Below are 115,343 nucleotides of genomic sequence, written 5' to 3'. Positions count from 1 at the left end.
CCTTCACTTCAACCTCACACTAGCGGCTACGGCTCGGGGCCTGCGCGGCTCAACCTGTCTGCTACTTCACAGCCGCGCCCGCCCTCCACCAGTCCGCTATGTGAACAACCGCACACCCGCAGGCTAACTGTGCGTTAACCTGCTGCTGTGTTTCGCCGAATGCCCCACTGACGCGCGCCGCCGCTGCCGCCGCGCTCTTTAGCGTCGCCAGCCCCGCCGCTCGTCACTGTTTTCCGCAAAACCGCACCGGAAAATTGGGAGCAATTCATGCCGCACGCCGCGAACAATCCTGTCACCCCCAGCGCACAAAACTGGGGTTTTTCCACCCGACAGATTCATGCTGGGCAGACCCCCGGGCCGCACGGGGAGGCCGCCTTACCGATTTATCAGACGACATCATTCGTCTTCGATTCTGCCACGCAAGCCGCCGACCGTTTCGCCCTGCACGACTTCGGCCCGATCTACACCCGGCTTGGCAACCCCACCCACAGCGTCGTTGAGGAGCGGCTAGCAAATCTGGAAGGCGGCGTCGGGGCGCTGCTGACAGCCTCCGGGCAGGCGGCCGAAACTTTGACGTTGCTGAACCTGGCCCGGGCGGGCAAGAACATCGTCTCCTCCCCCTCGGTCTACGGTGGCACCCGCAACCTCCTGCAAAACGTACTACCGCAATACGGAATCACGACGCACTGGGTGACGGACCCGCAAAATCCGGCGGCCTGGCGGGCGGCAGCGGACGAACAGACCGTGGCCTTCTATGGCGAGTCCATCCCGAACCCGCGCGGCGACATTCTCGACGTGGAGGCAGTGGCCGCGGCCGCCCACGCCGTCGGGGTGCCCCTGGTGGTGGATAACACCGTGGCCACGCCCTACCTGCTGCGCCCCATCGAATACGGGGCGGATATCGTGGTACATTCGGCCACCAAATATTTGGCGGGGCACGGCACCACGATTGCCGGGGCAATCATCGACGCCGGCCGCTTCGATTACGCGCGTCAACCGGAAAGGTTTCCGGGTTTTACCGAACCGGATCCGAGTTACCACGGCCTGGTATACAGCCGCGATTTCGGAGTCGATAGCCCCACGGGAGTGAACCTGGCGTTCATTTTGCGGGCGCGCGCGCAATTACAGCGCGATCTCGGTTTTGCGTTGTCGCCGTTCAACGCGTTCCTCCTAGCGCAAGGAATCGAGACGTTGTCGCTGCGGATGGAGCGGCACGTTTCCAACACCTGGCAGGTGGCCACCTTCTTGGCTGCCCATCCGCAGGTCGAGTCGGTGGCGTGGGCGTCTTTACCAACCAGCCCGTACCACGACCTAGCCGCGCGCTACTTTCCCGGCGGGGCGGGAGCACTGTTCTCGTTCACCTTGCGCGGCGGGCTGGCCGCCGGCAGGGCCTTACTGGACAACGTCACCCTGTTCAAACACCTGGTCAACATCGGGGACGTGCGTTCGCTCATTTCGCACCCAGCCTCCACCACCCATTCCCAGTTGACACCCGCCCAGCTGGCGGCCGCCGGGATCACGTCGGGCACCGTCCGCTTGTCCATTGGCCTGGAAGACGCCGCGGACCTGATCGCTGACCTCACCCAGGCGTTGGCGGCCTGTGCTTCTGAGGCGGTGCGGTGATGACGGCGCACCGCCGGGCAACCTACCCGCTCGCGCAGCTGCGGGCCAGTGGCGGTTGGCTGCCGGGCGACCCAGTGGGCAACCGCCAGTTTGCCTCCCTGGGGCCCCTGGAGACGGAGAGTGGTGAATATTTGCCGGAAGTGTGTTTGGCGTTTGAGACCTTCGGGCATTTGAATGCGGCGGCCTCCAACGCGGTGCTCATCCTGCACGCCCTGACCGCCGATTCCCACGTGACCGGACGGGTTGATCCCGCCCATCCGGGCGGGCCGTGGTGGCCGCACGTGGTGGGGCCTGGCCAGGCGATCGACACGGACCGGTACTTCGTGGTGGCAGCCAACGTGCTAGGTGGCTGCCAAGGCTCGACGGGGCCGTCGTCGGCGGCTCCCGACGGGCGCCCGTGGGGTTCCCGCTTTCCGCACCTGACCCCCCGGGACCAGGTGGCGGCCGAAATGCGTTTGGCCACCCACCTGGGCATCCCCCGCTTCCACCTGGTGGTGGGGGCTTCCATGGGTGGCCACCGGGCTTTGGAGTGGGCGCTGCTGGCACCGCAGCGAGTGGCAAACCTGGCCGTGCTCGCCTCGGGTGCCCGCACCACCGCGGACCAGATCGCCTGGGCCCACCCGCAGCTGGCGGCCATCGAACTAGATCCGGCATTCGCGGGCGGCGACTATTACGACGCTCCCGCGGGGCAGGGGCCGCACACCGGCTTGGGGTTGGCGCGGGCGATTGCGCACACGACCTACCGGGCGGCCCCCGAGCTAAACGCCCGGTTCGGGCGGCTGCCACAAAACGCGGAGGAGCCGCTGCGAGGCGGTCGGTTCGCGGTCCAGTCTTATCTGGAACACCATGCCCGCAAGCTGGCCCACCGTTTCGATGCCGGGTCGTATCGGACGCTGACGCGGGCATTCCTGGCCCACGACGTCGGCCGCCTGCGGGGCGGTCCCGCGCACGCGCTGCGGCAAGTCCAGGCCCGCACCCTGGTGGTGGGCATTGATTCCGATCGCTTGTTCCCGGTGAGCGAGTCGGAGCTGATCGCCTCCCACGTGCCGGATAGTCGCCTGGCGGTGCTGTCCACCCCGCACGGGCACGACGGCTTCCTGGTAGAAAACGCCGCAATCAGCGCCCTGCTACGCGATTTTTTGGCGCCCGCTCCGCCCCGAGCGCAGGGGTGGAGGGGGACGTTTGACTCTCTCCCTCCTGCGGCCGAGCAGCTGCCCAGCTGCTAGTTCGGCGCACCCAGATGAGTTGCCTGTTGGAGCTAGTCACGCCCCGGGAGCCTTGCGCCTTTTAGGGGCATATTAGGGGCGGAAGGGTGGGGCGGCAGCCTTGGTGGTAGTGGTTAGGGTGATTGTTGGATCGTTCCTTTGTGCTTGGGGAGAGTGAGTGGTGTGACTGATCTGCTCATAGTTGCAGGCGACTACGAACAAGTAGAAGCATCATTGGGGAAGGCTATGGGGTCATTGGGAAAGATGAAGGCCGGTGGGTTGGCTGGCCAGGTGGTGGGGGCGCTGCCCTCCTCGGCGGGGGGCGAGGCCTTTGCCGGGGCAGAGAAGAAGATGAAGCAGGAGCGTGATGATCTAGCCACCGTCACGGAGCAAACACAAGACGGGGTAAACAACGCTGTTACGACGTTTGGGCAGGTAGAAGAGGAAATAGCCCAGATGATCCAAAATGGCCTGAATATGCTGACTGGAGCCATTACGGGGGTGGAGTGATGGTTTCGTGGGGGAAATTGCGCCTGTGGAATCGCGATGCACTGGAAGAGGTGGTCGACGAGTTAATTGAGTCCCGCCAGGCGGTGCTTGATGCCAGTGATCTGTTCGAGGGGGAGGGCAAACGCCTGCAATCGGAGGGGTTGACGGCGGATGCGCTGCGGGGGCGGCTGCGGACGCTGACTAGGCAGGGCTACGAGCTGGTGGAAAAAATCGGCGAGGTGATGCTGGCGACCTCGGAGATGTCCGACGCAGTGTGGGACCTGCAACAGGAAGTGCTTTACTGCGAGCAGTTCGCCCAGCTCAACGAACTGCATATCGATGATGCCGGAACGGTGACTATCACTGCCAATATCGCGGGGATGGCGCTTGATCGGACCGCAGCGCGCAGAGGTATTGAGTTACAGACCGCACAAAAGGCCTTGGTCGAGCAGATAGCAACAGTGTTGCAGCGGGCGGATGAGGCCGACCAGAACTACCAGAGGCGGTTGAATGCGGTAGCGCAAGGCACCTACCAGGTCACCGAGACCGGCAAGAGCAATTCGCAGGGCTTGCCCGACCTGCCGGGCGAAGACTGGGGACCGACACAGGTGGCGGCCTGGTGGTCGGCTTTGAGCCAGGCCGAGAAGGACAAACTGATAGCTGAGCACCCGGAGCTCATCGGGAACCTGGATGGTATCGATATGGCCTCGCGGTCAAAGGCCAACAAGCAACGCCTACCCGATGAATTGGCCGCGGAGAAGGCCAAGCTGGCAGAGATTGAGGCCAAGATTGAGGCAGCAAGGCACTCCCCTAGCACTTCCCGCCCCAATGTAGAGCTTCAGAGGCTGACAGCCGAGCGGGATATTGCTCGCCAACGGGTCAAGGATTTGCAGTACCTCAACGATCACGTGCTGGGCGATGCTGACCGTTCGCTCGTCACCCTGGATACCTCCAGCGACCGGGTCAAGGCCGCTGTTGCCCTGGGGGATGTGGACAACGCCTCCCACGTGGCGGTCTTCACCCCGGGCATCGGGTCGAAGGTCGCAGGCATGGAGGGCTATCTAGATGACATGGGCAACCTGCGCAATGAAGCTATGCAGGCTGGCGGGCTCCCTGAAGAAGAGGTGGCGACGGTGATGTGGATGGGGTATCAGGCCCCGGGCGGGTTCGAGGAGCCATCAGCGGTGTCGGAGTACACCAGCACTAAGCTGGCCGACCGGGGCGCCGAGGAGCTAAGTGGCTATCTGGAGGGGATTCAGGCCTCGCGGGAGGCCAGCGGCGCAGGTGATCCGCATCTGACGGCCCTGGGGCACTCCTACGGCTCGACCACCACTGGCATGGCCGCGGCCCGGGTGCGCCCCGGGGTGATCGACGATGTCATTCTCTTCGGTTCGCCCGGTTCTGGGGTGCAGAGCGTGGAGGAATACAACGTGCCCGAGGGCCATGCCTGGGTCAGCGGGGTGGATAGCGGGGATGCTGTGCAGGGCATCGGCACCGACTGGAATTTCGGGCGCAACCCCATGGGCATGGACGGCTTTACCCAGTTGTCCGATGACGCCCCCGACCCCCGCAGTGGCCTGGGCAGCTTGAACCCCTTCGGCAGACACTCCGTTTATTTCGACGAAGATTCTGGAACCCTGGAGGATTTCGGACGGGTAGTGGCTGGCGTGAAATAGTACGCAGCTCGCACGTGCTGCCAGGAAAGACGAAGGAATCCCATGCATCGGAAACTTGCTTTATTCATTCTTACCGCCACACTAGCCTTAGGAGGATGCGGCGTGAACACCCCGGGCAACAACGAGACACAATATGGAGATGGCGCACTGCCGGTGGAAGAACGCCAATCCTTGGCAGAGTTCATCTCCGAAGTCGAGCCCGGCATTGTTCAGTTCATGCAGGAACTAGATAGCGCGGGCACAAAGCTATGGCTGCCGAAGAGCAACGAATCCTCCCTAGAATCATGTGGATATCCCGTTTATGGCTACAAGCTGCGCGGCCCAACATTGTTCGGACAAGCCATCCCAGAGGCAGATATTGCACAGCTGCGCGAACATCACATCAAACCTCTTGGCTTTGTGCACACATACCGCAGAGAAGATGAATACGGCCTAATTTATAAGTGGTTTAACCCCCGCGATGGCGGCTTTGTGAACGTCAACTTGCTTCCTGACGGCAGACTGGTCACCAGCTACGTGTCCGGCTGCCGCCCCTACCGCGGCGCAGGCAAACCGGAGCACGTGCGCACCGCTTGGGAACAGGAGCTGATTGCCCGCCAGCCGACTACGCAACAACCCTCTGATTCCCCGAGCGCGACAGAGACAGCAGGCAGGTAGGCAACAAGATCGGCGGTTATCTAGCCGCGACACCGGGGGACCCACAGTACGGCTCCGCCCCACGACAAGGTTCCCGGAGCAGTCCAACGTAGCTCGCGGCATTGCGTTGCCTAGCTTGCTCGGGCCGGACGGCACCCCCGGGTGATCGCCCGGGGTGTGCTCCCCCGCTCATTGCTCACTTTCTGGTTAGGGTGACGGGAGAGGAGGCTGGATGCGGCAGAGCAAATCGATAGCAACCCGCGTGGCGGCGGCAGTTCCCCGCGATTGGGCGGTGGCAGCGGAGCTGGCCGCTGCTGGTCTGCGCACTGATTGCCCAGTCGGCAGCGAAGAGCTAACACCCACTCGCCTCATCCAAGACAGTTACTCACGGCTGGGCCCGCGCTTGATCTATCAGCAAGAGGTGCTCACCATCCCGTACCGGCACTACGACATAGCAGCGGGCGGCGCGCCCGGCCCGGCGCAGACGGTGCGGGCGGCGTGGCTGACCCGCTCCCTTGACGGCTTCGTGCGGCAACGTGCGCTACGCTTGATGCTGTGGGAGCCGCACGGTTGGCACGCCCCGTACGTCCTGCAGCTGTGCGGCGAATACGTCCCGCAAATCATCGACGACGTGTTGGTCTTCGCTACGGGCCAGTTGCGCAAGCTACCGGACTTGGCGGCCGCCTGGCACCAGTTCGCTGCGGACAACCCGGCCTTCGTTTCGTTGTGTTTTGCGCGGGCTGCCAGCTATTGGGCTGAGTACCGCGCGGCCCGCATCGACTGGCGCAACTGCCCGGCCCGCCGCGCCTTGATCCTGCTGACCGGCCGCCGCCCCTAGCCACCCCACTGGCTTTGCTGCTAACGCGGTGAGTTCCTATTGCCGACCCGACGCCTGCCAGCGGTGGCACCGGCAGCCCGCAAGACACTTCTACGCTCCCTGGCTATCACCCGCGGGCGCTGAGGAGTGCACTCAGCGAGCGCCCCCTGCAGCATGCCCTGGTGTTGCACTAGCCTCCGCACCGCCAGGATCTCGACCAGCCGCCGCCTGCCTTCCCAGCTGACCTGGTGACCGCACATCTTACCGACCAAGAACTTGGCGCCCCAGGCCGCGGCCACGAGAGCCAACGGCCCCCACACCCACGCCCAGCAACCAAAGTCTCTCTGCACCACCACTATCAAACTAAGCACCACCGATGCCGCCATCGCCCCGCCGACAACCGCCCACAGCACTCTCTCATTAACCGAGACCTTATCCTTTTTCGCAAAATCAGCCTGGGATATCAATAGCCAGTGCCCGACTACCGCCCCCACCCAGGCTGCCAGCAAAGTAAACATCTCCAGGCGAATCTCCGGAGCCATTTTCCAGCGCCCGTGCGGCCCAGTGGCGAAGACCGCGACCACAAGAAACAGGCCCCAGACTACTGCTACCCACCTCCTGCGCGTCCGCACGACCCGCGAATCTTCCTCCGCCTCCTCAACTTCCCGCCGCAGTGAAACGGAGAATTTGCCACTCCGCTTTTTTACTGTCCTGAGGCGTCTTTTCAGTTGCCGAACCCTCTCCTCCCTTGTCTCAAACAAGTTGCTCTCTGGTAGCCGCATTACCACAAAGAAAACCAATAGACCCAGCCCCAGCTCAAGCAACCACGAGGTAACTTTTGCCCCTGCCACTACACCAGGAAAGGAAGGGAGCCACAGCGCCACCAGCACGCACTGCCCGCATAGCAGCGCGGCGCTCCCCTGACTCTGCCCCCAGTTGCGCGAGCTCTCCCCCTCTCGCTGCCCCAGCCCGCTTTTAAAGAGCGAGAAAGCCGTAGTTATAACAAGGGAGAAAGTAGTATATGAAGATAAATCAAGCCGCAACACATTGGGTCTGCTCAACAATTCAACCGCCACGGCGGCACGAAACGCAGTCGCGGCCTGCATTTCCGCACTCATAATGTCACCAGACACGCCATGTTTGACCAGGTAGGTGATGGTAAAACCCAAGTGAAGCATGAGCCCCAACATGCCGAGTAGCAATAGCCCGAACCCGTAAACCTCATAGAGGCTATCGCTCATGGTCAAGAAGTGGCGGATCAACGGTCGGCCGCGCTTGCCCGCCTGCCTGGCCACGCCTTACCGCCGATTACGGCGGGCGGTGGCAGAACGGGCCTGAATCTCCCGGCCTGCCTCCCCCAAGGACGGACCGCGAGTGGAACCGATGCGCCAGGCATCCCACGGGTCCCGTCCGGCCCCCACCTCTGGGGCGGCCAGTCGCGGTGTGGGCAGGACGGTGCCGTCAATTACGCGAATGCCGGTTTCCACCAACCAGCCCTCTGGTTCACCGGGCAGGGGGGCATTGGGCACCACCCAGAACAGGGGCGTGCCTTCCCCAGCGGCCCGGGAGATGGCCGCCAGCAAAGAGGCCTCAGCCTGCTCTTCTCCTGATAGCTGTTGCGTGGGCACGGCCGATTCGACCACTACCCCGCCGCGCGCCCGGCGCCCGTGGGCCGCCTCCAAAATGGAGCGCCGCTGCGGGGCCGCTCCGGTGGCCACCCGCGGTATCGATCCGGTATCTATGGGAGCAGGCAGGTCTACCGGCGGGGTGGCGGGACGCGGCACCGGTGGCCAGGCAGGCGCCGCACCGACGGGCGGCACGAGGGCGGCGGGCCGCGAGTTCACGGTGACGGGGGGCGCCTCAGGCGCTGGCTGCCGCTCGCGCCGCCGCTCGACCGGCACCGTCGTCGGCGGCGCCAACCGCTCAGTCACCACCTCGACCGCGGCCTCCTCCACTCGGGGCACGGTCTCGTCCCCCGGGTAGGTGGCGTGCCCCTGTCTAGGTTCTGTGGCGTGGCGCACGGGCACGGCAGCTGCTACCGCGACCGCCCCAGGCTCGGCCTCCACTGCCACGGCATCGGCTGCCGCCTTTACCGGGGGCTGCGGCGCGGGCGCGAGGGCGACTGGTTCTCCCGTCGGGGCTGCAGGGGCGAGCAGCACTTCCGTAGGCGCATCGGTCGCCAGTTCCCCAGGCTCCGGGGTGGCGACAGGGGGCGCCGCGGCAGCGGCAGGGTTTTCTGCCGCCCTTGGCCGGGGTGAGACCAGCTCCTGGCGGCGGCGCCGGGTGGCGGAGCGCTGCCGCTGCGAGCCGGACGGCGTCGCGCCCTTTGTTGCGGCGGCGTCCGAGACCGCGGGGGTGGGCTCGTCCAGAATCGTCGGTGCTTGCTCGCGGAGTCGACGACGGCTCGGCAGGGGCGGGAGTTCCACCTCCCCGTGCTCCCGGCGGCGGGCTGCAACTACCTGCCGCAGGCGCGTGAAGGTATCTGATTGGCCCAGCTGGGGGGCGTCGTCGCTGGCGCGTTGCCGTCGGCGCCGTTCTATCTGCGGCTCAGCCCCAACCTCAGCGGCGGGCCCGTTTGCCGCGGTCGGCTCGTGCGTCTCCGCCTTCCCGGGCTGCTTCTGTCCCGTTGCCTGCGGCTGGTCTGCCCGCGCGGCGGTGTCTGACTGGCGTTTTTCGACGGCCGAGTGGCGGGCTGTCCGGCGGCCAGCGCGCCGCGACCGGGCCGCTGCCCGCACTGGCCCCAGCTGGAGCTCGGCGGTGGCGGGATCGCCAGCAGGTGGAACGTCGGCGTGCGCGGCCTGTGCCTCGGCGCTCGCCTGCGCGTTAGCGATTGCCGCCTCGACCTCGGGGATTCCCATGGCGGGGGTGCGCGTGTCGTCCGCGAGCGGAGCTTGCGGGGCGGGGCGGGGCCGACGCTGCCGACCCGAGCGGGCCGGAGTTGGCTCCTTGGTGCCAGCTTCCGGGCGGCGCGTGCCCTCTTCTGCTTCGCTGATACCGGCGGCCTGCTCAACGGCGGCAGCACCAGGCGAGTCCTCCTCGTCCGGGCCGGGCAGGGCGGCGGCCGGTTCATCTGACTCCTCAACCGGAGCGCCGAGCAGCGGCGGCTCGCCTGCCACCGGCTGCCCGCTTCCTGGCAGCTCGGGCGTGTGGGCGGCCAGCAAGGAGCGTCCGAGCCCAAAAAGTGGATCGAGGCTCACTATCTCCACGAACTGGCGGCCGGTGCTGAGCGCCCGCACCTCCAGGAGTCGCACCTCGACCCCGGAGGCGGTCAGGAAGTCCAATCCGGGGCGGACGGCTTCCTCCACCGCGCCAGCGATGATGGTCAACCGTGGCCCCTGGTCGATGGTGGGGGGCAGGGAGCTGCGGAAAGCGGCCCACTGCGTGCGGAAGGCGGTCGGTCCCTCTGCATAGACGGCGGCGAGGTCGTTCCACCCGAGGGTGGCCACCTCAGCGGCACGCGCCAGGGCGGCGGCCAAGGAGCGGGAGTTCAGGCAGGCCACCACCTCTAGGCTGACTGCCTGCCCCGCCCCGTCCAAGGCGATCACCCACGGCGTCTTGGCAGCGGCATCGGAGGCATCAATGTCGTGCAGCACCGGGAAGAGGGGGCGGGTGAGGATCTGGTCGAGGTTGTCGCGAACCGACAGCAAGAGCTCTTCCGGCAGTTCGCCGTCCACCGCTCGCCCGAACTGCGCAGGACTGAGCTGCCCACTGTCGAATTCGAACAAAGACATGACACTTCCTGCTTTTCGCGGGACCGCTGGCGTCTTGATTATGGCACGGGGCCGCGGGCGAACTGGGAACCGGTCCCAGAGTCATGTTGTGGCTGTCGCCTCGCCCGCCAAAAGTTGCGCGAGATGGAGCCCGGAACGGGCAGCCAGCTGCTCCGCCTGCGTACGGCACGAGAAGCCGTCAGCCAGGTAGATGGCGTCGGGAGCGGCCGCCAGGGCGGGCAGCAGCGAGTTATTTGCCACCGCCACCGACACGTCGTAGTGCCCTTGCTCCATGCCGTAGTTGCCAGCCAAGCCACAACAGCCCTGCAACTGGGTTACCTGCGCCCCCGCGCGAGCCAGCAAGGCGGCATCGGCCTGCCACCCCATCACCGAGTGATGGTGGCAGTGCGGTTGGGCCACCACCTGCACCCCCGTCAGGTCGGGCGGTTGCCACTGCGGACCGGGCCCGAGGGGGGCGGGGGCGGTGAGCAGTTCGGCCAGCGTGTAGGTGCCGTCAGCCACCAGCTGGGCCCGCGGGTCGGTCGGCAGGAGGTCCGGCAGGTCATCGCGCAATACGGCGGTGCAGCTGGGTTCCACCCCGACGATGGGGATGCCGTTCTTCGCGAAGGGCGCCAACACACTGAGCAGGTGGGTGAGCTTCTTCCGGGCACCGGTCAGCTGCCCGGTGGTGATCCAGGTCAGGCCGCAGCAGGCCTCCGTCTCGGGCAGCAACACGGTGTAGCCGGCGTCGCGCAGCACCCGATACAGGGCCCGGGCGGCAGCGGTGGAGAGGTAGTGGCTAAAGGAGTCGGCCCACAACACCACGTACCGTTTCTTCTCCCCCGTCCCAGCTGGGGTGTCGTCGTTTCCCGCGCTAGGTAGTCCGCGCGGCAACCGAGCCCGCTTGGCCCACCGCGCCAGCGACTCGCGGGCCACCGATGGCATCAGGCGCCGCCGGTCCACTCCCACCAGCCGGAAGCCCAGGCGCCGCACCGGCCCCAGGGCCATCGCGAAGTTGACTAGCTGGGCGGCCCCCGGCACGCGGGCGACCAGCGCCAACCAGCGCGGCAGCCACCCCAGCACGTAGTGGACACGCGGCCGCAGCTTGCCCTGATAACTGCGGTGCAGCACCTCGGAGCGCAGGCGCGCCACATCCATGCCGGTCGGACAGTCCGCCGAGCAAGCCTTGCAGGCCAGGCACAAGTCGAGGGATTCCCGCAGCTCGGGGGCCGCGAGCCCACCCACCAGCTGCCCGGTTGTCGCTTCCTGCAGCACCCGAGCCCGGCCGCGGGTCACATCCTTTTCGTCCCGGGTCGCCTGGTAGCTCGGACACATGAACCCGCCGACGGTGCGGGTGCTGGCCCGGCATTTGCCGACCCCGGTGCACCGATGCACGGCCTTGGTGATGTCGCCGTCGTCGTGCCGAAACGCGAAACCGGCACCCCTGCCCGCCAGCGCGACCACCGGGCGGGCGGCCTGCAGCCGCAGGGAAGCATCCACCGGGTCAGGATCCACCAGCACCCCCGGGTTGAGACAGCCAGCTGGATCGAAGAGGTGCTTAACCCCGCGGAAAAGCGCCAGTTCAGTGGGGCTATACATGAGGGGCAGCAGCTCGGAACGGGCCCGCCCATCGCCGTGCTCCCCGGACAGCGACCCGCCGTGCTGGGCCACCAGCTGGGCGGCCTCGGTCAGAAAGTCCCGCATGCGTTGCCGCCCATCGCTGCGCCCCAGCGGCAGATCGAGGCGCACGTGCAGGCAGCCGTCGCCAAAGTGCCCGTACAGCAACCCGTCGACGCCGCACCGCCGCAACAGGGCCGTGAAGTCACGCAGGTAGGCGCCGAGATGCGCGGGCGGCACCGCGGCGTCTTCCCACCCGGGCCAGGCCGGATCCCCGGCGGGGGTGCGCCCCCCGAGCCCGGCCCCGTCGGCGCGAATACGCCACAGGGCGGTGGCCTGGCTACCGGGCGGGTAGACCCGTGCCTCGATGGCACCCGCGTCGCGCACGAGCGCTTCCGCTCGGGCCATAGCGGCCGCCAGGGCCGCTTTCGGCTCCGCGTCGGCGGCATCAGCGGCCGCCACTTCCACCATCAGCCACCCTTGCCCGGCAGGTAGGGCCGGGACCGCCCCCGCCCCCTTGTGGCGCCGCACCACCTCCACCAGCCGCGCGTCCAGTCCTTCCACGGCCAGCGGCCGGTGCGCCAGCAGGGCCGGCACGGCGTCGGCGGCCGCAATCATGTCCTGGTAACCCAGCACGACCAGAACCGGCGCGGCCGCCTGCGGCACTAGGCGCAAACGCGCGGCCGTCCAGGTGGCAAGCGTGCCCTCCGAGCCGGTGAGGAAACGGGCCAAGTGGGAGCCGTTTTCGGGCAGCAAATGCTCCAGGCTGTAGCCCGACACTTGGCGCCCGAAAAGCCCAAAACCGGTACGAATGGGGGCGAGGTGGGCGTCGACGAGCTCGGTGAGCCCCGGCACCTGCGCCAGGTTTTCGCGCCCGGCGGCGGCGTGGAGGCGGCGACCGTCCCCAGTGATGGCCTCCAGGCTCAGCACGTTGTCGGCGGTGCGCCCGTACGCCACAGCGTGCGGGCCGCAGGCGTTGTTGCCGATCATGCCGCCGAGGGTGGCCCGGGTCCACGTCGAAGGATCCGGGCCGAAACGTAGCCCGTGGACGGCAGCGGCCTGCTGCAGGTCAGCCATCACACAGCCCGGCTCGACCACCGCCTCCCGCGCCTGCGCATCCACGCTCACCACCCGGTGCATATGCCGGGAGAAGTCGAGCACCAAGCCGGGGCCGATAGCGTTACCCGCGCACGACGTGCCCGCTCCCCGGTTCGTCACCGGCACCTCATGGTGGCGCGCTAAGGCAGTGGCGGCCTCCACGTCGTCGGCATCGCGCGGAAAGGCGACCAGCTGGGGCACCACCCGATAGTTGGACGCGTCGGTCGCATACTCCGCTCGGCGCCGGGCAGTGACGTCTACTTCGCCCCCCAGTTCTCGGCGCAGCGCCTCGGCTAGCGCCCGGGCGCGCTCGCTGCTGTCCGTCATGCCCCCAGCCTAGGCGTCCCGCGGCCACCGCACGCTCCTCGTCCGCCCCCTGGTTGGTATCCCGCGCTCCGCAGGCACAGCAGCAGGGTGGGGCGAGCACCCAAGGCTCACCCCACCCTGTACAGCGCACCGTCAGGCGGTGGCGTCCCCCACCGGGGTGACGGCGGCCCGTCCAGCCTCCAGCCGCGCCACCGGGACCCGGAACGGGGAGCAGGACACGTAGTTCAGACCGGCCCGGTGGAAGAAGTCCACCGATTCCGGATCCCCGCCGTGTTCACCACACACGCCCATCTTCATGTCGGGTTTGGTGCTCCGCCCTCGCTCGACTCCCAGGCGCACTAGTTGCCCCACCCCCAAGGCGTCGATGGTCTCGAACGGGCTCACGCCCAGCACCCCAGCTTCAACGTACTGCGGGAAGAAGGCCGACTCGACGTCGTCGCGGGAGAAGCCCCACGTCGTCTGGGTCAGATCGTTGGTGCCGAAGGAGAAGAAGTCTGCCTCTTCGGCAATCCGTTCAGCGGTCAGGGCCGCCCGCGGCAGTTCGATCATGCATCCGATCGGGATGTGGAGACTGACCCCGGCAGCGGCCGCCTCCTCGGCGATGATGGCCTCCGCTTCGGCCCGCACGAGTTGCAGCTCCCGCACCGAACCGATGAGCGGCACCATGATTTCCGGCTTCGGGTCCCCACCGGCCGCGAGCCGGGCAACGGTCGCTCGCACCAGGGCCCGGATCTGCAGCCCAAACAGGCCAGGCAAGGTCAGGCCGAGCCGCACCCCCCGCGTACCGAGCATCGGGTTGGCTTCGTGCATGCGGGTGACTGCGGCGAGCATCTTTTCGTCGGCGGGGTCGACCTTGCCACGTTCCCGGGCCACCGCAACTTTCACACTCAATTCGGTTAGGTCGGGCAGGAACTCGTGCAGCGGCGGGTCGATGAGCCGCACGGTCATCGGCAGGCCGTCCATGACTTCGAGCATTTCGGCGAAGTCTGCTTCCTGCAGCGGCAGTAGTGCCGCCAGTTTCTCTGGCCGCTCGTCTTCTTCCGCGAGGATGACAGCCTCCACCAGGGGTCGGCGCTCACCGAGGAACATGTGTTCGGTGCGGCACAGGCCGATACCGGCTGCGCCCCGTTGCCGAGCCCGCCGGGAATCTTCGGGGGTGTCGGCATTGGCGCGCACCTGCAGTTTGCGCACCTTGTCGGCGTGCGAGAGCAGGCGGTCGACGGAGATGACCAAGTCCCGGGTGTCGTGGTCGGGGGCGGCAGCCAGGCCCGCCTCCAGGCCGGAAGAGATGTAGGTCATTACCGGGGAGTCGACGACGGGCACCTCGCCGAGGAACACTTCTCCGGTGGTGCCGTCTATCGCGATTATGTCTCCGGCGGCGAGCTGCGTGTCGCCGAAGGTGACGGTGCCGGCGGCGGGGTCCACGTGCATTGCTTCTGCGCCCACCACACAGCACTTACCCATGCCGCGGGCGACGACAGCCGCGTGGGAGGTCTTGCCGCCGCGCGCCGTGAGCACCCCGGCGGCGGCCACCATGCCGGGCAGATCGTCCGGGTTGGTTTCGCGGCGCACGAGGATGCAGCTGTCGCCTGCGGCGGCGTAGGCTTCGGCGGCAGCATTGTCGAGCGCGATCTTGCCGACGGCGGCCCCCGGGGAGGCGGGCATGGCGCGGGTGAGTTGCTGGGCCTGGGCCTGTGGATCGAACTGGGGGAAGAGCAGGTTGGTGAGCTGTTCCCCGGAGACCCGGCCGAGGGCCTCGTCCATGGTGATCAGGTGTTCGTCAACCAGTTGGGTGGCCACCCGGAAGGCGGCCGCCGCGGTCCGTTTGCCAACCCGAGTCTGCAGCAGCCACAGTTTGCCGCGTTCGATAGTGAACTCGATGTCGCACAGGTCCCGGTAGTGGGTTTCCAGGCGCCGCATGATGTGGCGCAGTTCCTTGTATGAGGCTGGGTCGAGCTCCTCTAGGTCGGCCAGCGACAGGGTGTTACGGATGCCGGCGACGACGTCTTCCCCCTGGGCGTTGACGAGGTAGTCGCCGTACACCCCCGGAGTGCCGGTGGAGGGGTCGCGCGTGAAACAGACACCGGTGCCGGAGGTGTCCCCCATATTGCCGAACACCATGGTGCAGACGTTGACGGCCGTGCCCAGGTCGTGGGGAATGCGTTCCCGTCGCCGGTAGATGCGAGCCCGCTCAGTGTTCCACGACCGGAACACGGCCTCGATGGCGGCATCGAGCTGGGCGCGCGGGTTTTGCGGGAACTCTTCGCCTGTTTCCTCGGTGACGATGTTCTTGAACGTGGCCACGAGGTCCTGTAGGTCCTCAGCCGTCAGGTCGACATCCCCCTTGGCGCCGACTTCCGCCTTCTTGGCCTCCAGAGCGTCGGCGAACCGGTCTCCGTCGATGTCAAGCACGGTCTTGCCGAACATTTGAATGAGGCGTCGGTAGGAGTCCCACGCAAAACGCGGGTTGCCGGAGACCTGAGCCAGGCCCGCAACGGAGGCGTCGTTCAAACCAATGTTGAGCACCGTTTCCATCATGCCCGGCATCGAGAACTTGGCCCCGGACCGCACGGACACCAGCAGCGGATCGTCTGCCGCACCGAGTTGGCGCCCCAGCTGCTCTTCCACTTCCCGCAGGGCAGTAGTCACCTCGACCCGCACCTGGGGTGGCACCTCACCGGTGGCGAGGTAAGACCGGCAGGCATCGGTGGTGATGGTGAAGCCGGGCGGCACGGGGATGCCCAACCGGGCCATTTCGGCCAGGTTCGCCCCCTTCCCCCCGAGCAGATCCTTCAGATCCTTGTTGCCTTCATGGAAGCGGTATACGAATCCAGCCACTGCGAAACTCCCTTGTCTCAAGTCCCAGGCGCGTACGCGCCACCTGCCAGCATAGTGGGACGAAGGTCACAATGGGCGGATTGGGGGCGGCGTCTTTGCGGCGGCGGGGTGAACGATGTGTAACCGGCCTGCTCGGACACAGTGACGACGCCTCCGTCTCGCCTCTGCGGCCAATCGCTGGAGTCGATACACGTGCAGCTGTAACGGTTGTCGCCGTGCGCCTCGCCTCCCTCCGGCGGCGAGGCGCAACCGGGCCGGATTCACCTGACCGGCACGAGCCGGTGCCAACGCTCCTAACCGCACAAGGCCCTGCCTGAACCGGTGCATCGGTGGTAGATTGCGGCCAGCGCGAGACCAACAACGAGGTGGGAGGTACACACTGTGACCAGCGAGCTGCCCGGTATGGGGGCGTTAAAGCGCGCGGCGATTGACGCATACATGAGGGACGATGGATTCACAGTCTTCAACGACCAATACTGCGCGATAAAATATCAAGACAACTCACGCTTAACAATTTACGTATCACGCCCCGGGACGTCAGGCACCGGAGGCGGACATGCAACTGGAACTATTGAATACCCCGACCCATTAGGAATTTCTTACAAAAGGGAATATTTCGACCATGGCCACGCATACAGCCCTGGCTTCGCCTCAGTTCGCGACACCATAGAACAAGCATTTGAGCCCTGGCTATCCCTACCCAGCCCAACACAAATACTTACTGAGGAAAATAAATATTACCTATTTCTAGCATCTGTTTCCCTGGATCCAATTATCGGAAACGCCAAGCTGGTAACTGACGGCGATGGAAAACATCACTTGGAGAGCACCAGCTCCTACGCGGCTGGCCAAATTAGGAACGAGCTAGCCCAACTTAATCTAAGCATCACCGGCCTGCGAGGCCAGGGCATCACCTCTTTCAGCAACGGTTACCTTACCCGCCTCGAAGGATCACTATCCTCCATCGCAGCAGTGGCAAAAGCCCTGGGATCAACAATAGGCATAGAGAGAGGGTTAGCAGAAACGGCCCGCTACAATATAAATACGATTATAGCTGAGGCCACTAAATCATTCCAAGAGATCGCAGACGGCCGTAATAGCACCCCACAATTCATCCACGACCTAATAATGGCCGCCATACCCTTCGCGGGCACGTTTCTCCCCTCCGGCAAAGCTAAAGACAGAGTAGTACAAGTATCTAGCTTTGCCGCAAAAAAATTCACGAAGACCGGAGGGAAGCCAGCTAACTGCCATAGCTATTCCGATGTCATCTCCGAGCTTTCCAATGGCCTAGCCGACCTCAATGCCCAATATCGAGACCTGGAAAAACAACTATCGGAATACTATCAAAGCCTTTTACACAACATGGAAGTTCAGTATTCCAACTTCGACACTCAACCAGACCCTTCCCCGCTCACCTTACCCGAGAACAGTGACCTAGTGGTAAATCAGTACGCCATGACCGAACTAGATATTTCACTGCAAACAATACATCAAGAGATCCTGCAAGGCATCTCCCTTGCCGGTGACATTAGCGTTGGGACCTCTTGGATAAGAGATACCCGCATTGGCCTACGCGGGAACGGGCCAAGCCATGAGTTCAACCAAGTTCTAGACTACCTTGTCACCGCTTTACAGGACCTGGCAGAAGACACAGATATCAGCAGAAAGGGTCTGGCAACCTGGTACAAAGCACTGAAGGAATCAGACGACAAAATTAAGGCCGAAATAGAAGCTATAATTCGCGAAATGGAAGAACTGAACAGCCCTTTAGGTATAAAAAAAGCCAAGCCAGACCTACCCCCAAACATTAGACTTGACTAAGGAGCTCCACGTGAACCAACAACGCAAAATCATCCGAAGGCTCATAGTCATTTTTGCCATCTTACTGGTGTCAATCCTCGGCTTCAGAACGATTGACCCTCGAATAAATAACCTTGTTTGTCAGCCTGTGCTAGAACTCGGCAGTACTCCTCACATGCATGACCACTTTAGAGCTACAACACCGGAAGACAGGAACTCGAACACACAAAGATATCGCAACTATTCCCCAGGTGACGATGCCCACTACTGTCACGCCGCACGCCAGCGCCGCATGGCGACACTATTTCTGATAGCGGGTATATCTTGCACCGCGTTTATAGTACTAAGTATTCCACGCGCCCACAACAAAAAAGAAGGCATGGTGTCATAGTGTGTAAGCAACGCTTTGGTGGGAGGTGTTGTGTGCAGGATGTTGACGTTTGAGGATCGGGTTGAGATTGGGGCTGGTTTGCAGGCGGGTCTGGGTGTACGTGAGATCGCCAGGCGGATCGGCCGGGATCTGTCGGTGGTCTGCCGGGAGATTAAGCGTAATGGGATTGAGGCAGGCGGGTACCGGATCGTTGCTGCCAACACGCGGGCTAGGAAGCGGCGTTGTCGTCTCAAGGCGCGTAAAGTCGCAGCCAATCCAGTGCTGGAAGCACGAGCGCGCCAAGATCTGGCCCGTTCTTGCTCGCCGCGTCAGATCGCAGGCAGGTTGCGTGCGGAAGCAGGAGACCGCACGCTACAGGCCCTGCCTGGTTCTCGCGACGTGCAAGGGTTGACCGTGTCACACGATGCTATCTACCAGAACCTCTACGCCCTGCCCAAGGGCGAACTAACCAAGCACGGCATCATGCTCAGATCCAAACGTAGTAGCCGAAAACCCCGCCAAAACGGGCATAAAACCGGGGCGCGGATCGTGGGCATGGTCTCCATCGACGACCGTAGCCAGGGGGTTGATGACCGGCTCTATCACTTGGGACCAGGGCAGTGAGATGGCTGAACACGCCAAACTCACCGCAGCTACCAACATGCCTGTCTACTTCGCTCACCCCAGATCCCCCTGGGAACGAGGCCTAAACGAGAACACCAACGGACTGGTACGCGAATACCTCCCCAAGGGCACCACCATCACCACCCACCAGCCCTACCTAACCGCCATCGCCGACGAAATCAACAACCGCCCCCGCGCCGCCCTGGGCTACCGCACACCACGGGAAGCCTTCAACCGACTAATCGTTGAATCCACCACCTGACACCACCAGGGGCTACATGATGAGAGAAATACCCGGAATTGGCACCCTTCGAAGTGCCGCGATGGACGCCTTCATGGTGGAGAATGGATTCACAATTTGGCGAAATTCCTATTACACCACCCGCTATAAGAACGGGGCTCTTTGGACTATCTATGTCTCGCGCCCAGACGACGAAGGACTAGGCGGCGGATACACTACGGGCTACTATGAGGATGTTGACCCCCTGGGGATCCAGCGTCGCCTCACGCACTTCAATCACGGTTTCGCTTACCGCGCCACATTGACAACAGTGAGAGAAGAGATCGACCAACTGTTCGAACCGTGGACCACACTGCCAGACCCGGAGCAGATCGCCTCGGCAGAGCAGAGGTACTACCACTTCATCGGCGCTATTTCTCTGCATGGCTTCGGCGGTGGAATTACCATGCTTAAGGGTTACGACGGAACCCTTAAGTCAATCATGCGTAGTCCAACTGTCACCGGCGAGATTCGCAGCGAGCTCACTCAAATCACTAATAATCTATCCACACTGAACGGTCACGGAATATCATCTTTTAAAAACGGATTCCTTCGGCAATTCAAGCCAGTTTTATTGTCGCTATTAGAGGCGGCTTTGCAACTCGGGTCAACCATTGGCATAGAATGGGGTTTATCCGCCCTAACCTTTAACCACATCCTTGCCCTACTCGATGAAGCTCAGAAGACGTTCATAGCTGCTTCCCAAGGCAGCCAACGAGAGTTAGATATGGAGTTCGAGCTTTTGCACGATGCTGTGACCTTTGCGGGCCCGTTCCCCCTAGAGGCATTAGAACAGCTCCACCAGCCTACCCCTCTGGCTTTTTCGATTCCGAAACCCAGTTCACCAGATGCTGACCCCCCGCTGTATGGCAGTTATTCAGCAATATTGGCAGCCCTGCGAAGAAATCTGGAGGAACTAAACAAACAGTATCGAGATGCTGAGCAACAACTAGCGGAGAGGTACACCAGCGTGGCACGAGATTTGGCCACCGATGCCACTCGCTATGCCGTTAGCTTGCACGCCGTCACTCTTGCCCCCAGGGGTGAAGCCGAGGTGCAACTAGACGAGTACCGGATGAAGGAGGTAACAGACTCACTTCAGGTGATACGTGACGAGTTGTTCAGAGGCAGCGCGCTAGCGAACGAGACTGGCTTCGGCACGGCGTTGGTCCGCGATGCGCGCCTCGGGCTGGGTGGAAACGGACCCAGCTCACAGTTTCATCAGGCACTTTGGGTCCTGCTAGATAGGTTGAAGGCACTGGCTGACGACACAGAGATCAGTCGGCACAATCTTCAGTTGTGGCATGCCGCTCTGCAGGACGCTGACGCTGACGCTGTTGCCGATTTGGAAGCCTTGGCTCGCGAACTGGAAGCCCTCGTCGTCAGCCCACCCACAGGCACGTCAAGCACTCTTCCACCCTTACCGCCTCACCTCAGGATGGACTGAGATAAGGAACAGACTTGCCGAACAGTACGCAACGTAAGGTCTGATAACTGATCGCAACCACGATTGCGGTGCCTAGGTACCTGCCTCACAAGATGCAGACAGAAACCTTCTCCCGCGAGATTTTTGTTAAGGACTTTCTGGAACAACCAGAGCCTCTCCGCTCGGCTCGATAGGACGGGAGCATTGACAGATTTTCTGTCAGCAAGGGGGAACGTATCCTGGCTCAGCGTTTCTCTCTTTACAGATTCTTCCTCACGGAAGGCTAGTGCTTCTGGAGAGAGTCCGCTGCCTGCTTCATTAGGGCCTCCGCCTCTTCGCGGGTGGAGGCAGTGAAGCTGAACGCCCACACCGAGCCACCAATTTCGGTAAACACGGAAAGAGTGGTGCCGTCAAAATCCGGATCATTGGAATCACGAGACAATAAAAGCTTGAACTGCGTGGTAATCGCGGGCCCTCCAGCAAACTCGTTAAGATCATCGCGAATCTGCGGCTCGTTAGTCAATGAACCGAGCAACGCTTGCTCTATCTCCTCGCGCGACGGCACCCTCGGCTGATCCAGCCGCGGAGTAACATAAATAACTGCGTCTGCGTCACTAGAAGACCGAAGGACAACTGGACTTTCGGGAGTCACGGCCGTGGGATCGAGAGAGAACCCCTCGGGCACATCTATGGTGTACGTGCCGTCAGCACTAACCAGCCACACCTTGCCATCCTTATCCACTGCCGTCCCGGCAGGCCCTAGAGGTTCCATAGTGGGGCTGGGGGTAGGCGTAGGAGCGGCAGCAGACGAAGAGGCAACGGGGGCAGACGGAGGGCTGGCAACACTCGGGGTAGCAGACTCGCTGCCCGGTGGCACAGGGCTCGCGGATGGAACGGGCTGGCTGGCACACGCTCCAAGGCCAACGAGCAGCCCAATCAGCAGAACCAAGCTACTGGTTTCACGTGCCTGCATGAAATTTCCCCATTCTATAATTCCTCCACGCCCACCCTATTCCCGATATGCGACCACTTGGGGGCGTGTATTATTTCGCTTGAAACTTACTGCTTCTTAAGTGTTGCCGCAATTTGAACCATCTGACTTTCGGCTTCTTCGCGAGTATTGCCATTGAAGTCGAATACCCAACGCGTGTCTCCAATATCGGTGAAGACTGAAAGAAGTGTGCCATCGTAGTTAGGATCGGGTTCACCAGAGGGGTCCAGCTGCTTAAATTCTGTGACAACTGCCGGGCGATCCGCAAATTTCGTGAGATCATCGCGAATTCGCCACTCAAGTGTCAACTGACTCGCGAGCGCACTTTCAATCTTTTCGCGCGTGGGCATTTTTTGAAGATCCAGCCGCGGAGCAAACTGGACGTTCAAGCCAGCCACAACACTAGATTGCAAGATAGTTTCTGGTCTGTCTCTCTTTTCAAGAGTAATAGGGGAATACCCCTCGGGCACGTCAATGGTATAACTACCGTCTTTGCAAACTAACCAAACTTTGCCATCCTTGGCGATGGCGGTTCCCTCGGGGCCGAGGGCCTCCTGCGTCGGTGTGGGCGTTGGGGTGAGAGAGGCTGTGGCAGCGGCACTGGAGGTAGCCGACGGCGTGCTGCTCGGGGCAATGGGAACGACGGTCGAATGAGGCTGGCTAGCACATGCCCCAAGTGCAGTCAAGGCCGCTAGATAGAAAACCGGCCTGCCAATCATAGACAGCTGAATACCGGTTCGTCCCGCAGGCGACGCACCGAACTGTCTTGTCCCAGGTTTCCCAATCAACCGAAACTCCCGCAGCAATTCATATTTCATTTAACAACCCGCGAAAATCTAGTGCTTCTGGAGAGAGTCCGCTGTCTGCTTCATCAGAGCCTCCGCCTCTTCGCGGGTGGAGGCAGTGAAGCTGAACGCCCACACCGAGCCACCAATTTCGGTAAACACGGAAAGAATGGTGCCGTCAAAGTCGGGCTCACCACTATGAATAGACGACAAAAGCTTGAACTGCGTGACAATCGCGGGCCCTCCAGCAAACTCGTTAAGATCATCACGAATCTGCGGTTCGTTAGTCAATGAACCGAGCAACGCTTGCTCTATCTCCTCGCGCGACGGCACCCTCGGCTGATCCAACCGCGGGGTAACATAAATAACTGAGCTGCCGTCAATAGAGGACCGAAAGACAACCGGACTTTCTGTAGATGTAGCCACACTGTCAGAGTAGAACCCTTCAGGCATATCGATGGTGTAGGTACCGTCAGCACTTACCAGCCACGCCTTGCCGTCCTTGTCCACCGCCGTCCCCGCCGGACCGAGAGCCTCCTCCGTAGGTGTGGGAGTGGATGTAGGGGTCGGCGCAGACGAGGCAGAAATACTGACCGTAGGCCTGGCACTAGCAGCACCTGTGCTGGCAGATTCGGAACCCGTTGTCGCGGCACCGGGCTCGGCATCCGTACAAGCGCCAAGCCCCGTGAGTAGAGCCAAGAGCAGAACCGGGGCAACCAACCTGTGTGTGCGCATGATTCCTCCTGTGGGTAGCGATCGGCATGTCGCGCATGTGACGCATGTGACGCGCAACATGATGCCACAGGCCCCTCGTCCGCACCTACGATTCAGCCCCCTGCTAGGTCAGCCGTCACGGAACGTGCACTACCAGGGCAACTGGGGCTATCGCCCCCTCGTCGCCCCTGATGGCACCCAGCCCCCTGCCGCCCAACGGGGCTATGGCGTAACCTACGACACAGCCCCGATGGTTTGCTGACAGTGAGGACCCACACCATGAGTAATGAAGAGTTGTCTGTCGACTACGAGCTGGCCGAGCGCCAGCGCGCGCAACTAGCGAGCGACGGCAAGGCCAGCCTAGAGGCCTCCATCGCCGCCACTGAGTCCTGGCTGGACAAGCAGACCGTGGCCCAGTGGGGCGTGCAACCCGGCGCAGACTATTTCCGCCGCGCCTACCGCGATTTCCTGGAGACATTCATCGCCCACCTAAAGGGCAATATTGCCCAGCTTGACGAATTCACCACCCGCCTCCACCGCGCCCTACGCGAGTTCCAGAATAACGAAGAAGAGCTACAGGAAGTTGTTCATCAAATAGTTGCCGAAATAGACGAAAAATCGCAGAAGAATTTATTTGTTCCTGTCAATAAACCCATCAACCCCCAGGGGCACCCCTCGTCCCCTTACCTGCGGATGGAATAAAACAGCTATAACAATGTTGGAGGACCCCCATGCCTGATGACTCTAAATATAAAGAGCTGCAGCAAGTAGCTCAATTACCCTCGTCATTTACTGCCGATGAGACTGGGCCCCTATTCGACACCATTGCGGAATGCAAGGTGGCACTGGAGAAGTTCCGTGAGGCCACCGGTCTGGTGGGGCAGACTGCCAGTCAGTTGACTGAGTGGTCTGATCGGATGTTTCGGCTACTGGAGGTACAAGCCGAACATGTGGGGCATGCTAACGAGCAGTACACCCAGGCCATCGAGTCGTTGGATGTCGCCCGGCAGGAGTTTGCGCAGTTGTCGCCGGAGTTGATGACTCCGGCGGAGAAAGAACGTTTGGGGCAGGTGAAGATTGCGTATAAGAACGGGGAGATGATGTCCGGCCCCGAACTAGCCGAGGCGATTGCGGCCGACCGCAAGGCCCAACGCGACGCCCTGGCCGAGAAAACCCTGAATACCATGAACACGGCACTCAGGGAGGTCGGCGGAGCAATCAAGCAGCTCAAAACCGGCCTAGAAGCAGCCTCGTCCAGCAACGACGTCTTGTACGGCCCCCCTCCCGGGACGAAGAGTTTCCTCCGGGCAGCCGACTTTGGTAGCGGCGCCACCAGCGCTGGCGGTGGTGGTGGTTTTGGGGGCGCTGGCAGTGCTGGCGGTCTGCCTGGGGGCGGGTCGCCGGGAAGTGTTGGCCTGCCCGCGGGTTTGCGGGGGGCAGTTTTGCCGAATGGCGTGAGCCTGCCGGGTGGTCCGGGTTTGCCTGCGGGCCCGAGTGTTCCGGGTGGCCCGGGTATGCCGGGTGGTTCGGGTGGTCCGGTTGGGGTGGTGCCTGATGGGCCGAGTGGGGCGGTGGCCCCGATTGGGAAGGTGCATTTGCAGTTGCGGCCTGATGGGCCGGTGACGGGTTATACCCCGCCGGCTGTCAATCAGTTGGATTCTCCGGCTTGGCGTAGTGATTATCAGATTCCGGGCTTGCCTAAGCCGCCTAGTCATGGTTTGGCTGGTGGGGTGTTGGGTGGGGTTAGTGCGGGTGGGGCGGCCTTGGCCTCTCGCCTGGGCCCATCTTCCACCGCTGCGGCGGTGGGGCGGGTGGCGCCCATGGGTGGGGTGATGGGTATGCCCGGTCTGGGCGCCCCCACCGCTACTGGTGGGGCGCGCGTGGGTGGGGCGCGCCCGCCGGTGGGTGGCATGCTCGCCCCTAGCAGCGGCACCGCGGCGGGGGCTAAGGCCCCCACTGGTGGTACCCGGCCCGCGATGGCTCGGCCCGGCGCGGCCCGGGCGGGGATGGGGCCGGTGAGCGGGGTTGGGGCCACGGCCACCAGCCCGGCAGGCAAGCCAACCGGCACCACCGGCTCGGCCCGCCCCGCTGGTGCGGCCCGGCCCGCTGGTGGGGTGTGGGGTGCCAACAGTGCCGCCGGGGGCAAGGATAAGAAGGATCAACGCGCGGCCCGGCCGCACCTGCTGGGCTACCAGCCCACTCGCCTGACGGAAGAAGACGCCCCCCAGATCGATCCCAGCATCTATGGGGCAGGCAACGCCCAAAACCTCCGCCCCGCCCCCCGCGACGACAGCGACGAATGGTAACCAGCCACCACCAACCCCCAAACTAAAAATAAGGGGGCCGCCAAACACCTGCAGTGCTCCCCGGAAGAAGGCACCCGATTACCGGACCCAACTTCCGGGGAGCACTCCACACCCCCACCCGCCGACCCCGCGCGTTATCCCTGTCCCGGCGTCCACCCCAACTGCGCCACCTGCAAACCAGCATCCCGGGAGATGACCTGCACCCGCCCCGGCACAGAACGCACAGCCTTAACACGCCCAATCACCGCGCCATCATCCGGGTTACCGGACAACAACATCACCGTCGTCCCCAGCTCGTTCATAGACTGGGCAATCGGCTCGTACAGTGCACGCGACGCCCCACCCATGCGACGAGTAATAATCAGGTGCAAGCCAATGTCAGCGGCCTGGGCCAACAGTGGTTGCAACGGCAACAGTGGATTACCCGCACTCGTGACCACTAGGTCGTAGTCATCCACCAGCACCCAGGCCTCGGACCCCGTCCACCACGAACGATCCCGCAACATCTCCGGTGTCACATCGTTACCGGGCAGCCGGGTAGTCAAATACTTGGCCAGGCCCTCCATCTGCGCCTGAATATCATCACGCTTCGTGATGTAGGCCGCCGTGTAATCCTGTGGCAACAGCCCAAGCATGGCGCGCCGCAGGTCGATCGCGAAAATCTTGGCTTCCTTCGGGGAATGCGTCCGCATCACCTCACGCGCCAACAATCGCAAGAAGGAAGACTTGCCCGACTTCGGGTCCCCTAGCACCAACAGATGCGACTCGACCCGGGGCCGGAACAGCAACGGCCCCATGCGAGTCTCTTCGATCCCCAACACCAGCTTGGCGGCCGCCCCCCGGCCCTGCGGATCAGCGCCCGGCAAAGCCAACAACTCTGCCACCTCGATACGCTCCGGCAGCAACCGCAGCTTCGGGCCCGGGCCGTGCGGTGCCGCCTCGGCGATAGCCTGCAAAGCCTGCGTCACGCCCGCCCCCACCGTGCTCGGATCCGAATCCCCATCGATGCGCGGTAGGCCCAGCAGCATGTGATGCTTGCTCATCTCCAAACCCCGCCCCGGCTTCCCGTCGGGCACATTCATCGCTGCCTTCCGGTCAATAGTCGAATCGCTGGCCTCGCCCAGCCGCAGCTCTATGCGCGTGCCGATCACGTCGCGGATCTGCTGGCGTAGATCCATCCACCGCTGCGAGCCCACAACCAGGTGCACCCCAAACGTCAACGCCCGCGCCATCATCGTCTGGATCCGCATATCCAGACTGTCGAAGTCGGCCCGCAGGCTGTCCCAACCGTCCACGATCAGGAAAACGTCGCCGTAACCGTCGTCGTACTGACCGGCCGCCCGCCCTCGCCGATAAGTCGTAATCGAATCGATGCGGTGCGCCCGGAAATACTTCTCCCGGTCGGCCAGAATCGCGTCGATCTCCGCGAGCATACGGTTAATGACGTCCTGCCGGTCCCGGGTGGCCACCCCCGCCACGTGCGCCGCGCCCTCGAACGACGCGAACGTTCCCCCACCCAAATCAATGATGTAGAACTGCACCTCTTGCGGGGTGTGGGTCAAGCTCAACGCCAGCACGAGCGACCGCAGCGCCGTCGACTTACCCGACAGCGGCCCCCCAATAATCCCGACGTGCCCGTTGGCACCCGCCAGCTCCACCTCCAGCCCGGCCCGCCGCTGCTCCAGCGGCAAGTCGACGATGCCCAGCGGAATACGCAGCGGGCCCCGCTGCCGCCAACTCGGCGAATGCAGCCCCAACTCCGGGGTCACAGTCAGGTCGCCCAGCAGACTATCCATCGTCTCGGGCACCTCCAGCGGCGGCAGCCACACCTGGTGGGCGGGCGTGCCCTTACCGCGCATCTGCTCCACCGCAATGTCAATCTCCGACATCCCGACCCAGCGTTCGTCTCCCGGCAGCACCGTCGGTTCGTTGCTGGCCACCTGGGTGTCCTCCCGCTGCAACACCGGCGCCACCGTGAACGGCAGCAACTTGACTTCCCGGCCCGAGCCGTCAGACGTCGTCAAGCCCGCCGTCACCTGACGGGCAGGCGGTGGGGCTGCCACATAGGAGGCGCGGAACCGGATCATCTGGTCCGTGCCCGGCTTCAGGTACCCCACCCCGGGATAGTTCGGCAGCTCGTAGGCGTCCGCAACCCCGAGCACCTCTCGGGACTCGGAAGCCGAGAAGGTCCGCAAACCCATACGGTAAGACAAGTGCGAGTCCAAGCCCCGCAAGCGCCCAGCTTCCAACCGTTGGGAAGCCAACAGCAGGTGAATGGACATTGACCGCCCCAGGCGCCCCACGGCCACGAAGATCTCGATGAACTCCGGCTTCGCCGACAACAGCTCCGAGAACTCGTCCAGAATGATGAAGAGCGCGGGCAGTGGCGGGCAAGAGTGCTTGCCCGCCCGCCGATCGGCCTCATAATCGGTGACGTTGGCGTACGCTCCGGCCTCCCGCAGCAGTTCCTGGCGGCGCACCATCTCGCCACGGATCGCGTCCTGCATCCGGTCAACGAGCGACAACTCCGACTCCAGGTTGGAAATCATTGCAGACACGTGCGGCAGATCCGCCATGCCCGCGAAAGTCGCCCCACCCTTAAAGTCGACCAGCACGAAGTTCAACTGCTCCGGCGAATGGGTCAGGGCCATCGCCAGCACGATGGTGCGCAACACCTCCGACTTGCCGGAACCCGTGGCCCCAATGAGGAGCCCGTGCGGGCCCATGCCCTGTTGGGCGGCCTCCTTGATGTCGATCAGCACCGGCACCCCCTCCGGGGTGACCCCGAATGGGACCCGCAACCGGTCTCGCCCCTCCCGGCGTCGCCACTGCCGCTCCGGGTCAAAGTCGCGAATGTCGCCGATGCCCAGCAGCTCCATCAGGTCCACCGACCGCTTCGGGTCCGTCTGCCCGACAGCCGCCTCCACCGAGGGCCGCGACTGGGTCTGCCACCGCAGCATCCGCCGCGCCACCGCCTCCGCCTGCGCCAACCCCATTTGGTCAGGCACGGTCTCCAGCGGCGGATGGTCGAGCAGCAACACCTCCATCTGCCCGGGATCGGATTCGTCGGTCCCTGGCCGCAACACCATGCGCACCGTGGTCCGGCTGGTCAAGGCGCCCCACGACGCCATCAGGCGCACCACCGTGACCCCCTCCGCCCCGTTGATGAGCGGCAGAATCCCGGCCGGGGCCTGCTGACCATCCAGCACCAGCAGCAGGTGCGGCCAGTCGGTGTGATCGCCGCGCGGCGTGAACGGGGATCGTCCGGTCAGTTCCTCCCCCAACAGGCCTGCCAGCTCTGCCGCGTCCGTCGATACCAGGCGGGCGGCCCCGAGCGCGTCGGTGCTCTGCGTGGAGCGGGCGTGCGGTAGCCACTTCAGCCATTCCCATTGGCTTGCCGCCTCCGGAGTGGTCAGGACCGCGATGCGCAAAGCTTCGGGAGACAAAAAAGTCGCCAAGTGGGTGAGCAAAGCCCGGGCCTGGCTGCGGGTGTCCGCGACCTGACCACACAGCTCAAAATGGCTGAAGTCACCCAGCATCACCCCAAACGGCATCTGATCCACCGTGGAGTGGGCCGCCAGGAACCGGCTCAGCGCCGAGTGGCAGACGACGTCGGGGTTGGCCAGGGCCGGCAACTCCGGCTCCACCAGTTCCATCGCCAGATCCTGTTGCGAAGTGCCCAGGCGCACGCTCAGCGAACCCGGGTCGGACATATCCCGCTCCCACAGGCGCACCCCGTCCTCCGTCAGCAACACCAACGTGTCCGGGTTGGGCAAGTGCCAGCTGACGCAGGCCCGCTGCTGCTTGGCCACCGTCCGCACCGTCTCGCGCATCTCCCCGAGGTAGGCGAGGTATTCGCGCCGCAGCGTCGAGACCTTCTTCCGATGCCCGCCGATCTGGCGATACAGGTTGAACCCGACCATTGACAGCATCGCCACTACCATGCCTCCGGCCATGAGCAGCATGCGCGGATTGGAGTTCTGGGAAAACGCCATGAACGCCATGACACCCATCGACCCCATCATCGGCAGCACCATCGCCAAAATGTTGCCCACCCCGGCCGGTTCGGCTTGGTCGGGTGGAGCCTGCAGCATCAACTGCCCCTCAGGCATTTCCGGAGCGACGGCCGTGCGACTACCCGGAGCTAGGGTGGCCATGGGGTTCCTCCTTTGGGCGGCCATATCTGTGGCCGTAGACACAGCGGCATCCTACGCGGGATCATTGCCGGGTGTTGACCTCAGGGTCATTACCGGTGCATTCGCCCTCTACTTGCCCCATAGGCCACGTACTATCGTCGACACTCGGGGGCGTCCCGCTCGCCCGGCCCGCGGCCGCGATACTTAGGAGGACTGGATGGCTGGCTCCTTGACTTCCGCGACCATCGTCGACGTTTACGGCAGGCACGACGTCGCGGTCCCCACGGGCACGTCCCTGGGTGGCCTCCTGGACCACCTGGGCATAGACCACACCCCCGGCACTCTGGTTGTCGCCGACAACAACGGCAAAACCGTCGACCTCGACGACGTCTTCGGCTCGCACCTGCCCCCCGGCAGCCTGCTGACCATCACCCGCGGCACCGACACCCGGCAGGCGGAGGTCCGGGCCATCACCGAAGCCACGCGCAGCTGGTTCCACCCCGTGCTCGGCCTGGTCGCCGCCTTTGGGATCCTCATCGTGCTCGAAGCGACCTTGGTGGCAGAGGTGTGGCTGGCCCAAACGTGGGCACCCGCTTGGCTGCGTTGGGCGCTGGCGGCGCTCTGTCTCGCCCTGTCCCTAGCGTTACTGGCGCGGCGGCGCGTGTGGACCAGTCCGTGGCTCTGCCCGCCGACGACGGCCTGTGTCGGGCTGGCCGTGGCGGGCCTGCTGACACCCGACGCCCTGGCCGCCGCCAGCCTGCTGCCCACCCTCGCCGCGTGGGGGGCATTGATGGGGGCCCTCTTGGCTTGGACCTTGACCCGTGGCACCGTCTTGTTGACTGCCGCCTACGTCTGGGCGGGCCTCGCCATCACCGCCACCGTGCAGGCCACCCTCGGGGTGCCGTGGACACAGTTGGCGCCCTTCGTGCAGGTACTGGCCACCGTCGGTGTGACTGTCGCCCCCCAATACACCTTCCGGGTGCCGGACAGCCAGTTGCTCGACTTACCGCTGGTGACAACGTCGGCCCCAACGGTGCGGGCGCCCGCCGTCGTCGCTCCCGTTCCCATCACCCACCGCCGGGTCGAACGCTCCCTGCGGGAAGCCACCGCCCGTGGCCAGGTTCTGCTGCTGTTTTGCTGCACCCTGGTGGCGGTGACCGCCCTCCTGAACGTGCAGCTGATCGGACTGGCTACCTGGGCGGGGCGGGCGGCACTCGCGCTGCAGTTGGCGTGCCTGGGCGTGCTGCTGGTGACCCCGCGCCACCACCGCGAGCGCGGGGCGCGTGCCTTGCCCCGCCTGACGGCACTCGTCTTGGTGCTGGCCACCGCCCTCGGCTCGCCGCTCCTGCCCCAGGTGGGGGCGGCCACGATGGGGGCAATGCTGGTGGTGGCCGCCTGTGGGGTTTGTGTGGGCACGGTGCTGCACACGACCAAACCAACAACGCCGCTTTTCGGTCGTTTCTTGGATCTCGTGGAGGCGTTCAGCCTCCTAACGCTCCTGCCAGCCGCTAGTTTGGCGGCAGGCCTATTCACCCTAGTGCGACAGGTGATGTCATGACCCGCACCGCAACCTCCGATTCCCACTTCCCGGCCTTCGGGGCCCCGCCGCTGCCGCAGGTTGCCCCGGCGACGGGCGGCAAACTCCTGACTGCGCACCTGCTGGATGTCGCGTGTCTGGCGGGCTTGGGGGCCGTGGCCTGGCTAGTGCGTCCCTCACCCGGTTTCGTGGGGATGATCGTGGGGGAAGGACTCGTGGTGTTGGCGCTGACGCGCGCGATCCTGGGCCGTTCCCCCGGGGCTTACGTCACGGGCACCGCCTGGGTGCGGGTTGGCACCAATCAGGCCCCGGGCCTTGGGCGAGCATTCGCCCGCGTCGGGTTGTTGACGCTGCTGTTGTTGACAGTCGTGGGGCCCGCTGTCTCCGTCGCGCTGTCCCGCAATGGCCAGGACTGGGTGGATCGCCTGCTCGGCACCAGTGGGGTTGACGTGCGCCAACCGGTGCCCGCGTCAGCGGGTTACGCTCGCCGCCCCGCCAACGTCGGGGCGAGTAGAGCGGGCGCTGGTCGTTCTGCTCCGCTCCCGCCCCCACCGCCGCAACATGCCGCCCCGGCAGGTGGCCGCCGCGCGGATCGTGGCGGCTCGCGTCCCGACTCCCTCGGCGAGGCCCATTCGCAGCGGGCTCGGTCGCGGGTGGCCGTTCCCGCCGGCGCGGGGCTACCCAGCGCGGCCGTCGGGCAGGGCGCATCCGGCGGCAAGGACAGGGCGGGGACGCCCACCGGCCAACACCCGAGCGGACCGGGTGGACCGGGTGCAGCCATCCCGATGCCCCGCCCCGTCACCCCACCCGCACCACTCGGCGCGGCACGCCCCACAGCCCCCACCGGCACCGGCGCACGAAACCCCGGGGCTCCAACCGCCCCCACGCCCACCGGCCAGCACCCGAGCGGACCGGGTGGGCCGGGTGCATCCATCCCGATGCCCCGCCCCGTCACCCCACCCGCACCACTCGGCGCGGCACGCCCCACAGCACCCACCGGCGCCGGCGCACGGAACCCCGCGGTCCCCCACCCGGCACCGCCCGCAGCAGGGCCGCGCGCGGTGCCCACCCGTCCCCCGTCATCGCGCACCGCGCAGCCCTCGACCGCCGGTGGGGAGCACCAGGCTGGGCCCCGCGTGTCCCCCGTGCCACCCCCGCACTCGGCGGCGACCACTGGGCGCGCCAACGGCGTCAACCCGGCCCCCGCAGCTGCCCTACCCCCCAACATCACCCCGCGCCGCAGCGCTGAGGGAACCGGGGAGCCCTCTGGTCGCCACCGCGCCAACGGCCCGGGCCCGGCCACCCCTCGGCTGCACACAGTCGCGTCGTCCGTCCCCACCCACCGCGCGCCAAGCCCCTCCGCTGTGACGCCATCGGGCTCGACCCCGCGCGTGCCCGGCGGCTTCCTGCCGGGAGCCACTCCGTCAACCACACCACCGTCGGAAGGGCTGACGGGGCCTATCCCGAAGGTCGAAAGCCGCCCGGTGCCGACGACTGCCCAGTTGTCGCGCTCGGTGTTGCTCCGGCCGGGGCCCGCCCCGACAGAGGACGGTAGGCCGAAGCCCGCCCCGACGGGGGGCGGCAAGTCGACACCTCCCGCAGGCGCCAGCCCGGCCCAGCCGCAGGTGCATGTCATCGAACCCCGGAGCGGCAAAGCCTCCCAGTCACCCGAGTCGGCTGGGCCGCAAGTGCACGTCGTTGGTCCCCCGCGTACGCGCCGCGCCGCCCGCCGTGCGGAGCCGCCACGCTAGGCGGAAAGAACCCAGGCAGACTGCTGTCGCCGAGCGGCCCGCCGCGTCGAGCCGCCGCAGACGCCTGGCGGACCAGAGGCCGGAGCGAATGCCCGCGTTGTCCCCGCAGTCCCGTCGCAGGGCTACCCAGACACGCCCAGACATCCGGGCACAGCTAAAAGGGGGGTCCCGCCTGCATGAACAGGCGGGACCCCTCTTAGCGAGCGTTCTTACATGAACGCCTGCGCGTTGGTCGAGTCGACAGACGCGTAAGTCTCGCCCGAAGACTCCACCATCCGGCCAATGCGGGCGAGCACCTCGCGCATGTTTTCCATGCCGTCGGTCCACTTGCCCTTGGCGATCAGGTAGGCCTGCTGGGCATCACCTTCCCAGTTGCTCTTCAGCTGGGACAGTTCCGCGTCCATGTTGGCCAGGATCGACTCAATGTGGGCCGCACCCGCGGCCACGTCAGCGGCGGCGGTGGCCAAGACAGCGTAGTTAACCCTCAAGTCCATTATATGTCTCCTTTACTGTCCGTTTAGCCGAGCGACTTGGCGATCGAGGTGTAGACGTCCGCTTCGGCGGAGTCAGTGGCTTCGTACTTTTGCTGCGCCCCGCGTAGCTTGGCCTCGAAGTCCTCCAGTGCATCGGTCACCGTACGCGAAGACACGGTCCATGCCCCCATAAGCAGGTGGAAGGCCGCAGCAGCGGGGCCATCCCATCCCTTACCCATGGCGGCGATCTGCGACTCCAGAGTCTTCAACCGACCACGAAGCTCTTCGCGAGTGCTGGACACGGTGTCTGCACCACGAAGAATTGCACCTTCGGCTGCCGAAAGCTGTCCTTCCATACTGTCCTCCAAGTAATGGATCGATAGATAAGTATGCCCAGTCGCAAACTATCTGTGACAACGCACACAGTAGGTAATATTACTGCCGCCGTCTACCGGAACGGACCTGTATGGGGCAGAAACGGGGCGGACGCCAGTAGCCTGGGGCAGAGCCAGGAACCTAGCATCGGTTCGAGGCACGATGAGGCACCTTGGAGGAGAGAATGAACGACTTGGCACCTGCGTCAGCGCCGACCCTGCTGCCAATCTCCGTGTCCTACGACGGCCAGACCGCCGATCTCTCCGTTCCCGCCGAGGTGCCGCTGGCTGAATTGCTCCCGGGCCTGGCCCGGGCGTTAGGGCGCCTGGACACCCTGGCCGCCTCTGAGGGCTACGCGGTCTTTACCTCGGTCGGCAAGCGCCTCGGTCAAGAAAAATCCTTGCGGGCCCAGAAGGTTGCCGCGGGGTCGGTATTAACCCTGCAGCCGCTCGCGACTGCCGCCCGCGAGCAACGATACGACGACCTCGTCGAAGTCGTCAGCAAATCGGTGGAGAAAGACCAGGCCCCGTGGAAGCGCAGCCACTCGCTGCAATTGTCGGCGCACACCGCCGCCCTCCTCATTGCCGTCGCGGCCCTGCTCATCGCCTCTGATCGCACCCACTCGGCGGCAGCCGCCGCCGTGGGCATCGTGGGGGCACTGTTGGTGGTACTGACGGCCGCCGTCGTCGCCCGCGTACCATCCCGCGGTGGCGCCCTGTCGCTGGTCCACACCGCGCCCCTACTGCTCGGCAGCGCCGCCGCTGTGCTGGGCTCGGACAAGTGGGACAGCGCCGCGTTGCTGGCCGCCGGGGTGGGCACCACCCTCGGCGCCCTGGGGGTCTTCGCCCTGCCCAGTGACCTCCACGCCTCCCTATGGGGCCCAGTCACCGCCGGGGTATGCCTGAGCGTGTTCGCCGCCCTAACCAAGTTCGCTGGCGTCTCCAGCCCGGCGGCCGCGGCCGGCGTCTTCGCTTTCCTCGTCCTGCTGACCCTGGCCGCCCCCTGGGTGGCGTTGGCCCGCTTCCCAGTGCGGGTCACGGGGGAGATAGACAACGACCTAAACCCCGACGTCATAGCCGCCCAAGTGGCGGCCTCCCACATGTTCGTCGTCTCCGTCAAACTCGGCGCCTGCCTGACCCTGTTGTTCCTGGCCCCCTTCCTGGCGGGATCCCTCACGGCGATAGCGCTGCTGGCCTGCACCGGACTGTCGCTCATGCTCACCACCCGCTTTCTGCGTTCCCGCGTGGAGGTGCTTGTCGGCGTGATCACCGGCATGGTGTTGACCGTGGGGGCCACCCTCGCGCTGGCGCTCCTGCAGCCGAGTTGGGTGCCGGTGGTCGGCGGCGCGGTGCTGCTGGCGGCCATCCTGCTGTTGGTGACCAACGTGGTCAACGCCCAGTTGCGTCCGACCCTCACCCGCATCGCCGACGCCTGCGGCGTGTTGGCCCTGCTCGCCATCATGCCGCTGACCGCACTCTTGTGGGGAGTCATCTAAGTGCCGTCGAATAAGGACATCCTCGAAGCCCAACGCTTCAACCGCCGACGCCTGATCACGGCGTTCTCCTCTGGCGCCCCCGGGGGACGGGAGTTGGAACCTCGCTCTCCCCTGCGGCCCCTCTTCGTGGGGCTCCTGCTGGCGTTGGTGCTGCTGGCGGTGGCGGCGGTGGCTGGTCGCTTCGCCCCAACTTTGCCTGCCAACTGGCAAAACTCGACCGTAATCGTCGTCAAAGGTACCGGCGCCCGCTACTACTCCATTAACGGCATCCTGCATCCGGTCACCAACATCACCTCCGCCAAGCTCTTGTCCGAGCCCGGCAACTACCAAACCAGCGAAGTTTCGGCCTCGACCATTGCCGGCATCAACCGGGGACCCCAGGTTGGTATCACGGACGTGCCCGACGACGTCCCCGCCGCCGCCGCACTGCAATCGTCCCAATGGACCACCTGCGCCCTGCCCGACGGCCCGCACACGTGGGTGGCCACCACCCCGGCCGAACTAGAGGAGGCCTCCACCATGCTGGTGGAGGTCGAGGGGGACGTCTACCTGCTGCACGGCTCAACCGCCCACCCGATCCCCGCCGAGTCCCGCAACGGGGTGCTGCTGGCCCTCGGGCTGGAGACAGCCCCCCGCACGCAGGTTCCGGCGGCCTGGCTCAGCATCTTCACCACCGGCAGCCCACTGACTGCCCTGACGCTCACCAACGTCGGCCAACCGACAACCGGCATGCCACCGAAACTGGCCAACGCCAGCATCGGCACCATCGTCGAGGTCGCGGAGGAAAACACCTCCCGCTTCTACGTGGTTTCCGCCCCGCAAACTTTGGCGCCATTGTCGCCGGTGGCCAAAGCGATGTACGGCCTAAACAAGTCCGACGCCCTCACCCAGACTCCCCTCTCGGTGACGGTGGCCGACATCGCCCAGCTGCAGGTCGACGCCGACGGGGTCGCCCCCGCCGACTGGCCGACATCCATCAGCTTGCCCACCACCCCCGGCCTGCTGCCGTGCCTGCGGCTAACCACCCAGGAGGAGACCCTCAGCGCCCAGTTGGCTGCCCTGCCCGTCCCCAAGGAGGACTTGGGCGCCAACCCGGTCACCGTCGGCGGCGGCTCGGGGGCCTTGGTGCGGCTGACGACGGGGGGCGACCTGGGGGCCGTCTCTTTCATCTCCGACATCGGCAAGTCCCACAGCCTGGGCGCCGACCCGACCTCGACGCTGGCCCACCTCGGCTGGAGCCCGGAGGATATCGTCGACATTCCGGCTGCCTGGGGCAAGTTGGTGCCCGCCGGCGGCACCATGACATCCGAGACCGTGTGGCAGACGGTGGAGAAACAGTGAGCGGGCGGGCAGCGTGCCGCCGCACCGTCGGGGTGACACTCAGCGTCGGCCTGCTGCTGGCTGGCCTCGGGGCGCCCGCACACGCCGCTCCGGCCCCCAGCCCGTCGCCCGCCGCCCAACAGTGCGAGGTCGGGGTGGAGCGCCTCATCGCCGATCCCCCACCGATCATCGCGCAGCTGGGTATGCCCGCGGCGTGGGAGTTGTCGCGCGGCGAGGTCGTGGTGGCTGTCGTCGACTCAGGGGTAGCGTCCCAAAATGCACACCTGCAGGGCGACGTCGTGCTGCCTGGCCTGGACCTGCTGGACAACAAGAATGCCCACGTCGACGAGTACGGACACGGCACCGCCATCGCGGGGCAGATCGCCGCCCGGCAGGTGGAAGGCTCCGGATTGGTGGGGCTCGCCCCGGCCGCCCGCATACTGCCGGTGCGGGTCTACCAGGATCCCGACGAGCGCACCACACAGGCCGGGCGGGGATTGGACGTGGGCCGGACGGCCGCAGGCATCCGGTGGGCGGCCGACAACGGTGCCCAGATCATCGTCGTGGCCCTGTCCACCCCTGAGGATCACCCAGCGCTACGCGAGGCCGTGGAGTACGCCGACGCGCAGGGCGCCCTCGTGGTGGCCTCCACCGGCAACATGCGTGAAGGAGAGGACCCCAACGCGCCCCGTTTCCCGGCGGGCTACGACCAAGCCCTAGCGGTCACCGCCGTCGACCTGCGCGGCCTGCCATCCACCAGCGTTGTGCAAGGCGAGCACATCGACATTGCCGCCCCCGGCATGGCGGTGCCCTCCGCCTTCCTGGCCTCCGGCGACTGCATTTTTGCCGGTGACCAACCCTCGTCGTCGTACGCCACCGGCTACGCCGCCGGGATTGCCGCCCTGGTGGCCGGACGGTTCCCGCACGAGCGGCCCGCCCAGTGGAAGTACCGGCTGCTGGCCACTGCCTCCCGCGCCACTCCCACGGACCACAACCGGGCTACCGGCTGGGGGCTAATCTCCCCGGTAGCGGCCCTAACCTTTGTTAACGACGGTCGTCTGCCTGGCCCGGCAAACCCAGATTTCGCGCCGCTGCCCTCTGCCACCCCGGCCCTGCTGGCCCGGCCCGCCGCCACCGATCTCGCCCCCGCGCAAGCCCAGCGTCACGGCGCCCTGACGATTGCGGGTAGCGGAGCGGCCGTGACCCTGGGGGCCCTGCTGGTGGCCAGCCTGGTTCGGCGCCGCCGCGTGGCCGCTGACCGCCACTAGGGCGGGACCGCTACCACCAGCTCGCAGGTTGCGATCATGTATCGAAGGTGGGGGCGTTCGCCCCAGCCCCTGCCGCACAAATGTGATGCTCCCTACATTGGGGGCATGAAGAAAACTGCGTATTCCCGTTTTTTGGCGGCTTGCACGGGCCTGTTACTCCTGGTCGGCTGCGCGTCCGGTGGTGGCAGCCAAAGCACTGCCGACCACGGCGAAGCCCCGGCCGCCGAACACGCTGTACCCGCCGACACGAATCGCTCCGCTGCACTTGGCGAAGCGGCGACCGATGGGGGCCTAGAAAACACCGCCCCGCAAGCCCGGCAGGAGCAAAAGCTCATTCAGACAGGTTCGGCCCGGGTCCGGGTGGACGACCCCGAGGCGGGCCTGGCTGCGGTACGCACCAAGATTCAGGAACTGGGCGGACGCCTGGACAACATCGGCACCTCAACCACCGACGGACGTGTTTCGGCCACCATGACCCTGCGGGTACCCAGCGACAAGTTCGACGGCTTCCTGCAGTACCTCGACGACCTCGGCAAGGTGGAAAGCACCAACGTCTCCGTCTCCGACGTGACCCTGGAATACCGGGACACCGAGGCACGCATCAAAACCTTGGAGGCCTCTATTGCCGGGTTGCGTGAACTGTTGCAGAAGTCAGCTTCGGTGGAGGAACTGCTCGCAGTGGAGACCCAGTTGACCTCCCACCAAAGCGAGCTAGATGGCTTGAAGGCCCAGCTGCGCGTGCTGGAGGACCAGGTCTCGATGTCGACCCTGGACTTGGAGCTGCGCACCAGTTTCGCCTACGAGAGTCCCGATGATTCTTTCTCATCGGCATTCCGGGAAGGCTGGCAGAACCTCGTGAACTTCGCCAAGGGACTGGTGCGGATGCTGCCGCTCTTGCTGGTGTGGACCTTAGTCCTGGGCGCTGTGTACTGGCTGGCCCGCAGGCTTGTGCGCCGCTACCAGCACCGCCAGGCCGCTGCCGCCGGGACGCCGGACGCGGCCTCCGCCCCGCCCGCGCGGCAAAGCGACCCCGACGACGCCCTGCCCGCGGCCCCGCCAGCGGGCACCCCGCTGGCTCCCCTGGACCAGGTAACTGCCCGGCCGCCCGCCACCGACTAGGCGGCAGTCACCGCGCCACCGGGGCGGCACGCCCGACCGCCGAGCAGAAAAGGGAGGTGGGCCCGGACTTTCCGGGCCCACCTCCCTTGGGCTAACGCTGGTTAGGCGTCGTGCGGGGCGTCCGCAGCGTGGCGACCGCGCGGGGGCTCGGCAGCGCCCTGCCCCTCCGCCCCCACCAGCTCCGCGATGGGCTCCTCCGCGAACGTCCGGAAGACGAACTCACCCAGCGGGCCCTCCCCTTCCGCGTCAACGATTACCTTCTGCCCCGGCTTGATCTCACCGAACAGAATCTTCTCGCTGAGGGCATCCTCGATCTCGCGCTGGATCGCCCGCCGCAACGGCCGGGCGCCGAGCACTGGGTCGTAGCCCTTCTCCACCAGCAGCGCGCGCGCAGCTTCGGTCAGTTCCAGTTGCATGTCCTGGTCCCGCATGCGCTCATCCAACCGCGCCATCATCAGGTCAACGATCTGGGCGATCTCCGGCTTCTCCAACTGCGGGAAGATCAGGATCTCATCCACGCGGTTGAGGAACTCCGGCCGGAAGTGTTGCCGCAGCTCCTCCCGCACCTTGGTTTGCATGCGCTGGTAGTTGGTGGCGACGTCGCCGTCTGCCTGGAAGCCGGTGAGCACCCCCTTGCCGATCTCACGAGTACCCAGGTTTGTCGTCATGATGATGACGGTGTTCTTGAAGTCGACCACCCGGCCCTGCGAGTCCGTCAAGCGGCCTTCTTCCAGGATCTGTAGCAGCGAGTTGAAGATGTCGGCGTGCGCCTTTTCTACCTCGTCGAAGAGCACCACCGAGAAGGGCTTGCGCCGCACCTTCTCCGTCAGCTGCCCGCCCTCGTCGTAGCCGACGTAGCCAGGCGGGGAGCCGAACAGACGCGAAGCGGTGTGCTTCTCACCGTACTCCGACATGTCCAGGGTGATCAGGGCGTCCTCGTCGCCGAAGAGGAACTCGGCGAGCGCCTTGGCTAGCTCCGTCTTCCCCACGCCCGTGGGCCCGGCGAAAATGAACGACCCTCCGGGGCGCCGCGGGTCCTTCAACCCGGCGCGCGTGCGGCGGATGGCCTGCGACAGGGCCTTGATGGCGGCGTCCTGCCCAATGACGCGCTTGTGCAACGCGTCCTCCATCTTCAAGAGCTTGGCGGACTCTGCCTCGGTCAGCTTGACCACCGGGATACCGGTCGCCATCGCCAACACCTCGGCAATCAAGTCTTCGTCGACCTCCGCGATATCGTCGAGGTCTCCGTTGCGCCAAGCCTTGTCCTTTTCTTCACGCTGCGTCACCAGGCGCTTCTCCTGGTCACGTAACCCGGCGGCCTTTTCGAAGTCCTGGTCGTCGATCGCCGACTCCTTCAAGCGCCGCAATTCGGCGATCTTTTCGTCCATCTCCCGCAGCTCCGGCGGTGCCGTCATGCGGCGAATGCGCAGCCGGGCCCCCGCCTCGTCGACTAGGTCGATGGCCTTATCCGGCAGGAACCGATCGTTAACGTAGCGGTCGGACAGCGTCACAGCGGCCTGGATGGCTTCGTCGGTGATCATCACGCGGTGGTGCGCCTCGTACCGATCCCGCAGCCCCTTCAGGATGGCCACGGTTTGCTCCAGGTCCGGCTGTTCGACGCGCACCGGCTGGAAACGCCGCTCCAGTGCCGGGTCCTTCTCAATGTGCTTGCGGTACTCATCCAGGGTGGTGGCCCCGATGGTCTGCAGTTCACCGCGCGCCAGCATTGGCTTCAGGATCGAGGCGGCATCGACCGCCCCCTCAGCCGCCCCGGCCCCCACCAGCACGTGGATCTCGTCGATGAACAGAATGATGTCGCCGCGAGTGCGAATCTCCTTCAGCACCTTCTTCAGGCGTTCTTCGAAGTCACCGCGGTAGCGCGAGCCCGCCACCAGGGAACCCATGTCGAGGCTGTAGAGCTGCTTGTCCTTCAGCGTCTCTGGCACGTCACCGCGCACGATCGCCTGCGCCAGCCCTTCGACCACGGCGGTCTTACCGACCCCGGGTTCACCGATAAGAACCGGGTTGTTCTTGGTGCGGCGCGAGAGGATCTGCATGACCCGCTCCATTTCGGCCGCCCGCCCGATCACCGGGTCAAGCTTGCCTTCCCGGGCCGCCTGCGACAGGTTCCGGCCGTACTGGTCAAGCACCGCCGAGCCCGACGGCACGGCCTCCTTCGGTCCCCCCGCCGACACCGGGGTCTTGCCCTGGTGGTCGGAGACCATCTGCAGCACGGTGTCCCGAATCTGGCCGATGTTGGCCCCCAAGTTGGTAAGGACCTTGGTGGCGACCCCGTCGGACTCCTTCAACAACCCCAGCAGGAGGTGTTCGGTGCCGATGTAGTTGTGTCCCAGTTGCAGCGCTTCCCGCAGCGCCAGCTGGAATACCGTCTTCACGTGCGGAGTGAAAGGCAGATTGTTCTTCGGCGCGGGACCATCAGAGCCGATCTGTTCCACCACCTCGGCGCGCACCGCTTCCAGGGTGATATCCATCTGCTCCAGGGCCTTGGCCGCCACGCCTTCCCCTTCGGCGATTAGCCCCAGCAGGAGGTGTTCGGTGCCGATGTAGTTGTGCTCAAGTCGACGCGCCTCGTCCTGCGATAGCACGACGACGCGGCGGGCACGGTCCGTATAGCGCTCAAACATGCATCCTCCCTCAGCGCGGGCGCACTTCACCCGGCGTTCGCTCAACCCTAGCGACGCAGCCGCGGCCCGTTTCGCGGTTTTCGCCTCGGGCGTGAGAGTCAGGCCGAATGTTCACCGAGGGCGAGCAGCTCCCCCGCCAACGGCTAGGCGCGGGAATCCAGCAACACCGTGAAGGGGCCGTCGTTGACGCTGGCGACCTCCATCATGGCGCCAAACCGCCCGGTCTCCACGGGCAGGCCCCGCTCGCGTAGTAACTGGCAGACCCGTTCCACCAGCGGCTGTGCAACCGGGGCGGGAGCGGCCGCCCCCCAGGAGGGGCGCCGTCCCTTCCGTGTGGCACCGTGCAGCGTGAACTGGGAGACCACCAGCACGGGGGCACCGACCTCGACGGCGCTAGCTTCGTCGGCCAGGATCCGCAGGTCGGCGATCTTCCGCGCGAGGTATTCGGCGTCGGCGGCGGTGTCGTCCACGTGCACCCCGACTAGGGCCAGCAACCCTGGCCCGGGCAGGGCGGCGATCTGCTGCCCGTCCACCCGCACGGAGGCGGACTGCACGCGAGTCAGCACGGCCCGCATCAGTGGTGTCCCCGCAGTTCAGCGCCGGGCCGCTGCGCCGGAGACACCGAGGATTTGCCTTCCACGTTAACGATCTCCGTCTGGGTGGCCGGGACCTCTACCGGCGTGGGACGCCCAGGCACGTCAGCCAGACACGTCAGCTCCGCGGTTGGCTCGACGCCGCGTTTGAGCAATGCCAGCGCGATCGGCCCGAGTTCGGGGTGCAAGACACTAGAGGTCACGTGCCCCACCTCGCGGTCGCGCGGCCCGCCCCGCAGGGGTGAGCCGGGGCCGGGCAGCACGTCGAGCGATCCGTCCAGGTGGAGGAACGCCAGGCGCCGCGGCGGGCGGCCCAGGTTGACGATGCGGGCAACCGATTCCTGCCCGCGGTAGCAGCCCTTTTGCAGGTGCACGGCGGTGCGCAACCAATCCAGTTCGTGTGGCACGCTGCGCGCATCGACCTCGCGCCGCCAACTTGGGCGCCACCGTTCGATCCGCAGGGCCTCCCAGGCCAGTAGCCCGGCCAAGCTACCGTGCTGGCTCCAGGCGGCTGCCAGCTGCGGCAAGTTCGCCACTGGCACCAGGCTCAGGCCGACGACGTAGTCCGCCCCCGGGTGGGCCCCGGAGTAGTAGGTGGCGCCCCCCTCGCAGGTGCCCGGCCACGGGTCTATCCACGGCGTACCGACCGCCCCCGGGAAGGCCAAAGTGTGGGCCAATTGCCCGGCGGCCGCCTCCCGGTCACCGCCGACCTGCAAGGCCGCCCCGACAGCGGCCAGATCAGTGCGGCGTTGCACCTCCACCCGCAGCATGAAGCGCATCGATTCAAGGAAGGCGACGGTGGGCTCGGCGTTACCGGCGTCCAGAATAAGGAAGGTGGTGGCCCCGTCGTCAATCACCCCGGCGGCGGTCTCAATACGTCCGTTCGGGTCCAGGATCAGCAGCTCGCGACTCTGTCCCGGTTGCTGTTCCCGCACGACGTTGCTAGCCAGGGTGGTGAGCCACGACTGCCGATCTGGTCCCGAGACAGCGACGATCTCTAGATCGGAGCGAATAACCAGCCCCCGTCCCGCGACTAAGGCCGCGTACTCACTAGCCACCTGCCCGTAGTGGGCGGCCAGATAGGGGCCGGTGACGTCCGTCGGTGCCACCGCGTCCGGGTGCAGCGCGGGCAGCGTCATGACACGCGCGCCAATCGGCCGGAGAAGTAGGGACTTTCTTCATTGCCGAAAGCCGCCAGGTAGCTGACCACCATCAGCTCGGAGTTGACTAGCCCGAAGAAGCGCCGCATCGAGTCAACTTGGGCGGCCTGCGGGGTGGCGCACACACACTGGCTGGAAACTTCGATCCGCGGGCCCGCCACGGAACCGGTCCAGGTGCCCACGTGCCCGGCCGGGTCGGCACTCACCAACTCCAGGCTGGCGGGAATGGCGTCGGTGCCAGCTCCTTCCGGGGCCGGGGCTGCTCCCGGCAGGACCCGCCAATAGGTGGTCTCGGTGGACCAGATCTGGGTCGGGGTGAGCGCGCCGTACCCCTCGGCGCCCCCCACCTCGACGTTGACGGCGCCCGTGGCGTCGTTCCGGAGGGCCGCGTGCCCCGCGGGATCGGTGGACCAAATGGTCCACACCTGCCGCAGGTAGGGACCCCCGTCGTGGTCGAACGTGATGTCGTGCAGCACGAGGGTCGCGTCGATGCCGGGGTAAGCCAGTTCCCCGAATCCGCGCCACGTGCCGACGAGCCAAGCAAGCGGATATGTTTCGGGCGCGAGGCCCTCAGGCAGAGTCATTGTCATGGGCCCACCCTACGCCGAGCAGGCCCGCGAGGCAGTCAGCCGGTTACGGCTCGCGCCACCGCGTAAAAGGGCAAGCCCAACACCAGCACCGGTAACACGAGGGCAGCAGCGACATCGGTGGTCAACTTAAAGCCACCGTGCCGGTGGTAGAGGATCTTCCACACGTTGGTGCGCAACATCGCAATAACCGCCCCGGTCAGGGCCCCGGTGACGAATCCCGTCCACTCAGGGGCAAAGGGCAGCAGGGCTTCGACGTAGGGTCGCAGTTGCAGCAGCGGGCCAGAAACCGCGGCCCCCGCCGCCGCCCCCGCCCCCACGGTCACCAGGTTGCGGGCCACGCTCGGCAATGGGGCGGCGGCGGCTAACGCGGCGGCCGCCAACGACGCCAGCCCGATGTACAGCATCGGCTTGATACGGGAGTTGTCGGTCAGCGCTACCCATCCTGAGGCACAGAGGGCCACCGTGCAGCCAGTAACGATGCCCGCCACGCTCTCCACTAGCCCCTTGCGCCCAGGTTCCCGCATCATCTGGTGGATGAACGCCCCCATGACCCCAAACCCCATGGCGATAGCTGCCCAAGCCAGGTTGTGGGTGGCGGCAATCAAACACAGGGCTACCAGCCCAGTTAGGGCGATCACGATGGGGCCACCCCGACGGGAGGGCACGTAGATCAAGGGCGGCCAGCCGCGAGCAAACACCAAGATCAGCAGGCCAGCGAGCACGGCAGGCCCCCACTGGTGCAGATAGCCGGCCCCGGCCATGGCTCCTGCCAGCGCCACTTCGATGAATCCGACACGCCAGCTCGTGCGCGGCGCCTGGGCGTTAATCGGGCGGGCAGGCAGGGGGCGGTCAGCAACTTGCACGAGTAAATCGTGGCACATTTGTCCCCCATTCGACACTTGGGTTTGGGTGTGGGGTAGGCTGACGGTGACGTCGGGTCGTGAAAGCCCCGGGCTCCAACCAGAGCCGCTTCGAGCGGCCTTCGCGCCGACTGGCGCCTTCCGGCCCGACGTCCCCACAAAACCGCCCCGCCGGGCGGTTTTCTCGTTTCGCATGGTGGGAGCAAAAGGCCCACTCAGCGGATGGGCCGCGGGATTTGTCACTCGAATGAGCCGATCACCAAGCGCAGGGTGCATACTTTTCTTGCACCCTCGGGTAACCACTCGTCGGTGTGACCCTAACCCCGGACCAGGAGATGACGGTGCGACTGCGCCCCACCCCCACCAATGGCCACTTGTTCGACCTGTACGCCAAGGTCGCACAAAGCCTCGTTGCTGCTTCCCAATCATTGACCAGCCTCGTTGCCACGGTCGATCGGCAAGAGCGCAAAGAACATCTGAAAACGCTCCACGACGCCGAGCACGCCGCCGACGAAGCCATCCACGAAGTTTTCACGCGGATGAACTCCACGTTCGTCACCCCCCTTGACCGTGACGACCTAGCCGAGTTGGCTGCCACCTTGGATGACTGCGTAGACGAGATCGACGAAGCCGGTGACTTGATCTACCTGTACAAGCTCGGTGAGCTGCCTTCAGACCTGGTGGAAATGGTCGAGATCATTGCGCAATGCGCCGCCCTGACCAACGACGCCATCCCCCGCCTGCGCGACCTGCAGTCCCTCAAGGAATATTGGTTGGAAATCAACCGCCTAGAGAACGCCGGCGACAAGCTTTACCGCCACATGTTGGCGTCCCTGTTCGAGACCGAACCGGACCCGATACAGATCATCAAACTCAAGGACGTCACCAAGTCCTTGGAGTCCGCGATCGACCACTTTGAGGTGTTGGCCCACGTCATCGAAACGATCGCAGTCAAGGAGGCATGAGTGTCGCTCGCGCTCTTCCTCGTCGTCACCGTTATCGTCATCGCTTTGGTCTTTGACTACACCAACGGTTTCCACGACGCTGCTAACGCGATCGCGACCTCCGTGTCTACGCGGGCCTTGACCCCCCGCGCGGCCCTCATCATGGCCGCGATCATGAACGTGATCGGGGCCCTGCTGGGCACCGAGGTAGCCAAGACCATTGGGGAAGGCATCATTGATGTCCAAGGCTTCACCCAATCCTCTGACCCGAAGCAGGCCATCCACGGCCTCGTGATCATCCTGGCCGCCCTCGTGGGGGCCATCGTGTGGAACATGATCACCTGGTGGTTCGGTTTGCCGTCGTCGTCCTCCCACGCCCTCATCGGCGGGCTAGTGGGGGCGGGGTTGGCGTCGTCCACCACCGTCATGTGGGGCGGGATCTTCGAAAAGGTCGTCATCCCCATGTTTGCCTCGCCGGTCTTCGGCTTCATCGCCGCCTACCTGGTGATGGTGCTGGTGCTGTGGCTGGTGCGAAACCGCCCCTACCACCGAGCCAATCGGCGCTTCCGGATCCTGCAGACCATCTCGGCCGCCATGATGGCGCTCGGGCACGGCCTGCAAGACGCCCAAAAGACCATGGGGGTAATTGTTATGGCCCTCATCGCCGGCGGCTACGGTGCCACCCACAAAGTGTTTGACGCCGAGGGCGGCATCATCGTGCCGACCTGGGTAAAGCTGGCCGCCGCGATCGCGATTTCGGCAGGTACTTACGCGGGCGGGTGGCGCATTATGCGCACCCTCGGCCGCAAGGTTATCGAGCTTGATCCGGCCCGTGGTTTCGTCGCTGAAGGGGTTTCCGCCTCCGTGCTGTACGGTGCGGCCTACCTGTTCCACGCCCCCGTCTCGACAACACACACGATCACTGCCTCCATCATGGGGGTGGGGGCCACCCGCCGCCTGTCAGCAGTGCGGTGGGGAGTTGCTGGCAACATCGTCGTCGCGTGGTTCTTGACCATTCCCGCTTCGGCGCTGGTCGCGGCCGGCACCTACTGGCTGTTCCACCTGGTGGTGCCTTACTAGGCACTACCCGCTACCGGGGTGGGGGCCAAGCTAAAACGCTTGGCCCCCACCCCGTTGTCGTGCCACTAGTAAGGGCCGTGCGGTGGGTAGGGCCCCGGCGGTCCTGCCGACCACTGCTGCATCCGATAGAACTCGTAGTTGCGGCGGTGGCGCGAGTTGCGCACCAGCAAGACGATGCCAACCACTATCAGGATGATCCCCACAATGATCCCGCCCGCGAAGAAACCGATGAGCACAGCCACCGAACCGAAGGGCAAGAAGTCGATGTCGATCTTCGGCACCGCCGTGAAGACGACCCCCTCCTCGGGGTAACAGTTGAGGGTGTATCTCTCGTTTGCCCGCACCGGGAACTCAAAGCCCGGCTGGAATACTAATTCTTCCCGGTCGATGAAGAGCGTCAGTTCCTGTTTGGAGTTGGTGACCTCCGGCCCGAGCAAGTTACCCGCAGCATCTTTCACCAGGCAGCGGTTGGCGGGAATACCGGGACCGCTGGCCATGAACAGATACTTCCCGTCCTGTTTGGCCGTAAACGAGATCTCCTCGCTGTGCACCGGCGGATCGAGAAACTCCGGAAACCGATCGGCGATCCCCCACATTCCCAGCAGCAGGCCAGCGAACGGCCCACCGAAGAGCAGCAAAAGCCCCAAGATCAGGGAGATGATGCCCGGGGCGTTGCTGCGCGGTGGCAGCGGGGGCGGCAGCTGCCCGGCGTGGTAGTACGGGTTGACCATGCGCTCCTCCTATTCGAGCCGCCCCGCGCCTGCCAAGCCCGCAGCTGCCGCCAACTCGTCGGCCATCGCCGCCAGCCGCGGCGCATCGGCGTGAGCGCGCGACAGTTGTCGTACCAGCCCCGCCGTGGCATCCAGCAGCGCCGGGAAGGCCTGCGTGCCGCCGCCCGTGAACAATGTCTCCAACTGCCGGTGCAGCACCATGGCATCGACCCCAGCAACTTCGGCGGCAGACTCGAATTGGGCAGGGTCACTAGACCACCATTCGCGCACCAGAAATAGGCGCCACAGGGCGCCGGGGGCAGTGGTGGCGGGACTACGCGACCACAACTCGGCGATGGCGTCCAAGCCGCCCTCGCCCGCGTCGTCCAAAAGTGCGGAGGCGTCCTCCGCGTCCTCCCGGGTCAAGGGCAATCCGCTCAGCAGGGCGTGCGCGGTGGCACTCGCGGCTTCTGAGCGCAGCGCTGGGTCACTGTCACCCCGGATCTGTTCAGCGTCGGCAGGTTCCAGCATCGCCGGGCGCCGGGGGTGTACGGGGGAACTCATCTTCGACTCCTTTGCGGTCCGGTAGGGTGACCCCATTGTCGCGCGCTGGTGCGAAGCACGCGAGAGATCAGGCTAAGATGGTTGCTACGCCCCTATAGCTCAATTGGCAGAGCTCCGGACTTTTAATCCGTTGGTTGTAGGTTCGAGTCCTACTGGGGGCACCACGCACAAGTGCTGGGCGCGCAGCGTTCCGCAGCCCGGCCACCGCTGTTCCGGCACCCTTGCGGAGGGGCCAGGACGAAGAGCGGCCCAGCTAGGCGCGGCGCGAGCGCCCGCCGCCCTGCGGAGGGGCCAGGACAGTATTACCAGCAGTACTTTTGGGGTTAGCGGTAGAAATGCGCGTACAGGCTGCGCGTCATGGTGGATGTATGGCGTCCCGCCATCTCGCCGACGGCTCACCACCATGTCCTTGGCTCACCACCATGTCCTTGGCTCACCACCATGTCCTTATTTCGGTGTTTTAAGGACACGATGGTGACACAAGGACCTGATGGTGCCCGCCAGCGGGCGGTTATTCCCCGGGAGCCGTGCACAGCTAGACGCCGCCGCCAACAGGCCAGGCGCAGCGCAGCGCAGAAGATATCGGCTCAGGACACCTTGCCACGGCCCGGCATCGGCGTGGCCTGCAATGGCCATCCCCTCCATTAACCGTACTTTTGGGCTGCTGACGGTGCTGGCCGACGCCTCCTGGACCTCGACTGCTCAAACGCTTGATTTTGTTATCCACAGGCCCTCCGTGCCCGTGAGCGCCGCTGCTAGGCTGCTGCTAGCCGTCGAGGAGGAGGGTGGTTGGGGTGGAGACATTGGAGTTCTCCCGCGAGAGTGCCGGGGTGAGTGCCAAGTGTGATTGGCACGATAGCCGGTCGTTTGCGTTCGCCGGACGGGTTCTGGAAAGTTGGAACACGGACGGGTGCGCGTTGAATCTGCCGCGGGGCACTAACGACGGCGTGCGGGCGTGGAAACAGGCACTCAAGAGCATGCGCGAGCTGCTCAGCGATGTGACGTTCGAGTTCAGCGACGCGTGCGCGCTCTATGGCTCCGGTTTGGAATCGGCGATCGGCAACCACGATGCCACCGAGCAGCTGATTAATGACCAAGCGCGGATTATCGCTGAAGAGATGGGAGCGGTCTGTGTCGCTAGGTGATCCTGAGGTGTTGATGCCTTTGCCGGAGGATCCGCGGGGGGCGTTGGCGGAGTTGGTGGATGATGTTAATCGGTTGCGTTCTCGTTTGCAGGCCACGCAGGTGTGGGGGCATGTGGGTGGTGGGGTGCCGGGGTGGGTGGGGCAGGCAGCCGATGCGTATACGGGGCAGATCACCGCGTTGGGGGTCCGGGTGCGGGAGGTGGCGGCCCAGATCGGGCCTTTGGCGGGGGTTATTGATTCGGTGGCGGCGGCTTATGAGCAGGCGGTTGACACCGATATTCCGGACTTGTGGGAAGAGTATCGGGAGGTGGTCACGCATTACGCGGGCTTGATTGACCAGGTGAACACCGAGGTGGCCCAGCGGGTAGCGCTGAGCGCTAATCCCACGCAGGCCGTGATGGAGGCCGCGGTAGAGGCCGGGCGTCTAGAGGAGCAGCGTGATGGGCAGTTGCAGGCCATTGTTGGGCGGTATGAGCGGCTGCTTGAGGGCCTGGATGAGACTATCGGTCAGGCCGCGGGGCAGATAGGCGGGGCGTGTGAGGCCATTGCCCCGGCCAGTGTGACCGGGCGGGGGCGAGCGGCCCTGGCCCAGCACTTGTTCCCCGCCACTGATTTTCCCCTGGTGGCGGCCCAGGCCCGTTGGGAGCAGGCCGACGCGCAGGCCCCACTGATTGCTGACTTCCTGCGTAATCGGCACCACACCAACACGGATTTGAATGAGTTTTTTGATACCTATGGGGCGAGTTTGCGTGACCCGTTTGTGGTGACCGCCCTGACCCGGTACATCACGCCCCAGCAGTTAGCTGGCTTCGCGTTGGACCTGGCCGAAGAAGACCTCACCGTGGAGGGCCACACCGGCGGCTGGAGTCGCAGCAAAGAAGAAATGCTGGACTTGTTGGGCACCACCTTCGTGCTGGCCACCGGCGGACAAAACCTCACCGATGCCCAAACCCAGTCCCTCTTCGACCTGGCCTCCAGTGCTTTACATGACCGAGACGGCAACACCCCCGGCCAACTCACCGACCACTTCCTAGACAAGCTACGGCGTGATGGCGCCAAAGGGGTAGACCCAACCGCGCACTTCAACGACCAGCTCACCAATTTCGATGTCTTTACCCAACTAGTCGGCCACGCGGCGACCAACAATCCCGAACTCGCCCTCGGACCGGAGTTCTACAGCCCGGCCGATGGGCAACAATCGGCCGCCAGTGCCCTGGTCAACTGGAGCCACAGCCAACACCAAAGCACTCACTCCCTGCCCTACCAAAAACTACTCTTTCCCCTCGAACACGCCCCCCTGCTAGACCCATTACATGCCCTGTTCCTGGCCTCTGACGGGCCGCACAGCACGCTGCAGTCCGTCATCGACCAGGACGCCGATGCTGCTCTGGGCCAGGCCGACCCCAGCGTGCAGCGCGAATACGACCGCCGCGCGGCCCTGCGCGACTTCCTCCTGTCCGACTCACCCCTGACCGACCCGAAAACCGGGCAAGACATCAGCACCGTGCGCTACCTGACCGGCCACCGCGTAGTAAACCAGTTCGGATACCTAAACACCGGATTCCAAGACGGCGGGGATGCTCTTGGCCGTCTCCTGGCCCAAGCCACCGCGCCCTTGCCCCCACCCGAAGGCATGAACCCTGCCCAGACCGCTGCCTGGGAAGAAGTAGACAAAACCCGCGCCCAAGTCGCCGGGGAATTCCTCGTGGGCTACATGGACGGCATGGACAACTCCACCGGCCTGAGCGAACACAACGCAACCGCCTACCTATCCAAACACCTCTTCGGCGACCAAAACCAAGCCCTCCGCCACTGGGCCGCCCACATCACCGCCCCCCACATCGAAGGCATCGCCGACTCCCTTAAAGACCACAATTTTTGGGATTCCGATAAGCAAATCTTGCCAGTTCAGCCACATGATGGCGATCGCAGAGACCTGCTGCTCAATTCACACCAAGCTGCTCGTCTAGTAGCAGATGGAGGATTTCTTAGCGATCTGGCGCGGGTACCAGTCACTATTGATCCCAACGATCCGCCCGCTCCGCTAGAGGTGCTGCAAAACGCTTCGATCGTAGGCTTTCGCCAAGATCTTGAAGAAGCCTTTTCCCTACCCACCGATCAACAGCAACCCCAAAAAATAACATACGCAATTGAAAAGTGGCAGCGCCTACACGACGCCATCTATCGAGCTCCCGAAATCAACAATCTCAACGACGCATTTGAAAACTTTCAACAGGACTCTGAAACCCGCCAAATATTGGGCAAGATTGCCGCTGTCACGCCACTAACCTCGGGGAACCCGCTCGCTACCGCCACCATCCCCTTTCTCAAACAGTTCACCTCAAGCTACCTGGCCGCCCCTCCCAGCACCGACGCCATGACCGAGGCCACCAAGCTATTAGCCTCCGCCAGCAAAGACAGCATGCAACATCTCACCTTAGCTTTCCTTCTTCAAGCAGCCGAAGAGGAAGTGTTTATTAATAAAAATGGCGATACGGTCACTCCTTACATAGAGCTACTTGACCCAACCACCGGCAAACTAATACCCTTAACCGAGCAAACGGAAGAACAACAAAAAAGCTTTAAAGAGTTCATCGAAAAAGAAACAACTCTCTCCGACCCCTATAAACAGCTCTCAACTGGAAGCATTTTAAACAAGACCCAATCAGATGAGGCCAACAAGGAAATAAATGGAAATCCTCATGGCTAGCGGTAAATTAGTCTACATCCTGGCCATCGGACTATGCCTGTCCATGACCGGCTGCTCCCTGGAGCCGTTGGATATGTTAACGACTCCGCTCCCAACACACTACCTCAGACGAGGAGACATGGTGACACGTGACGAAATTCGCCTTGCAGCTCCACCCGATTGGCACTTGACATATTGGAACGACCCTGAAAGTAACAGCGTCGCCGAAATTCGCATGCCTGGAAAAAATTCCCGGGATGGCGGATTGCTGCTAGCAGAATTCCTCAGCCAGTATGGAATATTCAGAATATTAGACAAAGGCAATCCACAAGAGACACTGGAAAGAGCCGCCCAGCTGTCGGCGCCACCCGATACACCCACAAAAATATTGGACACAAAATTCTTAAACGGCCACCCGGCCTTAGCCTACACTTACAGCCTGACAGTAGGTGACATGACTCAGACATGCGAAGAATATCTCGTATATCGCAATGATGGAATATGGAAGCTCACCCTATGCTCCCCGAGAAACTCTCCGATTCCTTCCGAGCTACGCCAGGCAATGGTTAATGTCACCTGGACCAAGGTAACTGAACCGAATGTGAAATTTCTCGGTTCAGATGGCGCATTTTTCTCGTGAGAAACAAGCGGGGCTATATTGACATTAGTGTTGCCCCTGACTACATCTTTAAGGGGACATCGACTATAAGACACTCCTGCAGACAGCAATCTTAGTGGCAGTACTGATAATCCGCGCCTGCGCCCCAAAGATACTGGACCACGACCAAGTCGCACTCTCTCACCTATACCGTCTCCCAAATATGTCCCCTACCTGCCAACACCCAGCCATCTACCATGTTGCGCGAGACTATCGTCAATACCTCCAGACCGAGGCGACCGAACCCAAGGTCAAAATCCTCGGCCCCAGAGACATCTTCTCCTATGATGACTTAATCACCCTCAAACCTGCCCACGACAGGTAACACCCCAAGTTATTCAGCATGAAACCCAAGCTCTTCACCACCGCCCTGATCGCCGCCATTGCCATCACCGGCTGCACCTCTAGTCCGCTGAACATAGTCCCCACCCCCGTCCCCACGCGCTTCACCGAACGGGGAGACATGGTCGTGCGCGACCAGATCAATCTGACCGCACCGCCCGGCTGGAAAATCACTTACGAAGACTCTCCCGACCGAAACGATGTTGCATATTTCAGCAAACCGGATGATACATCAGACAAAACCGGAAGCTTACAAGTTCATTTCCTGGGACAGTCAGGGGTGTACAGAATACGCTCACGGCAAGGACCAGAGAAGGCTTTCAGCTACGCGAAAGAAAGACTAATCCCGCGCACCGCCCACGTAGAGAAGCTGAATATTACGTCCATCGACGGCAACCCAGCCGTGGGATACTATTACGACTTCGGCGAAGGGTCAGAGCTATCCGACGAAGATTATCACGTGTTTCGCAGCGATGGACTATGGGCATTTACGATACGCGCTCCACGCTATGGCGAGATTCCCTCCGAACTGCGGCAGGCGGTGCTTAATGCCACCTGGACCGAGGTGACCGAGCCCAACGTCAAACACCTCGGCCCCAGAGAGATCTTCTCCTATGATGACTTAATCACCCCCAAACCTGCCCGCGATAGGTAACACCCCAAGTTATCCAGCATGAAGCCCAAGCTCTTCACCACCGCCCTGATCGCCGCCATTGCCATCACCGGTTGCACCTCTAATCCGCTAAGCATAGTTCCCACCCCCGTCCCCACGCGTTTCACCGAACGGGGAGACATGGTCGTGCGGGACCAGATCAACCTGACCGCCCCGCCCGGCTGGAAAATCACTTACGAAGACTCTCCCGACCGAAACGATGTTGCATATTTCAGCAAACCGGATGATACATCAGACAAAACCGGAAGCTTACAAGTTCATTTCCTGGGACAGTCAGGCGTGTACAGGATACACTCGCGACAAGGACCAGAGAAAGCCTTCAGCTACGCGAAAGACAGGCTAATCCCACACACCGCCAACGTAAAGAAGTTGGATATTACGTCCATCGACGGCAACCCCGCCATAGGGTACTATTACAACTTCGGCGAAGGATCAGAGCAATCCGGTGAAGATTATTACGTGTTGCGCAGTGACGGATTGTGGACCTTTTCAATAAGCGCTCCATACTACGGAGAGATTCCTCCCGAACTGCGGCAGGTGGTGCTAAACGCCACCTGGACCGAGGTGACCGAGCCCAACGTCAAACACCTCGGCCCCAGAGAGATCTTCTCCTATGATGACTTAATCACCCCCAAACCTGCCCGCGACAGGTAACACCCCAAGTTATCCAGCATGAAGCCCAAGCTCCTCCGTGCTGCCACCCGCCGCGGGGCACTGCGGCGCGGCAGGTGGCTGCGCCCGCCCGGCAGGACGCACGGGGCGGCACTGGAGCAAGATTTGCCGCCAGGACGCCACCGAGCGGGGATCCGGAGTGGGATCACTCGGTTAGCCTGGGGTCATGTCGGTTTCTTCATTGTCGGCCAGCGCCCAGGACTACCTCAAGGCCGTGTGGGCGCTGCAGGAGTGGTCCGACGCGCCGGTCACTCCCTCAGCCGTCGCGGCCCGCGTGAATGTCAAGCTCTCCACCGCTTCTGACGCGATTAAGAAACTGACTGCCCAGGGGCTGCTGCGGCACGCCCGCTACGGTGCAGTGACTTTGACACCATTGGGACGGGAACACGCCCTGGCGATGGTACGCCGCCACCGACTCATCGAGTCGTTCCTGGTGTGGAAACTCGGCTACAGCTGGGACCAGGTGCACGAGGAGGCCGAGGCACTCGAACACGTGGTCTCTGACTTCTTTGTCGACCGGCTGGCGGCCGCCCTGGATCACCCCGCTCGAGACCCACACGGCGATCCAATCCCCCATCCGGACGGCAGCGTCGTCCACCCGGCTGCCGTGCAGCTGCCGCAACTGCCGGTGGGGGCCACGGCCGTCGTCGAACGCATCGCCGACGACGACTCCGCCCTCCTGCAATACTTCGCCTCCGTCGGCTTGGGCATCGGCACCCAGGTGCGGGTAGCGCCCGGTGCCCCATACTCGGGCACGCTTGCCGTCACCCTCGGCCGCGCCACCATCGCCCTTGGGGAGCAGGCAGCGGCGGCGGTGTGGGCGACCCCACGAGACTAGCTACCTTGCCGGTCCACCTAGACCAGTGGTGGGGGCGGGCAGTCTGAACGGGTACCCGCTCCCACCACGGTCAAGCTAGAGAGCGCACCGCTGCGCGCCGCCGACACCACTGGTGCAGGCGCTGGCCGGCGAAGACCGCGGTGAACACCAGGCCATAGAACACCGCCATCCCCGCCGAGGTGGCGGCGTCCACCCAATACGCCAGCCGGAATCCCACCAGGGCCCCGGCAGCGGCGATGCCAAGCGCGAGCGCGATCATGACGGGCAGCCGGTGACTGACCAGGTAGGCGGTGGCGGCGGGAATCACCATGAGGGCCAAGATCAGGATGGCGCCCGCCACGTTGAAAGCGGCAGTTACCGTCACCGAGACCAGGAACATGAACAGCGTGTTCAGTCCGCGTACTCGCAGCCCAAGGATCTGGGCGTACGCCGGGTCGAAGGTGGCGAGTTTCAGCTGCGGGTAGGTCGCCGCGATGAACAGCACGTTGACGGCCAACACCGCGAGCATGACGTACAGGTACTGCGGGCCGTATGAGACCCCATCCACGATCCACTGGTTGAAGGCCGCCAGGTTGAGGTCCCCCACCAGCACCGCGTGCGTGTCGAGGTGCACGTTGGCGAAGTTCAAGGTCACCAGGATGACGCCGAAGCTGAAGAGGGCCGGGAAGATCAAGCCCTGTGGCGCGTCTCCGGTAAGCAGGCCGGTGCGCCCCAACCATTCGCTGCCCAGCACCACGAGCAGGCCCGCCAGCGCCGCGCCCAGTATGAGCCACGGGGAGTCGAGATCGTGGGTGAAGTAGTAACCGACGACGATGCCCGGCAGAATCGCGTGACTAATGCCGTCGGCCAGCATCGAGTTTTTCCGCAGCACCACGAACACGCCCGGCAGGGCACACGCCAGCGCGGTGACTACCGCCAGCAGGCCCGCCCCGAATACGAAACTCATTTCTCCGCCTTTCCGATCGCCAGCAGCTTCAGCTCTCGCCTGGCCGCCGCACGCCGCCAGGCCCGCGCTAGGACGCTGCGGCCGGGGGCTGCCAGCAGGGAGATGAGGAGGAAGACAAACAGCACGACGACGATCACCGGGCCGGTCGGCACCTTGCCGAGGGACACGGACAGATAGGCCCCCAGCCCACAACTGACGGCACCGACGATGCCGGACAGCAGCGTCATTGTTGGCAGGGTGCGGCTCCACTGCCGTGCCACGGCTGGCGGGGTGACCACCAGGGCCACCATCAGCACCAGGCCGACGCTTTTCACGCCCAGCACGGTGGCGGTCACGATGGTGCCGAACATCAACACGTCGACGATGCGCCCGGAGAAGCCAAGCACCTCGGCGTGGGCGGGGTCGAAGGTGCGGGCGGCGAACTCTTTGAAGAACAACCCCATCACCGCCAGGGCCAGCGCCCCGATTACGGCCGTGGTGTACAGGTCAGCGCGCGTGATGACAGAGGCGTTGCCAAAGAGGTAGTCTTGAATGCCGCCCTTGCCGGGAAAGCGCCCGTTGGTGATGATGCGCATCAGCAACATGCCGCCGCCGAAGAAGCTGGCCAGGACCACGGCCATCGCCGTGTCGATAGCGAGCTTGGAGTAGTTGGCAATCGCGTTGGCAAGCAGGGAGGCCACGGTGGCCACCACCACCGCCCCCACGGTCAGCACCAGCATGTTGCGCCCGTCTACCCCCAGACTGACCGCGACCAGGAAGGCCGCGAGTGCCCCGGGCAGGGCCGAGTGGGAGATGACGTCGGAGATCAGGGACTGCTTGCGCAGGTAGGCGAAGGTCCCGAGGGCTCCGGCGACAAAACCGATGATGGCGGTGCCGAAGAAGACCATCCGGTAGGTGTGGTCGGCGAGGAACTCCAGGAGGTTCATGAGACGAACTCGAGGAAGGCGTCGTCGATGTGGGACACGTCGTAGGCGGCGGCGATGGCCTGCCGGGTGTAGGCCTGTTCTGCCGGGCCGCAGGTGATGACGCGCTTGTTGAGCAGGGTGACGTGGTCGCAGTAGTGGCGAACGGTGGCCAGATCGTGGTGGACCATGACGATGGTCTTGCCCTGTTCCCGCAGGGAGTGCAGCACTTCGACCATGGCGGCTTCACTGCGGGCGTCGATGCCCTGGAAGGGTTCGTCTAGGACGTACAGGTCTGGGCCTTGGGCCAGAGTGCGGGCCAGGAAGACACGTTGGCGTTGCCCGCCGGACAACTGCCCGATCTGGCGGCCTGCGAGCTCGCCGATGCCCGTCAACTCCAGGGCGGCGCGGGCTTGGTCTTTTTCCTTGCGTCCTGGACGAGCCAACCACTTCAGGCGCCCGTAGGTGCCCATGGTGACCACGTCCAGGACGGTGGTGGGAAAGTCCCAGTCCACGCTCGCGGCCTGCGGCATGTATCCCACTCTGCTGCGCACTTGGCTGAGGGGCGCATCGAAGAATAGCGACTGCCCCGCCAAGGGAGGCACGAGCCCTAGCATGGCTTTCAGCAAGGTGGATTTGCCGGCGCCGTTGGGCCCGACGACGCCCATCACCACCCCTTGCGGTACCGCAAAGTCGACCTTGGTAAGGACGGGGGCGGCGTGGTAGGCGACCGTCAGGTTGCGGGCCTGGCAGGCCAGCGGCGTGGACATGGGTTACTTTCCTCCCAGGGCAGTGGTGATGGCCTCGACGTTGTGGTTGAAAACGCCGAGGTAGGTGTCGACACCCGCTTCAGCGCCGAGCGAGTCAGCGAAGAGTTCCTTGTCGGAAACCTCGACCTTCCAGTTGTTGGCTTGGATGGCTTCCTTCAGCGAAGTGATGGCCTGCGGGTTGGCCAGGTTGTCCTGGAAGATGACCGGGACCTTCTTCTCAGCGATCTCCTTGGCCAGGTTCGATAGGTCCTGCGGCGAGAGGGCGGCCTCGGAGGAAACGAAGTCGGTGGCCTTGATCTCCAGGTTGAAGGTCTTGCCGAGGTAGTTGAAGGCGTCGTGCCCGGTGATGAGCAGACGCGGGGCCGGGATGGTTGACAGCTTGGCTTCGGCAGCGGACTTCATGTCCGCGATCTGCTGCTGGTAGTCCTTAGCGTTCTTCTTGTAGGTTTCGGCGTTCTTGGTGTCGATCTCGGCTAGCTTGTCGCCCAGGTAGCCGACGACGAGAGACCAGTTATCGGGCGAGTTCCAGATGTGGGGGTCGTGCAGCGGGTTGCCGTGCTCGTCCTCCTCGGGCCAGTCCAGGAGGTTTTCCTTGGGCAGCATCTCGCCGACCGCGATCTGCTTGTCCCCCAGGCTCTGCAGCTGATCGAGCATCTGGGCCTCTAGGTGCAGACCGTTCCAGGCCACGAGGTCGGCCTTTTGCATGGTTTCGATGTCTTTGGTGGAGGGCTGGTAAGTGTGCGGGTCACCGCCGGGACCGACCATGGTGATGACCTCGGCTTCTGGGGCGATGTTGTGCACCGCGTCGGCGAGGTAACCGGTGGTGGCGAAGACCGTGAGCTTGTCCGCCGCGCCGGTACCGTCCTCACCGCTCATCTTGCCGTCGTCGGCAGACGTGCCACCGCAGGCCACTAGGGCCAGGGACGCCGCGGCGAGGGCAGCAGCTAGTTTCGGGCGCGAGAAAGCGCGCATGGGAACCCCTTTCAGGTCGCTTCATAACTTCCCACTTCGCTGACACGAAGTCCAGTAAGGCAACCCTAAGGGTAGAGGCGGTGGCGGGACTAGGACCAATGCCCATTTCTCCCGCCCCCTACACTGTGCGTAAAGACACAAGTGCCCACAGGGAGAAATCTCTATGCAAGCAAGCAAGAAGGCGCTGCTACCTGCCGCTACCGCCGTCGCCACATTCGCGATTATTCGCATCATTAGGCGCGCGACCAACAACGACTGGAACTACGTCCTCTACATCATCGCTGCCATCGCCCTTGCCATCGCCCTGCTCGTCTGGTGGCTGCGGCGCGAAAAAGGCGGATACCGCCAGATCCTGCAGCAAGAACGTCAAGCCGACCCCCTGGTGCTGGCCTGGCCCGGCTACTTCATCACCCCTGGCGCCGCCCCCAAAACCTTCGCCTCGGGAATGTTGAAAAACAAGGCCGTGCTGGTGGCCGCCGCCCACTCCATGCGTCTTTACACACGCGGAGCGCAGGGACTGGCTCTGACCGCGGAGATTCCCCGCCCCGCCGTCAGCGACATCACCCTCGGCCAGGCCCCGTTCACCTCGGAGGAGCTCTACACCGTGGCCGTCACGGGGCCGCAGGGACGCTTCGAGGTCGTCCTCCACACGGTGGAAAAACTCGGCCTCGCCTCCGCCGGGAAACGAGAAGGCACCTTGCAGATCGTTAACCAGCTGCGGGCCTGGATCGGCCAGCCCCCGCTCGCCATGCCCAGCTGAGCCTGCCGTCGGCCGCCCGTTAGCCCCACAGTAAACGGGCGGCCACCAACCCCGGGACGCACAGCAACGTCGTCACCGCCACCACCTGCCGGGCCAGTTCGTGGCCGACCTTGAACCGGTTGGTGTAGAGGAAAACATTCTGCGCCGTCGGCAGCCCCGCGGTGACCGCAACGACCGCCAACTCTGGCCCGCTAAACCCCCACGCAGCCCCCGCGCCGAGCGCCAGCGCGGGAGCCACCACCAGCTTGCAGAGGCTCAGCGCCCACACCTGGCGTCCATCCCGCCCCCGCCCTGGCAGGCCGCGGCCCCGCAACGAGATCCCAAACGCCAACAACATGAGGGGCACGGCCGCCCCGCCGAGGGTGCGCACGCTGGTGAGGACAACGTCGGGAACCTGCCACCCGACGGCCCGCACCACCAGCGCCGACAACACTGCCACCACCGGCGGGTGCCGCAAAGGCAACAGCTGCCAAGCCGCCCGCAGCCGCCCCACCTCAGCTGACGCAGCCGCGGCGGACAGGCGCGCCTGGCGATCCAGCAGCATCAACGCCATCGGAGTCACCAGCCCCTGCTGCAGGAGCAACACCGGCGCAATCGGGGACGCATCCCCCAGCAACAGCACCGAGATCGGCAAACCGAGATTGCCGGCGTTCACGTAGCCCGCGCACATCCCGGCGGCGATCGCACTGCCCCACCGGCGCGACCGCCACCAAGACCACACCGTCACCCCGCCAATAACCACCACCGGCACGGCGACGGACACCAAGGTCGTGCGGGAGGCAAACGATGCCCGCGACTGCACGATGGAGTGAAACAGCAACGCCGGGGTGGCGGCGAAGAAGCACACCCGCGTCAAGGTGTCGGCAACCGAACCGAGCCTGTCGTCGTCGCTGGCCAGCCCCGTCGCCCCCACCAGTAATCCGCGCGCGGCCAACACGTAGCCGATGAGCACGATCGCCCCTAAGCCAGCGAAGCCCCCCAAGACTTGTGCGGCCGCCCCCACGCTACGGCTTCGGCGTGAAAGACAGCGACACCGAGTTCATGCAGAATCGCTCCCCCGTCGGAGTCTGCGGCGCGTCCGGGAAAACGTGACCGAGATGCCCGTCGCAGTTAGCGCACCGCACCTCAGTCCGCACCATGCCGTGCGAGCGATCCTCGATCAGGCGCACCGCCTGCGAATCTGCCGGGGCGTAAAAACTCGGCCAGCCGCAACCCGAATCAAACTTCGTAAGCGAATCGAACAGATGCGCCCCACACCCACCGCACTGGTAGGTGCCATCGCGCTGCTCGTGCAGCAGCTCCCCCGTGCCCGGACGTTCAGTGCCCGCCTCCCGCAGCACGTGGTAGGCCAACGGAGACAACTTCGCCCGCCACTGGGCATCGCTCAACTCGGTCATTTCTTCCCTAATCCTTTCGTTCGCTTCCGGGCCGCCGCCCGCCGCCGCGCCAGCTCCTGCTGCTCGCGTTCGGCCTGCGCCAGCCCCTCAGTTTGCCTGGCTTGCTGGGCGGCGTCGGCCACAGCCGCTGCCGCCTGCAGGCTAGGTTGCTCCGGCCAGGCCTCTGAGGCAACGCGCGTCCGCGGCAAAGATTCCCGCGCTTCCCGTTGCAGCCACTGCACGACAGTCTCGCGCACTAAGCAACGTAACTCCCACAGGCGCGTCGGATTGGCTGCCGAAACCACCACCCGCACCTCAATCGAGCCGCCCTTGGCATTCGTCACCTCAACCGTGCACTCACGTCCATCCCACAACGGCGACGGGTGCACCACCTCCTCCACGACGGTCCGCAACTGCCCCATCGGTACCGCCCAGTCGAGGTCGAAGAAGACGGTGCCGCGCATAGCATCGTCGCGGCGTGACCAGTTCTCGAACGGGGTGGAGGTGAAGTAGGTGGAAGGCAGAATCAGGCGGCGATCGTCCCACACCCGCACCACCACATAAGTCAAAGTGATCTCTTCGACCTTGCCGGTGGTGTTCTCCACGACAACCACGTCGTCCATCCGCAGCGCATCAGTGAAGGCTAGCTGCAAGCCGGCAAACAGGTTGCCGAGCGCGCTCTGTGCTGCCAACCCCGCCACCAGCGAGATGAGACCGGCCGACGCCAGCAGCGAACCGACCGTACCCCGCGCCCCCGGGAAAGTCATGGCGATCGCGAACACGCCCGCCGCCCACACGAACGCCTGCCCGACCCGCCGCAGCACCTGCGCCTGGGTGCGGATGCGGCGCAGGGCCCGCGCGTCGGCCTCGTTGCGCTCCACTAGTCGCAGTTCCACTATCCGCAAGCTGCGCGACACCAGCCACGTCACCGCCGCAATCAGGGCAATAACCAGCACCCGATCCAACACCTCTGCCCAGGTTGGCAGTTCGCGCAGCCCCCGCCACAGCCACTTGATGTGGGCGCTTAGCAGCGCTCCCCCCACCGCGCCGACGGTGAACACTGGCACCACGATGGGGCGCCGCAGCTCCTTGTGGTCGGCGTAGCGTCGATCTACCAGCCGCAGCAGTAACAGCAGCAGCCAGGCACCCGCCAGGCCCGCGACGACGCCCGCCACGACCAGGCCTGTCACCTCACCGATGTTTGCCCCAGCATTCATGCCGCCATCGTAGGCCGCGGAGGCGATACCTACGCCCACCCCAGTTCGTGCAAGCGATCGTCATCGATCCCGAAGTGGTGGGCGATTTCGTGTACCACCGTCACCGCGATCTCCTCCACCAGTTCCTCCTCCGAGGCACACCACCGCTTGAGAGGACCGCGAAAAATGAAGATGCAGTCCGGCAGTGACCCGGACGCCCAACCGAAGTCTCGTTCGGGCAGCGGCGTACCCTCGTACAGGCCGAGGAGGTCGTGCCCGTCGTTGGCGGTGAGTTGTTCGGCGGTTGGTTCGTCTCGCACCAGCACGACGACGTTGTCCATCTGCTCCGCCAACTCCGGGGGCACTAGGTCCAAGCCGTCCCGCACGGCGGCGTCAAAATCTTCGTCGCTGATTTCCACCATGCAGCCATGCTGCCATTTTTCGCGCCATACCGCCGTTTTTGCGTCCACGGCACCGATGTGCTGCGGCTCACGCTCACTTCGGTTTGCATCTGGGGCCCACTTACCCATAAGCTATCCTCCGTTCCGAGTTACCAGAGCGGTGAACGGAAGCGCCAAGGCCCCCATCGTCTAGCGGCCTAGGACGCCGCCCTTTCACGGCGGTAGCACGGGTTCGAATCCCGTTGGGGGTACGGATCAGCGGCTTGCCGCGGATCAAAAATCGGCTTCGTGCCACACGAGGCCCCGTAGCGCAGTTGGTTAGCGCGCCGCCCTGTCACGGCGGAGGTCGCGGGTTCAAGTCCCGTCGGGGTCGCTGATGAGAAACTGCCCGGTGTTTTCACCGGGCAGCGGACCATCGAGGCTCTGTAGCTCAGTTGGTAGAGCGTTCGACTGAAAATCGAAAGGTCACCGGATCGACACCGGTCGGAGCCACAAGCGGATCCCCCGAGGCGATGCCTCGGGGGATCCGCTGTTTGCGGGGCGGGCGGGGCGCCTGGGGCCTGCGAAGTGGCTGCGGGAGCGCGCGAGGACGCGTGCGGCTGGATCCACAGGTATCGCGTGCGGCCAGGTGTGCAGGTATCGCGTGCGGCTAGCCGCAGCTGCCCCACTCTGCCTGCTCATTACCGCCCGCACAGACCAGTCACACCGCGCCATTCGCGCCCCGGCACCGCAGCTGCCCAAGTGGAGCCGCTTTCACCATCATGTCCTTACGGCACCATCATGTCCTTACGGCACCATCATGTCCTTAAGGCACCACCATGTCCCTATTTCGGTGTTTTAAGGGCATGACGGTGACCCAAGGGCATGATGGTGACCTAAAGACATGATGGTGGCCCAAGGGCATGGCGGTCAAACAAAGACATGACGGCAGCCCACCGCCTTCATCAGTGACTCACCCGCAGTCTGCGAGCCACGCCCGTGGCCCAGGTTGCGGGCAGATAGATGCCCAGGCCCACGGCGGTGAGCAGCAGGCTGGCCGCCGCCCCGTAGCCAAGCGTGGACATGCCGCTAGTTCCTGCCGACAAACCAGCCAATATGAGGACCACTACGGCTCCGCCCCACACACTCCGCGCCACCAGCAGGCGCCGCCGACGGGCGGGGTCGTGAGATTCTGCCAGTTGCACTCCCCACGCCACGGCGGGCGGTTTAGCTCCTCCCTGCTGCCAGTGTCGTGGTACCACCGCGGCGATCGCCGCGGTGCGTTGCAGGAGCTGTGCCGCCGCGACCGCCACGCTCCCGAGCCATAATCCGCCGCCCCACCACAGGGCGATCCCGCGCGAGAACGCCGCAGCTGGGGTGAGCGTGTACGTCAGTAGCGCCAGCCATACCGCCGGAGCGGCCACAAGCAGGGTAATCGCGCCAGCCAGTCGGAATCGCTGCTGGTGATACGCCGTGGCGACCCGCTCCACCTCGGCCACTGTGACGCGCGCAGCGCCCTCCCCAACTAACTCCGTCCCACGCGTATCACCCATTGGTTCCCTCCCCGCCGCTGTGCAACGTAAAGCATTTCTCTCCGCGCATCCGCACAAGGTAATACGTTTGTCCGCCGCCGTTCATGCCCCAGCCATCCCGGCCCGCTCCTGTGGCGCACCTCCTGCCGTCCGCCGCCCCAAATCACAGTTTTCCCCTGGCACAACCGGCCTCCGGCGAGGCACAATCTTCCCTCGTCAGGAACAGTCGTTCCAAAAACCCATTCCTTCGCGCGCGGCGTTTTTGCTGCGCGCTGGCGCTTTTCCAAGAGGAGGTTTCGTGCTGCGCCGTTCGCCTTTGAGCCTGTTGCCGCCGTGGCTGCTGACCATCGTCGCTATGTTCCTGGTGCAACTGGCTTCGGCTTTCACTGTCACCCTGTCCGCGCAGGTTGGGCCCGCAGGCGCGGCCTGGCTGCGGGTGACGATGGGGGCGATCTTCATTCTGTGTTTGGCGCGCCCCCCGCTGCGCTCCCTGACAGCGCAGCAGTGGCCGGTCGTGCTGGCCCTCGGGGTCACTACCGCCTGCATGACGGGTGGGTTCGTGGCCGCCCTGAGCCGCATTTCTTTGGGCACCACGGTCGCTATCGCGTTCCTCGGCCCGCTGGTTGTCGCAGTGTTTCTGTCCCGTTCTTGGCGTTTGGCAATCTGGCCGGGCGTTGCGCTGGTCGGCGTCCTGCTATTGACCCGGCCGTGGGAAGGACAGGTGAACCTGCTCGGTGTGGCCTTCGCCAGCTTGTCGGCTCTCGGCTGGGCGGGCTACATCATCTTCACTCACAAGGTCGGCAAGAGCGTCAGCGGCCTCGGTGGGCTGGCCCTCATGCTGCCGCTGGCGGCCTTGTGCCTGGCGGTGCCCGGCATCCCGAGCGCCTGGGGAAACATTACGTGGCCCGCTCTCGGCTTGGCTGCTCTCCTCGGGCTGCTCACTCCCGGCCTCGCCTATATCTTGGAGCTGTCAGCTTTGCGCCGCATGACCCCGACGGCTTTCGGCACCCTCACCGCGCTGGAACCCGCCTTCGGGTTGCTGCTCGGGTTCTTGATACTGGACCAGGCGCTGGCCACGCCCCAGATAGTCGGCATCGCCCTGGTAGTCCTGGCGGGGGTGGCTTCCCAGATCCACGCCGACCGCCAGCCCTTCCCGAAGTTCGAGGCTTCTGCGGCGGAGGCCGTCGTCCCACAGTCGGCAACCGCCGCCGCGCAGGCGCCCTCGACGCCCACCGAGCCCAGCCGTCAGCAGACCGGCACACTTGTGCACCTGGAGCCCGTAGTGCAGGCGGATCCTCCACAAGCCCGCGCCCCGCGGGGAGCGGCCGCCTAGACCGCTAGGAGCGCACCGCAGGGCTACGCCCCGCGCGCACCAAGTTGGGGGGTACCCAGGATTGCTGGCGGTCGCCGCGCAGGCTCGACAACAGTTGTCCTTCAGACAAGGGGCGGGAGCACTTCATGCATGAAGTGCTCCCGCCTTTCAGTTGGTCAGCTCAGCGGCGCAGTAGCGTCCGCAAAGTGTCCTCGGTCGCGGTTGACACCGTGCCGGTACCACCAACAATCCACACACCCGTCAGCTGCTTGGCTGCCGCGATCTGCTCGGCTTCCTTGTGCAGCGTCTGCGGGGTGGTCAGCAGCAAGGCCGCGTCCTTGGCGACCGCCAGCGGCGAACCGGCGAGCGCATCGGGGAAGTCCTTGCCGGAGGCCACCACTACGGCCGTGGCCTGCGCCCCGAACTTCTCCGCGAGCCGCGCGGCGGTGGCGTACCGGTTCGGCCCAGACACGGCCGTCATCGTCACGCCATCGAGGTACTTAGCGGACCGCAGGGCACTGACTGCGTTACCGCCGACCCCGACGACGCGCGCCCGCGGGTGGCTGGCCAAGAAGACGCGGGTCTCCTGCGGCAGGCGGGCCCCGTCGGTCAGCAGGACGACGCCGCTGTTGGCCCCCGCACTGGCTCCGGCAGCCAGGGCGTCGGGGAAGCCGGAACCGTCAGCGAAGAAGATTGCCGCCACTTGGCCCGTCACCTGTTCGACCTGTCCGGCAACCGCGGCAGCCGTGCCGTAACGGGACTTGCCCGCCAGGCGCTTGGTTTGCAGGCCCGCCAACTGCAGCGAACGCTCCTTGATCTCGGACACTGAAGCCTTGCCGCCGACGATGTAGACCGTCTCGTACTTGCCTTCCAGCAGCGTACTGAGCACTGCCGGTTCGAGCTGCGGGCTGACGGTCAGCAGCAGCGGGCCGTCCACCGCGGCCGCGAGCGGGCCGGCCGCCACGGCGTCGGCGTAACCGGTGCCGTCGACGAGCACCGCAGCCTTACCGGTGAAGCCGCCCTGGCGGGCCACCTCCACCGCAGTGGCCACTCGGCTCTTGCCAGCTAGCCGTACCACGTCCGGCTGCGGCTCCGCCGTCGGAGTAGCGGTCGGGGTGACAGTCGGCGTCGGGGTGACAGTCGGCGTTGGCGTAGCCGTCGGCGTCGGGGTGACAGTCGGCGTAACCGTCGGCGTCGGAGTAGCGGTCGGGGTGGCAGTCGGCGTCGGCGCCGGTGCCGTCCCCACCGGGTGGGCAACCACCACTGTCTGTGGGGCAGCATCTTGAGCAGTGGTCGCCACGAAGCCGTAACGCACCTCCCCGGTAGCGTCCTGCGCCACCTGGGCCACTAGATGCACTTCCAGCTTGCCGTTGGCCGGCAGTTCGCCCTCCCAGCCAAACGCGCCTCCGGCCTGCTCCAGCGACACTTCAGCTGCCTGCCCGTCGGCGGTAGTCACCGCGGCTTCCAGGGACTTGATCTGCACGTTGTCGTTGACCGGCACGCCGCCGAAGATCAGCTGCCGCGCCTGCGCCGAGTCGTTGCCCACCTGGATCGTGTATTCGATGGTCGAGCCGGGGGCAACCGACTGGCCTGCCTGCGGACTGGCCTCCGCTTGCAGCGCGAAAGCGAATTCTTCTTCCCCACCTGGGGGCGGGGCAGCAACAGCCCGCCGGGCCGTGAACTCCGCCAACGACACGTAGTTCGCAGGCCCCCCGGTCGGGCCGTAGGACGACGAGGTGGAGATACGCACGTAGCGCGCCTCCTGCGGCGTGTCCAGCGTCACGGTCTGTGGCGTGGCCGCATTCGGCCAATCCCCGGCCGCAATCCGCTCCCAGCCATTGCCGTCGGGCGAAATCTCCACGACATGCCCCTTGATCCGCCCGTTGGGAGCGGTGGGCCGGGGAGTGAACGTGACCGATGCCAATCGTTCACTGGCCCCTAGGTCCACGGTCAGCGAGTGTGGGTGGTTAGGGGAGGCGTTGAACCACTGGCTGTGCCAGAACGTGCCGGTGTCACCGTCAATGACGTTCGTCGCCGGGGCGTTCTCCCCCACCGTCTCCTGCGAGGAAACCGCATGGATCCGCATCTGCGACTGGCTGATGACCGCCGGGTCGATAACCTGCACGGTCACCGGCTTGCGGATCACCCAGCCTTCTCCGGTCAGCACGGCGGTCAACGTGACACTGCTCGGGGCGGCGGCGGGCATCGCGGGAGCAGTCACGGTGCCCTCAACGGTGCCAGCCTGCGTCACCTGGGTGGCGGCGGGCAGTTGCCACCCGTCCGGCCCTTCCCAGGTCAAGGTGGCGGCCCCGGGAGTACCAGTGATGGTGGCCGTCACGCCAGAGGACTGCCCCCAGGAAGCCGGGGCGGCGCTGGCCGCCAGGCCCGTCGTCGGCTGCACCACGTAGACGTGGCCGAGTTCAGCCGGGAAGGTGGCGATCCGGTCAGCCACCACGGCGTTTACCTGCTTGCCTGCGGTGACGTCCCACACCTGCACGGCCGCCCCGAACTCGGCCGACCGCACCTTCAGCGGCCCTGCCGCCGCCGCAGTGATCCGGGCCTGGCTCAGGGTGCCGTCGGCCCACGTGACCCCAACGGTGTGGCCGCCGCGGGCCTTGAGTCCGTCGTAGGAGCCCGCCGACCAGTTAGTGGGCAGGGCCGGCAGCAGGTCGATGGCGCCCGCGTGCGACTGCAGGAGCATCTCGGCAAAACCAGCGGTGCCCCCGAAGTTACCGTCGATCTGGAACGGCGGGTGGTTGTCCCACAGGTTCGGCAGCGTCGATTGCGTCAGCAGGTTGCGCACCATGAGGTGGGCGTGGTCGCCATCCAGCAGCCGCGCCCAGAAGTTGATCTTCCACGCCATGGACCAGCCGGTGCCGCCGTCGCCCCGCTGGCGGAGCGTCTCGCGGGCCGCGTTCGCAAAGTCGGGGCTGAGAGCGTCCGAGATCTCGGTGCCCGGGAACAGGGCGTAGAGCTGGGAGACGTGGCGGTGGGCCGGTTCGGCTGCTCGCTCGCGCGCGTCGACTGCCTCATTGGGCCACTCCAGAATCTGGCCGTCTTGCCCAACTTTGATGCCGCGGTCCAGCTTGGCGAGCTTGGCGTCCAGTTCGGCGGTGAACTCATCGACAATCCCCAGTTCCTCGGCCGCCGCCTTGGTGGAGACAAATAGCTCGGTCACTAGCTGCTGCGCCATCGCGGTGGCCTCGGTGAACGGCCCGTGCTCCGGAGAGTAGGCGGGGGAGACCACGAGCTTGCCGTCGGCGTTTTCCACCAGCATGTCGAACCAGAACAGCACGGTGTCCTTGAGGACCGGGAAGGCCTGCTCTTGCAGGAAGGTGCGGTCGCCAGTGAAGAGCCAGCGCTGCCAGAACTCCTGCGCGAGCCAAGCGTTGGCCTCCGGGAACCAGAAAGCCGTCGCCCAGTCGTGCACCCCGGCAAAGCCGTAGGGGTTGACCTCGTTGTGCAGCACCCACCCGCGGGCGGCAAACATGCGCTCCGCGGCGTCGGCGCCCGGCACCCGGTACTTGTTAATGAAGTCCAGGTAAGGCAGGTCCATTTCCGCCAGGTTGGTGGTGTAGACCGGCCAGTAGTTCATCTGGATATTGATGTTGGTGTGGAAGTCGGCACCCCAGGGGGCGGTGGACGAGTTGTTCCACAGGCCTTGCAGGTTGGCCGGCAGGCGGTGCGCTTCGCTATCGCCCGGGCGGGAGGAAGACAGCAACAGGTAGCGGCCGTACTGGAAATACAGTTCCTCCAGGGCCCGATCCTGGTCGCTGGAGCCGCGATAGGCAGACCGCAGCGCGTCGGTGTACAGCTGCGAGGTGTCTGCCCCGGCCAGGTGCAACTTCACGCGGTCCATGATTGGCTGGAAGTCGGCCACGTGTCCGGCCCGCAGGTCATCCCAGCTCTTCGCTGCTGCCGCGTCCAGGGTGGCGGTCACGCGGGCGTCGGCTTCGTCGCCGCGGTAGGTCGGGTGCACGTTGGCGTAGTTGGTACCGGCCGTCCACAGCAAGGTCACGGCATTGGCACCAGTTACCGTGACGGTGCCATTTTCGTTGGCCACTCGGTTACCGCCCTCGTTGAGGACGCGAATCTCGCCCACGTACTTCAGGCCGTTGGGGTCTTTCCCGGAGTCCAGGGCGCCGGTCAGGCGGATGCGGCCTTGCTCGTCGGCGGCCACCGTGCCGCCTGCGGGCAGGCCCCGGTAGGCCACCGTGGTGGTTATCTTCTCGCTGGCGGAGGCACTCAACCGCACCGCGACGACGTTATCCGGGTGCGAGGCGAGGTATTCGCGGCGGTAGTCCACCCCGTCGACGGTGAAGGTGGTGGCGGCCACCCCGCGCTTGATGTCGAGGTTGCGTTCGTAGTTGGTCGCGCCGGTCAGCGGCGAGGTGAACTCCAGGCTGCCGAACTGGCTGTAAGAGCCGTAGCAGTTGCGGGCCTTGCCCAGGAGGCGGGCAACCTGCGAGGCATCCATTTCCCCGCGTGCCCGAATGGTTTGCCGTACTTCTTCCAGCGCGGTGGGCCGCTGGGACTTGTCCCAGATACCGAAGTCGTAGTTGGCGCAACCCGGACCGCCGGACCACAGGGTTTTCTCGTTGAGCTGGAGCTTATCGCGCTCCACGCCACCAAAAATATTGGCCCCGACTGCCCCGTTACCGATGGGGAGGGACTGGCTCTCCCAGTGGGTAGCGGGGGCCGCGTAGCGCAGCACCAGCTCCCGTTCCGGGGTCGACAGGACGGCGGGAGGTTCGTTCGCGAGGGCGGTGGTCGGCACTAGTCCGACGACGGCCAAGCTGGCAGCCGCCACAGCGGCAAGGCTGTGGCGCCACGGATGGGGACGAGCATTTGTCATGAGGGCTCCTGCAACTCTGAAGGATTCTTATTGCCAATACTAGTTTGGAGCCAGAATCACGCAAGACATCGCCCACTGCTCGATCACCGCACACGGAAGGGGGGACAGCGCCCGCGCTGTCCCCCCTCCTCGTTGCTACCGAGCTAGCGCACTAGCTCCCGCAGCGCCTTGTCCACCTCCGGACTGATGGTGCCTGGCCCGCCCAGGACTGCCACATCTTCCACTGCCGGGCGTGCCCGCAGCAGTTCCTCGGTGGGGGCAGGAACCCGGTTGGTGGCCGTGAGCAGCAGCATGCCGTCGCTGTTGACCGCCAGCGCTGCGCCCGCGAGCGCATCCGCGTAGTTCTGCCCGGAAACCACCACTGCCATCTTGGCCTGTGGCAGATGCTTGTCTGCCAGTTCCGCAGCCGTGGCGTACCGGCTGCGACCAGCGATGGTCTCCATCGTGACTCCACTGATCAAACCGATGGACTTGCCTGCCGCGATGGCGTTACCGCCCACCGCGACCGTGGCCGCGCTCAGGTGATCCATGAGGAACTTCTCCGAGACCTGCGGCAGCTTGTCGCGGTTGGTGAGGATGAGCACGCCCTTGTTCTTGGCGGCCGCCACCCCCGTGGTCAACGCGTCGGCGTAGTCCATGCCGTCTGCCAGGTAGACCCGGGCCGGCGCCCCGGTCAGCCGGATCGTCTCCTCCGCCACCGCCACTGCGGTGCGGAAACGGTCCCGCCCTGCGATGCGGTGCACTTCGATGCCCGCGGCGCGCAGCTGCGCCACCTTGGCCTCCGAGACCGCTCCCGGGCCGCCGACGACGTACACCTTGCGCACCGACTCCGCCTTGAGCGCGGACAACAGATTCGGCTCCAGGGACGGACCCATGGTCAGTAGCACTGGGGCCCGCAAGGCGCCAGCCAACGGACCGGCCGCCATGGCGTCCGCGAACGAGGCGCCAGTGGAGAGCACTGCCGCGTCAGAGAAGTCGCCGGCCTGCATCACCTTGATGGCGGTGTCTACCCGGTTGGCTCCGGCCACCCGCACAACCTCCAGCGGTGCCGCCGTCGGCGTGGGGGTCGGGGCCGGGGTCTCCGTCGGCGTCGGGGTAGCCGTCGGCGTCGGCGTAACCGTCGGCGTCGGCGTCGGCGTCGGGGTCGGCGCAGCCTTGATGGGGTGCAACACCTGCTGCGAGAAGGCGTCAGCCAGGTTGGCACCCAGCACGATGAACACCGCCTCCGCCTGGCCCGCGCCGTCTGCCCGCACCTCAGCCGTGAACTGCGCCGTTAGCACGGCTCCGGCCGGGATGGCCCCGCGCCAGGACGCCGATTCGTTGGCCCGATCGAAGGTCAACGGCGTCGGAGCCGCCCCTTCGCTGGCAAACAGGTGCGCGTTGACGGACTTGAGGCTCAGCTGCTCTATGTCGAACAGGCCGCCCACCGCCACCTGCTGCTCCTTGTTGGTGGTGTTGTGTGCCCGTAGCTGGTAGACCACCGTCTGCCCGGGCGCAATCTCGGTTCCCGCCGCGGGCTGCGACGTGAGCGTCACCTCCGGCATCGAATCGGGAGCCGGTTCCGGGCCGGCGGTCTGAATCTGGTGGGTGAGGGTGCTGTCCGCCAGCTGGGTGTCGCCGCTGCTCACCACCGTGGCGAACTGCAGCTCCCCAGTCGCATCCGCCTTGACGTTACCGCTGATCTCCAGCACCAGCTGCCCGCCAGCGGGCAACGTGCCGGTCCAGGAGCCCGCGTTGTCGTCGTTGGCGGCCTCGCCGCTGGCCCCCTCTCCTTGCAAGGTGGCTTCGGCGTCCGTCACCACGAACTTGCCTTGCCCGTGTCCACCAACAACCTGCAACTGCTGCGGCTGGGTGCCCGCGTTGACCACCCGCACCGTGTACACCACCTGCTGCCCGCCGGTCAGACGCTCGGTGGTGGCCGGGCTCGCGGTGACGTTCAGCTGTACCTTCGCCTCGGGGGCGGGCGGCTCGGGAGCGGCGGCCTTCTCCCCGTACAGCCGCACCTCGGCGGCCGACGCGTGGCTTGTCCCTACCTGGGCCGAGATGGCTTCGAACTTCACGAAACGACCAGTGGTCTTCGGGAAGGGCACCTCCTGCACGGCCGCGCCACGCGGGAACTGACCGGTGGCCACCGGCTCACCCCAGGTCTGGCCGTCGGCCGACACGTAGATGCGGTATTCCCGAATCATCGAGTTAGAGGGGTCGGAAGCCAGGTCCTGGCGCGGGGTGTAGCGCAGGCCCGTGAGGTCGTAGCTGGAGTTCAGCTCGAAAATGAGCGACTGGGGCAAAGAGTCGCGGGGCCCAGACCACCTGGTGTGCCAAATGGTGTTGGTACGGCCGTCGAGCACGTTACGCGCCCGGCCGTCCTCCATTGCGCTTTCCTCACTGGTCGCGGTGACCGACATGTTCTCCACCGGGATGGAGGTGTCGACGGGCGGGGCCGGGGGCAGGCCACTGGCCTTGCCGTCGATGACATTGATGCGGTGCTCCCACACCGAGTAAGGCACCTGCGACTGCTCGCCGGCGTAGACCCGCTCAGCCATGGCGGCCAGCGGCAGCCGAATGCCGTTGGCTATCACCTCTTCGGTCTCAAGATCAGGCTTGTCGGCCCAGATGGCGTAGGACGAACCGAGCACCGAGTCAGCCGGTGCGGTCTGGTTGCCGGAGAAGTTAACGGGCAGCCAGTTGTCGTAGATGGCCGAGGCAGGGACCCGCTGGTTGTAGGCACAGGTGGGGCAGCGGGGCAGCACGTAGTAGAAGAAGCCGTCGTGGTAGTTGATGAGCTTGTGCCCCTTCTCCACCAGCTTGGCCACGCTCGGCATGGTCCGGTGCCACTTGGTCCAGTAGGTGACCTCCACGTCGGCAGGCAGCGAGGCCTGGTCACCGACGTAGAGCGCATCGTTCCAGGCCCGCACCCGGCTCTTGCCGTTGTTGTTGAGGTAGGAGTCGACGGTGGAGAGGTAGTGCATGTACCCGTCCATCACCGAGGCGCCCGCACCGACGTTCTCGGTGGCGTAGGCCTGCAGGCTGGGGAAGGAACGTCCCAGGCTGGCCAGGCGGTCCGGGTCGAAGACCTCGTCGCCGCCGATGTGCCACTTGTCGGTGGGGAACAGCGGGGCGAACTCGTCGATGAGGTCGGTGACGAACTTGCGAACCTCCGGCTTGGAGTAGTCCAGCACGCGCCGGCCGACGTTGTCGTTACCGGCCCGCCATTCGGGGTGGGCCTCCAGCACCTTGCCCATGTGGCCGGGAATGTCCATCGCCGGGATGACCTCGATGTGGTATTCCCGCGCCACCGCCAGGATTTCCGCCAGCTCAGCCTTGGTGATGTGCTCCTCCGAGACCACCTCGGGGTACATCTCGGTCTGCAGTCGGAACCCCTCGTTTTCCGAGAAGTGGTACTGCAGCTCGGTGAGCTTGAGCAAGCTCATGCGCTTGATTTGGTCTTTGAACCACTGGGGCGAGAAGTATTTGCGGGCCGCGTCCACGTGCAGCGAGCGCGTGGCGTAGTCCGGCCAGTCGGTGACGGTGGCCGCCTGCAGGCCTCCGGCCGAGATGATCGACTGCAGGACGGTGCGGGTGCCGAGGAATACGGCGTGCTTGTCGGCCCCGGTGATGCTCACGCCGCTGGCATCGACTTGCAGCTGGTAGGCATCAGCTTTGTCGGTGCCCGCCACCGCGCCGGACTTCAGCACGATGTCGGTCGCGGCGTGGGTCCCAGCCGCGAGGGTGACCACCTGCGGTGGCGCGGTTAGCAGCTCGGACTTTTCGTCCAGGTCGCGTGCGAAAGTGGCGGCTTCGGCGGAGAGGTCCACCGAATCGCTTTCTACTAGTACGACGCGGGTGGCTGCCTGCAGGCGCCACGGAGCCGCGTCTGGGGTGAGTTGGACATTTTTCAGGGCGGGGACTACCCCCGTGAGCCCTTCCCCGGTCAGGGTGGGGGTGGTGGTTTCGTCAGCCAGGGCGGTTGTTGCCCCGCCGACGAAAGCCGTCATTGCCAAGGCTGTTGAAGCCAGGGCGGCAACGAACCTCCGTCGTTTGCGGTGTTTCATCTTCCCTCCGCGTTCATCTTTGAGCGTGGGCAGCCGCGCGGGCGGCAGCTCCTCAAGGGAGGTTATCGATCCTTCAGCACTTTTTCAGGCGGGTTGCTAACCCGGTTTGGCGCGCGTCGAGTTGCGTTGCGCCAACCAACCCTCCTCCCCCTCCGCGAGTGTCCACATTTTGATCCTCTCCCCTCAACAACCGAGCATGTTTTGCTCTTTCATGCACCAAAGCGCCTAAAAGCAGCAAAAAGCGACACGGAGCGGCGGGGGTCCACCCGCCGCTCCGCACGCCGCACTCCCAAGAACGGGCTGCGTGAGCTTGCCCACATCCGACCCTATCGATTGTGCACCGCTGCCTCCACCTCCGCCTGCACCGCCGAGGAGACCGCCTGCTCGTCCCCCACGATCAGCAAAGCCCGGCCCGCTGGTCCCTGCCGCAGCAAATCAACCATCCCGGGGGCGACTTGTTGCCCATCAGTCAGCACCAATGTCCCCCCACTGCGAGCCACCAACGCGGCGGCCGCGCCCGCCTCTGGCCGGTGGGCGTTGACCACTACCACCGGACCGGTCGGAGCAGGCACTATCTGTGCCACGGCCGTCCCCAACTCCAACGCGTCCGCCCCCTCCAGGTGCCGGATAGAGTGCGGCATCCACCGCTGCCAGCGTTCCCAGGCGGCGCGGGCCTTGCCTCCGACAGTCACTACCGGCAGCTCCTGGTGGCTCCACAGGTACCACCAGGCCACCGGGGTCAGGCGGCCCTTGCTGGTCGGGAGCACGACGGCCCCTACCGCGGGGGCGACGGCGGCCGCCACCCCCAGCGCCGTCGGCTCCGCGACATCAGCCAGGAGAACCTGCTGCGGGGCGTCAGCGGCCTGCAACGTGCGCCAGGCTGCCACGTTGGTTACCACGGTCCGCCACCCCGCGCCCAGCCACTCATGCCGCACGCCTGCGCGCTGGAGGGCGGGCCCCAAGGAGAGCGGCGGCCAGCCAATCACCGCCACCCGCTCGATGCCCGCCTGCCGCAGGTGCTCCACCAAGGTGGGAACCGCCTGTGTGCCATCCAGGTGCAACACCGGGCCGCCGACAGCAGCCGCCAGCGGCGCGGCGAGTGGCAGCCACCGCCCTTGCGTTCCGGCCACCACCACTGCGGTTTTCTCCCAATGGCCGTGCGGCGCCAGTGCCGCCGTCAGCTCTCCCAAGGTGCCGCCCGTCAGGCGCTGCGTGCTGGGGCTGGCCCCGGTCACCGACACTGGCACCGCGAAGCGACTGCCGCCCGGGGTCGAGACTTCCAGCTGCTGGACTCCACTGAGGTCCGCGGGGACCGGGAGCCGAAGCACCGCCCGGCCTGTGGTGTCACCGGTCGGATCAGGGGTGTAATCAATGGGGGCGGTGACCTTGGACTGTCCCAGTTGGACCGTGACCTCCTGATCCACCTGCTCGCTCGTCACCGTGAAGCCCAGCGAACCGAGCGCAATCTCCGCCTCCTGTCCCGCCTGCAGACCGCTGGTCGGCAGGGTCAACGCCAAGGACCGTTGCACCAGTGGGGCCGTCACCGGCCCTGCCGCCTGCTGCGCCGCCAGGTAGTCGATGAAGAGTTGCACATCAATGATTCCCGTATCGCGCCGATTGCGGCCTGCGGCCAGGGCCCCGAAGTTGTCGCCCCCGGCGATGAGGAACGACACCGCTCCCACCGTGTACGTCCGCTGCGGGTCCAGGGGCTGACCATCAATGGTCACGGAGGTGATGCGCTGGCCGGTCGGGGCCTGCGGGTCGAACACGTAGTGCACATTGCTGGACACGCCCAGCTTCAAAATGGGGCGCGACGACCCCTCCGGCTGCCACTGTTGCTCCAACGCCTGCTTGAACTCGGCCCCGGTAATCTCGGTGGTAGTCATCGCATTGCCGAACGGCATGACCGCGAATGCCTCTTTATAGGTGACCACTCCGTCGTCCCCGCGCAGCAGGTCCGCCCGAATCCCCCCTGCGTTGATCAGGCCAATGTCGACCGGAATCGTGGTGGAGTTCTTCAGCCCCCACAGCGCTACATCAGCCAGCAAGTTGCCGGCCGTGGACTCGGTGCCGCGATTGGCGCCCGCCGTGGCGGCCGTGCCGTCGGCGGTGCCGCGGTAGAAATCCGAGGCGATGGTGGCCACCGGCTTGTCACCCTCCGCATCTGCCTGCGTTTTGGCCCGCGCCACAATCTCGGCAATCTGCGGATGCGGGGCCGTGCCGCACACCTCGGTCATGGTCGCGGCACTCACCAGCTCCGCCCGGGCCCCTGTGACCTTCTTGGTGTGCGGATCCACATCCAGGCTGACACGCCCCAGGGCCCGCCCGTAGTGGTCTGCTTCGACGGCGACGATCGCCTTACCGTCCGCCCCGATGGTCTCCAGTCCCACGTATTCGCGGTGGGTGTGGCCGCCGAAGACTACATCCACCAGCTCCCCGCGCAGCCCGGCCGCGATCTCGGCGGCGTCCTCGTGGACGAGCACCACCACCACGTGAGCTTCCCCATTGGCCGCCTGACCGTCCTTCAACTCCCCCGCCACCCGGTTGGCGGTGTCGATGGCGGAGGTGAACTCCAACCCGACCACCCCGTCGGGCGTCACCAAGGTCGGCACGTCGGGCGTCACCACCCCCACAAAACCAACCTTGATCCCACCTGTCTCCTTCACAACGTAGGCGGGCAGGTCGGAGCCGACCACGTTGGCCCCCAGGTGCGGGAAGTTTGCCCGCGGAATGATGCGATCTCGCAGGTCACTCCAGCCACGGTCAAATTCGTGGTTTCCCACCACGTTGGCATCCAAACCCATCAGGTTCAGGGCATCGATGGTTGGCTCGTCACGCAAGATCGCCGACAGGAACGGCGAGCCACCGACGTTGTCGCCCGCCGAGGTAAACAGGGTGTGCGGGTGCGCGGCACGCTCCTTGTCGACATAACAGCCGATGACAGCCGCCCCGGCCTCCTCTTTTCCCACATCAATGTGCCCGTGAATGTCGGTGATGTTCAACAAGTTGAGCGTCACCGGGGCGGGAGACGCGGGAGCGGCCGTCGCTGGCACAGCGGAGGCAAAGAGGCCACCTACCGCAGCGAGGGCAATCATTTTCATACGACTAGCGGAGCTTTTGGCGACTTGCATGCTGTTCCTCTCGCGACCCAGGGCAGACTGAGACCCCACCCCCTGCTGTGATCCAAACCACACGCTAACATGGTTGCAGGTGTTTCACCCTGCATCACCACTGGGCAGAATTGGTCCCCCCACGTAAGGTGGGCAGCAGCATTTATTCCAGCTAAAGGAGTCAGGCGTGCCCGAGCACACCCCCACAGACCCGCAGCGGTCGATAGGCGAGCTGATCGGCAGGATTTCCCATAACGTCTCCGCTCTGGTGCGTGGCGAGATCGACCTGCTCAAAACCAAGGCAACCACGTCGGCTAAGCGCTACGGCACTGCCGCGGCTTTCTTCGCGGTGGCCGGGGTGTTGGCCCTGTTTGGGTTGCCCTTCATCCTGTGGACCTTGGTCTACGTGCTGGCCCTCTTCCTGCCCCTGTGGGCCGCCACCCTCATCGTGGGCGGGGTGGTGTTCCTCCTGGCTGGCCTCATGGTCCTCCTGGGGCTACGAAAGCTAAAGAGCGCCGGGGAAGTGCAACTCAACGGTGAGAGCATCGGCATGAGCGTCGACGCGGTCAAGGAAGGACTGAACAGATGAGCTACGCGAACAAGGAAGCTGACCTGGTGGCCCTCCGGGCGTCGCTCACCGCCGACCTGGAGGAACTCACCGCCCGCCTGAGCCCCAAGAATCTGGCGCAAGAAGCGGGCGCATCGGCCAAAGCCAAAGCGCTGAGCTTGGTGGAAACCGTCAAGAGCACGGGTAAACGCGCCGCGAGCGGTGACATCAAAAGCATCGCCGTTTTGGGGTCGGCAGCGGCCGCAATCGTAGGCCTGACCCTGCTCCGGTTGACGCGGCGGCCCTAGCCACCGCAGCTCGCCTAGCGCGACCAGTTGGCCCTCAGGGCCCGAAACGTTGTAGGCTGGGCACACGACAAATTTTTACTTGTATTCACGCCGCCGCACTTCAACGTGCCGCGCATACTCGACGGTGGAGGGGGTCACGTCATGGGGCGCGGCCGTCAGAAGGCTAAGCAGACCAAGGTCGCTCGGAAGCTGAAGTACTACAGCCCGGAGACCGATTACAAGGCTTTAGAACGTGAACTCACGGGATCTGACGCCACCGAGAGTGAGTACGACGACATCCCGCCAGCGATGGACGACTGGGACGACTACCGCACCACGCGCTAGGCGCGGGTTCGCCGCCTAGGCGGCCTGCGGGCACCGTTGCTGGTCGACTCAGGCGGTGCGGTAGGAACCGATCATCCGCACCTGTCCCCCGGTGACGCCCTTGGCTCCCGTGGTGACCCGCGCGGCGGGCGCCTGCGCTACGGCAGTGGCCACGTCGTGGACCTCCCCCAACACCCAGGCGGGCAGGTCCGCTGCCGCGGCTGCTGTCAGGGCGGCGTCCACGGCGTCGGCGGCCACGATCGCCACCATGCCCACGCCCAGGTTCAGCGTCACCTCTAGGTCGTCCCACGCGACATTGCCGCTGCGGCCCACCCACTCGAAAACGGGCGGTACCACCCAGCTGCCGCGGTCGATCACGGCCGCCAGCCCCGCGGGCAGCACCCGGGCGACGTTCGCCGCCAGCCCCGCCCCCGTCACGTGCGACAGGGCATGCACCCCGCCCACCGGCGGCACGTCGGCGGTGGCTGCGCCGGTGGTGCCCCCCAGGGCGGCGATGAGGTCCAAACAGGCGCGCGTGTAAAGCCGGGTGGGTTCCAGCAGCTCCTCGCCCACCGTGCGCCCGAACTCCGCCACGTGCTCCCCCAAGCCTGCCCCCGAGACCTCCAGCACCTTGCGCACCAGCGAATAGCCGTTGGAGTGCAAACCGGAGGCGGGCAGCGCCACCAGCACGTCCCCGGCCCGCACGTGGTGGGCCCCCAACACGGCATCGGCCTCCACTACGCCGGTGGCGGCCCCCGCAATGTCGTAATCGTCAGGTGCCATGACCCCCGGATGCTCGGCGGTCTCCCCGCCCAGCAGCGGCACGCCAACCTGCTCGCAGGCCTGCGCCACCCCTCGCACAATGTCAGCGATGCGCTGCGGCTCGACCCGGCCGCAGGCAATGTAGTCAGTCATCAACAGCGGCGTGGCCCCCACCACGACCACATCGTCCACCACCATCGCCACCAGGTCCTGGCCGATAGTGTCGTGAATGTCGAGGGCCTGGGCGAGAGCGATCTTGGTGCCCACCCCGTCGGTGGAGGTAGCCAGCAGGGGACGGCGGTAGTCCCTTAAGTCCGAGACGTCCACCATCCCGGCAAAACCGCCTTGCCCGCCGACGACGCCCGCCGTGTGGGTGCGCCCCACCGCGGCCTTCATCAGCTCGACGGCCCGGTCGCCCGCCTCCGTGTCGACCCCGGCGGTGCGGTAGCTCAACGACTCACTCATGGGGTTTCTCCTCGTGGGGCTGGATGGTTGGGAGGGGCGCGCCCGCGCCGTGGCGAACGCTGCGCCGGGGCGGCAACACGACGGGCGCGGCAGCCAAAGGCGGGTGGGCCGCGGCAGCCAGTTGCTGCGGCTCCAGCGGGATCGGGTAATTGCCGTCAAAACACGCCAGGCACAGCGCTTGGGCGGGCTGCCCGGAGGCCTCCACCATGGCGGGCAGCGACAGGTAGCCCAGGGAGTCGGCACCGATGGACTGGCACACCTCCTCCACGTTCGCCCCCGCGCTAATCAGCTCGGCGCGCGTGGCGAAGTCGATGCCATAGAAGCACGGCCAGGCCACGGGTGGGGACGAGATACGCACGTGCACCTCCCGGGCCCCGGCCTCGCGCAACATGCGCACCAGTGCCCGCTGCGTGTTGCCGCGCACGATCGAGTCATCTACCACCACCAGGCGTTTGCCCTCGATCACGTGCCGCAGCGGGTTGAGCTTCAGGCGAATGCCCCGCTGGCGCATCATCTGCGTCGGTTGAATGAAAGTGCGGCCGACGTAGGCGTTCTTCACCAGCCCCATGCCGTAGGGGATGCCACTGGCCCGGGCATAGCCGATAGCGGCAGGGGTGCCGGAGTCCGGCGTCGAGATGACTAGGTCGGCCTCCACGTGGTGGTCACGGGCTAACAGCTCACCCATTTTTTCGCGCGCCACCTGGATCGACTGCCCCGCCAACAGGGTGTCGGGACGAGCCAGGTAGACGTACTCGAAAACGCACCCCTTCGGATTGGCGGGCGCAAAACGTTCCGTGTGGACGCCGTCGGCGTCGATGGCGAGGATTTCGCCCGGCTCCACCTCCCGCACAAACGCCGCCCCGATAATGTCCAAGGCCGCTGTCTCGGAGGCCACCACCCAACCGCGGGCCAGGCGCCCCAACACCAGGGGGCGCACGCCGTGCGCGTCCCGCGCCGCATACAAGGTGTGCTCGTCCATGAACACCAGGGAGAAGGCTCCCCGCAGCTTCGGCAGCACGGCCCGCACCGCAGGCAGCAGCGCATGCCGCGCGGGCAGCTGCGGATGCTCAGTGTGCTCCACTCGGTCTTCGCCGCCCAGGAGTGCCGTGATGACGGCCGTGTCGGTGGAAGAGCCCCGGCCCAGCTCGCCCCGCAGGTCCTCCCCGAAGCGGCTGCGGACCTGCTCCATCAACTCCACGGTGTTCACCAGGTTGCCGTTGTGGGCCAGCGCCACCGTGCCGGTGGCGGTCGGCCCGAGGGTAGGCTGGGCGTTTTCCCAGGTGGAGCGGCCCGTGGTGGCGTAGCGCACGTGTGCCACCGCCATGTGTCCGCGCAGCGACCGCAGCAGCTGATCGTCGAACACCTGCGAGACCAGCCCCATGTCCTTGTACACGATCACGCTGCGGCCATCCGACGTGGCGATGCCCGCCGACTCCGTGCCGCGGTGCTGCAGGGCGTAGAGCCCGAAGTAGGCCAGCTGGGCAACTTCCTCCGCCGGGGCCCACACGCCAAAGACACCGCATTCGTCTTGGCCGACGTCACTCGGGTCTGCTACGGCGCTCAGCCGCCCGTCACCTCGCCTCACGGGTCAAGCCTGGCATATGAAGGCGTCTCGCCCCAAGCCGCGGGGCGTGAGACTACTGACCTGCCTGCGCCGGATCGGCCGCCCGCACCCCGACGACGTCGGCCTGCACCTTGTGCGCCACCACATCCACGGCCTGGATCCGCACCCGCACGGTGTCCCCGAGGTCCGCCTGCCCGTCGGCGAAAATGATGACCGCTGGATCAGCGACCTGCACCTGCACCCCCGGCCCGTGCCGCTCACTGCGGGTAGTGTCCACCACCACGCCCTGTAGCTCGCGGCCAACATAGGAATCGAGCACCAACGCCTCCAGGGCCTCCACCGCGCTCCGCGTGATGGCGCTGGCCCGCCGCCGGGCACTCGTCATCGCGTCCGGCAGGGCGGGCAGCGCCTGGCGCACCCACTGCGGCACCTCCGTCTGGGCGCAGTGCGCCAGGCACACCTCCAGCCCGTAGCGATCCACCAGGCGGCGCAACGGCGCCGTCACGTGAGCGTAAGGCGCGGCAATAGCCGCGTGCCCGCCCGCCACCTCCGGCGGCAGCGGCAGGTCGGCCTGCTCATCGAAGGCCGCATACCCGCCGCCCCGGAACAGGGTGGTGGCAGCGTTGAGGAACGCGGCCTCGGCGGCATCCTGCCCGGTCAGGGCGCGCACGAATGCCGGGTAGTCACCGTTGCGGGGCCACGCCAAGCCGAGCGCCCGCGCAGTGCGGCGCAGGCGGGCAATGTCTCGGCCTTGCGCGGCGGGCAGGGTGCGCAACACCCCCACCCCGGCCTCCTGCATCATTTGCGCGGCCGCCATGCCCGTCAACAGGGAAATCTGGGCGTTGAAGTCCTCCACCGGCAGCGCCGCCCGGTAGACCAGCTGGTAACCGCCGTTGGTCTTGGTCGTTTCCTGCTCCGGTACCGCCAGCGAAATACCACCCCGTTCCGCCTCACGCTCCAGCCGCAGTTGGCCTATCTCCGCTAGCAGCTCCGGCAGGTCGGCAGGCGCGGCCGCGGGCAGCGCGGCCCGCCCGTCCAGCGCCTCTTGCACCTGCACGTAGGAAAGCTTGGCCCGGGAGCGCACCAAGGCCCGCTCAACGTGAGCACTTTGTACCTGCCCCGTGCGGTCCAGCTGGAACGTCCACAGGCAGGCCGGGCGGTCGACGTCGGGCAGCAAACTGGCCGCGTCCTCGCTTAAGGCCCGGGGATGCAGGGGGGTGGAGTAGTCCGGGGCGTAGATCGTGGTGGCACGCTCGTGCGCGGCCTTATCGAGCGCGCCACCGGGCGCGATGAAAGTGGCGAGGCAGGCGATGGCGTAACGCACCTGGTAGCCGTCGGCGGTACGCTCCAGCTGCACTGCCTGGTCGAGGTCACGCGATTCAGCCGGATCAATGGTGACGAACGGAATCTGGCGGGCGTCGCGGTCCGGAACCGGACCCGGCAGCTGGGCGGCCGCTGCTGGCAGTTTGACGTGGGTGAGCGTCGGGGCGGGCAACTGCGCGGCGACTTCCCGCCAGGCGCGGGCCACGGCCTCGGCTTCCGCCTCGGCGGCGGGCGGGAAGGCCGCGGGCACGTCGTACTGCTCGCGCAAAGCGTCCAGCGCGGCGCGCACCCGCTTAGAGCTCGCGACGGCCGGGGCGAGGCGAGGTTCAGTCATGTCTGCTCCAAAGGTAGGTAGGCGGCCAGATCAGCGCGGGTGCCCGAGGCACTGACCACGCCGGTAGCCAAAGCTTGCCCCCACGTCAGCTGCCCGACGGCCAGCTGCACGAAAATCGCGGGCGCCATCTCGACCACGTTGGGCGGCGTGCCGCGCGTGTGGCGCGGCCCCAGCCCCAGCTGCGTCACCCCGTAGGGAGGAACCCGCACCTCAATGCTGCCCCCCGGGTGGCGGTGAGCTAGTTCCTCCAGGCCGTAGCGCACCGCGGTCGCTAACTCGCGCCGGTCATCTCCCCCGGCGGCGGCAGCGGCAAGCGCGGCTCGGCCAGCGTGGGGGTCGATACGGCGACGCGGAGACATGGAGCCAACCTAGCGGCATTGGCCACAACCCTGCCACGCCCACACCGAAAAGACGGCAACCCGATAGCATCCACGTATGACTTCTCACAACCTCGCGGCCCGCCTCGAAGACGCCTTCTTGCGGCGATCGGTGCCGGCATTGCGGCGGCGAGGCTGGCGGCCCGCGATCCATGTTTTCGCGTCCTACGGCACGCAGCGGCGGGCCCGCGTGCTGGCGCGCGTGGTGATGACCGACCCCCTGCACGACCCCAGCGGCACCCTCATTCGGGAGCTGCCCGGCCCGGGCGCCACCCGGCAGGAACTAGCGGCCGCCACAATGCAGGGCCTGCGCGACGCGCAACGCGGGTGGCGACAATTCCTTGGCACCACGGTGCCCTTCTACCCGGTGACCATCACCCTGGGCCAGGCCACCGTGACGGTGAACGCGGACCGGGTAGGTCTGGTCGATATCGTCGTGGAGGGCCACGAACTCACCCCCGGCCCGCACCTGGTGCAGGTCACGGGCCCGGCTTCCCCCCCACAGCACGGCCTGATACAGATCATCGCCGATAACACGACGCACGGCATCGTCTGCGATATCGACGACACCATCATGGTCACCCACCTGCCGCGCCCGCTGGTGGCGGCCTGGAACGCCTTCGTGAAATACACCCACACGCGGGAAGCCGTGCCGGGCATGGCTGAGCTGCTGACCGAGTTCTCTCTGCGCCACCCGCAGGCGCCCATCATTTATTTGTCCACGGGCGCGTGGAACGTGCAGCAGACTCTGTCCTCGTTCATGGCCCGCCACGGCATCCCCGCCGGACCAATGCTGCTGACAGATTGGGGCCCCACCAATACTGGTTGGTTCCGTTCAGGGCAGGAACATAAACGCACCCAGCTGCGACGTCTACTTATTGACCTGCCGCAAATACAGTGGCTCCTCATAGGCGACGACGGGCAACACGACCCGCTAATCTATGCGGAGCTGGCGCGCGAGCACCGGCCCCACGTCGGCGCGATTGCTATCCGGCAACTTTCTCCCACGGAGCAGGTAATGTCCCACTTTACCGCCGAGCCGCTCGCGGTCTATGGCCCAGCCTCGGTGCTGCAGGCAGCAGTGCCCCAAGTTTATGGTTCTGACGGTTTCGAACTTCGCCAACAGCTTTCTCATGTCTTTTGATTCTGACGCCTCCACGCAGGCACCCGCGGCTACTGCTAGCGCCCCCACTGTTTCCTCGCCCGCACCCGCTGGCCCGCGGCCGCGCCGCCAGTTCCGCGGCGACATCCAGGCCATGCGGGCCTTTGCGGTCGGGTGCGTATTTTTGAATCACTTATGGCCCGAGCGGCTGACCGGTGGCTTCATCGGGGTGGACGTTTTCTTCGTCATCTCCGGGTTCCTCATCACCACCCATCTGCTATCCAGCCTGCTGGACCGGGGTGGGCTGCGCCTGCGGGACTTCTACGCCCGCCGCATCCGCCGTTTGCTGCCGATGGCGTTCCTGGTGCTGGCGGTCTCCGCAGCCGGGGTGGTCACTTTCCTGCCCATCCAACGCTGGCGCCCAAACTTTGCGGAAATATTTTTCTCCGCCGTCTACGGGGAAAATCTCTACCTAGTGCACCGGGCGGTCGACTACCACGCCGCGAACCAAGACGCCTCCATCGCCCAGCACTACTGGTCGCTGTCGGTCGAGGAACAGTTCTATATTGTGTGGCCGCTGGCGCTAGTGGCGGGGGTATGGGTGTGCCGTCGCCTCTTTCCCACCCGTCTGCGGCTAGCGTTGGGCCTGCTGCTGGCCACCGGGGCGCTCGCCTCGCTGGTCTACTCCGTGCTGTTTACCGCCAGCCAACAGGCCCAGGCCTACTTCTTCACCCCGGTGCGGGTGTGGGAGTTCGCGACCGGGGGCCTGGTGGCGGTGGCGGCCCCCGCCCTCACCCGGCTCCTGCGCCCGGCGGCCTGGCTACGGCTGCCCCTGGCGGGGGCCGGTTGGATCGCTATGGCAGCGGCGGCCTGGGTATTTTCCCCGCACGTGGCTTTTCCCGGCTGGGTGGCGCTGCTGCCCGTCGGCGGGGCGGCCGCAGTGCTGATCGCCGGGCTGGGCGGCCGGGTGCCGTTGCTTGATCCGCTGACCTCGCTGGCTCCTGTGCGGTGGCTGGGGGACGTGTCGTACTCCGTCTACCTGTGGCATTGGCCCCTCATCGTCCTGGCCCCCGCCGTGCTCGACGCCGAGGTGCGGTGGTGGCACAAGCTCGTCATCGGGGTCATTGCCCTCGGGCTGGCGGGCCTGTCAAAGCCACTGGTCGAGGATTGGGGACTGCGCACCGGGCTGCTGAATAAGTCGCTGTGGCGGGCCTTCGCGTTCATGTTGGGCGGCATGGCATTAGCCGCCGCCGGGGCGTGGGGCGGGGGCCGCCTCGCCGACCACCTGGCGAGCGCGGAGTCCCGACGTTTGGCGGAATTTTTGGCCACCGACTGCGCCGGCCCGGGCGCCATGAACCCGGCAAATAATTGCCCCAACAAACTCGGCAAGCCGCAAAGCATCGTGCTCGGCGAGGACAATATCTACTACAGTGACCCGCCCGAGTGCCGCCTTGAGGAACTGCCGCACCAATACGAGAAGTTCGCGGGCAAACTGGTGTGTGACTACCGTCCCGACCCAAACGCCCCGGTAGACGGCCGCGACGTGCTGATGTTGCTCGGCGACTCCCACGCGGACCAGTGGAGCGCGCCCGTCATCGAGATCGCCCGCGCCCGCCAGCTGCGCTACGAAGCCCTCATCGTCGCCGGTTGCCCGGTGCGGCAATTGAACGACACCGAGTACGAAACCCAGACCTACCTGTGGGGACAAAACTGTGCCGACGCCACGCGCACCGTCGTCGCCGAGGTGACCAAAGTGAAGCCCGCCCGCTTGGTTTACTCGCTGTACGCCAAGGAGGAACCGCTCGCCCCGGAGGGGGACCAGCAGGCCCTCTACAACGAATCGCTGGGCGGGACGTGGCGGCAGTTCCTCGCCGCTGGCGTGGGGAAAATCTTTGTGATCGCCGACGTGCCTTACAACCACGAGGTGCGGGACCTGAACTGCTACGCGCAGCGGGACAATCCCGCAGTGGACTGCCGGGTGGAGCGCAGCAAGGCCCTAGCGGTCGACCCGCTACCGGGCACCGTGCCCGCCGCCGCCGACCCCCGGGTACAGCTGGTGGACTTCACCGACGCCTTCTGCGACGCCGAATACTGCTACCAGGTGGCGGGCGAAATGCTGGTCTACTTCGACCAAACCCACCTGAACCGGCAGTACGCCCTCAAGTTGCGCCCCCGGCTGGAGCGCGCGCTCTTCGGGCAGTAGGGCAGCCGCGGGCAGGAGGTAGGCGTGACCGGGCGAGACGACGAGCTGCGCACGGCGCTGCACCACGCCGACTGGCTGGTGGTGGCCGAGGAGGAGAGCACCGACGCACTGCCCGCCTCGTGGCGAATTGTGCACGCCTACCTGCCCGACATCGAGGTGACGCTCGACTTCGATTGCCTGGACGCTTGGGGCAACTACCGGCCACTGGCGTACGCCTACGGATGTCGCAGTGCGCAGGTGCCCGGCCTGTCGATATATCTCGGGCGCCGCCGCGACCAGCGGCGCGCCGCCATCGCCGATTTTGTCCGCGCACTCACCGCGTGGGCCTATCAGCAGCACGAGACGAACGCGGGGCGGAACGGCGCTGAGAACCGCGGCCGCGCGGAGGATGCGGCCGAGTACCGTTTCAACCTGCGGTTGGTGCGCACCGCAGACCAGTTCTTTCGCCTGTTGAGCAAGACCCTGCATTTCCCCGGCTATTTCGGGGGAAACTGGGCCGCTGCCGACGACTGCATGCGGGATCTGGCCTGGCTGCCGCCCGGGCCACTGACCCTCCGCTTCGAACACCTGGACACCCTGGCCGCCCGCAGCCCACTGCTACACCGCGAGGTCGTTACCAGTCTCAACCTGTGGGAGGCGCACTGGGCGCAGGCCGCCGCGCAGCGGGCTGTGCACATCGTGCGGGCGGGAGGCGCGGGCTGATTCGCAATCCATGCCGGGGCTGCCCGCCCTAACTGGTCACGGGGAGAGCACAGGCGCCATATGCACCGGATGAGGCGCCCACATGACCAGTTAGGGCGAGCCCCTCTTCACGATGCCCATGCGCCAGCACGTCCCCCAGCGGCTCTCGGCACTAGTGATGTTTCCGCAGGCCTTTGGTAATACGATCCACAGCATTCTTCGGGCCGTGTAGAGCTAACCCAACGAGATCTAAATCTTCAGGTCTTACTGCAAGCACTGCAGCTCGATTTGCGTCATCGTCTCCGGTAGAGAATAGTTCACGCGTATATATGCTAATTGCCATATCGCGAGCTTGTGCCTTAGAACGGGCCACGGACAACTGCTCTAAAGTCGCAGCATATACAAGCACGGGCTGACGCAGCATGGGTAAATAGCGGTTCCCGTCTGCGTCAACATAGGGGGCGCCTACCATATCAGGAGAACTTGTCGCGATTCCACTAATCAAGAAGGATGTAACGTTGAGTTCCTGCCAAGGCAGCAGGGCATCGCGCAACAGAACCACCACCCTAGTGGCGTGACGAACTGGAGGCTTTGCGTCGAGAACAGCTGCAGTCGTATCCATACCTCATCCTCCCCCACCATTAATACCAATGTCTAGTGAAAAGATTCGCACCTACAGTTAAGGTGGACTACAAAATGGGCAGTGGCAGCTACGAGTCCGTGTGACTATCGCACTCAATACTATGCAACCTAGCAATAGCAGACATCATGCGAAATACCGTCTGTACTGCGCGACGCTGTGCCCGGTCTGACCTCATTAAAGCGAACAGATACCGATAGGCAGGAACATCACTGATCGGGAGCAGCCGCAGATTTCCTTCCGCCGGTGTGGTAAAACGCGGAAGCACCGCCAGATGGTCACTAGAGGCAACGATGGCTTCTATTAAGCGATTATCCTTAACCCGCTGCGCTACGTGCAATCTTCGGCCCACGCGCTTCTCAATTGCTGCCAGCACGGTATCAAAGGGATAGCCTTCGGGAACCCCAATCCAAGAAGCACCTGCGACATCGTGGGCGCGAAGGCTGGAGCGCGAGGCCAACGGATGACTATCTGACATTGCAATGTCGAGTGGCTCTAGCACCAGTTCACGGACAAGCAACCCCGGGACGCTGCCAATCTCGGGAGCGCGAATACTATGCGCGATCACGATGTCATAATCCAACGTCAAGCGGGAAAATTCGCTCTCCGCCGGATCGACATCAGCGATGCGAAGTTGGATTCCAGCATCGGCGACAGCACCCAGAAGCTTAGGCAGCAATAGTGTGGCGGCGCTGGGGAAAGCTACCACGGAGACGCCCCCTCCGGGATCGTTTCGGTACGCATCCCAGCGAGCCTGGACAGCGGCAAGTGCTGTCGCCACCTCGACAGCACCCTCCGCTAGGAGAAGACCCGCCTCTGTTAGGCGAATACCTCGTCCGTCTGGCTCAACCAGCCGCACACGCGCCAGTCGCTGGGCCGTCCGTAGCTGCTGGGAGACCGCAGAGGCAGTCCGATGAGTCGCCTCAGCCACAGCTGTGACACTTCCATAGTCGGCAAGATCCCGAAGAAGCTGCAGATGTCGCACGTCCATGCAGGAAGCCTACACCTTCCCGCAAAAAAATTTCAGTTGACCTTACTGGGAACGTACACGAAACTTACCGCATGCCTTCACGCCACATAGCTCTCGCAATACTCATTGCCGGGATATGGGGTGCAAACTTTGTAGCACTCAGCCTGGCACTTGAAGTTTATCCGCCACTACTACTGGCCGCACTACGTTTTGGACTGCTTGCAATCCCCACAGTGCTCCTGGTGCGGAGACCACGAGTACCGTGGCGCTGGCTTATAGGCTACGGCACTGGATTCAGGATAGTTCAGTTCACGTTTCTAAACTGGGGTCTATCTGTTGGAATGCCTGCCGGGCTGGCATCACTCACCTTGCAGGCATCTGCACCGTTTACCGCCTTAGCAGGAAGGCTATTCTTCAGGGAAAAGCTGACCAAACCAGCACTAGTCGGCATCGGAATCGCCATCATTGGATTGTTCACAGTTGGATGGCAACGGTCAGAAAATGCTGAACTTACCCCATTTTTATTGACCCTATGCGGCGCGGCCGGGTGGGCCATTGGTAATGTAAGCGCCCGCCAAGCTCACACAGATGAGCCCATAAAGCTTATGCTTTGGATGACTGTCATCCCGCCACTACCCATGCTTATTCTTAGCATAGTGTTCGAGGGGCCAGATCGCATCAAAACCGCACTCAGTCTCGCAATTACTTCTGACGGAATCAAACCCACACTAGCACTCTTGTTTACAGTTATTGTGGCGACTGTCATTGCCTCTGGCATGTGGACATGGCTAATGTCACGACACTCTGCGAGTATCGTCGCCCCTTTCTCTCTTTTGGTGCCAATATTTGGAATGCCCGCAGCCTGGGTAGCCTTCGGAGAGCTAGTTTCCTTTGGAGAACTGTTCGGAGCCGCACTGGTGCTAGCGGGAGTGTTGCTCGGCGCTTACTCTCGTGCACCCAAGCGGCCCCCGGCCCGCCAGGCGCGGGCCGTCAAGAAGTACAGTGCGGCGGCGGCCAACAGCAAGACGCCTAGCAATCCGTAGAGGGGCCGAAAACCAAGAGCATCCAGCCCGATACCCACGAGCGGATCACACACGATAGTCGCGAAATCATCGAACATGGCCATCACCGACAGCAAAGTGGCGCGGTTGGTGTCGGTAGCCAGCTTGTTGATCTTGACGTCCACGACCACCCCGAGCACCGACGCCAGCAGCCGCAGCACGCCGTAGAGCACCACTGCCCCTCCCCACCGGAATGGCGCCGCATTCAACGCCACCACCAGCCCGATACTGGCCACACACAACGGCACGAGCACGCCCGCCGCCCGCTGCCACGCAAGCAGCCGCGGAGCCAACCAATTGCCGAGCCACGCGCAGGCTGTGCCCACCACCAGCACCACCCCCAAAAAACTGGGTCTGGAATCCCAAAGAAACCAGGAAGGGGTTAACAAACTGACCATAGTTGGAGACGGCTATCCCGGCCAGCATCGCCAACACGGCAATAGCCAGAAAGCGTCGCTGCCTGGTCACCAGGTCCCGCCCCCGCCGCGCCAGGCGCGCCCACCTGCTGTCCGCTGTATCGGCGTCGCCCGCGGCGGGCTGAATATCCGCGACGGGGGGAGCGACCGGCACCCGGGCGCTCACCGTGATGCCAGCAAAACAGTAGGCAGCTAGGCAATACAGCGGCACCGAGACGTAAACCGGCAGCGCGGCACCCCACGCAAAAAGTGCGGGCGCCACCAAGGCTGGCACGAGGGCCACCAATACCAACAGTTGGCGGATAGTGGCCAGGGATTGCGCATATCTTTCTGTCTTCCCGGCCTGCTGATGCATACGAAACAACAAGGCACTATCGGACCCAGTGCCGGCCGCCAGCCCGACACTCAACAACAATTCGGAGACCAGGATGCCCCAATAGCTCTCGGCCAGGGCCAACACCAGCATGCCGAGGGCCAGCAGCACGTTAGACACCACGAGGGAATGCCGGTGCCCGCACCGGTCCGCCAACATCCCGGCCGGCACCTCCGCACACAGTGCCACTATTGCCCCGAAACTATTGAGCAACCCGATCTGCGCAAAGCTCAGGCCCTTGGCCTGCAACACCAAGGTCATCACCGGCCAGGCCAAGACCAGCGCCCGCGCCACCCGAGCAGTGCGGTAGTGACCCCAGCCCGGAATATTCACTGTCTTTGCCATCCCAGTTCCCCCGCCCCGCCTGTGCACGGGCGGCACGATTTAAAGGTTATTGCAACGCCGGAATCACTGCCGCCCCGCTTGCACGCGGGCAGAAGCACCCAGCCGCTGTCGGCGCCCGCCCTGCCACTCTCCAGCAGGGAGAAGATGCGCGCTAATCGGCCTCTTCCACCGCGAAGCTGGCCGACGCCGGAGGCAGTTCGTCCGCGAAAACCCACCGGGCACCAAGCACTACGGCGTCAGCCAATCGTGTGATCTCATCCTTGGCGAAATCGTGGGGCGTGGAGAAGGCCACGTGCGCGAGCGCCCCCTCCCCGGGCACCGCCAACCAGTAGTCGATGAGCACCAGCGGAGTGTTTTCCCCACCCAATTCCTTTGCCCCGTGCGACAGCCGCACACGCCGCACAATCCCGTCGTCGTCGTCTTTCAGCTCAACTAGCTCGTCCCCCGGGCGTGAATCCGCCACCAGACGTTCGGTCATCAACTGCAGCGGAGAGATACTGCCGGTAGCCCCGATGTCATGCCAATAGGTGACCAGGCTGACTGCCGCGGCAGCTTCCTTAGTATTGGCCAGCAGGAAAGCAAAATCGCGTCCTCCCGCGCCCGCAGCCTGCGCCGCCGCCCGCTCCAACCACTGGCGCATCTCACGCCGCAGGTTAGCCCCAGCGTCGGACAATTTGCGGGTCTGCCGCTTCACCAATTCTTTAATCTCGCCTTGGCGCACCTCGACCGGCGCGCGCAAGTTAAGCACCGCCCAGTGCGTGGGCAGGTCCAGATCGAGGCCGACGACGCGGCGGGCCGGGCTAGTGCTTGCCGATTCCGTCGGCTCGGTGGCCGTCATCTCCCTGGGCTCGTCGGGCTCGTCAGGCTCGTCAAAGGGATCGTTCAACACCTCCGCCAGAAACCGGCTGGAAACCTCAAACGCCTCGGTGCGATGCGGATCAATAATGAGACTGTGCAGGTGCGCGGCGTGCTGCACCACAAACTCGATGAGCGCCACCCCCAACCGGATGACGAAAAGCGGCTCATGCCCGGTAGCTACTTCCGCATAGGTGGCAGCGGAGGTAAAAAGCGGCAGCCGCACCAAACCGTCGTCGGACTGCACGCCTAGGGCTTCGATACCTTCCTCGGTCAGGCGAACAGGCAGAACGGCGACGTCTTCGGCAAGTGCTTCCAACACGTCGGGCAGTGAACGGGCAGCGATCGCAGCTGCTAGGCGGGCAGAACCCAACTCCGGCAGGGCGGCGACCGGGAGCACCTCGGGGTCTGCCGCGCTTCGGCGCCGATTCGCGGCCGCTGGATGCTCAGAGAGCACGAAAAGTAAGTCTGTATCTACTTCGACTGTGCCTGCACTGATGGTGCCGGGACGGGCCTGCGGATCTGGCTCGGCAACATCGATCCGGGAGAGCATCGGCCCGACAGGCGCTGGCGCAACTCCTAGCGGGATGGCAGACAGCTCGAACATTCACTCCCGTCCTTTTCTGTGCGGCAAGCCCTGCCAGTGTACCCGTTTCGTTATACAGCTTGGGGAGCGTCAGGGCTGCCTGCGCCTTCCCCTTCACCGTTTAGCACATCAGCTCCCTGCTGGTCAAAGTCTTTCCAGGTTTGCGCGACTGCCGTCGCAGCCTCCGCTAATGCCTTCATGGCTTCGGTGAATTTTGCGCGGCGGTCATCCCAGTCGTGGGCAAAGCCCCGTACCGTAGCGGAAAGATCGGTGTGGCCAACCGCGCCCGCGATTGTTTCAGATTCGGTGTTTGCGCTCTCGAACTCGCTGGCCACGCTAGCCAGATCCGTGCCCAACTGTTGGATCGCCGGGACATCAACAACGATTCTCACCATTTCCCCCTCGGTAAAGTATGTGGCACAGTGCTGGCCCGCCCGCCATCGGCCGGGCCAGCACTGTGCGTCTTAGTTAGCCGCGGAGCGACTGGCCCATCTGCTGGTCCAACTCCTCCACCGAGGAGGCGTACTGGGTGAGGAAGTCCCCGAGCGGCCCCATGCCTTCGTTGACCTGAATCAGCCCCTCCTTCAGCTCAGTAAACTTATCAGAGTAGGCGCCGGAGGCCACGGCGGTAGTGAAACCGGAGCCAATGAGGCCGTTGACAGCAGTCAGCGCCTCCTGCACCTTACCCTGAATCTCGGCCTGGGTTTCCTTGAGCTTTCTGCCAATATTACGCATTTCCTCAGGAGTGTAACCGTACTGTTCCGACATCAAAATCTCCTCGTTTTACTTGCTCCTGACCAGAGTCAGGCTGACCTGCCCATAATCACACGCACCTCCTGCCGGGGCAAGGCACTAACTTGGGTTGGCAACGCACCGAGGGCACATTAGGGGCGCTTGCATGAACCGGTAAAAGTTGGAGAGCCCGGAATGCACCTGGCACCGGACCGTGTTACAGATACGCGGCCAATGATGGTCTGGCGTCAGCGGCGGCGTAGGAGCGCGCGAGATCGGACACGGGCACGTCGGCCACGTAGGAGTAGCGGGCCCCCTCGGAGGACCCACCGCCGGTTTCCCGTAGCTCCATCGGTAGCAGGCTGCCGTCTGGGTGCCGAAGCGTAACGATGTGGGGGCGCACGGGCACCAACTCGTAGCCCGCCTGGGGTTGCTGGTCGGGCAGCCGCAGGGAGGGCAGCCGGTTGTAGGACCGGTAGAGCTGCCCGATGTTTAGCAACAGGGCTCGCTCTACTATCTCCCGGTCGGGACTGGAGACCTCCACGTCGATATCAGGGAAGTCCCTGTCGCTCATCCCGTAGTGAAAAGATGAATTGGCGTAGAAGAGGTGGTGGTGGAACTCGCCGAGGGAATAGTTGAAGGTGTAGCCATCGAGGTGGGCGGGAACGGACAGGCCATGCCCGGCGGGCATGGGAATGTCGACTACTAGGGCAGCAATTTCGGGATTCAGCGGGAAGTGGGCCACGATACGAGCACTCCTTTGTCCACGAGGGCGAGGGCAGTTTTCGCGCCCCCCAGTTGGTCGAGTATCTGGATCTGCGTTCCGCCTCCCCGCCCGCCGAGGGCGGGGGCGATGGTCCCAACCCGGATCGCCCAACCGGGTGGAAGGTCAACTATTCGGTAGCGGTAGAGGGGTTCGACGGCGCGCCGCGGGTCGATGGCACGCTGCCCGATGGTGAGCGGACGCCCGTTAACCTGCACTTCGAAGAAGCGCCCGCCTGGGTGGCCGACCCGGTCGACGATATCGCCAAAGGCAGCCGTAAAGTCCGCTAGGTGGGTGAAAAGCTGTTCAGTGCCGGGAATCAGCCCCCGATTGGGGGCCCAGTTGACGGATACCTCTTCCATCTGACTCCTCCTCATGTTGGCCTTAGTATCGCAAGGTTTCGAAACGGCCGGGGGCAGCCTGCGACGGTCGACGCCCCCGGCATCTTGAGCCCGGCAGCCAGGCCGATACCCTGGGATCCGGGCACAGGTTTCGTTGCGAGTGCCGACGTCTGCCGATCGGGCACGATCTGGGGTGACGACATAGTCCTGCAAGAACGGTGCGCCAGTCTCGCTCTTATATGACTCGATGAGGCCGGGCAGTGGCAGGTCGACGACGTGGGAATATTTCACAATGTTATAGGATGGCGGCCCGGATTCCAGGAAAACCAAGGGCAGGAAAGTGCCATCAAGTCGCCCCAATGAACACCTTACCCTCCCCGCTTTTACCACTTTATAGCCAGCGTTAATCTGATCTAGACGGAAAGGCAGTGCCACTTGGGGCAAGCCCTTTACCAAACGATACAGTCCCCCAACCTCGACCAGCAGTGCCCGTTCAACCAACTCCAGGGAACCGCCATAAACTATGGGTTGCGCGTCACTCACTCCCTGATCATCTCCCTCAACTACATACAAGTCACCTTCTTTATATATGCAGCGATTGAACCCGCAACGAAAACACCTATACACGTAACCGTCGAGGTACCTAGAGGCAAAAAATCCCCTACCCCAGGAACCGGGCTCACACAAGACAAGATCCTCCATGCCTGGAGCGAGATCAAAGCTCGGCCACTTGAATATCTGCGGAGGGAAACCAAATTCATCCACTGTCTCCACCCTTCACATGGCCCTGCGAGAATGGCGCGCCGACCTCGCTCTTACAGGACTCGATGAGGCCAGGTAGCGGCAAATCAGCAACATGTGAGTATTCTACAATCCTAAAGGGCAAAGGGCCCGAGTCACGAAAGACTATAGGCATCAGAGAGCCGTCGAGGCGCTGCAATGAATATCTTGAACACTCAACCTCCACCATGTCATACCCAGACTTAACGTGCTCACGCAAATATGGAAGCTCGATCTCCGGCAGACGCATAAGCGACCCATACATCTTCCCGACCCTTACCAGTAGCCAACTTTGAACCAGCTCCAAGGACTCCCCAATTACCTCTGGATTAAGGTCGCACTAGCCCCGATCGGTGTCCGCCACCTTATAACAGTCGCCCTCATAGTAGATATGGGTATTGAATTCTCCCCAGAAGTACCGGTAGATGCACCCATCAAACCAGGTCGAGTCGGTAAAGCCATACCCATCCGGCCCAGATATATCCAATCCAAACTCCGCCATGCCAGGCGACAGCTCGAAGCTGGCCCTTTTATTGCGTGGCCACAGCACACTAACCTTAGCCCTCACCTTGCGACACCACATAGTCCTGTAGGAACGGCTCGCCCGTCTCACTCCTATAGGATTCGATGAGGTCAGGCAACGGCAGGTCGACGACATGCGAGTACCTGACACAATTAGTGGGACGCTCGTCCCAGTCATACAATTCAAAAGGCAAGAAAAGTCCGCCGGGACCAGACAAGGTAAAAAAACCTGCACCAATCCCGCATATGCTGTAGCCGACTTTAATCTGCGGCCGCAGAAAAGGCAGTTCAATTTCAGGAATGCCCATTACTGAACGATAGATGGGTCCAATCTTTACCAACAACCATTTTTCGGCCAGCTCTAAATGTGGACTTTTGAACTCCGACACAAGGTCACGGCTATCCCTGTGAGTGTCAGTTACACAGTACTTTCCATCCCGCAAATAAATATGATGATTAAAGTCTCCCCCAAAATATATATAGCTATACCCGTCAAACCAGCCAGACTCGCGGAAATCGCACCCACTCAGCCCCTTCAAGGACATTTCACGTAAACCGGGCTCTAACTCAAAGCTTGCCATGCTTCTAACACACCTCTCTTAACCACTTCATCAACGCCCTGGAGTTTATTTTGGGAGTCAATTATTTGCAGTTGCATTCCTCCTCCGGAGCCCCCGAGGGCGGGGGCGATTTCCCCAACTTTGATGCTCCACCCTGGGGGCAGCGCATCGACGTTTAGCCTGTACGAGTAGTGCGGTAGGACAGCGCAGCGGGGATCCATGGCACGCATGGAGAAGGGGATGGGTTTACCGTCCGGCGCAACTGCCAGGAACTTCCCACCAGGGTATCCGATGCGGTCGAAGTAGATGCCGTGGTCAGCCACGAAGTCTGTGAGGTCGTGGTAGATGCGTTCAGTGCCCGGCACGTACCCGTCGTTGGGCGGCCACGGGACCGTCGCTTCTCCCCGCGAGTTGCGGTAAATGTTGGCCCGCTCCCACTCGCTGCGGCTGATGCGCACCCCGTTTTCGGTGCGCCCGTACGGGGCGTGCGGATCATCCAGCAGGAACAACGAATCATCTGCATCCCGCTTGTGGTTCACGGCGTCGTTCCAGCACGGCTGCTGGTTGGCGGCATGCCGCCCATGCCCGGTGTTTGGGCGAGTGGAACGATACTCCTTGGCGGTGATGGGGCCCTTTCCGCGCTGCCCTCGGGCTCCGGTCTTGGCGCGGAATCGTTGACGCCACCGCTGCGCCCCGCCCCGCAGGCCATCGGCCGCGCCCTTGAGGTTATTGACCGCATTGGTCTTAGTAAGGCGCAGCAGGCCCTTGGCGCCACCCAATCCTCTGAGCCCATTAGCGTTGCGCCAGGCGCCGCGTAGTCGCCCGAAACCTCGTAGAGAGGTTCCCATGCCGCGCAGGCCACCCAAACCCACACACCCCAGCCCGGCAAATGCCACCGACACTATCGCCTCGGTCCAGGATTGCTCCCCAGCCAACGCCAGAGTGATATTGCCCCCTGCCGCAACGATCCCCGTGAGTGCCGAAACTGTTAGCAGGCCTGCCGCCAACAGCGGACCGACAACCGGGATGACCGCGACCACCAACGCCAGCAGCCCCGTTATCGTGCTGACAAACTCCGCCACCAGAGTCACCAGCCGAGTTATTTTGCTGCCCCAATCCTCCCACCAGCCGTCGTTAAGCCCGTCGGCCCCCACCGCTGCCTCAATGCGTGCCCGAGCAATCTCAGCGGCCTGGTTGCGCAGCGCCACCGCCTGAGCCACCTGCCCCACCCACTGCGCTAACTGCTCGCGCGCATTTCGGGCCTGCGCAAGATAATCGGCCTGCCGCCGGGCATACCCCGCCGTTGCTGTGTCGGAGGCAGCTTCCCCTTGGGTGAGCTGTGCGTAGTGCTCCGCCAGCTGCTCAGCCCGAGCGGCATCCTCCTGCGCCAACCTGGCTGCCGCTAGCGCCTGCTCGCTATCGTTCTGCGCCTGATCCAGGGCCACTGCGTACTCGATCAGGGCCTGCCCAGCCTCCCGATAGCGATGTTCGGAGCGCACTGCCTCGTCGACGAGCCCGTCCTTCGTCTCGAGCAAAGCCGTCACTGCCTGCGACTGGCTGGCCCCCGCCTCCAGTCCCCGCAGCGTGGCCGCACACCGGGCAAGGGTATCGGCAATCTCCACATACCGCTGCCCACCACTGCGCACCACCATGGGATCCCCCGGCACTGGGTCACCAGCAAGCCCCACCACCGACCAGTCAACCGGGCGCATCACCTAAACCCCTTCATCTAGGACCAGCGCCCATACGATAGCTCAAATTCCCACCCCGCAGACACCCTCTGTCCAATGACCCGCCGGCGGAGCCTTAACCATCATGTCCTTGTGACACCATCATGTCCGAAAAACGCTGAAATAAGGACATGATGGTGACTTACGGGCATGACGGTGCGCTAGGGGCATGGCCGCGCCCTAAAGGCATGACGGTGACCTAAAGGCATGATGGTCAGCGGCAGGCACCCGCCCCGCCCCCGCCCAACATTCGCACTTAGTCAGGCAGCGGCAGCTGCACCGTCCACTGCTTGCCGGAGCGCACATACACCCCGCGGCCAAGCGGATAGTCGGCACGCTTAAGGCGCGGCAATTCCGTCTTGAACAGAACGTCACCGTCCATCGGGTTGGGCTGCATGACGATGCCGTGGCGCACGTTGCGCAATTCGGAAATGAGCGGCCAGCCCGAACCCCACGCCGTGGTCTCCTGCTCGGCCACCACGAAATGGCCGTTGCGCCGCATGGTTTTGATCAGGTCCAGCATCGGGTTTTCCGCCGGAGTGCTCACCAGCTCCCCCAACGCCTCGACGACGACGATCAACCCCGGTTTGCCATCTTCGACCGCCCCTTCGGCGGCCAGTGGCTTGAGTTCGTTTATCAGCTCGGTCATTTCGGTGATGTCTCCGGCGTGCTTGGTCCACAGGCCGAGGCGTTGCAACTCGGAGCGGCGCGGCCCGAAGTAGTAGCGGGGAATATCCGGTTGCCACCGGTGCAGGGACTGCGTCACGGTTTTCAGGGCGCTAGTGCGGCCCGAGCCAGGCATGCCAGCGATGATGAATCCGCCCTGCGCGATGAAGGCCAGCGGTGCCAGATCGGCCGAGTTGATCCCCAGCACTGGCCCTTCCGGCAGACCGGTGGGCAACTCGGCGAACCGCACCAGTGTCGCCAAGCGCTCCACCTGGGGGGCGCTTGGTACCTGTGCCTCCCGCAGCTGGCGCGCCAGCTCGTCGATGGCGCTCGCCTGCTCGGCGGGACTCGGGGCGCCGCCCGGCACCGCGATCTGCAGCTCGTTGTCTTGTCCCGCGAACACGCCGCGCCCCGGGGCCGCCCCCGGCAGGATGTCGCGCGGCACGTCCAACGTGTAGTAGGCCCCTTCGTCGGCCTGCCGCAACACCAGGCGGCTTTGCACGTTGGCCGCCATGGCGCTGGTCATCGCGTTTGGCCGCTCAGCGGACAGCACCACGTGCAGACCGACGGCCCGTCCCTCAGCCACCAGGCGCGCAAACTGCGGGAATATCTTCTGGGCCGTGCCCGACGCCATCTCGTACTCGTCGCGGAACGCCGCGAAGCCGTCAATGAGCAGCAGGATGCGCGGCTCGGCCTGCTGCCCCGTCAATTGTCGGTATTCGGTAATAGAACCGGCCCGCGCCGCCGAGTAGCGGTCGGTGCGTTCGTCCAGCAGCACCGTCAACCGGCCAAGCAGCCGCTCGACACGTTCTCGATCCTGCCCGTCGATGACCGCCCCGACGACGGGCAGCTCCGTCAGCATGCCGAGCCCGGCCGAGCCGCAGTCGATCGCGTAGATCTCGGTCCGGGAGTAGCGTACCTGCGCCGCCGCCGCGCAGGCGATGGTGCGCAACACCGCCGACTTTCCCGCCCCAGAGGTTCCGAAAACCGCCAGATTACCGACATCGTCCGGATCGTAAAACACCGGGTGCTGAGCCTGCTGGGCGGGGTCGTCCACCACCCCCAGCAAGATGCGGCCGCGGGGCGTGGTGTCTCCAGCCTCGGCAAGCAACGACCCCAAATCCAGGCAGGTCTCCAGCTCGGGCAACCACGGTTTGCGCGGCACGGGCAGTTGGAGAAGCTGAGCAGCTTTACGCACGCTGGCCACGACCCGGGAGATATCGGTAGGGCCGTCGTCTTCACCCTGACTGGCCACCTCGGGACGGGGGATCTCCCAGCCCACCCCGGCCCCGAACATCATGGTCTCGATCTCAATAGGCGAGGCCGCCACCTGTTCGGTGGTGTGTCCGCCCGCGTAGGCGGTCTGGAACAGGGAGATGCGGCCCGGCCCGGTGCGCACCGCGCCCCGCCCCGGGATCCGCGGGTCGAAGGTGGCGGCATCGGCCACGTCGATGACGTCCGTGGAGTCACTCTCGTCGGCCATGCGCAGCGCCACCCGCAGGGCAGTGTTGGCCCGCAGGTTGCCCTTAATTACCCCGGCCGGGCGTTGCGTGGCCAGGATCAGGTGCAGGCCGAGGGAGCGGCCGCGCTGGGCGACGTCGACCACGCCGTCCACAAAGTCCGGCACCTCCTGCACGAGGGCTGCGAACTCGTCGACGACAATCACCAAGGACGGGGGGCACTCCGGGTCGCCTGTCCTTTCCAATGCCAACAGATCCTTGGCATTCTTCCGGTTCAACAGATGCTCCCGGTATCGCAGCTCAGCCCGCAGCGATGTCAAGGCCCGGCGCACCAGGTGCGGGGACAGGTCAGTGACCAGCCCGACGCTGTGCGGCAGATCAACACAGTCGGCGAAGGCCGAGCCGCCCTTGTAATCAACGAATAAGAACGTCACCCGCTGCGGGCTGTGCGCCGTGGCCATCCCCAAGATCCATGACTGCAAAAACTCCGATTTACCGGCCCCCGACGTGCCACCCACCAAGGCATGCGGACCCTGGCTGCGCAGGTCGAGCGTGAAATCGCCCTGCGGCCCCTGGCCAACCAAGGCCCGCAGTGTGGCGGCCTGCCGTTTGCCCGCCTGGGAGCCAAGCAGGCTGCTTTCCTGCCAGCGCTCCACCGTGACATTCGGGTCGCTGGCCACTTCCAGGCCCGCCAGCGTCAGGAACGACACGGCCCGCGGAATGCCTGATTGGTCCAGCACCGGCGCCCCCGCGTCCTGCAGCGGTGACAAGGCACGTGCCAAGTTCACGGCCGGCTCTTCGCTGAGCGGCTCGACCTTGGTCAAAGGCACAGTGCGGCGCTCCTTGACATATCCGACCGTGAACTGGCCCGTGGAATCCTGCACCAGGTAGGTGTGGCAGGCGGCCGGTAGGCGCTCGTGCCGATCGGCCAGCCACACCAGATGCACCCCGACTTCCGGTCCTTTCTCCGCGAGCGCCACCAGGCGACCTCGTTCCACGGGGGCGTCATCTTCCACCAGCAGTACAACGGTGGGCAGCACCACCCGGTCAGCATGCGAGCCTTGGGAGCGGGCCGCCACCAGTTCCTCCAACAGCGACACCAGGCTGGAGACAGCGCCCTGGGCACTGGCCAGGTGCGGGCCTGGCAGTGTGGAGTGGGGAGAGCCGACGTGCGGCAACCACATGAGGTATTGCCAGTGGCGGGCACTATCAACCGAGGCGATCGCCGCGATGACCAGTTCGGCAGGCGAGTGCAGGCAAGCCAATTGGGCCACCAAGCTGCGTGCAACGGCGGTGCGCCAGTCCACCACGCCTGCCAGCCCCAGATTGCCGCATTCGCGGAGTGTCGCCGTGATCGGGACATCCAGGACGTATTCGGCCTGTTTCTGCAACGCACACAGCTCCTCCCACACCTCGGCCGAGGCCTGTCCGCGCGCGGGCAGGGTGAACGTGTGGCGGGATTTGTCTTGCCCATAGCCGAGATGGAGTAGCAGGTAGTCGTCGTCGTCCGGACGGCGGTACCACAACTCTTGGTTCAGGCTGAACCCGGCCTCGATGACGCTGCCGAGCGGCAGCACTTCGTTCCGCCGACCCGCGTGCTCCTCATCCAGGGCCGCAGCAAGTTCATCACCCAGTTTGGCGACATCCGTCCGGAAGCGTTCCCGTTCGCTTTTCTCCCCACGGGCGGCCGTCACCCGTGAGTCGATCCACGTGCCGATCGCGATGATGGGGCTGAGGGCTAGGAAGATGAGTGTCATGGGGTTTCGCAGCAGCAGGAACATGACGGAGCCCATCAGCAGGGGCGCGGCCATCGCCACGAGGGGGAACTTACGTTTGCTGCCCGTCTTAGGCGGCTCAGGCGCCTCGAACTTGCGGCCCTCGTACCGCACTCGGACCAGGGGTGAGCGGTTAAAGTCAGTATCCGTCACGGGACTGGTTTGAGCCGTGGGGTCGCGTTCGACGATGAACGTGGTGTCGCCCACCCCGACGGTGTCGCGTGGTCCCAGCACCGCGTGTTCCACTCGCTCACCCCCCAGAATCACCCCGTTGGCCGAACTCATGTCGACCACTTCGACGTGCTCGCCGACAATAATGCGGGCATGGCGCCGCGAGACCTGCTTGTCGTCGAAGACGATGTCGCACTCAGCACTTCGTCCGATCACGTTGGGGCCGGAGCGTAGGGGAATGACCCTGCCCTCCTGACTCCCCTTGATGACACGTAGGCGAGCCGGCGCGGGATTGCCGGTGTGGATCTGGTGTTCGGCCGGACTGGCAGGGGCTACCCGCACCCGCTGGCCGGAGCATAAGCCGGATTCCATAACCAACAGCCGAGGTGGAAAAATCGACAGCTCTTCTCCGGAGTCCCCCACCAGTTGCAGTGTCAGGCCGGCCTCTGGCCCAAAAGGAAACCGGGTCTCGCCGCTGCGAATCGTGGCAGCCAAGTCGGCAATCGTGGCTGTGGCCTCTGCGGTGATGAGGATGGGGCGAATCCCATCCGCCGATACCAGATCGAGTTTGATACGCATAGTGCCACTCCCTCGTCGTGCAACACACCCGGTGGGCCCAGTGTAAATGCTGGGTTGAACGTCCTCTTGAACGCCCCTACGCTCGGTGGGTTAGGGTGCAGGGAAGAGACCAAGTCACCGTACCTGGTGTGAACGGAGGGTTAATCGTGCCGCGGAAGATGTTTCTCGTCGGCCCCGGTCGTTATCGCTGGCCGGTGGTGAGCGTGGGCGCTGCCGCAGTGGCCCTGACTCTCTCATCGGCCTCGCCGTTGGTGGCGCTGGAAACCAGGTCGCTCCAGCACGTCGCGGTCGAGTTGGGGGCAGATTCCTCCGTGAAGTCGGTGTCGGTCTCCGGTTCGACGTCGTCGTCGGCCAGCCCCGAGCAGGAGGTGGCCCCGGCACAAGCCGTGGAGAAACTGCCGATCCGGGTACAAACCTTGTGGTGGCACGACGGGAAGTCGGGCACGGACTTGTCCGAGCTGCAGGGCAAGTCGGGCCGTTTCGTTATGCAGCTGGTGGTGCAGGACGTCACCTCCACGCCCACCGAGATCGCGTTCGATTCCAACGGGGCGCGTTTCCACCAAAAGTCGCTGGTGGGCGTGCCGCTGACCGTGGTCGCCAACGCGATCGTGCCGAATGGCCGGGTGGTCTCCGCGGCCGATGCGCAGGAGGGGCGGGTGACCGACGGGGTGGTGGTTAGCCACGACACCCAGGCGGCGACCGTGCAGTGGGCCAGTTTGATTGCGCCCCCGGTTTTGGCACCCACCTCGACTTTCACGCTGGTGGTGGAGTCGGAGAAATTCGCGGTGCCGGAGTTTAATCTCGCGGTCGAGCCGGGCATTACCACCGATCCGTCGATGACCCGCCTGGTTGAGCGCGCATTCGGGACCGACGGGGCAGCGGCGCGCCAGGAGCAGAAGACCATTTCCCACGTCCTGCAAATCTCAAAGGAAGTCAATGAGGCTTTGCAATTCGTTGATGAAACCTATTTGGCTTTGCAGGACGACATTTCGACCCTCGGCGCCCAAACCTTCACCGAGCTAAAGTCCAGCTCCGAATCGATCATTCGACACTTGGAATCGACTCGCTCCTCGCTGACCTCCATCGGTACCCAGACCAGCTCCGCGATCAGCTCCACCCGCACGGGGGCCGAAAGCAACCTCACCAACTACGTCTCGTCCATCGATTCGCTTTTGGGCGGCGGCAAGCCTCAGTTCACCGGCCAGCAGATCGAGGGCTGCTCCATCGCCCTGCCGCAGCTGGCCGCGGGCGAGCCGCGCACGATCATGTCCTCCATCTACCTGGTCGACGCCCAGCTGGGGGCGGTCACGGCCCTGTTCGGAAAAGACAACGAATCGCCCAATTGCCGCACCAAGTTCGTCTCCGAGCTCGCCAACACCATCGGTTCCTCCATCGACTACACCGACCCAAGCAAGGCCAAAGCCTGCCTAGAAACCAAGCCGGAGGAGGCGTCAGTCTCCTGCCGCCTCCACCAGCTGTCCACCGGCATGGAGGACAACCTGCAACAGCTGCACGCCCTGTCCGGCCAGGCCGAGGGCCGCTACAGCGCCCTGTCCGCCCCACAGATCAACGACCTGGTCACCGGGGACGAGGGCCTGAACAGGCACCTGGAGGTGTTGGCCGCCAAGATCAACGAGTTCAAGCAACTGGCTGACGACACCTCCGCCCCTGATCCCGGGTGGATCAGCCAGGCCCGCGCCCAAGTGAACGACATCATCGAGACCGTCAAGTCCCTGGATGAGGACGCCACCAAGTTGCAAGGCCAGGCCACCGCGCTGAAGAAGCAGCTGACGGACAGCCTGTTCGCGCCGGACACCGGCCTGCTGGCCCAGCTCGAGAAGGCCGCCGCGGCCGGGCAGTCTACCCCCAGCGTCGGCGCTTGGTTCGCCGACTCCGGCTACCGCGATGCCTTGGGCAACCTGGTCGACACGGCGGTAGCCGGGGGCCAAACCTGCGACGCCACCTGGGGACAGTCCCTGACCGCCGAGTCGACCGCCACCGACATCGCCGCCGCCCTCACCCGGCTGGAGACCGCCGACTGCTCGCTCTCCGGGGTCGCGGCCGCCACCCGGCAGCTGGTGGAGGGCTATTCCACATCCGACACGGCGCTCACCGAGCTGGCCGGGCAGGTGCAGACCAGCATCGACAAGCTCAAGGAACTGCGCGACTCGCTGCCTGCCAAGGCCGACGAGCTGGTGGCTACCACCGGCGAGCTCAGCGGCGGCCTGCGCAAGCTCTACCAGGAGCAGAACGGCACGGCCACCGGCAAGCTCGCCGAGCTGCAAAAACAGCTGGACGGCTCGCAGGGCAAGCTCTCCACGTCCGGCAAGGAACTCAAGGCCGCCCTCGAGCGCCTGTGGGACGGCCCCGTCGAGCTGCCCGCGCCCGACCCGGATGAGGGCCAGTGCGCCCGTAAGCCACTGCCCGACGGCGAGAGCATCGCTACCAAGCTGGCCTACCTCAGCGACTCCCTGAAGTGCAACGGTGCCGAACTCTCCCAGTCCCTCACCGACCTGAACTCCCGGCTGGAGGGCCTGGAGACCGCGGTGCCCGGCGACATCTCGGCCGCCCAGGGGCACGCCACCGAAGCCGTCAACCGCCTCAACGGCCACCTTGACGCGCTCGGCACCCAGCTCGACGAGACGGTCGCCACCCAGCGCTCCGCCAGCCTGGCAGAAACACAAACGACGCTGCAAAGCGCCCGCGAGAAGTCGCGCGCCGACCTGCAGAGCACCCTGGAACAGCTGGAGGCGTCCACCAACGGGGTGCTGGAGACCCTGTCGTCTGCCCTCGACTCGGCCTCGGCCCAGTCGCAGGCGGTAGCCGACCAGCTACGCGGCGACTTCGAGCGGCTGCTGGCCAACCTCGGCCAGCCACGCAACGAGTCCCGCCTGGGGGTGCTGGGCAAGCTGTACGGCGTGACCACTCAGGTTGGCGAGACCGGCAACGTGCTGCAGAACGTCGACTCGCGGGTGCGCCAGTACGGCAGTTCCCGCACCGCCCAGCTGCTGAGCATCGACATGCAGTCGGCCGTGTTCTCCAAGACCGCGGAGGCCACCGACGCCTACCAACCGTTCGCCGACCGCGGCCGCACCGGCAAGGGTAGAGTGCTCACCGTTTTCACCTACACCCTTAAGGGGAGTAAATGACCGTCACGCGTTGGTGCCTGCTGATAGGCGGCGCCCTAGCTGTCAGCCTGGCGCTGTCTGCCTGCTCCTCGGCCGAACCGACCCCCACGGCCACCCCCACGGCCCACACGCCGCTGGCGCCGCAGCTGAGCTACACGCCGCCCGCCGCGCAAGCCGTGAAGATCGGGGTGCTGGTCGGCCCCGTGCAGGGCGACGGCTCTGAGTTCCGGCCCCTGGCAGAGGGGGCCCGCATCGCCACCTACCGCCTGAACCTGGGCGGCAGCCCCATTGAGCTGGTGGTGGAGCTCGACGACGGCACCGCCGCCGGGGCGAAGGCCGCCATGGAGCGCCTCGTGCAGGCCCGGGTGAGTGGGGTGCTGGTCACCGGGCGTGGCGACTATCTGGCCGACGCGTTACAGACCGCCTATCGAGCTGACACCGCCGCTCTCCTGCTGTACTCACCGCAAGAAAGCCCCCACGCCTGGACGTTAGCGCCGACCGCGGGCATGGTCAGCAGCCAGATGGAGGCCACCCTGCGGGAGCTTAAAGCCTCCCGCCCGTTCGTGGTCACGGCACCGGGTTACCTCCTTAACATCGACGGTGCCCACCGCGCCGAACTGGGAGACGTACAGGCCATCGCCCACCAGATCAAGAATGCGGTGGACAAGCGAGAGGTTGACGCCGTAGCCATCGCCGCCCCGGCCCGGCAACAAGCCGAACTCGTGGCCGCCATCCAAGCCCAGCTGGGGGCATCCCAGCTGCCACTGCTGCTCTCCCCCGAGGCCACCACGCCCCTGTTCGGCGACCTGGTCGTCAGCTCGGGGGCGACGTCGGGCCGCCTAGTCGCCATCGGCCCCGACGCGGGCGACGCCGTGGCGCTGCGCCCGAGCGTGGCTGGGGAGTCGGCGGCGGCCTTCTTCACGTCCCTGCGTCTGGCCGCCGGGGACGAGACCTGCCAAAACCTCTACAGCGACGACACCTGCGCCCAAACCTCCCTGTGGGCCGACGCCACGAGCCATGACGGCGTCGTCGTGCTGGCGCGCGCCGTGGAAAAGGCGGGCTCCAGCGACCCGCAGGCCGTCAAGACCGCCCTGGCAACCCTGAAACTGGGGCCCGTCGATGGCCTCGTCGGCCCCGAGCTAGACCTGCGGCGCGGCAACGCGCTGGCCGACGGGCAACTGACCTCCCTCTACGCCTCGACCTCCGACCCGGGCATGCGACCGCTGACCGCCGACGGCGAGCCACCCCTGGCACTGTTCTGGTTCGCTGATTAATGACCACAGAGGACGGGCCGCGCGCCCTCGGTAGCCGCTACGTACTCACCCGCCGCATCGGGCAGGGCGCCTCTGGGGAGGTGTGGCTGGCTCACGACCTCACGCGCGGAGTCGACGTGGCCGCCAAACTGCTGTGGCCGGAGCACAGCAACAACCCCGAAGTCGTGGCCCGGTTCGTGCAGGAACGCAACCTGCTGCGCTCCCTAACCCACCCGCTGATCGTCAAGGTGCACGACCTCGTGGTGGAGGGAACGACCCTGGCTATCGTCATGGATCTGGTGCAAGGCCCGAGCCTGAACCAGCTGCTCGGCATGCACGGGCCGCTGGCGGTGGCCGACACCGTGACCATCATCCGGGGCGTGCTCTCAGCCTTGGGGGCGGCGCACGCGGCCGGGGTGGTGCACCGCGACGTCAAAGCCGACAACGTACTACTCACCACCGCCCACGGCTGGCAGGGCAAGGACGTGCGGCTGGCCGACTTCGGGATCGCCGCCATCGTGCGGGAGGACACCGGCAACCGCACGGAGGCCATCGGTACCCCCAACTACATGGCGCCCGAACTTATCGCCTATGGCAAGTCGGGCCCGGCGTCGGACATCTACTCCGCCGGGATCCTCTTCTATGCGCTCATCGCGGGTCGCACCCCGTTCGCCGAGCCCGGCAACCCGCACGCCGTGCACCTGCACCACGTGCAGCACGCCCCACCGCCGCTGCCCATAGACCCGGCCCTATGGCGGGTCATCTCCGGCATGTTGGCGAAGAACCCGGCCCACCGCCTGCCCGCCCACGAGACGCTGGCGGCCTTAAACTCGCTACCCGTCAGCGCCTTCACGACCCCGCCGTTGCCGGTCCAGCCGGTGCCCGAGCAGTGGGAGGAGCCGGAGGTGCCGCTGCCGAGCAAGGAGCAGGTGGTCAACTTTTTCGCCGCCACCCAACCGGTCGCCCCGCCCCTGCCGCCGCCCACCGAGGTGCCTGCCCTGGCCGACGCCGACCCGGACGCCACGTCCCTGAACTCGCACCGTACCCCGCGGGAGGTCTCGGTCCCGGCCTCGCTGAGGCTGTCCACCCCGGTCGACGACGGCAACCGCACCCAGCTCGGCGGCTTCGGCAAACACCAGATCAAATTGGAGGAAACCGAGGAAGCGCCGAAGAGTCGCCGCAGGCGGTGGCTGCTCGTGGCCGGGGCGCTGGCGACGGTGCTCGCGGTGACGTTCGTGGTGCTGTGGCTTACCGGTAGCCTCGGCTCCGCCGGGCCGGCGGCCAAGCCGGAGGTCGAGGTGACGACTGCCCCCGCCCAGCTCACCGGCGAGGTGCTGCCGTCGGGGCTGCGAACCGACCTGCGAGCCCAGTGGGACAAGCAGGCAGGACTGACGCAACTAGCGGTGACCTACAGCGCGGCACCCGGAACCAAACTGTCCGGTGAGACGCTGCTCGTCATCCCGGCGCTAGAGCCCGGGGCCTGCCCGCAGGTCAGTGGCGGCAGCGAGCTGACCCCGATCAAAGCGTCGAGCGACGGGCTGCGCATTGAGTGCGGCTACAAGGTGACCCTGCCGCTGCTAGAGCGCAATAAACCGCACACCGTCGATTTGACGGTGAAGATGGACATGGCCGTACCGGGCCCAGACGGCCAGGAGGCGGCCGCGCCCGCCGACTACAGCCAGTGGCTAGCCGCACTCATGCAGGCCACCGACACGGGACTCGAGCAGGTCACCGGCCCGGTCTTCGCACTGCAGCGGGTCGAAGCGATCGAGGTCAGCGCCGAGTCGGTGAGCCTGACCGGCCAGGCCGGGGTGCCGGTACCATACCAAGTCAAGGCCCGCTGGCGCGCCAAGGACCAAAGCCAGGCACTGACCGAGCTGTTCACCCCCGCCACCTTGGATGGCTCCGAGACCAGACCGCTGCTGGACCTCACCGGCGGGGAGGGCCTAGACGCCGTCCAGCTCTCCACCTGCAACGAGGCCCAGATCATCGGCATCCGGGTGCTGGCCGAGCAGCCGAGCCGCACCTGTTTCGTGCAGGTCGAGCTCGGGGTCTTCGACGCCGCTAAGGCCACCTTCGAGGCGCGGCTGCGGTAGGGCGGGGCGGCCTAGAGGTTGACGCCGAGTAGGTGTCCGACCACCCAAGTGGCCACCATCGCCAGCACCCCACCAAACACGAGGCGCGCCACCGCCCGGCCCTTGCGCGCCTCCCCCAGGTGGGCCGACACCCAGCCGGTCAGCGCCAAGGCAACCAGCACGCTGGCGAAGGTGACCGGCACCCGCACGGCGGTAGCGGGAGCAAGCAGGATCGCCGCCAGCGGTAGTAGCGCTCCGAGGGTGAACGAGACGGCGGAGGAGAGGGCGGCATGCCACGGATTGACCAGGGCGTCCTGGTCGATACCGGTTTCGAGCGCCAGGTGAGCGGCCAGGGCATCGTGGGCCGTCAGCTCCGCGGCGACCTGCCGGGCGGTGGCGGGGCTGACGCCGCGCGCCCGGTACATGGCGGCCAACTCGGCGAGCTCGCCGTCCGGATCGGCGGCGAGTTTGGCGCGTTCGGCGGTGACGATGGCCTCCTCACTATCCCGCTGGGAGGACACCGAGACGTACTCCCCCGCGGCCATGGAGAACGCCCCGGCCAGCAGTCCCGCCACCCCGGCGAGAAGAATGAGGCGAGTCTGCGTCGGGTCGACCGCCGCCACGCCGATGACGAGTCCAGCCACGGAGACAATGCCGTCATTGGCGCCCAGCACGGCCGCCCGCAGCCAGTTCAGGCGCGTGGACAGCTGGGAACGACCCGAGGTGGCGGCCCGCTCCTGCGGGGGCACCTCGGCGGCGTAGACGATGGCGGCAGTCATAAGGCCACGCTAGGACGCAAGTCCCTGCCCGCGATAGCAAGGCGGCCCTTGCTGAGGCCAGGCGTGCCTCAGCGCCCCGGTTCCTGCCGGACCTGCCGCGCCCCAGTTGGCAACCCACGCACACCTGGCGCCATATACACCGGATGAGGCGCCCTGGTGGACAACTAAGGCGCTTCCCCGCACGGAACGGCCCCGCCTCGGAATCGCGTTGGTCTCGACTGCGCTCTTGGGCGCTCCCCCGCACGGAACGGCCCCGCCCGCCGCGGGCAGCCCCACAATTTGACGGCGCGCCCCGCCCCTTACGAACCGGGGCGGCCGCTGCGCAGCCACCACGGCAGGCGCGCCTGGCGGGCACGTTCCCGCTCGGGGCTGGCCGGGCTGTTGGTGCTGGCCGCGACCGCAGCGGCACTCTCGCCGCGCGAACGCGCCAAGGCCCGCACACGGGCGCGTTGGCGCAACGACTCAAAGTGCTCGGGCAGGGCGTAACCGGAGTGGCGGGGCAGCTGCCAACGCCGCCAATGTGCCACGGAGGTAAAGACGGCGCCGACAATGGTGGACACGAGCATACCGAGCATCGGCAGGTCCCAGCGGAAGAACGCCACCATCACTGCGGAGGCCGTGATCGCGGGAACGGCGTAGAGGTTGTTGCCACCGAATACGTTGGGCACGGACCCGGACATGACGTCGCGGATCATGCCGCCGCCGATGGCGGTCATGACCCCGAGCATGACGGCGGGAAACACCCCGAAGCCCAGTTGCAGGGTCTTGATCGCACCGGTGGCGGACCAGCAGCCGAGCACCACCCCGTCAGCCACCACCAGCATGCGGGCCGCCCACTTGGAGTCGAGGCGGAAGAGCATGGCCACGGTCGCCCCCACGAGGGCCATGCCGATGTAGTACGGGTCGGTCAGGGCGAAAGGCGGCCCGGCCTGCAGCAGGGTATCGCGCACCATGCCGCCCGCCATTGAGGTCATGATCGCCAGGATGGCAAAGCCGACGGCGTCGAAGCCCTTCTGGCGCGCGAGCTTGCCACCGAGGGTGCCGTTGAGCAGCACGCCGGTGAGGTCGATGAAGCGGAAGAGGTCCGGCAGGGAGGCGTTGAGCGAGTCGAGCATCAGCTCACCTGCGTCCCGAACGCGAGCCCGACCCCGTAGGTGATGGCGGCCGCCCCGTAGCCGATGGCCAGCTGGCGCAGGGCGCGCTTGAGCGGCGAGGCGCCGGACAGCAGCCCGACGACCGCCCCGGTGCCCAGCAGCGACAGCCCCACCAGCAGCGCGGCGACGACCACCGCCACCAGTCCGCTGAGACCGAACAGGTAGGGCAGCACCGGGATGAGGGCGCCGCTGGCGAAGAACGCGAACGACGACGCCGCGGCCTTCTTGCCGTCGCCGACCTCCTCGTAGGTGCGCAGCACATCAAAGCTGCCCGTGGTGGCGTCGATGCCTTGCCGGATGGCGGCCAGGGTCGCGGCGGCGTGGGCCTCCGCGAAGTCGGGGTCTTCCCCGCGGGCCCGGTAGACGAGGGCGAGCTCGTTTTCGTTGACGTCGAGAAGGGGAAGGATGTCGTTGACCTCCGGGTCGGGGCGGGAGGCTTCCAACAGTTCGCGTTGGGAACGCACCGAGACGTACTCGCCCGCGGCCATCGACAGGGCACCGGCCAGCAGGCCCGCCAGGCCGGTGGCCAGGATGGTGGCGGCCCCGACCCCGGTAGCGCCGATGCCGATGACGAGCGCCAGGTTGGACACTAGGCCGTCGTTGGCCCCGAAGATGGCGGCCCGGAAGGTGCCGGACATCTGGGCCCGCCCCCGGGTGGCGAGCGAGCGGACGACTTCCCCGTGGACGCGCTCGTCGGCCGCCATCTGGTCGGTGGCGTCCCGGTCGATGTCGTATTCGCTGCGTTGCTCTGCTCGTTGCAGCAGCGCGAGCACGAACACGGGCCCGAAGAGGCGAGCCAGCCACGCCATCGGCCGGGTGAGGAAGTGGCGGCGCGGCGGAGGTTCGGCGTGGCGCCCCAGCAGGTTCAGCCAGTGCTGTTCGTGGCGCCGCTCGGCCTCCGCCAGGGCGCGGAGGATTTCGCCTTCTTCCCCACCGCGTTGCTGCGCCACAGCCCGGTAGGCCGAGCTTTCACCGCGCTCTTCGGCCAGGCGGCGGCGCCACCGGCGAATCTGGCCGGGGGTGTGGGGGCAGTTTTCCGGGGTACACCAAGCCGGGCCCGCCACGGCGGGCCCGGGCTGCTCGGGATGAGTCTCCCCGTGCGTCACGTGCCGGGTGCGGCCCTAGGACAGCGGCGGCCGGGACGCGGGCGGCTGCGGTTCGCTGAACATCTTGGCCTTCACCAGGCCCGCCACCTTGTCGGTGACGTCGCTGCCGACGCTGCGCGTGACCTCCCGGGCTTTGGCGGAGGCCGAGTCGACCGCCCGCTTCACGGCCGGGGTCTCCATGACCTTGTTCGCGGTGGCGCGAATGCGCTCGTACTGGGCCCGTCCAGCGCGCGCACCCAGCACGTAACCCGCCGCCAAGCCAACAATGAGCGAGAACTTTGCCATCAGGCACTCCCATCGTGTCGTGTCGCGCTAAGCCTAGGCGTCCGGTGCGGGCCGCGTCTATGCCTGCACCCGACGCGGGGCGGGGCACCGGGGCGGCAGCGACATCCGCTTGGTGGCCAGGGGCAACGGACACCTCACCGAGCGGGACATGGGGCTCCCTCGCCGGGCAACGCGGCTGCCGCCCAGGGCGTCGGCAACCGCTGGCGGCCCTACGATGAGAACGAGTCATCCCGCGTTCCCACCCACCACCGACGGAGGGACAACATGGCCAGCCCCGCGCCCACCCTGCCACACAGTCCCGCCCAGTCCCTGTGGCGGGAGCGGCAGTACCGCTGGTGGTTCGCCGCTGACACCGCCTCCACCCTGAACGGCACAATCCTGGGCTTCGCGCTGCCCCTGGTGGCTTTCGCGCTCACGGGCTCGGAGGCGCGCGGCGCGCTCACCGACAGCATCCGCATGGTGTTCGCCACGCTCATGCTGCTGCCGGGCGGGGTGCTGCAGGACCGGTTCGACCGGCGCACGATCCTGCTGTGGCACGCCGCCACTGGCGTCGGCCTGCTGGGCACCGCCGGGTTCCTGGTGTGGGCGGACCTGTTGAACTGGTGGGGGATCGTCGTCCTGTGTGTCCTGCTGGGGGCGCGGGCGGGCCTGGGCGGGACGACGACGGACGTGCTGCTGCCGAGCGTCGTCGGCAAGGAGTGCCTGCCTCGGGCCATGGCAATCAACGAGGGGCGGGACGCCACCGTGCAGACCGCCGGGCCGCCGCTGGGCGGGGTGCTGCTGCGGGTGGGCACCTCCGCCCCGTTTGCGGCCGGGGCGGTGCTGAGCGTGGTGACGTTCTTGAGCGCGTGGCGGCTGCCGCGCTACCGGGAGGCCGCCGCGCCCCAGGCGGGCGTGCGGGACATGTTCGGCGGCTTGGCGTTCGTGGCGCGCAACCGCTTCCTGCGCGTGGCGACCCTGGTGGCGGCGCCGATCTTCGCCCTGCTGTCTGCGGCGGCCCTGGTGGCGATGCTCGACCTGGCGGGGCGCGGTCATTCCCAGACCGCCATCGCCCTGTTGAGCACGGCCATGGCGGCGGGCACCCTGGCCGGGGCGCTCCTCGCTCAGCCGCTGCTGCGCCGCTTTACCGGCGGTTTCCTGCTGTTTGTCCAGCTGGGGCTGATCGTCGCCTTCCTGTTCGCGTTCGCGTTTACGGCTGGGCTGTGGGGCCGGGCGGCCCTGCTGCTGCCGGTGCTGCTGCTGACTCCCGCCGCCAACGGCACGTTCATGGGCTTCATGATGGCGGCGGTGCCCGGGCACATGACCGGCCGGTTTGTCGCCGCCCTCGGCATCGTCGGCACCGGCCAGATGGCCCTCGTCACCGCCGCGGCGGGCTGGGCGCTGGAGAGTTACGGCTACCGCCCGACCGTGCTGACGATGGGCGCCCTCTGCGCTGCGGCCACCGTTTTCCTCTTCCTGGAGGGCTCGCTGCGGCACCTACCCAAGCCCGAGGGCTTCGCGGACTACGCGCGCCAGGTGGGCCTGGGGGAGGCGGCCGACGACCCCGGTTCAGGGCCGGGCGCGGGCGGCTAGCTCTGATAGTCGCGCAAGAAACCGATGCGCCGCACAAGTGGCAGGAGCTGGCTGGCGGCGGCCGCGAGCGCGAGAATCGCGAACGTGCCAGCTGCCAGACCGATCCCGGATGCGGTCAGCAGTGCCGAAGCCAACAGCGGCGTCAGCGGGGTCAGCAGGCCAGCCAACATGCCGATGGCCGTTTGCACCCGGCCTTGCAGCTCCTGGGGCGTGCTGGCGGCCAGGAATCCGAAGAGTGCCGCGTTCCAGGGGGTGAGGCCCGCACCGCAAAGGGCAAAACCAATCACTGCTGCCCCCAGCCACGGAACGAAGGCGGCCAGGCACAGGCCGCCTGCTATGAGGCTGGCGCTCAGGAACGCTATTCGCCCCACTGGGAGGCGTTCCAGGAGCCGGACGCTGCCGAATGCCGCCAGCATGCCGGTTACCCCCGCCGCAACCTCGATGAGCGAGATAGCTGCGGCCGAGGTCCCCTGCTGTCGATAACCGAACGTCAGGGCGTAAAGCACCCCGTAGAGAGAGAAGTTTGCCAACGCTCCGAGCACCCCGATGAACAGCAATCTCCGCTGCTGAAGCAGGAACTTCACACCGTCTGCCCAGTGGCCGGGCCGGAGGGCGGTGCGACCACCACTATTTGGCCTAACGCGCATACGCCACGCCAACGCCAAGCCAATTAACTGAAGCGCGACACAAGTTAAGAATGGCAGCGCGGGCCACCAGCCGTAGAGGGCCCCGCCGATGGGTGCCCCCAGGAGGGAGACGAGTCGACTGCGTCCCTGTTCAATGGAAAACGCTTTCCCGAGCTCTTCCCGTGGCACCGTCTCCCTGATAACTGCCACCGTGACCGGCCCGGACATGTTGTTGGCGATGCTCCCGAGGAGCGCGCAGGCAATTCCTGGCAGCACTAGTTGCCACCGGTTGACGAGCAGCAACGTCGCCACCGCCGCACCTGCCATCCCGAAGTAGGACAGCCGGAGCAAACGCACGCGCGGCAGGCTATCTACCAGCACCCCGCTGGGCAGCGCCGTCACCAAGCCCGCCGCCAGGGTCGCGGTGCCCACGAGGCCCGCCAACGCCACCGAGCCAGACTGATCGAGAACTTGCAAGGGCAGGACGAATGCCAGCATCGTCCACCCCAGCCGGGACGCCAGTTGGCTGTACATGAGCCGCAGGAAGTCTGGCCCAACTCCGGGCGTCGTAGCAGTCCTGGCCTCATTCATCACGACCCACCCTCCTCATAGTCCGGGTCTTACCCCTGTTGTGTGGACACGGTGTGTGTTTCATGTGGTGGTTGTTAGTTTAGTGGTGATGGTGTTCTCGTAGGTGTTTGGAGGGACGTTGCCGATCGCGCTGTGGCGTCTGCGGGTGTTGTAGCGGTTGGCCCAGTGGAACACGCTCCTGTAGGCCGTCGCCGTGTCGGGGAAGGCCTTGTGATCGGCAAGGAGTGAGGTGCATGCTGGTTTGTGGACAGGTGGTTGATTGAGGAGGATTTTTGATGTCTGGTTTTTGAGGGGAAGGCCGCGTAAGCGGTATTCTGCTGATTTTAAGGTTGATGCGGTGGCGAT

89 protein-coding genes and 4 tRNA genes are annotated in these 115,343 nt (G+C 65.3%); 43 read left to right on the top strand and 50 right to left on the bottom strand.

The window, feature by feature from the left end:
- The first annotated feature begins 267 nt into the window (after positions 1-267).
- The 6 genes from BSZ40_RS00475 (at position 268) to BSZ40_RS00450 (ending at position 6,467) form a co-directional block, all read left to right on the top strand.
- The gene (locus tag BSZ40_RS00475) at positions 268-1,623 is read left to right on the top strand and encodes an O-acetylhomoserine aminocarboxypropyltransferase/cysteine synthase family protein (protein ID WP_073822176.1); all 1,356 of its coding nucleotides are present in this window, start codon (positions 268-270) and stop codon (positions 1,621-1,623) included.
- The gene (gene metX / locus BSZ40_RS00470) at positions 1,623-2,849 is read left to right on the top strand and encodes a homoserine O-acetyltransferase MetX (RefSeq protein WP_073822174.1); all 1,227 of its coding nucleotides are present in this window, start codon (positions 1,623-1,625) and stop codon (positions 2,847-2,849) included. Before BSZ40_RS00475 ends, metX begins: the two co-directional genes overlap by 1 nt.
- Before the next feature lie 162 nt (positions 2,850-3,011).
- A complete protein-coding gene (locus tag BSZ40_RS00465) occupies positions 3,012-3,338 on the top strand; it encodes a hypothetical protein (protein ID WP_143180830.1) in 327 nt (108 codons plus the stop codon).
- On the top strand, positions 3,338-4,993 hold the full coding sequence (locus tag BSZ40_RS00460; protein ID WP_073822170.1) for an alpha/beta hydrolase: 1,656 nt from the start codon (positions 3,338-3,340) through the stop codon (positions 4,991-4,993). Before BSZ40_RS00465 ends, BSZ40_RS00460 begins: the two co-directional genes overlap by 1 nt.
- Positions 4,994-5,035: 42 nt before the next feature.
- Positions 5,036-5,650, top strand: coding sequence for a DUF4853 domain-containing protein (locus BSZ40_RS00455; RefSeq protein ID WP_084542502.1), 615 nt, complete (start codon positions 5,036-5,038; stop codon positions 5,648-5,650).
- 211 nt (positions 5,651-5,861) lie between these two features.
- Positions 5,862-6,467, top strand: a complete 606-nt coding sequence (locus BSZ40_RS00450; protein ID WP_073822166.1) for a hypothetical protein — start codon at positions 5,862-5,864, stop codon at positions 6,465-6,467.
- A 20-nt stretch (positions 6,468-6,487) separates the two neighbouring features.
- Here BSZ40_RS00450 and BSZ40_RS00445 read toward each other — a convergent pair whose 3' ends face one another.
- From BSZ40_RS00445 to ppdK, 4 genes are all read right to left on the bottom strand, one after another.
- Positions 6,488-7,687 (bottom strand): hypothetical protein, encoded by a 1,200-nt coding sequence (locus BSZ40_RS00445; protein WP_143180829.1) that lies wholly within the window; start codon positions 7,685-7,687, stop codon positions 6,488-6,490.
- A 57-nt stretch (positions 7,688-7,744) separates the two neighbouring features.
- Positions 7,745-10,177: a hypothetical protein gene (locus tag BSZ40_RS00440; RefSeq protein WP_073822162.1), complete on the bottom strand. Its 2,433-nt coding sequence runs from the start codon at positions 10,175-10,177 to the stop codon at positions 7,745-7,747.
- 81 nt (positions 10,178-10,258) lie between these two features.
- Complete coding sequence (locus BSZ40_RS00435; protein ID WP_073822160.1) at positions 10,259-13,198, bottom strand: FAD-binding and (Fe-S)-binding domain-containing protein; 2,940 nt, start codon at positions 13,196-13,198, stop codon at positions 10,259-10,261.
- Positions 13,199-13,330: 132 nt separating this feature from the next.
- Entirely contained in the window at positions 13,331-16,036 is a 2,706-nt protein-coding gene (ppdK, locus tag BSZ40_RS00430; protein WP_073822158.1) for a pyruvate, phosphate dikinase, read from the bottom strand.
- Positions 16,037-16,417: 381 nt separating this feature from the next.
- Between ppdK and BSZ40_RS11425 the strand changes: the two genes are divergently transcribed.
- The 4 genes from BSZ40_RS11425 to BSZ40_RS00420 all read left to right on the top strand — a co-directional run bounded on the left by BSZ40_RS11425 (position 16,418) and on the right by BSZ40_RS00420 (position 20,560).
- Positions 16,418-17,860, top strand: a complete 1,443-nt coding sequence (locus BSZ40_RS11425; protein ID WP_124852718.1) for a hypothetical protein — start codon at positions 16,418-16,420, stop codon at positions 17,858-17,860.
- A gap of 409 nt (positions 17,861-18,269) precedes the next feature.
- Positions 18,270-18,833 carry a helix-turn-helix domain-containing protein gene (locus tag BSZ40_RS00425; protein WP_245793739.1) on the top strand — a complete coding sequence of 188 codons (564 nt, stop codon included), beginning with the start codon at positions 18,270-18,272 and terminating at the stop codon, positions 18,831-18,833.
- A 1-nt stretch (position 18,834) separates the two neighbouring features.
- A complete protein-coding gene (locus BSZ40_RS12145; protein WP_245793737.1) occupies positions 18,835-19,095 on the top strand; it encodes an IS30 family transposase in 261 nt (86 codons plus the stop codon).
- 61 nt (positions 19,096-19,156) lie between these two features.
- On the top strand, positions 19,157-20,560 hold the full coding sequence (locus BSZ40_RS00420; RefSeq protein WP_073822157.1) for a hypothetical protein: 1,404 nt from the start codon (positions 19,157-19,159) through the stop codon (positions 20,558-20,560).
- A 262-nt stretch (positions 20,561-20,822) separates the two neighbouring features.
- Here BSZ40_RS00420 and BSZ40_RS00415 read toward each other — a convergent pair whose 3' ends face one another.
- From BSZ40_RS00415 to BSZ40_RS00410, 3 genes are all read right to left on the bottom strand, one after another.
- Positions 20,823-21,263 (bottom strand): hypothetical protein, encoded by a 441-nt coding sequence (locus BSZ40_RS00415; protein ID WP_143180828.1) that lies wholly within the window; start codon positions 21,261-21,263, stop codon positions 20,823-20,825.
- 335 nt (positions 21,264-21,598) lie between these two features.
- Positions 21,599-22,348, bottom strand: a complete 750-nt coding sequence (locus BSZ40_RS11420; protein ID WP_143180827.1) for a hypothetical protein — start codon at positions 22,346-22,348, stop codon at positions 21,599-21,601.
- Positions 22,349-22,366: 18 nt separating this feature from the next.
- Positions 22,367-22,825, bottom strand: coding sequence for a hypothetical protein (locus BSZ40_RS00410; protein ID WP_073822153.1), 459 nt, complete (start codon positions 22,823-22,825; stop codon positions 22,367-22,369).
- A gap of 483 nt (positions 22,826-23,308) precedes the next feature.
- Here BSZ40_RS00410 and BSZ40_RS00405 point away from each other — a divergent pair, with 483 nt between their 5' ends.
- Complete coding sequence (locus tag BSZ40_RS00405) at positions 23,309-23,731, top strand: hypothetical protein (RefSeq protein WP_073822151.1); 423 nt, start codon at positions 23,309-23,311, stop codon at positions 23,729-23,731.
- Between the two features lie 29 nt (positions 23,732-23,760).
- Positions 23,761-25,335: a hypothetical protein gene (locus BSZ40_RS00400; protein WP_073822149.1), complete on the top strand. Its 1,575-nt coding sequence runs from the start codon at positions 23,761-23,763 to the stop codon at positions 25,333-25,335.
- 134 nt (positions 25,336-25,469) lie between these two features.
- On the opposite strand, the gene eccCa is transcribed toward BSZ40_RS00400, so the two are convergent.
- Positions 25,470-29,492: a type VII secretion protein EccCa gene (gene eccCa / locus BSZ40_RS00395; RefSeq protein WP_073822147.1), complete on the bottom strand. Its 4,023-nt coding sequence runs from the start codon at positions 29,490-29,492 to the stop codon at positions 25,470-25,472.
- A gap of 196 nt (positions 29,493-29,688) precedes the next feature.
- Between eccCa and BSZ40_RS00390 the strand changes: the two genes are divergently transcribed.
- Together BSZ40_RS00390 and BSZ40_RS11180 are read left to right on the top strand one after the other, a co-directional pair.
- Entirely contained in the window at positions 29,689-31,029 is a 1,341-nt protein-coding gene (locus tag BSZ40_RS00390) for a ubiquitin family protein (protein WP_073822145.1), read from the top strand.
- Positions 31,026-32,759: a hypothetical protein gene (locus BSZ40_RS11180; RefSeq protein WP_084542501.1), complete on the top strand. Its 1,734-nt coding sequence runs from the start codon at positions 31,026-31,028 to the stop codon at positions 32,757-32,759. Before BSZ40_RS00390 ends, BSZ40_RS11180 begins: the two co-directional genes overlap by 4 nt.
- Before the next feature lie 209 nt (positions 32,760-32,968).
- On the opposite strand, the gene BSZ40_RS00385 is transcribed toward BSZ40_RS11180, so the two are convergent.
- Together BSZ40_RS00385 and BSZ40_RS00380 are read right to left on the bottom strand one after the other, a co-directional pair.
- A complete protein-coding gene (locus tag BSZ40_RS00385; protein ID WP_073822143.1) occupies positions 32,969-33,253 on the bottom strand; it encodes a WXG100 family type VII secretion target in 285 nt (94 codons plus the stop codon).
- Between the two features lie 23 nt (positions 33,254-33,276).
- Positions 33,277-33,588 (bottom strand): WXG100 family type VII secretion target, encoded by a 312-nt coding sequence (locus BSZ40_RS00380; RefSeq protein ID WP_073822141.1) that lies wholly within the window; start codon positions 33,586-33,588, stop codon positions 33,277-33,279.
- 203 nt (positions 33,589-33,791) lie between these two features.
- On the opposite strand from BSZ40_RS00380, the gene eccD reads away from it, so the two are divergent.
- The 4 genes from eccD to BSZ40_RS00360 all read left to right on the top strand — a co-directional run bounded on the left by eccD (position 33,792) and on the right by BSZ40_RS00360 (position 38,809).
- Positions 33,792-35,102, top strand: coding sequence for a type VII secretion integral membrane protein EccD (gene eccD / locus BSZ40_RS00375; protein ID WP_073822139.1), 1,311 nt, complete (start codon positions 33,792-33,794; stop codon positions 35,100-35,102).
- Complete coding sequence (gene eccB / locus BSZ40_RS00370; protein ID WP_073822137.1) at positions 35,103-36,443, top strand: type VII secretion protein EccB; 1,341 nt, start codon at positions 35,103-35,105, stop codon at positions 36,441-36,443.
- Entirely contained in the window at positions 36,440-37,690 is a 1,251-nt protein-coding gene (locus BSZ40_RS00365) for a S8 family serine peptidase (protein ID WP_084542500.1), read from the top strand. The genes eccB and BSZ40_RS00365 overlap by 4 nt, the downstream gene beginning before the upstream one ends.
- 105 nt (positions 37,691-37,795) lie before the next feature.
- Positions 37,796-38,809, top strand: a complete 1,014-nt coding sequence (locus tag BSZ40_RS00360) for a DUF4349 domain-containing protein (RefSeq protein WP_073822135.1) — start codon at positions 37,796-37,798, stop codon at positions 38,807-38,809.
- 101 nt (positions 38,810-38,910) lie between these two features.
- Here BSZ40_RS00360 and BSZ40_RS00355 read toward each other — a convergent pair whose 3' ends face one another.
- From BSZ40_RS00355 to BSZ40_RS00335, 5 genes are all read right to left on the bottom strand, one after another.
- Positions 38,911-41,454, bottom strand: coding sequence for an ATP-dependent Clp protease ATP-binding subunit (locus BSZ40_RS00355; RefSeq protein WP_073822133.1), 2,544 nt, complete (start codon positions 41,452-41,454; stop codon positions 38,911-38,913).
- A gap of 143 nt (positions 41,455-41,597) precedes the next feature.
- Positions 41,598-42,029 carry a D-aminoacyl-tRNA deacylase gene (gene dtd / locus BSZ40_RS00350; protein ID WP_073822131.1) on the bottom strand — a complete coding sequence of 144 codons (432 nt, stop codon included), beginning with the start codon at positions 42,027-42,029 and terminating at the stop codon, positions 41,598-41,600.
- On the bottom strand, positions 42,029-43,186 hold the full coding sequence (gene ygfZ, locus BSZ40_RS00345) for a CAF17-like 4Fe-4S cluster assembly/insertion protein YgfZ (protein ID WP_073822130.1): 1,158 nt from the start codon (positions 43,184-43,186) through the stop codon (positions 42,029-42,031). The genes dtd and ygfZ overlap by 1 nt, the downstream gene beginning before the upstream one ends.
- A complete protein-coding gene (locus BSZ40_RS00340; protein ID WP_073822128.1) occupies positions 43,183-43,797 on the bottom strand; it encodes a heme-binding beta-barrel domain-containing protein in 615 nt (204 codons plus the stop codon). The genes ygfZ and BSZ40_RS00340 overlap by 4 nt, the downstream gene beginning before the upstream one ends.
- Positions 43,798-43,832: 35 nt before the next feature.
- The gene (locus tag BSZ40_RS00335; RefSeq protein ID WP_124852798.1) at positions 43,833-44,678 is read right to left on the bottom strand and encodes a hypothetical protein; all 846 of its coding nucleotides are present in this window, start codon (positions 44,676-44,678) and stop codon (positions 43,833-43,835) included.
- 290 nt (positions 44,679-44,968) lie between these two features.
- On the opposite strand from BSZ40_RS00335, the gene BSZ40_RS00330 reads away from it, so the two are divergent.
- Both BSZ40_RS00330 and BSZ40_RS00325 read left to right on the top strand, forming a co-directional pair.
- Complete coding sequence (locus BSZ40_RS00330; protein WP_245793733.1) at positions 44,969-45,622, top strand: DUF47 domain-containing protein; 654 nt, start codon at positions 44,969-44,971, stop codon at positions 45,620-45,622.
- On the top strand, positions 45,623-46,681 hold the full coding sequence (locus tag BSZ40_RS00325) for an inorganic phosphate transporter (RefSeq protein ID WP_073822124.1): 1,059 nt from the start codon (positions 45,623-45,625) through the stop codon (positions 46,679-46,681).
- A gap of 65 nt (positions 46,682-46,746) precedes the next feature.
- On the opposite strand, the gene BSZ40_RS00320 is transcribed toward BSZ40_RS00325, so the two are convergent.
- Positions 46,747-47,412, bottom strand: coding sequence for a hypothetical protein (locus BSZ40_RS00320; RefSeq protein ID WP_073822122.1), 666 nt, complete (start codon positions 47,410-47,412; stop codon positions 46,747-46,749).
- A 9-nt stretch (positions 47,413-47,421) separates the two neighbouring features.
- Entirely contained in the window at positions 47,422-47,955 is a 534-nt protein-coding gene (locus tag BSZ40_RS00315; protein WP_073822120.1) for a hypothetical protein, read from the bottom strand.
- 88 nt (positions 47,956-48,043) lie between these two features.
- Here BSZ40_RS00315 and BSZ40_RS00310 point away from each other — a divergent pair.
- The 7 genes from BSZ40_RS00310 to BSZ40_RS00285 all read left to right on the top strand — a co-directional run bounded on the left by BSZ40_RS00310 (position 48,044) and on the right by BSZ40_RS00285 (position 54,972).
- Positions 48,044-48,119: transfer RNA gene (locus tag BSZ40_RS00310), tRNA-Lys, on the top strand.
- A 630-nt stretch (positions 48,120-48,749) separates the two neighbouring features.
- Complete coding sequence (locus BSZ40_RS00305; RefSeq protein WP_073822696.1) at positions 48,750-49,100, top strand: hypothetical protein; 351 nt, start codon at positions 48,750-48,752, stop codon at positions 49,098-49,100.
- On the top strand, positions 49,087-51,810 hold the full coding sequence (locus BSZ40_RS00300; RefSeq protein WP_073822118.1) for a hypothetical protein: 2,724 nt from the start codon (positions 49,087-49,089) through the stop codon (positions 51,808-51,810). Before BSZ40_RS00305 ends, BSZ40_RS00300 begins: the two co-directional genes overlap by 14 nt.
- The gene (locus BSZ40_RS11415; protein WP_143180826.1) at positions 51,791-52,429 is read left to right on the top strand and encodes a hypothetical protein; all 639 of its coding nucleotides are present in this window, start codon (positions 51,791-51,793) and stop codon (positions 52,427-52,429) included. The genes BSZ40_RS00300 and BSZ40_RS11415 overlap by 20 nt, the downstream gene beginning before the upstream one ends.
- A gap of 361 nt (positions 52,430-52,790) precedes the next feature.
- Positions 52,791-53,444, top strand: coding sequence for a hypothetical protein (locus BSZ40_RS00295; protein WP_073822116.1), 654 nt, complete (start codon positions 52,791-52,793; stop codon positions 53,442-53,444).
- 18 nt (positions 53,445-53,462) lie between these two features.
- Positions 53,463-54,116 (top strand): hypothetical protein, encoded by a 654-nt coding sequence (locus tag BSZ40_RS00290; RefSeq protein WP_073822114.1) that lies wholly within the window; start codon positions 53,463-53,465, stop codon positions 54,114-54,116.
- Positions 54,117-54,300: 184 nt separating this feature from the next.
- Positions 54,301-54,972 carry a metal-dependent transcriptional regulator gene (locus BSZ40_RS00285; RefSeq protein ID WP_073822112.1) on the top strand — a complete coding sequence of 224 codons (672 nt, stop codon included), beginning with the start codon at positions 54,301-54,303 and terminating at the stop codon, positions 54,970-54,972.
- A gap of 70 nt (positions 54,973-55,042) precedes the next feature.
- On the opposite strand, the gene BSZ40_RS00280 is transcribed toward BSZ40_RS00285, so the two are convergent.
- The 4 genes from BSZ40_RS00280 to BSZ40_RS00265 are packed head-to-tail and all read right to left on the bottom strand — an operon-like array spanning position 55,043 to position 58,562.
- Positions 55,043-55,918 carry a metal ABC transporter permease gene (locus tag BSZ40_RS00280; RefSeq protein ID WP_073822110.1) on the bottom strand — a complete coding sequence of 292 codons (876 nt, stop codon included), beginning with the start codon at positions 55,916-55,918 and terminating at the stop codon, positions 55,043-55,045.
- Complete coding sequence (locus BSZ40_RS00275) at positions 55,915-56,844, bottom strand: metal ABC transporter permease (protein WP_073822108.1); 930 nt, start codon at positions 56,842-56,844, stop codon at positions 55,915-55,917. The genes BSZ40_RS00280 and BSZ40_RS00275 overlap by 4 nt, the downstream gene beginning before the upstream one ends.
- Positions 56,841-57,590 (bottom strand): metal ABC transporter ATP-binding protein, encoded by a 750-nt coding sequence (locus BSZ40_RS00270; protein ID WP_073822106.1) that lies wholly within the window; start codon positions 57,588-57,590, stop codon positions 56,841-56,843. The genes BSZ40_RS00275 and BSZ40_RS00270 overlap by 4 nt, the downstream gene beginning before the upstream one ends.
- Positions 57,591-57,593: 3 nt before the next feature.
- Positions 57,594-58,562, bottom strand: coding sequence for a metal ABC transporter substrate-binding protein (locus BSZ40_RS00265; protein WP_073822104.1), 969 nt, complete (start codon positions 58,560-58,562; stop codon positions 57,594-57,596).
- Positions 58,563-58,725: 163 nt separating this feature from the next.
- On the opposite strand from BSZ40_RS00265, the gene BSZ40_RS00260 reads away from it, so the two are divergent.
- The gene (locus tag BSZ40_RS00260) at positions 58,726-59,322 is read left to right on the top strand and encodes a hypothetical protein (protein WP_073822102.1); all 597 of its coding nucleotides are present in this window, start codon (positions 58,726-58,728) and stop codon (positions 59,320-59,322) included.
- A 19-nt stretch (positions 59,323-59,341) separates the two neighbouring features.
- On the opposite strand, the gene BSZ40_RS00255 is transcribed toward BSZ40_RS00260, so the two are convergent.
- The 4 genes from BSZ40_RS00255 to BSZ40_RS00240 are packed head-to-tail and all read right to left on the bottom strand — an operon-like array spanning position 59,342 to position 62,316.
- Entirely contained in the window at positions 59,342-60,325 is a 984-nt protein-coding gene (locus BSZ40_RS00255) for an AEC family transporter (protein WP_073822101.1), read from the bottom strand.
- Between the two features lies 1 nt (position 60,326).
- Entirely contained in the window at positions 60,327-60,719 is a 393-nt protein-coding gene (gene msrB, locus BSZ40_RS00250) for a peptide-methionine (R)-S-oxide reductase MsrB (RefSeq protein WP_073822099.1), read from the bottom strand.
- Positions 60,716-61,915: a mechanosensitive ion channel family protein gene (locus tag BSZ40_RS00245; RefSeq protein WP_124851559.1), complete on the bottom strand. Its 1,200-nt coding sequence runs from the start codon at positions 61,913-61,915 to the stop codon at positions 60,716-60,718. Before BSZ40_RS00245 ends, msrB begins: the two co-directional genes overlap by 4 nt.
- Before the next feature lie 29 nt (positions 61,916-61,944).
- A complete protein-coding gene (locus BSZ40_RS00240; protein ID WP_073822695.1) occupies positions 61,945-62,316 on the bottom strand; it encodes a metallopeptidase family protein in 372 nt (123 codons plus the stop codon).
- A 157-nt stretch (positions 62,317-62,473) separates the two neighbouring features.
- On the opposite strand from BSZ40_RS00240, the gene BSZ40_RS00235 reads away from it, so the two are divergent.
- The 3 genes from BSZ40_RS00235 to BSZ40_RS00225 all read left to right on the top strand — a co-directional run bounded on the left by BSZ40_RS00235 (position 62,474) and on the right by BSZ40_RS00225 (position 62,787).
- Positions 62,474-62,546, top strand: a tRNA-Glu gene (locus tag BSZ40_RS00235).
- 48 nt (positions 62,547-62,594) lie between these two features.
- Positions 62,595-62,668, top strand: a tRNA-Asp gene (locus BSZ40_RS00230).
- A 46-nt stretch (positions 62,669-62,714) separates the two neighbouring features.
- Positions 62,715-62,787: transfer RNA gene (locus BSZ40_RS00225), tRNA-Phe, on the top strand.
- A gap of 452 nt (positions 62,788-63,239) precedes the next feature.
- Here BSZ40_RS00225 and BSZ40_RS00220 read toward each other — a convergent pair.
- Entirely contained in the window at positions 63,240-63,827 is a 588-nt protein-coding gene (locus BSZ40_RS00220; protein ID WP_073822095.1) for a hypothetical protein, read from the bottom strand.
- 277 nt (positions 63,828-64,104) lie between these two features.
- On the opposite strand from BSZ40_RS00220, the gene BSZ40_RS00215 reads away from it, so the two are divergent.
- Positions 64,105-65,139 (top strand): EamA family transporter, encoded by a 1,035-nt coding sequence (locus BSZ40_RS00215; protein ID WP_073822093.1) that lies wholly within the window; start codon positions 64,105-64,107, stop codon positions 65,137-65,139.
- A gap of 160 nt (positions 65,140-65,299) precedes the next feature.
- Here the strand turns inward: BSZ40_RS00215 and BSZ40_RS11175 are convergent, their stop codons facing one another.
- From BSZ40_RS11175 to BSZ40_RS00175, 3 genes are all read right to left on the bottom strand, one after another.
- Positions 65,300-69,973, bottom strand: a complete 4,674-nt coding sequence (locus BSZ40_RS11175; RefSeq protein ID WP_084542497.1) for a glycosyl hydrolase family 95 catalytic domain-containing protein — start codon at positions 69,971-69,973, stop codon at positions 65,300-65,302.
- A gap of 143 nt (positions 69,974-70,116) precedes the next feature.
- The gene (locus tag BSZ40_RS00180) at positions 70,117-73,968 is read right to left on the bottom strand and encodes a cell wall-binding repeat-containing protein (protein WP_073822091.1); all 3,852 of its coding nucleotides are present in this window, start codon (positions 73,966-73,968) and stop codon (positions 70,117-70,119) included.
- Between the two features lie 383 nt (positions 73,969-74,351).
- Positions 74,352-77,126, bottom strand: coding sequence for a bifunctional metallophosphatase/5'-nucleotidase (locus BSZ40_RS00175; protein WP_073822089.1), 2,775 nt, complete (start codon positions 77,124-77,126; stop codon positions 74,352-74,354).
- A 196-nt stretch (positions 77,127-77,322) separates the two neighbouring features.
- On the opposite strand from BSZ40_RS00175, the gene BSZ40_RS00170 reads away from it, so the two are divergent.
- The 3 genes from BSZ40_RS00170 to BSZ40_RS00160 all read left to right on the top strand — a co-directional run bounded on the left by BSZ40_RS00170 (position 77,323) and on the right by BSZ40_RS00160 (position 78,314).
- Positions 77,323-77,724, top strand: a complete 402-nt coding sequence (locus BSZ40_RS00170; RefSeq protein ID WP_073822087.1) for a phage holin family protein — start codon at positions 77,323-77,325, stop codon at positions 77,722-77,724.
- Positions 77,721-77,990 (top strand): DUF3618 domain-containing protein, encoded by a 270-nt coding sequence (locus BSZ40_RS00165; RefSeq protein WP_073822086.1) that lies wholly within the window; start codon positions 77,721-77,723, stop codon positions 77,988-77,990. Before BSZ40_RS00170 ends, BSZ40_RS00165 begins: the two co-directional genes overlap by 4 nt.
- A gap of 141 nt (positions 77,991-78,131) precedes the next feature.
- Positions 78,132-78,314: a DUF3073 domain-containing protein gene (locus tag BSZ40_RS00160; protein WP_073822084.1), complete on the top strand. Its 183-nt coding sequence runs from the start codon at positions 78,132-78,134 to the stop codon at positions 78,312-78,314.
- 48 nt (positions 78,315-78,362) lie between these two features.
- Here the strand turns inward: BSZ40_RS00160 and purM are convergent, their stop codons facing one another.
- The 4 genes from purM to BSZ40_RS00140 are packed head-to-tail and all read right to left on the bottom strand — an operon-like array spanning position 78,363 to position 83,100.
- On the bottom strand, positions 78,363-79,520 hold the full coding sequence (gene purM, locus BSZ40_RS00155) for a phosphoribosylformylglycinamidine cyclo-ligase (RefSeq protein WP_073822082.1): 1,158 nt from the start codon (positions 79,518-79,520) through the stop codon (positions 78,363-78,365).
- A complete protein-coding gene (purF, locus tag BSZ40_RS00150) occupies positions 79,513-81,105 on the bottom strand; it encodes an amidophosphoribosyltransferase (protein ID WP_084542494.1) in 1,593 nt (530 codons plus the stop codon). Before purF ends, purM begins: the two co-directional genes overlap by 8 nt.
- A gap of 52 nt (positions 81,106-81,157) precedes the next feature.
- The gene (locus BSZ40_RS00145; RefSeq protein ID WP_073822080.1) at positions 81,158-82,741 is read right to left on the bottom strand and encodes an RNB domain-containing ribonuclease; all 1,584 of its coding nucleotides are present in this window, start codon (positions 82,739-82,741) and stop codon (positions 81,158-81,160) included.
- The gene (locus BSZ40_RS00140) at positions 82,738-83,100 is read right to left on the bottom strand and encodes a sterol carrier family protein (RefSeq protein WP_073822078.1); all 363 of its coding nucleotides are present in this window, start codon (positions 83,098-83,100) and stop codon (positions 82,738-82,740) included. The genes BSZ40_RS00145 and BSZ40_RS00140 overlap by 4 nt, the downstream gene beginning before the upstream one ends.
- A 76-nt stretch (positions 83,101-83,176) precedes the next feature.
- Here BSZ40_RS00140 and BSZ40_RS00135 point away from each other — a divergent pair, with 76 nt between their 5' ends.
- Genes BSZ40_RS00135 through BSZ40_RS11410 form a run of 3 tightly spaced genes read left to right on the top strand, consistent with a single transcriptional unit; the run spans position 83,177 to position 87,125 of the window.
- The gene (locus BSZ40_RS00135; RefSeq protein WP_073822076.1) at positions 83,177-84,262 is read left to right on the top strand and encodes an App1 family protein phosphatidate phosphatase; all 1,086 of its coding nucleotides are present in this window, start codon (positions 83,177-83,179) and stop codon (positions 84,260-84,262) included.
- Positions 84,252-86,423, top strand: coding sequence for an acyltransferase family protein (locus BSZ40_RS00130; RefSeq protein ID WP_073822074.1), 2,172 nt, complete (start codon positions 84,252-84,254; stop codon positions 86,421-86,423). The genes BSZ40_RS00135 and BSZ40_RS00130 overlap by 11 nt, the downstream gene beginning before the upstream one ends.
- A 24-nt stretch (positions 86,424-86,447) precedes the next feature.
- Entirely contained in the window at positions 86,448-87,125 is a 678-nt protein-coding gene (locus BSZ40_RS11410; protein WP_073822072.1) for a barstar family protein, read from the top strand.
- Positions 87,126-87,276: 151 nt separating this feature from the next.
- Here BSZ40_RS11410 and BSZ40_RS00120 read toward each other — a convergent pair whose 3' ends face one another.
- Both BSZ40_RS00120 and BSZ40_RS00115 read right to left on the bottom strand, forming a co-directional pair.
- Positions 87,277-87,726: a DUF2000 domain-containing protein gene (locus BSZ40_RS00120; protein WP_073822070.1), complete on the bottom strand. Its 450-nt coding sequence runs from the start codon at positions 87,724-87,726 to the stop codon at positions 87,277-87,279.
- 88 nt (positions 87,727-87,814) lie between these two features.
- On the bottom strand, positions 87,815-88,735 hold the full coding sequence (locus BSZ40_RS00115; RefSeq protein WP_073822068.1) for a LysR family transcriptional regulator: 921 nt from the start codon (positions 88,733-88,735) through the stop codon (positions 87,815-87,817).
- Positions 88,736-88,806: 71 nt separating this feature from the next.
- On the opposite strand from BSZ40_RS00115, the gene BSZ40_RS00110 reads away from it, so the two are divergent.
- Positions 88,807-89,757 (top strand): EamA family transporter, encoded by a 951-nt coding sequence (locus tag BSZ40_RS00110; protein ID WP_073822066.1) that lies wholly within the window; start codon positions 88,807-88,809, stop codon positions 89,755-89,757.
- Positions 89,758-89,823: 66 nt separating this feature from the next.
- Here BSZ40_RS00110 and BSZ40_RS00105 read toward each other — a convergent pair whose 3' ends face one another.
- From BSZ40_RS00105 to BSZ40_RS00055, 9 genes are all read right to left on the bottom strand, one after another.
- Positions 89,824-90,909, bottom strand: a complete 1,086-nt coding sequence (locus BSZ40_RS00105) for an MFS transporter (RefSeq protein WP_073822064.1) — start codon at positions 90,907-90,909, stop codon at positions 89,824-89,826.
- Between the two features lie 151 nt (positions 90,910-91,060).
- Positions 91,061-92,371: an SseB family protein gene (locus BSZ40_RS00100; protein ID WP_143180825.1), complete on the bottom strand. Its 1,311-nt coding sequence runs from the start codon at positions 92,369-92,371 to the stop codon at positions 91,061-91,063.
- Positions 92,372-92,421: 50 nt separating this feature from the next.
- Positions 92,422-92,742, bottom strand: coding sequence for a hypothetical protein (locus BSZ40_RS00095; protein ID WP_245793728.1), 321 nt, complete (start codon positions 92,740-92,742; stop codon positions 92,422-92,424).
- A gap of 76 nt (positions 92,743-92,818) precedes the next feature.
- Positions 92,819-93,118, bottom strand: coding sequence for a WXG100 family type VII secretion target (locus BSZ40_RS00090; protein WP_073822060.1), 300 nt, complete (start codon positions 93,116-93,118; stop codon positions 92,819-92,821).
- A gap of 181 nt (positions 93,119-93,299) precedes the next feature.
- Positions 93,300-93,827: a hypothetical protein gene (locus BSZ40_RS00085; protein WP_073822058.1), complete on the bottom strand. Its 528-nt coding sequence runs from the start codon at positions 93,825-93,827 to the stop codon at positions 93,300-93,302.
- Entirely contained in the window at positions 93,809-94,207 is a 399-nt protein-coding gene (locus BSZ40_RS12045; protein WP_185696236.1) for a glycohydrolase toxin TNT-related protein, read from the bottom strand. The genes BSZ40_RS00085 and BSZ40_RS12045 overlap by 19 nt, the downstream gene beginning before the upstream one ends.
- A 1,316-nt stretch (positions 94,208-95,523) precedes the next feature.
- On the bottom strand, positions 95,524-96,069 hold the full coding sequence (locus BSZ40_RS00065) for an Imm61 family immunity protein (protein WP_084542492.1): 546 nt from the start codon (positions 96,067-96,069) through the stop codon (positions 95,524-95,526).
- Entirely contained in the window at positions 96,051-97,760 is a 1,710-nt protein-coding gene (locus BSZ40_RS00060) for a glycohydrolase toxin TNT-related protein (protein WP_073822048.1), read from the bottom strand. Before BSZ40_RS00060 ends, BSZ40_RS00065 begins: the two co-directional genes overlap by 19 nt.
- A gap of 274 nt (positions 97,761-98,034) precedes the next feature.
- Positions 98,035-102,429 (bottom strand): type VII secretion EssC family protein, encoded by a 4,395-nt coding sequence (locus BSZ40_RS00055; protein WP_073822046.1) that lies wholly within the window; start codon positions 102,427-102,429, stop codon positions 98,035-98,037.
- 128 nt (positions 102,430-102,557) lie between these two features.
- On the opposite strand from BSZ40_RS00055, the gene BSZ40_RS00050 reads away from it, so the two are divergent.
- The 3 genes from BSZ40_RS00050 to BSZ40_RS00040 are packed head-to-tail and all read left to right on the top strand — an operon-like array spanning position 102,558 to position 108,906.
- Entirely contained in the window at positions 102,558-105,578 is a 3,021-nt protein-coding gene (locus tag BSZ40_RS00050) for a coiled-coil domain-containing protein (RefSeq protein WP_143180823.1), read from the top strand.
- A complete protein-coding gene (locus tag BSZ40_RS00045; RefSeq protein ID WP_073822043.1) occupies positions 105,575-106,831 on the top strand; it encodes an ABC transporter substrate-binding protein in 1,257 nt (418 codons plus the stop codon). The genes BSZ40_RS00050 and BSZ40_RS00045 overlap by 4 nt, the downstream gene beginning before the upstream one ends.
- The gene (locus BSZ40_RS00040; RefSeq protein WP_073822042.1) at positions 106,831-108,906 is read left to right on the top strand and encodes a serine/threonine-protein kinase; all 2,076 of its coding nucleotides are present in this window, start codon (positions 106,831-106,833) and stop codon (positions 108,904-108,906) included. The genes BSZ40_RS00045 and BSZ40_RS00040 overlap by 1 nt, the downstream gene beginning before the upstream one ends.
- Positions 108,907-108,917: 11 nt before the next feature.
- On the opposite strand, the gene BSZ40_RS00035 is transcribed toward BSZ40_RS00040, so the two are convergent.
- The 4 genes from BSZ40_RS00035 to BSZ40_RS00020 all read right to left on the bottom strand — a co-directional run bounded on the left by BSZ40_RS00035 (position 108,918) and on the right by BSZ40_RS00020 (position 112,209).
- A complete protein-coding gene (locus BSZ40_RS00035) occupies positions 108,918-109,664 on the bottom strand; it encodes a VIT1/CCC1 transporter family protein (protein ID WP_084542491.1) in 747 nt (248 codons plus the stop codon).
- A 299-nt stretch (positions 109,665-109,963) separates the two neighbouring features.
- A complete protein-coding gene (locus tag BSZ40_RS00030) occupies positions 109,964-110,779 on the bottom strand; it encodes a TRIC cation channel family protein (protein ID WP_084542490.1) in 816 nt (271 codons plus the stop codon).
- The gene (locus tag BSZ40_RS00025) at positions 110,779-111,924 is read right to left on the bottom strand and encodes a VIT1/CCC1 transporter family protein (protein ID WP_245793715.1); all 1,146 of its coding nucleotides are present in this window, start codon (positions 111,922-111,924) and stop codon (positions 110,779-110,781) included. Before BSZ40_RS00025 ends, BSZ40_RS00030 begins: the two co-directional genes overlap by 1 nt.
- Positions 111,925-111,939: 15 nt before the next feature.
- A complete protein-coding gene (locus BSZ40_RS00020) occupies positions 111,940-112,209 on the bottom strand; it encodes a hypothetical protein (RefSeq protein ID WP_073822038.1) in 270 nt (89 codons plus the stop codon).
- Between the two features lie 264 nt (positions 112,210-112,473).
- On the opposite strand from BSZ40_RS00020, the gene BSZ40_RS00015 reads away from it, so the two are divergent.
- A complete protein-coding gene (locus BSZ40_RS00015; protein WP_073822036.1) occupies positions 112,474-113,781 on the top strand; it encodes an MFS transporter in 1,308 nt (435 codons plus the stop codon).
- Here the strand turns inward: BSZ40_RS00015 and BSZ40_RS00010 are convergent.
- Together BSZ40_RS00010 and BSZ40_RS12140 are read right to left on the bottom strand one after the other, a co-directional pair.
- On the bottom strand, positions 113,778-114,941 hold the full coding sequence (locus BSZ40_RS00010; protein WP_158020846.1) for an MFS transporter: 1,164 nt from the start codon (positions 114,939-114,941) through the stop codon (positions 113,778-113,780). The genes BSZ40_RS00015 and BSZ40_RS00010 overlap by 4 nt on opposite strands.
- Positions 114,942-115,058: 117 nt before the next feature.
- Positions 115,059-115,343, bottom strand: a 285-nt coding sequence (locus BSZ40_RS12140) for an integrase core domain-containing protein (protein ID WP_245793703.1), incomplete at its 5' end; no start/stop codon positions are given.

Origin of the sequence: Buchananella hordeovulneris (genome assembly GCF_001907235.1) — a bacterium.
GTDB classification, from domain to species: Bacteria; Actinomycetota; Actinomycetes; order Actinomycetales; family Actinomycetaceae; genus Buchananella; species Buchananella hordeovulneris.
Note: the sequence above shows the minus strand (reverse complement) of the source record. Positions and strands in the feature narration are given on the sequence as shown.

Bases quoted from the DNA above. Each gene is read 5' to 3' on its own strand.
- BSZ40_RS00400 (WP_073822149.1), top strand. From the start codon at position 23,761: ATGCCTGATGACTCTAAATATAAAGAGCTGCAGCAAGTAGCTCAATTA.
- BSZ40_RS00115 (WP_073822068.1), bottom strand. From the start codon at position 88,735: ATGGACGTGCGACATCTGCAGCTTCTTCGGGATCTTGCCGACTATGGA.
- BSZ40_RS00165 (WP_073822086.1), top strand. From the start codon at position 77,721: ATGAGCTACGCGAACAAGGAAGCTGACCTGGTGGCCCTCCGGGCGTCG.
- BSZ40_RS00035 (WP_084542491.1), bottom strand. From the start codon at position 109,664: ATGACTGCCGCCATCGTCTACGCCGCCGAGGTGCCCCCGCAGGAGCGG.
- purM (WP_073822082.1), bottom strand. From the start codon at position 79,520: ATGAGTGAGTCGTTGAGCTACCGCACCGCCGGGGTCGACACGGAGGCG.
- BSZ40_RS00450 (WP_073822166.1), top strand. From the start codon at position 5,862: ATGCGGCAGAGCAAATCGATAGCAACCCGCGTGGCGGCGGCAGTTCCC.
- BSZ40_RS00120 (WP_073822070.1), bottom strand. From the start codon at position 87,726: ATGGATACGACTGCAGCTGTTCTCGACGCAAAGCCTCCAGTTCGTCAC.
- BSZ40_RS00270 (WP_073822106.1), bottom strand. From the start codon at position 57,590: ATGTCCACGCCGCTGGCCTGCCAGGCCCGCAACCTGACGGTCGCCTAC.
- BSZ40_RS00060 (WP_073822048.1), bottom strand. From the start codon at position 97,760: ATGCGCCCGGTTGACTGGTCGGTGGTGGGGCTTGCTGGTGACCCAGTG.
- BSZ40_RS00100 (WP_143180825.1), bottom strand. From the start codon at position 92,371: ATGTTCGAGCTGTCTGCCATCCCGCTAGGAGTTGCGCCAGCGCCTGTC.
- eccCa (WP_073822147.1), bottom strand. From the start codon at position 29,492: ATGGCCACCCTAGCTCCGGGTAGTCGCACGGCCGTCGCTCCGGAAATG.
- BSZ40_RS00390 (WP_073822145.1), top strand. From the start codon at position 29,689: ATGGCTGGCTCCTTGACTTCCGCGACCATCGTCGACGTTTACGGCAGG.
- BSZ40_RS00335 (WP_124852798.1), bottom strand. From the start codon at position 44,678: ATGTGCCACGATTTACTCGTGCAAGTTGCTGACCGCCCCCTGCCTGCC.
- BSZ40_RS00290 (WP_073822114.1), top strand. From the start codon at position 53,463: ATGAAGCCCAAGCTCTTCACCACCGCCCTGATCGCCGCCATTGCCATC.
- BSZ40_RS00275 (WP_073822108.1), bottom strand. From the start codon at position 56,844: ATGAACCTCCTGGAGTTCCTCGCCGACCACACCTACCGGATGGTCTTC.
- BSZ40_RS00045 (WP_073822043.1), top strand. From the start codon at position 105,575: ATGACCGTCACGCGTTGGTGCCTGCTGATAGGCGGCGCCCTAGCTGTC.
- BSZ40_RS12145 (WP_245793737.1), top strand. From the start codon at position 18,835: ATGGCTGAACACGCCAAACTCACCGCAGCTACCAACATGCCTGTCTAC.
- BSZ40_RS00220 (WP_073822095.1), bottom strand. From the start codon at position 63,827: ATGGGTGATACGCGTGGGACGGAGTTAGTTGGGGAGGGCGCTGCGCGC.
- BSZ40_RS00385 (WP_073822143.1), bottom strand. From the start codon at position 33,253: ATGGACTTGAGGGTTAACTACGCTGTCTTGGCCACCGCCGCCGCTGAC.
- BSZ40_RS12045 (WP_185696236.1), bottom strand. From the start codon at position 94,207: ATGGAAGAGGTATCCGTCAACTGGGCCCCCAATCGGGGGCTGATTCCC.
- BSZ40_RS00285 (WP_073822112.1), top strand. From the start codon at position 54,301: ATGTCGGTTTCTTCATTGTCGGCCAGCGCCCAGGACTACCTCAAGGCC.
- BSZ40_RS00295 (WP_073822116.1), top strand. From the start codon at position 52,791: ATGAAACCCAAGCTCTTCACCACCGCCCTGATCGCCGCCATTGCCATC.
- BSZ40_RS11180 (WP_084542501.1), top strand. From the start codon at position 31,026: ATGACCCGCACCGCAACCTCCGATTCCCACTTCCCGGCCTTCGGGGCC.
- BSZ40_RS00065 (WP_084542492.1), bottom strand. From the start codon at position 96,069: ATGGCAAGCTTTGAGTTAGAGCCCGGTTTACGTGAAATGTCCTTGAAG.
- BSZ40_RS00260 (WP_073822102.1), top strand. From the start codon at position 58,726: ATGCAAGCAAGCAAGAAGGCGCTGCTACCTGCCGCTACCGCCGTCGCC.
- BSZ40_RS00265 (WP_073822104.1), bottom strand. From the start codon at position 58,562: ATGCGCGCTTTCTCGCGCCCGAAACTAGCTGCTGCCCTCGCCGCGGCG.
- BSZ40_RS00145 (WP_073822080.1), bottom strand. From the start codon at position 82,741: ATGACTGAACCTCGCCTCGCCCCGGCCGTCGCGAGCTCTAAGCGGGTG.
- BSZ40_RS11415 (WP_143180826.1), top strand. From the start codon at position 51,791: ATGGAAATCCTCATGGCTAGCGGTAAATTAGTCTACATCCTGGCCATC.
- dtd (WP_073822131.1), bottom strand. From the start codon at position 42,029: ATGCGGGCCGTGCTGACTCGCGTGCAGTCCGCCTCCGTGCGGGTGGAC.
- BSZ40_RS00040 (WP_073822042.1), top strand. From the start codon at position 106,831: ATGACCACAGAGGACGGGCCGCGCGCCCTCGGTAGCCGCTACGTACTC.
- BSZ40_RS00435 (WP_073822160.1), bottom strand. From the start codon at position 13,198: ATGACGGACAGCAGCGAGCGCGCCCGGGCGCTAGCCGAGGCGCTGCGC.
- BSZ40_RS00010 (WP_158020846.1), bottom strand. From the start codon at position 114,941: ATGTACAGCCAACTGGCGTCCCGGCTGGGGTGGACGATGCTGGCATTC.
- ygfZ (WP_073822130.1), bottom strand. From the start codon at position 43,186: ATGACGCTGCCCGCGCTGCACCCGGACGCGGTGGCACCGACGGACGTC.
- BSZ40_RS00420 (WP_073822157.1), top strand. From the start codon at position 19,157: ATGGACGCCTTCATGGTGGAGAATGGATTCACAATTTGGCGAAATTCC.
- BSZ40_RS00380 (WP_073822141.1), bottom strand. From the start codon at position 33,588: ATGGAAGGACAGCTTTCGGCAGCCGAAGGTGCAATTCTTCGTGGTGCA.
- BSZ40_RS00425 (WP_245793739.1), top strand. From the start codon at position 18,270: ATGTTGACGTTTGAGGATCGGGTTGAGATTGGGGCTGGTTTGCAGGCG.
- BSZ40_RS00180 (WP_073822091.1), bottom strand. From the start codon at position 73,968: ATGACGGCTTTCGTCGGCGGGGCAACAACCGCCCTGGCTGACGAAACC.
- BSZ40_RS00105 (WP_073822064.1), bottom strand. From the start codon at position 90,909: ATGGCAAAGACAGTGAATATTCCGGGCTGGGGTCACTACCGCACTGCT.
- BSZ40_RS00460 (WP_073822170.1), top strand. From the start codon at position 3,338: ATGGTTTCGTGGGGGAAATTGCGCCTGTGGAATCGCGATGCACTGGAA.
- msrB (WP_073822099.1), bottom strand. From the start codon at position 60,719: ATGACCGAGTTGAGCGATGCCCAGTGGCGGGCGAAGTTGTCTCCGTTG.
- BSZ40_RS00030 (WP_084542490.1), bottom strand. From the start codon at position 110,779: ATGCTCGACTCGCTCAACGCCTCCCTGCCGGACCTCTTCCGCTTCATC.
- BSZ40_RS00020 (WP_073822038.1), bottom strand. From the start codon at position 112,209: ATGGCAAAGTTCTCGCTCATTGTTGGCTTGGCGGCGGGTTACGTGCTG.
- BSZ40_RS00440 (WP_073822162.1), bottom strand. From the start codon at position 10,177: ATGTCTTTGTTCGAATTCGACAGTGGGCAGCTCAGTCCTGCGCAGTTC.
- BSZ40_RS00320 (WP_073822122.1), bottom strand. From the start codon at position 47,412: ATGGTCAACCCGTACTACCACGCCGGGCAGCTGCCGCCCCCGCTGCCA.
- BSZ40_RS00315 (WP_073822120.1), bottom strand. From the start codon at position 47,955: ATGAGTTCCCCCGTACACCCCCGGCGCCCGGCGATGCTGGAACCTGCC.
- BSZ40_RS00445 (WP_143180829.1), bottom strand. From the start codon at position 7,687: ATGAGCGATAGCCTCTATGAGGTTTACGGGTTCGGGCTATTGCTACTC.
- BSZ40_RS11420 (WP_143180827.1), bottom strand. From the start codon at position 22,348: ATGAAATATGAATTGCTGCGGGAGTTTCGGTTGATTGGGAAACCTGGG.
- BSZ40_RS00455 (WP_084542502.1), top strand. From the start codon at position 5,036: ATGCATCGGAAACTTGCTTTATTCATTCTTACCGCCACACTAGCCTTA.
- BSZ40_RS00090 (WP_073822060.1), bottom strand. From the start codon at position 93,118: ATGTCGGAACAGTACGGTTACACTCCTGAGGAAATGCGTAATATTGGC.
- BSZ40_RS00360 (WP_073822135.1), top strand. From the start codon at position 37,796: ATGAAGAAAACTGCGTATTCCCGTTTTTTGGCGGCTTGCACGGGCCTG.
- BSZ40_RS00135 (WP_073822076.1), top strand. From the start codon at position 83,177: ATGACTTCTCACAACCTCGCGGCCCGCCTCGAAGACGCCTTCTTGCGG.
- BSZ40_RS00240 (WP_073822695.1), bottom strand. From the start codon at position 62,316: ATGGTGGAAATCAGCGACGAAGATTTTGACGCCGCCGTGCGGGACGGC.
- BSZ40_RS00140 (WP_073822078.1), bottom strand. From the start codon at position 83,100: ATGTCTCCGCGTCGCCGTATCGACCCCCACGCTGGCCGAGCCGCGCTT.
- BSZ40_RS00280 (WP_073822110.1), bottom strand. From the start codon at position 55,918: ATGAGTTTCGTATTCGGGGCGGGCCTGCTGGCGGTAGTCACCGCGCTG.
- BSZ40_RS00475 (WP_073822176.1), top strand. From the start codon at position 268: ATGCCGCACGCCGCGAACAATCCTGTCACCCCCAGCGCACAAAACTGG.
- BSZ40_RS00055 (WP_073822046.1), bottom strand. From the start codon at position 102,429: ATGCGTATCAAACTCGATCTGGTATCGGCGGATGGGATTCGCCCCATC.
- BSZ40_RS00340 (WP_073822128.1), bottom strand. From the start codon at position 43,797: ATGACAATGACTCTGCCTGAGGGCCTCGCGCCCGAAACATATCCGCTT.
- BSZ40_RS00015 (WP_073822036.1), top strand. From the start codon at position 112,474: ATGGCCAGCCCCGCGCCCACCCTGCCACACAGTCCCGCCCAGTCCCTG.
- BSZ40_RS00245 (WP_124851559.1), bottom strand. From the start codon at position 61,915: ATGAATGCTGGGGCAAACATCGGTGAGGTGACAGGCCTGGTCGTGGCG.
- BSZ40_RS11175 (WP_084542497.1), bottom strand. From the start codon at position 69,973: ATGACAAATGCTCGTCCCCATCCGTGGCGCCACAGCCTTGCCGCTGTG.
- BSZ40_RS00160 (WP_073822084.1), top strand. From the start codon at position 78,132: ATGGGGCGCGGCCGTCAGAAGGCTAAGCAGACCAAGGTCGCTCGGAAG.
- BSZ40_RS00175 (WP_073822089.1), bottom strand. From the start codon at position 77,126: ATGAAAATGATTGCCCTCGCTGCGGTAGGTGGCCTCTTTGCCTCCGCT.
- eccD (WP_073822139.1), top strand. From the start codon at position 33,792: ATGAACGACTTGGCACCTGCGTCAGCGCCGACCCTGCTGCCAATCTCC.
- BSZ40_RS00130 (WP_073822074.1), top strand. From the start codon at position 84,252: ATGTCTTTTGATTCTGACGCCTCCACGCAGGCACCCGCGGCTACTGCT.
- metX (WP_073822174.1), top strand. From the start codon at position 1,623: ATGACGGCGCACCGCCGGGCAACCTACCCGCTCGCGCAGCTGCGGGCC.
- BSZ40_RS00355 (WP_073822133.1), bottom strand. From the start codon at position 41,454: ATGTTTGAGCGCTATACGGACCGTGCCCGCCGCGTCGTCGTGCTATCG.
- BSZ40_RS00110 (WP_073822066.1), top strand. From the start codon at position 88,807: ATGCCTTCACGCCACATAGCTCTCGCAATACTCATTGCCGGGATATGG.
- BSZ40_RS00405 (WP_073822151.1), top strand. From the start codon at position 23,309: ATGAGTAATGAAGAGTTGTCTGTCGACTACGAGCTGGCCGAGCGCCAG.